Source organism: Bifidobacterium longum subsp. infantis ATCC 15697 = JCM 1222 = DSM 20088, from assembly GCF_000269965.1.
Lineage (GTDB): Bacteria > Actinomycetota > Actinomycetes > Actinomycetales > Bifidobacteriaceae > Bifidobacterium > Bifidobacterium infantis.
In genome coordinates, this window is sequence record NC_017219.1 from 461,373 (window position 1) to 576,715 (window position 115,343).

General features: G+C 55.1%; 101 protein-coding genes, 3 tRNA genes, 7 pseudogenes and 1 riboswitch (2 of these 112 cut by a window edge). Of the genes and pseudogenes, 53 read left to right on the forward strand and 58 right to left on the reverse strand.

What is annotated here, in order from left to right; genetic code table 11:
* From BLIJ_RS02060 to coaD, 6 genes are all read right to left on the reverse strand, one after another.
* Nucleotides 1-984: the 5' portion of an acetolactate synthase large subunit gene (locus BLIJ_RS02060; protein ID WP_012576822.1), read on the reverse strand. Its footprint begins 948 nt before the window's first position; the window shows 984 of its 1,932 coding nt (coding positions 1-984); it begins with the start codon at nucleotides 982-984; the stop codon falls past the left edge of the window.
* A gap of 160 nt (nucleotides 985-1,144) precedes the next feature.
* Nucleotides 1,145-1,873, reverse strand: coding sequence for a ribonuclease III (gene rnc / locus BLIJ_RS02065; protein ID WP_012576823.1), 729 nt, complete (start codon nucleotides 1,871-1,873; stop codon nucleotides 1,145-1,147).
* 147 nt (nucleotides 1,874-2,020) lie between these two features.
* A complete protein-coding gene (gene rpmF, locus BLIJ_RS02070; protein WP_007051413.1) occupies nucleotides 2,021-2,215 on the reverse strand; it encodes a 50S ribosomal protein L32 in 195 nt (64 codons plus the stop codon).
* An 88-nt stretch (nucleotides 2,216-2,303) separates the two neighbouring features.
* Entirely contained in the window at nucleotides 2,304-2,933 is a 630-nt protein-coding gene (locus BLIJ_RS02075) for a YceD family protein (protein ID WP_012576824.1), read from the reverse strand.
* A 106-nt stretch (nucleotides 2,934-3,039) separates the two neighbouring features.
* A complete protein-coding gene (locus BLIJ_RS02080; RefSeq protein WP_012576825.1) occupies nucleotides 3,040-3,930 on the reverse strand; it encodes a cell division protein in 891 nt (296 codons plus the stop codon).
* 7 nt (nucleotides 3,931-3,937) lie between these two features.
* Nucleotides 3,938-4,438, reverse strand: coding sequence for a pantetheine-phosphate adenylyltransferase (gene coaD / locus BLIJ_RS02085; RefSeq protein WP_012576826.1), 501 nt, complete (start codon nucleotides 4,436-4,438; stop codon nucleotides 3,938-3,940).
* A gap of 250 nt (nucleotides 4,439-4,688) precedes the next feature.
* Here coaD and BLIJ_RS02090 point away from each other — a divergent pair, with 250 nt between their 5' ends.
* The gene (locus BLIJ_RS02090) at nucleotides 4,689-4,982 is read left to right on the forward strand and encodes a DUF3039 domain-containing protein (RefSeq protein WP_007055705.1); all 294 of its coding nucleotides are present in this window, start codon (nucleotides 4,689-4,691) and stop codon (nucleotides 4,980-4,982) included.
* Between the two features lie 41 nt (nucleotides 4,983-5,023).
* Here BLIJ_RS02090 and BLIJ_RS02095 read toward each other — a convergent pair whose 3' ends face one another.
* The gene (locus BLIJ_RS02095; protein WP_012576827.1) at nucleotides 5,024-6,034 is read right to left on the reverse strand and encodes an aldo/keto reductase; all 1,011 of its coding nucleotides are present in this window, start codon (nucleotides 6,032-6,034) and stop codon (nucleotides 5,024-5,026) included.
* Between the two features lie 173 nt (nucleotides 6,035-6,207).
* On the opposite strand from BLIJ_RS02095, the gene BLIJ_RS02100 reads away from it, so the two are divergent.
* Entirely contained in the window at nucleotides 6,208-6,636 is a 429-nt protein-coding gene (locus BLIJ_RS02100; protein ID WP_012576828.1) for a MerR family transcriptional regulator, read from the forward strand.
* A gap of 83 nt (nucleotides 6,637-6,719) precedes the next feature.
* Here BLIJ_RS02100 and BLIJ_RS02105 read toward each other — a convergent pair whose 3' ends face one another.
* Nucleotides 6,720-7,346 (reverse strand): Pr6Pr family membrane protein, encoded by a 627-nt coding sequence (locus BLIJ_RS02105; RefSeq protein ID WP_012576829.1) that lies wholly within the window; start codon nucleotides 7,344-7,346, stop codon nucleotides 6,720-6,722.
* 93 nt (nucleotides 7,347-7,439) lie between these two features.
* Here BLIJ_RS02105 and BLIJ_RS02110 point away from each other — a divergent pair, with 93 nt between their 5' ends.
* The 4 genes from BLIJ_RS02110 to BLIJ_RS02125 all read left to right on the forward strand — a co-directional run bounded on the left by BLIJ_RS02110 (nucleotide 7,440) and on the right by BLIJ_RS02125 (nucleotide 12,250).
* Nucleotides 7,440-8,762, forward strand: coding sequence for a nicotinate phosphoribosyltransferase (locus BLIJ_RS02110; protein ID WP_012576830.1), 1,323 nt, complete (start codon nucleotides 7,440-7,442; stop codon nucleotides 8,760-8,762).
* A gap of 936 nt (nucleotides 8,763-9,698) precedes the next feature.
* Nucleotides 9,699-10,541, forward strand: coding sequence for a helix-turn-helix domain-containing protein (locus BLIJ_RS02115; RefSeq protein WP_012576831.1), 843 nt, complete (start codon nucleotides 9,699-9,701; stop codon nucleotides 10,539-10,541).
* A gap of 143 nt (nucleotides 10,542-10,684) precedes the next feature.
* On the forward strand, nucleotides 10,685-11,449 hold the full coding sequence (gene rph, locus BLIJ_RS02120; protein ID WP_014484578.1) for a ribonuclease PH: 765 nt from the start codon (nucleotides 10,685-10,687) through the stop codon (nucleotides 11,447-11,449).
* Nucleotides 11,450-11,491: 42 nt separating this feature from the next.
* The gene (locus tag BLIJ_RS02125; protein WP_012576833.1) at nucleotides 11,492-12,250 is read left to right on the forward strand and encodes a non-canonical purine NTP pyrophosphatase; all 759 of its coding nucleotides are present in this window, start codon (nucleotides 11,492-11,494) and stop codon (nucleotides 12,248-12,250) included.
* A 167-nt stretch (nucleotides 12,251-12,417) separates the two neighbouring features.
* Here BLIJ_RS02125 and BLIJ_RS02130 read toward each other — a convergent pair.
* Nucleotides 12,418-12,490, reverse strand: a tRNA-Thr gene (locus BLIJ_RS02130).
* 206 nt (nucleotides 12,491-12,696) lie between these two features.
* Between BLIJ_RS02130 and BLIJ_RS02135 the strand changes: the two genes are divergently transcribed.
* The 3 genes from BLIJ_RS02135 to BLIJ_RS02145 all read left to right on the forward strand — a co-directional run bounded on the left by BLIJ_RS02135 (nucleotide 12,697) and on the right by BLIJ_RS02145 (nucleotide 16,679).
* Complete coding sequence (locus BLIJ_RS02135) at nucleotides 12,697-13,965, forward strand: aminoacyltransferase (protein ID WP_012576834.1); 1,269 nt, start codon at nucleotides 12,697-12,699, stop codon at nucleotides 13,963-13,965.
* Nucleotides 13,966-14,038: 73 nt separating this feature from the next.
* On the forward strand, nucleotides 14,039-15,349 hold the full coding sequence (locus BLIJ_RS02140) for an aminoacyltransferase (protein WP_012576835.1): 1,311 nt from the start codon (nucleotides 14,039-14,041) through the stop codon (nucleotides 15,347-15,349).
* Nucleotides 15,350-15,398: 49 nt separating this feature from the next.
* Nucleotides 15,399-16,679 (forward strand): aminoacyltransferase, encoded by a 1,281-nt coding sequence (locus tag BLIJ_RS02145; RefSeq protein ID WP_012576836.1) that lies wholly within the window; start codon nucleotides 15,399-15,401, stop codon nucleotides 16,677-16,679.
* A gap of 82 nt (nucleotides 16,680-16,761) precedes the next feature.
* Here the strand turns inward: BLIJ_RS02145 and BLIJ_RS02150 are convergent, their stop codons facing one another.
* The 3 genes from BLIJ_RS02150 to BLIJ_RS02160 all read right to left on the reverse strand — a co-directional run bounded on the left by BLIJ_RS02150 (nucleotide 16,762) and on the right by BLIJ_RS02160 (nucleotide 18,195).
* The gene (locus BLIJ_RS02150; RefSeq protein ID WP_012576837.1) at nucleotides 16,762-17,763 is read right to left on the reverse strand and encodes an AEC family transporter; all 1,002 of its coding nucleotides are present in this window, start codon (nucleotides 17,761-17,763) and stop codon (nucleotides 16,762-16,764) included.
* Between the two features lie 191 nt (nucleotides 17,764-17,954).
* Nucleotides 17,955-18,035, reverse strand: a tRNA-Leu gene (locus tag BLIJ_RS02155).
* An 87-nt stretch (nucleotides 18,036-18,122) separates the two neighbouring features.
* Nucleotides 18,123-18,195 (reverse strand) — tRNA-Thr (locus BLIJ_RS02160).
* 289 nt (nucleotides 18,196-18,484) lie between these two features.
* On the opposite strand from BLIJ_RS02160, the gene pgi reads away from it, so the two are divergent.
* On the forward strand, nucleotides 18,485-20,182 hold the full coding sequence (gene pgi, locus BLIJ_RS02165; RefSeq protein WP_012576838.1) for a glucose-6-phosphate isomerase: 1,698 nt from the start codon (nucleotides 18,485-18,487) through the stop codon (nucleotides 20,180-20,182).
* 312 nt (nucleotides 20,183-20,494) lie between these two features.
* Here the strand turns inward: pgi and BLIJ_RS02170 are convergent, their stop codons facing one another.
* Nucleotides 20,495-21,919: an ABC transporter ATP-binding protein gene (locus tag BLIJ_RS02170; protein WP_014484581.1), complete on the reverse strand. Its 1,425-nt coding sequence runs from the start codon at nucleotides 21,917-21,919 to the stop codon at nucleotides 20,495-20,497.
* Nucleotides 21,920-21,937: 18 nt separating this feature from the next.
* Nucleotides 21,938-23,728 (reverse strand): ABC transporter permease, encoded by a 1,791-nt coding sequence (locus tag BLIJ_RS02175; RefSeq protein ID WP_014484582.1) that lies wholly within the window; start codon nucleotides 23,726-23,728, stop codon nucleotides 21,938-21,940.
* A 268-nt stretch (nucleotides 23,729-23,996) separates the two neighbouring features.
* A riboswitch (M-box (ykoK) riboswitch) is annotated at nucleotides 23,997-24,154 on the reverse strand.
* A gap of 308 nt (nucleotides 24,155-24,462) precedes the next feature.
* Between BLIJ_RS02175 and rplS the strand changes: the two genes are divergently transcribed.
* The 7 genes and pseudogenes from rplS to BLIJ_RS02205 all read left to right on the forward strand — a co-directional run bounded on the left by rplS (nucleotide 24,463) and on the right by BLIJ_RS02205 (nucleotide 31,299).
* Nucleotides 24,463-24,828 carry a 50S ribosomal protein L19 gene (gene rplS, locus BLIJ_RS02180; protein WP_007051394.1) on the forward strand — a complete coding sequence of 122 codons (366 nt, stop codon included), beginning with the start codon at nucleotides 24,463-24,465 and terminating at the stop codon, nucleotides 24,826-24,828.
* A gap of 166 nt (nucleotides 24,829-24,994) precedes the next feature.
* Nucleotides 24,995-25,834, forward strand: a complete 840-nt coding sequence (gene lepB, locus BLIJ_RS02185; RefSeq protein ID WP_012576841.1) for a signal peptidase I — start codon at nucleotides 24,995-24,997, stop codon at nucleotides 25,832-25,834.
* Nucleotides 25,835-25,936: 102 nt separating this feature from the next.
* Nucleotides 25,937-26,776, forward strand: coding sequence for a ribonuclease HII (gene rnhB / locus BLIJ_RS02190; RefSeq protein WP_012576842.1), 840 nt, complete (start codon nucleotides 25,937-25,939; stop codon nucleotides 26,774-26,776).
* 126 nt (nucleotides 26,777-26,902) lie between these two features.
* Complete coding sequence (locus BLIJ_RS02195) at nucleotides 26,903-28,018, forward strand: LacI family DNA-binding transcriptional regulator (protein WP_012576843.1); 1,116 nt, start codon at nucleotides 26,903-26,905, stop codon at nucleotides 28,016-28,018.
* A gap of 50 nt (nucleotides 28,019-28,068) precedes the next feature.
* A pseudogene (locus BLIJ_RS14755) lies at nucleotides 28,069-28,238 on the forward strand (ATPase); the annotation flags it as partial.
* Between the two features lie 384 nt (nucleotides 28,239-28,622).
* Complete coding sequence (locus tag BLIJ_RS02200; protein WP_012576689.1) at nucleotides 28,623-29,840, forward strand: MFS transporter; 1,218 nt, start codon at nucleotides 28,623-28,625, stop codon at nucleotides 29,838-29,840.
* Nucleotides 29,841-29,949: 109 nt separating this feature from the next.
* Entirely contained in the window at nucleotides 29,950-31,299 is a 1,350-nt protein-coding gene (locus BLIJ_RS02205; protein WP_012576844.1) for an alpha-L-fucosidase, read from the forward strand.
* Nucleotides 31,300-31,593: 294 nt separating this feature from the next.
* Here the strand turns inward: BLIJ_RS02205 and BLIJ_RS02210 are convergent, their stop codons facing one another.
* On the reverse strand, nucleotides 31,594-33,417 hold the full coding sequence (locus tag BLIJ_RS02210; RefSeq protein WP_012576845.1) for an AMP-dependent synthetase/ligase: 1,824 nt from the start codon (nucleotides 33,415-33,417) through the stop codon (nucleotides 31,594-31,596).
* Between the two features lie 179 nt (nucleotides 33,418-33,596).
* Between BLIJ_RS02210 and BLIJ_RS15135 the strand changes: the two genes are divergently transcribed.
* Both BLIJ_RS15135 and BLIJ_RS13300 read left to right on the forward strand, forming a co-directional pair.
* Complete coding sequence (locus BLIJ_RS15135) at nucleotides 33,597-33,869, forward strand: MFS transporter (RefSeq protein WP_269446657.1); 273 nt, start codon at nucleotides 33,597-33,599, stop codon at nucleotides 33,867-33,869.
* Between the two features lie 467 nt (nucleotides 33,870-34,336).
* Nucleotides 34,337-36,300: pseudogene (locus BLIJ_RS13300) on the forward strand (ATP-binding cassette domain-containing protein); the annotation flags it as partial.
* Between the two features lie 104 nt (nucleotides 36,301-36,404).
* On the opposite strand, the gene BLIJ_RS02225 reads toward BLIJ_RS13300, so the two are convergent.
* The 3 genes from BLIJ_RS02225 to BLIJ_RS02235 form a co-directional block, all read right to left on the reverse strand.
* Nucleotides 36,405-38,624, reverse strand: coding sequence for a sugar porter family MFS transporter (locus tag BLIJ_RS02225; protein ID WP_012576846.1), 2,220 nt, complete (start codon nucleotides 38,622-38,624; stop codon nucleotides 36,405-36,407).
* A gap of 181 nt (nucleotides 38,625-38,805) precedes the next feature.
* Nucleotides 38,806-40,068: a sensor histidine kinase gene (locus BLIJ_RS02230; RefSeq protein ID WP_012576847.1), complete on the reverse strand. Its 1,263-nt coding sequence runs from the start codon at nucleotides 40,066-40,068 to the stop codon at nucleotides 38,806-38,808.
* Entirely contained in the window at nucleotides 40,065-40,757 is a 693-nt protein-coding gene (locus BLIJ_RS02235) for a response regulator transcription factor (protein ID WP_231837876.1), read from the reverse strand. The genes BLIJ_RS02230 and BLIJ_RS02235 overlap by 4 nt, the downstream gene beginning before the upstream one ends.
* A gap of 194 nt (nucleotides 40,758-40,951) precedes the next feature.
* On the opposite strand from BLIJ_RS02235, the gene BLIJ_RS02240 reads away from it, so the two are divergent.
* The 4 genes from BLIJ_RS02240 (at nucleotide 40,952) to BLIJ_RS02255 (ending at nucleotide 44,523) form a co-directional block, all read left to right on the forward strand.
* On the forward strand, nucleotides 40,952-41,359 hold the full coding sequence (locus BLIJ_RS02240; protein WP_012576849.1) for a lactococcin 972 family bacteriocin: 408 nt from the start codon (nucleotides 40,952-40,954) through the stop codon (nucleotides 41,357-41,359).
* Nucleotides 41,360-41,434: 75 nt separating this feature from the next.
* A complete protein-coding gene (locus tag BLIJ_RS02245) occupies nucleotides 41,435-43,387 on the forward strand; it encodes a hypothetical protein (protein ID WP_012576850.1) in 1,953 nt (650 codons plus the stop codon).
* A gap of 30 nt (nucleotides 43,388-43,417) precedes the next feature.
* Nucleotides 43,418-44,065: an ABC transporter ATP-binding protein gene (locus tag BLIJ_RS02250; RefSeq protein WP_012576851.1), complete on the forward strand. Its 648-nt coding sequence runs from the start codon at nucleotides 43,418-43,420 to the stop codon at nucleotides 44,063-44,065.
* Nucleotides 44,066-44,115: 50 nt separating this feature from the next.
* Nucleotides 44,116-44,523 carry a hypothetical protein gene (locus tag BLIJ_RS02255; protein WP_060620593.1) on the forward strand — a complete coding sequence of 136 codons (408 nt, stop codon included), beginning with the start codon at nucleotides 44,116-44,118 and terminating at the stop codon, nucleotides 44,521-44,523.
* Nucleotides 44,524-44,640: 117 nt separating this feature from the next.
* Here BLIJ_RS02255 and BLIJ_RS02260 read toward each other — a convergent pair.
* Nucleotides 44,641-44,841 (reverse strand): annotated as a pseudogene (locus BLIJ_RS02260) (transposase); the annotation flags it as partial.
* Nucleotides 44,842-44,862: 21 nt separating this feature from the next.
* Between BLIJ_RS02260 and BLIJ_RS15240 the strand changes: the two are divergent.
* From BLIJ_RS15240 to BLIJ_RS02295, 6 genes and pseudogenes are all read left to right on the forward strand, one after another.
* Nucleotides 44,863-45,117, forward strand: a pseudogene (locus BLIJ_RS15240) (beta-galactosidase); the annotation flags it as partial.
* A gap of 834 nt (nucleotides 45,118-45,951) precedes the next feature.
* A complete protein-coding gene (locus tag BLIJ_RS02270; RefSeq protein WP_041981689.1) occupies nucleotides 45,952-46,971 on the forward strand; it encodes a LacI family DNA-binding transcriptional regulator in 1,020 nt (339 codons plus the stop codon).
* A 278-nt stretch (nucleotides 46,972-47,249) separates the two neighbouring features.
* Nucleotides 47,250-48,074, forward strand: a pseudogene (locus BLIJ_RS13305) (Ig-like domain-containing protein); the annotation flags it as partial.
* 656 nt (nucleotides 48,075-48,730) lie between these two features.
* The gene (locus BLIJ_RS02285) at nucleotides 48,731-49,447 is read left to right on the forward strand and encodes an aldo/keto reductase (RefSeq protein WP_012576857.1); all 717 of its coding nucleotides are present in this window, start codon (nucleotides 48,731-48,733) and stop codon (nucleotides 49,445-49,447) included.
* Between the two features lie 3 nt (nucleotides 49,448-49,450).
* Nucleotides 49,451-50,194 carry an HNH endonuclease family protein gene (locus BLIJ_RS02290; protein ID WP_012576858.1) on the forward strand — a complete coding sequence of 248 codons (744 nt, stop codon included), beginning with the start codon at nucleotides 49,451-49,453 and terminating at the stop codon, nucleotides 50,192-50,194.
* A gap of 263 nt (nucleotides 50,195-50,457) precedes the next feature.
* Entirely contained in the window at nucleotides 50,458-51,813 is a 1,356-nt protein-coding gene (locus BLIJ_RS02295) for an Nramp family divalent metal transporter (RefSeq protein WP_042988442.1), read from the forward strand.
* A 99-nt stretch (nucleotides 51,814-51,912) separates the two neighbouring features.
* Here the strand turns inward: BLIJ_RS02295 and BLIJ_RS02300 are convergent, their stop codons facing one another.
* Together BLIJ_RS02300 and BLIJ_RS02305 are read right to left on the reverse strand one after the other, a co-directional pair.
* On the reverse strand, nucleotides 51,913-53,502 hold the full coding sequence (locus tag BLIJ_RS02300) for an MDR family MFS transporter (protein ID WP_012576860.1): 1,590 nt from the start codon (nucleotides 53,500-53,502) through the stop codon (nucleotides 51,913-51,915).
* Between the two features lie 321 nt (nucleotides 53,503-53,823).
* A pseudogene (locus BLIJ_RS02305) lies at nucleotides 53,824-54,974 on the reverse strand (ATP-binding protein).
* An 83-nt stretch (nucleotides 54,975-55,057) separates the two neighbouring features.
* Between BLIJ_RS02305 and BLIJ_RS02310 the strand changes: the two are divergent.
* Complete coding sequence (locus BLIJ_RS02310) at nucleotides 55,058-56,137, forward strand: replication protein (protein ID WP_014484594.1); 1,080 nt, start codon at nucleotides 55,058-55,060, stop codon at nucleotides 56,135-56,137.
* A 40-nt stretch (nucleotides 56,138-56,177) separates the two neighbouring features.
* Here BLIJ_RS02310 and BLIJ_RS13310 read toward each other — a convergent pair whose 3' ends face one another.
* The gene (locus tag BLIJ_RS13310; RefSeq protein ID WP_012576863.1) at nucleotides 56,178-57,386 is read right to left on the reverse strand and encodes a hypothetical protein; all 1,209 of its coding nucleotides are present in this window, start codon (nucleotides 57,384-57,386) and stop codon (nucleotides 56,178-56,180) included.
* 146 nt (nucleotides 57,387-57,532) lie between these two features.
* Between BLIJ_RS13310 and BLIJ_RS02315 the strand changes: the two genes are divergently transcribed.
* The gene (locus BLIJ_RS02315) at nucleotides 57,533-58,609 is read left to right on the forward strand and encodes an IS30 family transposase (RefSeq protein ID WP_012576864.1); all 1,077 of its coding nucleotides are present in this window, start codon (nucleotides 57,533-57,535) and stop codon (nucleotides 58,607-58,609) included.
* 63 nt (nucleotides 58,610-58,672) lie between these two features.
* Nucleotides 58,673-59,377: a site-specific integrase gene (locus tag BLIJ_RS02320; protein ID WP_012576865.1), complete on the forward strand. Its 705-nt coding sequence runs from the start codon at nucleotides 58,673-58,675 to the stop codon at nucleotides 59,375-59,377.
* A 621-nt stretch (nucleotides 59,378-59,998) separates the two neighbouring features.
* Here the strand turns inward: BLIJ_RS02320 and BLIJ_RS02330 are convergent.
* Nucleotides 59,999-60,643: a hypothetical protein gene (locus BLIJ_RS02330; protein ID WP_012576866.1), complete on the reverse strand. Its 645-nt coding sequence runs from the start codon at nucleotides 60,641-60,643 to the stop codon at nucleotides 59,999-60,001.
* A gap of 267 nt (nucleotides 60,644-60,910) precedes the next feature.
* Between BLIJ_RS02330 and BLIJ_RS15140 the strand changes: the two genes are divergently transcribed.
* Entirely contained in the window at nucleotides 60,911-61,033 is a 123-nt protein-coding gene (locus BLIJ_RS15140) for a hypothetical protein (RefSeq protein WP_014484597.1), read from the forward strand.
* Nucleotides 61,034-61,433: 400 nt separating this feature from the next.
* Here the strand turns inward: BLIJ_RS15140 and BLIJ_RS02335 are convergent, their stop codons facing one another.
* Nucleotides 61,434-62,192, reverse strand: a complete 759-nt coding sequence (locus BLIJ_RS02335) for a hypothetical protein (RefSeq protein WP_012576867.1) — start codon at nucleotides 62,190-62,192, stop codon at nucleotides 61,434-61,436.
* Nucleotides 62,193-62,593: 401 nt separating this feature from the next.
* Between BLIJ_RS02335 and BLIJ_RS02340 the strand changes: the two genes are divergently transcribed.
* Nucleotides 62,594-63,073 (forward strand): hypothetical protein, encoded by a 480-nt coding sequence (locus BLIJ_RS02340; RefSeq protein WP_126386278.1) that lies wholly within the window; start codon nucleotides 62,594-62,596, stop codon nucleotides 63,071-63,073.
* Entirely contained in the window at nucleotides 63,070-63,807 is a 738-nt protein-coding gene (locus tag BLIJ_RS14900) for a hypothetical protein (RefSeq protein ID WP_012576869.1), read from the forward strand. The genes BLIJ_RS02340 and BLIJ_RS14900 overlap by 4 nt, the downstream gene beginning before the upstream one ends.
* 304 nt (nucleotides 63,808-64,111) lie before the next feature.
* Here BLIJ_RS14900 and BLIJ_RS02350 read toward each other — a convergent pair whose 3' ends face one another.
* Nucleotides 64,112-64,684, reverse strand: a complete 573-nt coding sequence (locus BLIJ_RS02350) for a DUF2599 domain-containing protein (protein WP_025263218.1) — start codon at nucleotides 64,682-64,684, stop codon at nucleotides 64,112-64,114.
* A gap of 652 nt (nucleotides 64,685-65,336) precedes the next feature.
* On the opposite strand from BLIJ_RS02350, the gene BLIJ_RS02360 reads away from it, so the two are divergent.
* The gene (locus BLIJ_RS02360) at nucleotides 65,337-66,614 is read left to right on the forward strand and encodes a tyrosine-type recombinase/integrase (RefSeq protein ID WP_012576872.1); all 1,278 of its coding nucleotides are present in this window, start codon (nucleotides 65,337-65,339) and stop codon (nucleotides 66,612-66,614) included.
* A 123-nt stretch (nucleotides 66,615-66,737) separates the two neighbouring features.
* On the opposite strand, the gene BLIJ_RS02365 is transcribed toward BLIJ_RS02360, so the two are convergent.
* The 3 genes from BLIJ_RS02365 to BLIJ_RS02375 all read right to left on the reverse strand — a co-directional run bounded on the left by BLIJ_RS02365 (nucleotide 66,738) and on the right by BLIJ_RS02375 (nucleotide 70,528).
* Nucleotides 66,738-68,759 (reverse strand): beta-N-acetylhexosaminidase, encoded by a 2,022-nt coding sequence (locus BLIJ_RS02365; protein WP_012576873.1) that lies wholly within the window; start codon nucleotides 68,757-68,759, stop codon nucleotides 66,738-66,740.
* Nucleotides 68,760-68,891: 132 nt separating this feature from the next.
* Nucleotides 68,892-69,761 (reverse strand): carbohydrate ABC transporter permease, encoded by an 870-nt coding sequence (locus BLIJ_RS02370; RefSeq protein WP_012576874.1) that lies wholly within the window; start codon nucleotides 69,759-69,761, stop codon nucleotides 68,892-68,894.
* Nucleotides 69,761-70,528 (reverse strand): carbohydrate ABC transporter permease, encoded by a 768-nt coding sequence (locus BLIJ_RS02375; protein ID WP_014484599.1) that lies wholly within the window; start codon nucleotides 70,526-70,528, stop codon nucleotides 69,761-69,763. The genes BLIJ_RS02370 and BLIJ_RS02375 overlap by 1 nt, the downstream gene beginning before the upstream one ends.
* Between BLIJ_RS02375 and BLIJ_RS02380 the strand changes: the two genes are divergently transcribed.
* Nucleotides 70,521-71,465 (forward strand): ABC transporter substrate-binding protein, encoded by a 945-nt coding sequence (locus BLIJ_RS02380; protein ID WP_014484600.1) that lies wholly within the window; start codon nucleotides 70,521-70,523, stop codon nucleotides 71,463-71,465. The two genes, BLIJ_RS02375 and BLIJ_RS02380, sit on opposite strands and share 8 nt — an antisense overlap.
* 160 nt (nucleotides 71,466-71,625) lie before the next feature.
* Here BLIJ_RS02380 and BLIJ_RS15340 read toward each other — a convergent pair whose 3' ends face one another.
* The 22 genes and pseudogenes from BLIJ_RS15340 to BLIJ_RS02475 all read right to left on the reverse strand — a co-directional run bounded on the left by BLIJ_RS15340 (nucleotide 71,626) and on the right by BLIJ_RS02475 (nucleotide 91,944).
* A complete protein-coding gene (locus BLIJ_RS15340) occupies nucleotides 71,626-71,745 on the reverse strand; it encodes a hypothetical protein (protein WP_372703842.1) in 120 nt (39 codons plus the stop codon).
* A gap of 2 nt (nucleotides 71,746-71,747) precedes the next feature.
* Nucleotides 71,748-72,308: pseudogene (locus BLIJ_RS02385) on the reverse strand (response regulator); the annotation flags it as partial.
* Nucleotides 72,305-73,522 carry a sensor histidine kinase gene (locus BLIJ_RS02390; RefSeq protein ID WP_014484601.1) on the reverse strand — a complete coding sequence of 406 codons (1,218 nt, stop codon included), beginning with the start codon at nucleotides 73,520-73,522 and terminating at the stop codon, nucleotides 72,305-72,307. The gene BLIJ_RS02390 and the pseudogene BLIJ_RS02385, both read right to left, overlap by 4 nt.
* 53 nt (nucleotides 73,523-73,575) lie before the next feature.
* Nucleotides 73,576-73,938 (reverse strand): hypothetical protein, encoded by a 363-nt coding sequence (locus BLIJ_RS02395; protein ID WP_012576877.1) that lies wholly within the window; start codon nucleotides 73,936-73,938, stop codon nucleotides 73,576-73,578.
* Between the two features lie 21 nt (nucleotides 73,939-73,959).
* The gene (locus tag BLIJ_RS02400) at nucleotides 73,960-74,358 is read right to left on the reverse strand and encodes a DUF6591 domain-containing protein (RefSeq protein WP_012576878.1); all 399 of its coding nucleotides are present in this window, start codon (nucleotides 74,356-74,358) and stop codon (nucleotides 73,960-73,962) included.
* Nucleotides 74,359-74,388: 30 nt separating this feature from the next.
* Entirely contained in the window at nucleotides 74,389-75,813 is a 1,425-nt protein-coding gene (locus tag BLIJ_RS02405; protein ID WP_012576879.1) for an FtsX-like permease family protein, read from the reverse strand.
* A complete protein-coding gene (locus BLIJ_RS02410) occupies nucleotides 75,806-76,609 on the reverse strand; it encodes an ABC transporter ATP-binding protein (protein ID WP_012576880.1) in 804 nt (267 codons plus the stop codon). The genes BLIJ_RS02405 and BLIJ_RS02410 overlap by 8 nt, the downstream gene beginning before the upstream one ends.
* A 96-nt stretch (nucleotides 76,610-76,705) precedes the next feature.
* A complete protein-coding gene (locus BLIJ_RS13315; protein ID WP_012576881.1) occupies nucleotides 76,706-77,299 on the reverse strand; it encodes a prolyl oligopeptidase family serine peptidase in 594 nt (197 codons plus the stop codon).
* 73 nt (nucleotides 77,300-77,372) lie between these two features.
* Nucleotides 77,373-77,495 (reverse strand): hypothetical protein, encoded by a 123-nt coding sequence (locus BLIJ_RS15145; RefSeq protein ID WP_256756184.1) that lies wholly within the window; start codon nucleotides 77,493-77,495, stop codon nucleotides 77,373-77,375.
* On the reverse strand, nucleotides 77,492-80,149 hold the full coding sequence (gene lanKC, locus BLIJ_RS13320; RefSeq protein ID WP_012576882.1) for a class III lanthionine synthetase LanKC: 2,658 nt from the start codon (nucleotides 80,147-80,149) through the stop codon (nucleotides 77,492-77,494). Before lanKC ends, BLIJ_RS15145 begins: the two co-directional genes overlap by 4 nt.
* Nucleotides 80,150-80,211: 62 nt before the next feature.
* Nucleotides 80,212-80,955 carry a response regulator transcription factor gene (locus BLIJ_RS02425; RefSeq protein WP_012576883.1) on the reverse strand — a complete coding sequence of 248 codons (744 nt, stop codon included), beginning with the start codon at nucleotides 80,953-80,955 and terminating at the stop codon, nucleotides 80,212-80,214.
* Nucleotides 80,930-82,291: a sensor histidine kinase gene (locus BLIJ_RS02430; protein ID WP_014484603.1), complete on the reverse strand. Its 1,362-nt coding sequence runs from the start codon at nucleotides 82,289-82,291 to the stop codon at nucleotides 80,930-80,932. The genes BLIJ_RS02425 and BLIJ_RS02430 overlap by 26 nt, the downstream gene beginning before the upstream one ends.
* A gap of 25 nt (nucleotides 82,292-82,316) precedes the next feature.
* Nucleotides 82,317-83,753, reverse strand: coding sequence for an FtsX-like permease family protein (locus BLIJ_RS02435; protein ID WP_012576885.1), 1,437 nt, complete (start codon nucleotides 83,751-83,753; stop codon nucleotides 82,317-82,319).
* Nucleotides 83,753-84,469, reverse strand: a complete 717-nt coding sequence (locus tag BLIJ_RS02440) for an ABC transporter ATP-binding protein (protein WP_014484604.1) — start codon at nucleotides 84,467-84,469, stop codon at nucleotides 83,753-83,755. Before BLIJ_RS02440 ends, BLIJ_RS02435 begins: the two co-directional genes overlap by 1 nt.
* A gap of 206 nt (nucleotides 84,470-84,675) precedes the next feature.
* Nucleotides 84,676-86,454 (reverse strand): ABC transporter ATP-binding protein, encoded by a 1,779-nt coding sequence (locus BLIJ_RS02445; RefSeq protein ID WP_014484605.1) that lies wholly within the window; start codon nucleotides 86,452-86,454, stop codon nucleotides 84,676-84,678.
* Complete coding sequence (locus BLIJ_RS15245) at nucleotides 86,451-86,879, reverse strand: lasso peptide biosynthesis B2 protein (RefSeq protein ID WP_012576888.1); 429 nt, start codon at nucleotides 86,877-86,879, stop codon at nucleotides 86,451-86,453. The genes BLIJ_RS02445 and BLIJ_RS15245 overlap by 4 nt, the downstream gene beginning before the upstream one ends.
* Nucleotides 86,876-87,148, reverse strand: coding sequence for a PqqD family protein (locus BLIJ_RS02455; RefSeq protein ID WP_012576889.1), 273 nt, complete (start codon nucleotides 87,146-87,148; stop codon nucleotides 86,876-86,878). The genes BLIJ_RS15245 and BLIJ_RS02455 overlap by 4 nt, the downstream gene beginning before the upstream one ends.
* Nucleotides 87,135-88,724, reverse strand: a complete 1,590-nt coding sequence (locus tag BLIJ_RS02460) for an asparagine synthase-related protein (protein ID WP_012576890.1) — start codon at nucleotides 88,722-88,724, stop codon at nucleotides 87,135-87,137. Before BLIJ_RS02460 ends, BLIJ_RS02455 begins: the two co-directional genes overlap by 14 nt.
* A gap of 54 nt (nucleotides 88,725-88,778) precedes the next feature.
* Nucleotides 88,779-88,907 carry a lasso RiPP family leader peptide-containing protein gene (locus tag BLIJ_RS14135; protein WP_014484606.1) on the reverse strand — a complete coding sequence of 43 codons (129 nt, stop codon included), beginning with the start codon at nucleotides 88,905-88,907 and terminating at the stop codon, nucleotides 88,779-88,781.
* A gap of 171 nt (nucleotides 88,908-89,078) precedes the next feature.
* Nucleotides 89,079-89,762 (reverse strand): ATP-binding cassette domain-containing protein, encoded by a 684-nt coding sequence (locus BLIJ_RS02465; RefSeq protein ID WP_014484607.1) that lies wholly within the window; start codon nucleotides 89,760-89,762, stop codon nucleotides 89,079-89,081.
* Nucleotides 89,763-89,894: 132 nt separating this feature from the next.
* Nucleotides 89,895-90,602, reverse strand: coding sequence for a response regulator transcription factor (locus BLIJ_RS02470; protein ID WP_012576893.1), 708 nt, complete (start codon nucleotides 90,600-90,602; stop codon nucleotides 89,895-89,897).
* A 16-nt stretch (nucleotides 90,603-90,618) separates the two neighbouring features.
* Nucleotides 90,619-91,944, reverse strand: a complete 1,326-nt coding sequence (locus BLIJ_RS02475) for a sensor histidine kinase (protein ID WP_012576894.1) — start codon at nucleotides 91,942-91,944, stop codon at nucleotides 90,619-90,621.
* A gap of 268 nt (nucleotides 91,945-92,212) precedes the next feature.
* Here BLIJ_RS02475 and BLIJ_RS02480 point away from each other — a divergent pair, with 268 nt between their 5' ends.
* The 15 genes from BLIJ_RS02480 (at nucleotide 92,213) to BLIJ_RS02535 (ending at nucleotide 106,332) form a co-directional block, all read left to right on the forward strand.
* Complete coding sequence (locus BLIJ_RS02480; RefSeq protein ID WP_012576895.1) at nucleotides 92,213-92,482, forward strand: type IV secretory system conjugative DNA transfer family protein; 270 nt, start codon at nucleotides 92,213-92,215, stop codon at nucleotides 92,480-92,482.
* A gap of 345 nt (nucleotides 92,483-92,827) precedes the next feature.
* Complete coding sequence (locus tag BLIJ_RS02485; RefSeq protein ID WP_041982380.1) at nucleotides 92,828-93,124, forward strand: hypothetical protein; 297 nt, start codon at nucleotides 92,828-92,830, stop codon at nucleotides 93,122-93,124.
* A gap of 41 nt (nucleotides 93,125-93,165) precedes the next feature.
* Complete coding sequence (locus tag BLIJ_RS13330) at nucleotides 93,166-93,684, forward strand: stage II sporulation protein M (RefSeq protein ID WP_157860786.1); 519 nt, start codon at nucleotides 93,166-93,168, stop codon at nucleotides 93,682-93,684.
* 8 nt (nucleotides 93,685-93,692) lie between these two features.
* Complete coding sequence (locus tag BLIJ_RS02490) at nucleotides 93,693-94,238, forward strand: hypothetical protein (RefSeq protein ID WP_012576897.1); 546 nt, start codon at nucleotides 93,693-93,695, stop codon at nucleotides 94,236-94,238.
* Nucleotides 94,222-95,163 (forward strand): ABC transporter ATP-binding protein, encoded by a 942-nt coding sequence (locus BLIJ_RS02495; protein WP_012576898.1) that lies wholly within the window; start codon nucleotides 94,222-94,224, stop codon nucleotides 95,161-95,163. The genes BLIJ_RS02490 and BLIJ_RS02495 overlap by 17 nt, the downstream gene beginning before the upstream one ends.
* Complete coding sequence (locus BLIJ_RS02500; protein WP_012576899.1) at nucleotides 95,160-95,948, forward strand: hypothetical protein; 789 nt, start codon at nucleotides 95,160-95,162, stop codon at nucleotides 95,946-95,948. Before BLIJ_RS02495 ends, BLIJ_RS02500 begins: the two co-directional genes overlap by 4 nt.
* Nucleotides 95,949-96,729: 781 nt before the next feature.
* Complete coding sequence (locus tag BLIJ_RS02510) at nucleotides 96,730-97,341, forward strand: site-specific integrase (RefSeq protein ID WP_012576901.1); 612 nt, start codon at nucleotides 96,730-96,732, stop codon at nucleotides 97,339-97,341.
* Between the two features lie 16 nt (nucleotides 97,342-97,357).
* Nucleotides 97,358-98,029 (forward strand): SIP domain-containing protein, encoded by a 672-nt coding sequence (locus BLIJ_RS13335; protein ID WP_012576902.1) that lies wholly within the window; start codon nucleotides 97,358-97,360, stop codon nucleotides 98,027-98,029.
* Between the two features lie 13 nt (nucleotides 98,030-98,042).
* On the forward strand, nucleotides 98,043-99,227 hold the full coding sequence (locus tag BLIJ_RS13340; RefSeq protein ID WP_012576903.1) for a pyridoxal phosphate-dependent aminotransferase: 1,185 nt from the start codon (nucleotides 98,043-98,045) through the stop codon (nucleotides 99,225-99,227).
* Nucleotides 99,224-100,918 carry a hypothetical protein gene (locus tag BLIJ_RS02515; RefSeq protein ID WP_012576904.1) on the forward strand — a complete coding sequence of 565 codons (1,695 nt, stop codon included), beginning with the start codon at nucleotides 99,224-99,226 and terminating at the stop codon, nucleotides 100,916-100,918. Before BLIJ_RS13340 ends, BLIJ_RS02515 begins: the two co-directional genes overlap by 4 nt.
* Nucleotides 100,918-102,207, forward strand: coding sequence for an ATP-grasp domain-containing protein (locus BLIJ_RS02520; RefSeq protein WP_012576905.1), 1,290 nt, complete (start codon nucleotides 100,918-100,920; stop codon nucleotides 102,205-102,207). Before BLIJ_RS02515 ends, BLIJ_RS02520 begins: the two co-directional genes overlap by 1 nt.
* 16 nt (nucleotides 102,208-102,223) lie before the next feature.
* Nucleotides 102,224-102,673, forward strand: a complete 450-nt coding sequence (locus tag BLIJ_RS12985) for a flavodoxin domain-containing protein (protein WP_014484610.1) — start codon at nucleotides 102,224-102,226, stop codon at nucleotides 102,671-102,673.
* Nucleotides 102,651-103,880: an MFS transporter gene (locus BLIJ_RS02525; protein WP_231837851.1), complete on the forward strand. Its 1,230-nt coding sequence runs from the start codon at nucleotides 102,651-102,653 to the stop codon at nucleotides 103,878-103,880. Before BLIJ_RS12985 ends, BLIJ_RS02525 begins: the two co-directional genes overlap by 23 nt.
* Before the next feature lie 5 nt (nucleotides 103,881-103,885).
* On the forward strand, nucleotides 103,886-105,088 hold the full coding sequence (locus BLIJ_RS02530; protein ID WP_012576908.1) for an ATP-grasp domain-containing protein: 1,203 nt from the start codon (nucleotides 103,886-103,888) through the stop codon (nucleotides 105,086-105,088).
* A gap of 14 nt (nucleotides 105,089-105,102) precedes the next feature.
* Complete coding sequence (locus BLIJ_RS02535; RefSeq protein ID WP_231837852.1) at nucleotides 105,103-106,332, forward strand: ATP-grasp domain-containing protein; 1,230 nt, start codon at nucleotides 105,103-105,105, stop codon at nucleotides 106,330-106,332.
* Nucleotides 106,333-106,706: 374 nt separating this feature from the next.
* Here BLIJ_RS02535 and BLIJ_RS02540 read toward each other — a convergent pair whose 3' ends face one another.
* Complete coding sequence (locus BLIJ_RS02540) at nucleotides 106,707-108,062, reverse strand: IS3-like element ISBlo11 family transposase (protein ID WP_012576493.1); 1,356 nt, start codon at nucleotides 108,060-108,062, stop codon at nucleotides 106,707-106,709.
* A gap of 186 nt (nucleotides 108,063-108,248) precedes the next feature.
* On the opposite strand from BLIJ_RS02540, the gene BLIJ_RS13345 reads away from it, so the two are divergent.
* The gene (locus BLIJ_RS13345) at nucleotides 108,249-109,514 is read left to right on the forward strand and encodes a tyrosine-type recombinase/integrase (RefSeq protein ID WP_012576910.1); all 1,266 of its coding nucleotides are present in this window, start codon (nucleotides 108,249-108,251) and stop codon (nucleotides 109,512-109,514) included.
* Nucleotides 109,515-109,926: 412 nt separating this feature from the next.
* Here BLIJ_RS13345 and BLIJ_RS14140 read toward each other — a convergent pair whose 3' ends face one another.
* From BLIJ_RS14140 to BLIJ_RS02575, 7 genes are all read right to left on the reverse strand, one after another.
* Nucleotides 109,927-110,625: a sensor histidine kinase gene (locus BLIJ_RS14140; protein ID WP_126386283.1), complete on the reverse strand. Its 699-nt coding sequence runs from the start codon at nucleotides 110,623-110,625 to the stop codon at nucleotides 109,927-109,929.
* A 458-nt stretch (nucleotides 110,626-111,083) separates the two neighbouring features.
* Nucleotides 111,084-111,746, reverse strand: a complete 663-nt coding sequence (locus BLIJ_RS02550; protein WP_012576912.1) for a response regulator transcription factor — start codon at nucleotides 111,744-111,746, stop codon at nucleotides 111,084-111,086.
* Nucleotides 111,747-112,712: 966 nt separating this feature from the next.
* Nucleotides 112,713-113,423 (reverse strand): hypothetical protein, encoded by a 711-nt coding sequence (locus tag BLIJ_RS14910; RefSeq protein WP_014484613.1) that lies wholly within the window; start codon nucleotides 113,421-113,423, stop codon nucleotides 112,713-112,715.
* A complete protein-coding gene (locus BLIJ_RS02560; protein ID WP_010081570.1) occupies nucleotides 113,416-113,796 on the reverse strand; it encodes a PrgI family protein in 381 nt (126 codons plus the stop codon). Before BLIJ_RS02560 ends, BLIJ_RS14910 begins: the two co-directional genes overlap by 8 nt.
* A 38-nt stretch (nucleotides 113,797-113,834) precedes the next feature.
* Nucleotides 113,835-114,680 (reverse strand): VirB6/TrbL-like conjugal transfer protein, CD1112 family, encoded by an 846-nt coding sequence (locus tag BLIJ_RS02565; RefSeq protein WP_010081571.1) that lies wholly within the window; start codon nucleotides 114,678-114,680, stop codon nucleotides 113,835-113,837.
* Between the two features lie 19 nt (nucleotides 114,681-114,699).
* On the reverse strand, nucleotides 114,700-114,906 hold the full coding sequence (locus tag BLIJ_RS02570; protein ID WP_010081572.1) for a hypothetical protein: 207 nt from the start codon (nucleotides 114,904-114,906) through the stop codon (nucleotides 114,700-114,702).
* A gap of 196 nt (nucleotides 114,907-115,102) precedes the next feature.
* Nucleotides 115,103-115,343 carry the 3' portion of a hypothetical protein gene (locus BLIJ_RS02575; RefSeq protein WP_014484614.1) on the reverse strand. It continues 59 nt past the right edge of the window, so only the last 241 of its 300 coding nucleotides appear in the window; the start codon falls outside the window, past its right edge — the gene reads right to left on this strand; it ends in the stop codon at nucleotides 115,103-115,105.

Below are 115,343 nucleotides of genomic sequence, written 5' to 3' on the forward strand. Positions count from 1 at the left end.
AATATGAATCACGCGGGCGGTCGGTGCGAAGGCGTCGAGCTTGCCGGTCACGCGGTCGTCGAAACGTGCACCGATGGCCACAAGCAGGTCAGCGCGCTGCACGGCACCGGTTGCGGCAATCGTACCGTGCATGCCCAGCATGCCGAGGTTCTTCGGGTCGGAGTCGGGAATGATGCCGCGTGCGGGCAGGGTCGTGACCACGGGGGCGCCGGTCAGGTCGGCCAGAGCCTTGACCTGTGCGCCGGCGTTGGAGCGGGCGGCGCCGCCACCCACATACAGCACCGGGCGGTACGACTGAGAGAACAGCTTCGCCGCGTCGGACAGCACACGGCCGTGCGCCTTGGTGGTGGGGTTGTAGCCGGGCAGAATCATGCGCTGCGGCCATGAGTAGTACATGTCGCCGGTCTGTGCGGTCTTGGTCAGATCCACGACCACCGGGCCGGGGCGGCCGGTGTTGGCGATGTAGTACGCCTCGGAAAGCACGCGAGGAATGTCCTGCGCGCGGGTCACGAGGAAGGAGTGCTTGGACACCGGGTAGGTGATGCCCACGATATCCGCCTCCTGGAAGGCGTCAGTGCCGATGGCCTGCACGCCCACCTGACCGGTAATCACGACCATGGGCACGGAGTCCATATTCGCGTCCGCAATGGCCGTGACCACGTTCGTGGCACCCGGGCCGGAAGTCACGATGCACACGCCCACCTTGCCAGTGGCCAGTGCGTAGCCTTCGGCGGCGTGGCCGGCGGCCTGCTCGTGGCGCATAAGCACGAAGCGGAACTTCGTGTTGTCTTTGATCTCGTGGTAGACGGGCAGAATCGCGCCGCCAGGAATGCCGAAGACGTCCTCGACGCCGAGATCCTCCAGCGAACGCACCAGCGCCTGGGCGCCGGTCATCTTCTCTCCATCGACGATGGTCTGCTGGTCGGGTGCCGCGTTGATTTTCGGCACACCGCTGAATGCCTGCAAAGGCGTGGGTAAAGCCATGATTCCTCTCACCTCATAGGTTTTGTAGCGAACCTGACCGACCTTGGGATGGGGCCGGGTGCCCGCGTGTCTGATTCCAGTCGCTTCCCCGAGACTTGTGGCCCCGACACGACTCGTCGCTCATGTTGGTATCAGTCTATTCGCAAATCCGACAGCGGGCTTACTTAGTCCGCGTCTTGAGCGAGTCCAGTGACTTCCAGCCCGCTTCGGCGGCCGCCAGCTGCGCCTTACGCTTGCTGGAGCCCTTACCGATGCCGATGATGTCGCCGTTCTCGCCCAACGAGACGCGCGCGGTGAAGATCTGCGCGTATTCCGGGCCGGAGACCTCCATATGGTAGACAGGCTCCTCCTTGCCGAGGCCGTGCGCCTTGACGGTCAGCGAGGTCTTCCAGTCGAGTGCCGGGCCCTCGGTGGCCACTTCGGCGAGCGTGTCGTCAATAAGCCGGTGAAGCACCTTGCGTGCCTCGTCGATGCCGTGTTCCAGGAAAGTCGCGCCGATGAGCGATTCCACGATGTCGCACAGAATGGAGTTCTTCTCCGCGCCGCCCTGCTCGGCTTCCCCGTGACCCAGCAGAATGTAGGGGCCCACCTTGAGCTTGGTTTTGGCGATGGCACTCAGCGCGTCTTCGGAGACGGCCTTGGCGCGCATCTTGGCCAGTTGCCCCTCGGTCATATCCGGGTGAATAGTGAACAGCGTTTCAGTGGAGACCAGTTCGAGCACCGCGTCTCCCAGGAATTCGAGGCGTTCGTAATTGGCCACGCCGGGGTGCTCATGCGAGAAGGAGCGGTGGGTGAGTGCCTGCACGAGCAGATCCGGGCTAAGAGTGGTGCCCAACGCTTCAAGAAGCTCGTTGGCCGGCGTCGGCTGCTGTGGGGTTTCATTACTCATGATTGTTGTATGGTCCTTCACGCGATGGTGATGTGTTGTGTTGTGTTGTGTTGTGTGCGATGCGATGGTGTACGTAATGGTGCACTTATGCGAAGGCCCCGCCACCCGTCGATGGCAGGGCCTTCATTCAAGCCGTTATCGCAGGACTCACTTGGTGTGAGCCGGCTGGATGGCGGAGCGGTAGGTGCGGCCGCGGTAGTTACCGCAGCTCGGGCAAGCCATGTGCGGCAGGGCCGGAGCGCCACAGTTCGGGCAGTTCACGGTCGCAGCAGCGGTGGCCTTCCAGTTCGCGCGACGCGAGTGCGTGTTGGCGCGCGAGGTCTTGTACTTAGGCAGTGCCATTTGAGTATCCTCTATTTCGTTCGAACAATTGAGCTTAAGCGTCCGTTATCTTAACGCACGGCTCGTACAAACTCCGTTCAGGCGCGCGTCACTCGGCCTGCTCGCCGTTCTGCTCGGCCTCGAGCTGGGCTTTGAGCCCCGCCAATCCGGCGAAACGGATATCCGTCACATCGTGATGATGATCGGGATCCTCGTTCAGATCGGCACCGCACTGCGAGCACAGACCCTTGCAATCCGGTCGGCACAGTGGCTGCAACGGCAGCGATTCGACCAGCGTGTCGCGGATCATCGCCTCGATGTCCGCGAATGCGCCGTTCTCCAGCAGCGGATACGTGTCTTCCGATTCGTCCTCGCCGGCGATGATGTCGATCTCGTCGTCCTTCTTGTTCTTGCCACCCTTGCCGTTGGCCTTGTCCTGACCCGACTCATACGGGAAGAACACCGTCACATCAACCGGCCAGTCCTCGTCAATCGGCTTCAGGCAGCGCGTGCACTCGCTGACGAATGGCGCGACCAGGCGGCCGGTGAAGATCAGGCCGTCCACAATCGAATCGAACTGCCCGCTCACGTGTACGGGCTCACCTTCCTTGATGCCGACAATGCTGTCGCCAATGCCGGAAGGTGCTGGGAAATCGGCGTCAATCGGCTTGGATTGACCGGCGCGCGAAGCAATCTGCGCTACCGGAATGGCCCACGGGGAATCTTCAACTCGTGCCATGGTATGTTCTTGGTGCCTTTCGTATGTTGGCTGGAGTTATTCGTTACTGGCGTTATTCGCGTTACTGATGTTGCCGGCGTTGCTGATGTTGCCGGCGTTGCTGGTGTTACTGGGCTTCGGGATAGTCGTTCAGCGTCAGGTGCGGCATCCGTTCTCCGGCCGCGCGCTGGCGCTCTTCCAGCACGTTAAGACCGGCCTGCACATCCTGACTGAGTTTGCCGAGCTGCTGGGACAGCCCTTCCATCACCGTAGTGCAGTACTGGTCCGCGCCTTGGGTCAGATGGTCGGCTCTGGTCTGTGCCTGGTCAAGAATCGCGCGCGCTTTCTGCCGTGCAAGCTCGGTGACGTTCTCCTGGCCGGCCAGGAACTGTGCCTGTTCGTTGGCGTCCTTGATCATGTCGGCTGCGCGGCTTTGTGCGGAGGCGACGATGGCGTTGGACTGGGTCTGTGCCGATTCCAGACGGCGCTCGGCCTCGCGCATGAGGGCGGAGGCGCGCTCCAACTGCACCGGCAGCATTTTCTTCAACTCGGAAAGCTGGTCGGTGAATTCGTCTCGGTCAACCTTCACCATGCCGGGGGCGAATATGCTGGACTTCGCTTCGCCCAGTGCCACCTCGAGCTGGTCGATGATGTCATACACCGTGGTGAATTCCTCGCGGCTCTTGACCGTGGCCGGGTCGTCGTCCGTGGTTTCTCGCAGGTCGGGCATTTCGTTCATGAACGAGGGGCGAGTGCCGGCGGCCTGAGCGGTCTGAGCTTGTGCCCGGGTCTGCTGAGCTGCTTGGGCCTGCGCTTTGGCCTGCATCTGTGCCGGAGTAGGGGTAGGCGCGGCGGGCGGCGATCCGGCGAGAACATCGGCCTCTTCGGTGGGTGCCGGCGCGGCTTGCGTAGACGCGGGCGGTTCCGGGGCGGACGGCTCCGGAGTGGACGATGCGGTGTCCGCATTCGGTTTGGTCAGATCGACGTATCCAGTGGGGTGGTCATCGCTCATAGTCATTAGTGCATCAGTCCTTCCGCTGACGTTCCTCGGCCAGAGCATCGGCCAGCATCGGCACGACGCAATCGGGCACCATGCCGGTCACGTCGCCCCCATGGCGGGCCACGTCCTTGACGATGGAACTGGAGATGTGTTCAAGAATCGGATCGGCCGGCAAAAACAGGGTTTCGATGCCAGCGAGCTTGCGATTGACCAGCGCCATGCCGAGCTCGGCTTCATAGTCACCGTTCTGGCGCAGACCCTTGACGATAACGGTGGCGCCGACCTTCTTGCAGTAGTCGGTAATCAGGCCGTCGGTGGAAGAAACGGTGACGTTCTTGCAACCGGCTTTGTCGAGGGCGCGGCGGATCACGTCGACTCTGGTGGCGTCGGAAAACATCGGTGTTTTCGCGGCGTTGACGGCCACCACCACATGCACCTCGTCGAAAAACCGCGCCGAGCGCTCGATTACGTCCAAGTGTCCGGCGGTAACGGGGTCATACGAGCCGGGGCATACTGCGATAGTCATGTCTTATAGCCTACCGCTAGTGGTGTGCTTCGTGCTGCCGAGCGTGCATTGTTGTCGCGTCGGCGTATGAGGCAGTGTGTGCGGTGCCGTATGTGGCGTCGTGTGCGGCATTGTATGTGGCGGGGTGGCGTGATGCGCGACATGGGTGTGTGGAGGTGTGCGGATTACGCGCCAATGGGTTTCGCGGGTAACGACGGGAATCTATGATGGAGTGCAGTCGAATCGTTGAATACGAGGAAAGAAGTGCACCATGACTTTTGCCGAGATGTTCGTTGATGATGCAGAACCGCTGCGCAACCCGGACCAAGGTGCCGGCACGTCGGTGCTGGAACGCCCGGAAACCAAGGAGTCTCCGGTTCGTGACGATGGCGGCGACGCGGATCGATTCGCACATTATGTTTCTAAGGACCGTATCGCCGAATCACGCGCGACCGGTCGTCCGGTGGTCGCCCTGTGCGGCAAGGTCTGGGTGCCCAAGCACGATCCGTCCAAGTACCCGGTTTGCCCCGATTGCAAGCGCATCTACGAAGAGATGACGCGCTAAAGGTGGTACTTGGCTCCCCTCAGCGAAGGGAGCCGAAATGGTCACCGAGCCGAAATCTCGTCGATCAGCTTGAGCTCTTCGACGGTGAAGTGGGTGTTCTTGAGGGCGTCGATGTTGTCGAGAATCTGCTGCGGCTTGGAGGCTCCGGTCAGCACGGAGATCACCTTACCATCGTGCAGCAGCCATGCCAGGCTCATCTCGGCCAGCGTCTGGCCGCGTTCGGCGGCCAGATTGTTCAGGTCCACGACCTGCTTGTGCAGTTTCTCGGTCAGAGCGGAATCGTTGAGGAATCGCGGATCGTGAGCCATGCGGCTGTCGGCCGGAATGCCGTTCAGATAACGGTTGGTCAGCAGGCCCTGAGCCAGCGGGCAGAAGGTGATAAGGCCCTTGCCCAGCTTGTAAGCCGTCTCCTTCAGACCGTTCTTTTCCACGGTGCGGTCGAGGATGTTGTACTTGTTCTGGTTGATGATGAACGGCACGTGCAGGTCGGTGAGGATCGCGGCGGCCTTCTCCATCGTCGGACCATCGTAGTTGGACAGACCCACGTACAGGGCCTTGCCGGAGTTCACGGCCTGAGCCAGTGCGCCCATGGTCTCCTCCAGCGGGGTTTCCGGGTCCGGGTGGTGATGGTAGAAGATGTCCACATAATCCAAGCCCAAGCGTTCGAGCGACTGGTCGAGGCTGGCGAGCAGGTACTTGCGGCTGCCGAGGTCGCCATACGGGCCTGCCCACATTTCATAGCCGGCCTTGGTGGAGATGACGAGTTCGTCGCGGTGGTGCTTGAAGTACTTGGCGAGCAGCAGGCCGCAGTTCTTCTCGGCCTGGCCGGGCTCGGGGCCGTAGTTGTTGGCCAGATCGAAGTGGGTGATGCCGTTGTCGAAGGCGGTGAAGACCAGGGACTTCATCTGGTCGAATGGCGTGATGTCGCCGAAGTTGTGCCAGAAGCCGAGTGAGACGGCCGGCAACTTGAGGCCGGAGGTGCCGGCACGGTTGTAGGTCATCGTGTCGTAACGGTGCGGGTTGGGAGCGTAGGTGGTGGTTGGCTCGAACATTGAGTCTCCTTACAATGTCATTTTTGTTCTTACGAATGCTGGTCTGCGATGGGCAAACCGACGCCGATCGAGTGGTATTCGTAAGTGTTCTTAGATACTAAGGTTCCAGTTCAAGTGAACTTGAATGCAAACGGCTGCGACGCTTCGGCGTGTCGCCGCAGTAAGGAGTCATGATGTCCTACACCATTCGTCAGGTGGCCACGCAGTTCCATATGCAGCCCTCTACGCTGCGCTATTACGAGGATCAGGGATTGCTGACCAACGTGGAGCGCACCGAAACCGGCCAGCGTATATACGAAGACTGCCATATCGACCGTCTGCGCGCGATCTGCTGCTTCAAGAACGCCGGCATGACCATTGACGATCTTAAAAAGTTCTTCGTGTATGAGTCCAATGAGCCCGAGCATATCGACGAAATCCTTGATCTGCTGGAATCTCGCCGCGAATCCTTGGACGAGCAGCGCCGAGCCCTCAACGAGGCGGCCATGCACGTGCAGCGCAAGCTTCATTACTATGGCGACATCAAGCGTGCCATCGACGCCGGTGGAGACTGGCCGGATTGGCGCGAGTACAAAAACCGCGCCTATTCCATTGAATGTTGAGGCCATCGAATGTTGAGGCCATCGAGTGCTGAGCTGGATGCCGGCTGGGCACAAAGACCGATGCGCGTCGATCGTGGGCGCGTCTATCCGAGTAAGGCCTTGCTCGGCAGTGCGCGGTCGAGCAGCCAGACAACGAGCGATATCACGAAGAACGCCATGGCCAGCTTGCCGCAGCTAATGCCGAACCCTTGCCAGCCGAGTGCGTCGAGGTCGATGAAGTCGTACGGATACGGACTGCCGCCGGCCGCCGGTCCGGAACCCGGCCAAATCGCCGCACGGGCCAGCACGAAGACCAAGTATGCAGGGAAATACGCCAGCCACGAGAACATGTAATGCCAGCGGAAACGCCGGTGCGGATCGAATAGCACGAAATCGATAACCGCCATAATCGGGGCGATTTTGTGCAGCATCGTATTGGTCATGATGCCAATAACCTGTGGCACGTATGCCGGGTCGTCCGGAGGCATCAGGAAGAACGCCACCAGTGCGGTGACTGTGGCGTACACAGTCAGGCACCCCTTAAGCCATGCGGGCGGCTGAATGCCTTTGAGCAGTGTGGCCGCGCCGGACCACAGCATCACGATGCCCAGCACGAAACCGGTCTGGAACGTGAAATACACCCAGAACTGTGGTTTGGACCATGCCTCATATGTGCCCACGAAGCAGAAACCGGCGATCGCAAAGCGCCACAACACCACGATGAATCTCATGCATCGAGTCTACCGCTTCGCCAGTGGGCTGTATGGCTTTGCCCGGACTACACTTAGGTGCAACTTCACCACTTATGTAGGAAAGGCCTTGCAATGGTCGATTATTCGCCGGCTCTGATGACCGACATGTATGAATACACGATGCTCGACGCCGCTCTGAAAGACGGTACCGCCGACCGCAAATGCGTGTTCGAGGTGTTCACGCGTCGCCTGCCCGAAGGCCGTCGCTATGGCGTGGTGGCCGGCACCGGCCGCATTCTGGATGCGCTGGAACATTTCCACTTGGACGAAGCGGACCTGAAGTTCCTGGCCGACCGTCACGTGGTAAGCCCCGAGACCATTAAGTGGCTGGAGAACTTCCACTTCTCCGGTACGATTCGCGGTTACCGCGAAGGTGAGATGTTCTTCCCGAACTCCCCGATTTTGCAGGTCGAAGGCACGTTCGGCGAATGCACGCTACTGGAGACGTTGATTCTATCCGTGCTGAACTACGATTCCGCAGTGGCCTCCGCCGCCTCACGTATGGCGTCGGCAGCCAAAGATCGCCCTTGCATGGATATGGGCGGACGCCGCACTAACGAGTGGGCCGCCGTGGCCGCCGCTCGAGCCGCCGTAGTGGGCGGATTCAAGGGTACCGCCAATCTGCTGGCCGCCCGGCTGTATGGTCTGAAGGCCATTGGCACCGCCGCGCATTGCTTCACGTTGGTGCATGATTCCGAACGTGACGCCTTCGAATCGCAGATCGAGGCTTTGGGCAAGAACACCACGCTGCTGGTGGACACCTACAACATCGAGGAAGCCGTGAAAACCGCCGTCGAAGTGGCTGGTCCCGAACTGGGTGGCGTGCGCATCGACTCCGGCGACCTAGCCGCCATGGCCCAGCGTGTGCGCAACCAGTTGGACGCCCTGGGTGCCACGAACACCACCATTACCGTGACCAACGATTTGGATGAGTACGCGCTCGCCGCATTGCAGACCGCGCCGGTCGACTCCTATGGCGTGGGCACCATGCTGGTCACCGGCTCCGGCGCTCCCACTTGTGCGATGGTGTACAAGCTCACCGAACGTGAAGGCGCTGACGGCACGATGGTTCCGGTCATGAAGAAGTCCAAGGACAAGGCCACAGTGCCCGGTCGCAAGTTGGCATTCCGCTCCTACGAATACGCGCTAGCCGAAGCCGAACACGTGATTTCCGGCTCGGAAGAGAAGCTGGCCGGTTTCACGCCCGAACCGACATGGAAGAACCTGCTGGTCGATTTCGTGGACCACGGCCATATCGATGCGCAATGGCAGGGCCATGACGCCATCATGGCCGCCCACGACTACCGCGCCAAGGCGTTGTCCGAACTGCCCATCACCGCACAAAGCCTGATGAAGGGCGAGCCCGTGATTCCGACGGAGACTCAGGTTCTCTGACGAGAACTTCCGTCTCCATAGGAATCCGTCGCAGCATAGCTGCTCCCCTTACCTACGGACGGCCCACTGGGCTGTCCGCTTAACGGTTCGACCACAGAGACCAAAGTCCTCTGACCGTATCTCACTGGCCGCATCCCTTTGGTTACATTGGCTACTCTTCCCTCTGTCTGTGCCCCTCTGTCTGTGTTGGCCGCACTCCTGTGGTCGCCGCCGAGGCGGGGAGATCCAACCCCGGTCGCACCCCCGTGTTTGCACCCCCTGTGGCTGTGTCCCGGGGCTGTATTGGCCGCGTCCCCTCGGCTGAACTGCGTCCCGGTTCGCCGGACGTGGTTCCAGCTGAGGGTGGCCCCCTTGTTTTTTTTTGGGGGGGGGCTACTGCTCACCGGGGAAATATGTATATGTGCATGCTGTTGCAATGTACATTTTGTTGTCAGTTGACAACGTCTTGATTCAGATGAATTGGCGGGAAATGGCCATTTGTCTTATCCAATTGATTTGAAGAACGTTGTCAGTTGACAACGTTTTGTACATGGTGCGGAACGACACATATTCCTATCCTGGTCAGGATGCCGACGAGGTGGAGTGAAAAACCAAACCATTTCAGAGGATATTGCACCGAGACGTTGTGGGATTGCCGTGTTGTCGGTGATGTTACAGAGATGGCGCAGTGTTGCGTGAGGGGGTGTTGCGTGTGATGTTGCGTGTGATGTTGCGTTGGGCTGATTGGGAGGAATATTCTGCCGGTAGAATGCCGTGATGCGTGCGGAGCAATCGTTTGCGGAGCAATCGTTGAAGAATCGTGTGAACTGATGCGATACGAATCATACCGTCTCTGAATTGTGGGATATGACGAATCGTATCATCATGGGATTGTGGGATATGATGATTGCGGTTTGATGAAATGACCGGGAAATCGGCCGAGGCAAGGTGACTTCGATGAGTGAAACTCTCAATGATGAGAACGCGGCGGGCAACGATGACGTATCAGAGCGGCGCGCTGTAGAGCATCGAGCGTTAGAACAGTACGATGTCGTGCATCACGGTGTGGTATCTGGTTGCCCTGTTAATTCGTGTGCGGCTGTGCTGAATGAAGTGATGTCGCAGACTGGTTGGAATGCCTATGAGCTTGCACAGCGCACTGGTTTGGATCGGTCTGCAATTGGTCGCGTATTGCGTGGGCAAAGAGGTATGTTGTTTGATGTTTTGGCCGAGGGGCTTGAGCGGGCTGGTTTTGGTCTTCACCTAGAAGCCGTGGCCCCCTCGCAAACGATTCCGGAAGACGAATTGCACATGTTGTTGGCGCAACTGCGTAGGCCTCCTGATTTCGATGCAATAGAAAGCGGAGCGACCTGGTCTACGTTGAAGATGCTCTGCGTCAATCTGATTCATGCTCGGAATGTTCAACATCAACGTATATCGTTCGTCCGAGCGGTTGCACGGGTGAACGATGCGTGCTGGATTGCGTTTCTCGCTGGTTTATACCATTTTCTGCGTTGGGATATCAACCCAAGGAACAGACGCTTGACATTGGTTCCTCCGTACCGGTATGGCTTGGATGGATGGTGGTCCCCACTGCCGAGCGCGGCAATTATGCACGTGCTTCATCGATATGAAGAGCCGTTGCATGACATGGGCTATACATATTTGCCGTTAATCGATTACGAACTCAACGCTATGCAGCGCAAGCAATTCAACCAAGATTTCATGGAATATGGCATTCTTATTCCAGCGGACGATCTCTCCCGATCCTCATCAGGTACGCAGGCATTGACTCTGTAAGCGAGTGGTGCATAAGAAAATAGTGGCGTGCATCCAAGTGTCATGGGATGGATATGTAAGCAGGGAATGACATTGCGCTGGAGTTTGATGATGGTTGACGAGTTGCTATCCAAGCATAGAGCGGATGGCGTATGCTGGGGCGCATGGTTGAAATCAAAGACATGCTTGGCAGTCACCAAATAATTCGTGCCGACGGCCGCAAGGTCGACGAACTGCGCCCCGTGCGCATCACCCGCCACTTCACCGACGCCCCCGAAGGCTCCGTGCTCATCGAATGCGGTAACACGCGCGTGATGTGCACCGCCACTTTTACCCCCGGTGTGCCGCGTTGGCGCAAGGACTCCGGCCTCGGCTGGGTCACCGCCGAATACTCGATGCTGCCGCGTGCCACCGCCGAACGCACCGACCGTGAATCCGTACGTGGCAAAATCGGTGGCCGTACCCACGAAATCAGCCGACTGATTGGCCGCTGCCTGCGTGGCGTCATCGATATGAAGGCGCTCGGCGAAAATCAGATTCAGCTTGACTGCGATGTACTTCAGGCCGATGGCGGCACTCGCACGGCTTCCGTAACCGGTGCGTACGTGGCTTTGGTCGACGCAGTCAATTGGGCGGAGAAGCACCGCCATATCAAGTCCGCCAGCCGCGTGCTTAAGGACTATGTGTCCGCCGTATCGGTGGGCGTGATCAACGGCACTCCGATGCTTGACCTGCCATACATTGAAGACAGTCAGGCCATGACCGACATGAACGTGGCCATGACCGGTTCCGGCACCTTCATCGAGATTCAGGGCACCGCAGAACACCGTCCGTTCAACCGTGCCGAACTCGGCACCCTGCTTGACTTGGCCGAAAAGGGCAACAAGGAACTGCAAGCCGCCCAGCGTGCCGCTCTGTCTTTAGACTAAGCCAGCTCCCCTGCCAAGGGGAGCCTTCTTAAAGGAGAATCCATGCAAATCGTCGTCGCAACCCATAACGAAGGCAAGCTTGTGGAAATCCGCCGCATTCTCGAAGAGGATCTTGGCGTGGATGCCGAAAACATCGAACTGGTGTCCGCTGGCAGCCTTCACCTGCCGGACCCGGTGGAAACCGGCGTCACCTTCCAGGAGAACGCGCTGCTCAAGGCCCGCGCCGTGGCCATCCGTACCGGTCTGCCCGCTGTCGCGGATGATTCAGGTCTCATCGTCGATGTGATGGGTAACGCTCCGGGCATTCTGTCTGCTCGCTGGGCGGGTGCTCACGGCCACGACAAGGCCAATAATGCGCTGCTGCTCGCCCAAATCGGAGATATTCCGGATGACAAGCGTACCGCGCGCTTCCGTTGCGCCGCCGCGCTGGTGGTCCCGGACACCGAGGCCGGTGCCGACGTGACCGGTGGAGTGGCTGCCGACGGCATCACCGTTCACACCACGGCTGCCGATGGGAGCACTGCCCCGGTGCATGCCCGGTACGCCATCAAGTCGGAGACAGTGGAACTCGGCGACATGCCGGGTCGCATCATCCGCGAGGCTCGTGGCGAACACGGTTTCGGTTACGATCCGCTGTTCGTCCCGGACGACCAGCCTGCCGGTCGCGTCAGCACTGAACCTGACCATGAAGGCGAGCCGCTGACCAGCGCCGAAATGACTTCGGCCGAGAAGAATGCGATTTCCCACCGAGGCAAGGCGCTGAAAGCCTTGGTCCCCGCTATCGAGGCACTGCTGCACTAAGTCGTCTAGGCTGTCTAACTGCACTGAGCCGCGACTAAGCCACAGTTAAGTCGCGGCTCAGCACTCAGCCCCCGAATCGGGCGAGTGTCTAGCAAGCGCCTATGACCGAGCAAGGGCGATACGAAAGAAGGCCGGCGCTTAGTGCGTCGGCCTTCTTGATGAACAAGAGCCACCCGATAGAATCGAACTACCGACCTTCCCACGAACGAGGGGGATGCTCTACCACTGAGCTAAGGTGGCGTGGCTTCAAGAGCCAAGTAGAGAATATAGCACTGCGTTTGATTCAGTGCAAGCCAGACGTTCATCATCTTTGGGCCATTGTTCTTTGGACCATCGTGGCGGCAATAGTGCGAACGATGTGCACACCTCATCTGCTCGGACGCCATTCGTCGTGTGCGCGTTATGCTAGCATGGTGAGCCTGATTGACTCGGAGGCAAAGGGAAGCATGCGTGATTTTGTGCTGGTGAAGTTGACAGACGAAGAGTTCGATGATTTCTCCGCCAGGCATCCACAAGGCAATTTCCAACAGACCTCGGCGATGGGACGCCTTCGCGCCGCGCAGGGGATCGACGTCGAATATCTGGCCCTCAAGGAGGGCGAGAAGATCGTCGCGGCGGCACTGTTCGAAACTCACCGCTCTCGATTCTCTATATTTGCGGCCATCCATGATGGCCCGATGTGCGACTATCACGACACCGAAGCATTGACCTTCTTCATGGATGCGCTGAAACGCCATGCCAAGGCAGAGGGTGCTTCACAGCTGGAGATCACCCCTGAATCCCCATATCGGCTTCGCGACACCAATGGAGCTTCTTTGCCGGATGACCAGAATGGCGCTCCCGACAATAAGCTGATAGAACAGCTCGAGGCGATCGGCTTTACTCATGGCGGTTTCACCGTGGGCTACACGGCGGTTCCGCGTTGGCGCTACCTCAAGGATCTGGCTGGTATTACCGATGAGAAAAGTCTGCTGAAGTCCTATGATAAGCGCACCCAGTGGAGCGTGAAGCGTGCCCAATCGATGGGTGTGCACGTGCGTGAGCTGTCGGACGACGAGCTGGGGGTATTCGCACGAATCGAGCGGCAAACCGCCGAACGCCGTAGCTTCGAATACCGTGGCGAAGCGTATTTCCACCGTTTCAAGGAAGCGTTCGGCAGCAAAGCGCATTTTATGGTTGCCGAGATCCGCATCGATGAATACATGGCGGACATGACGGCCAAGCGTGAAGCGCTTTCGGCCAAGGTGGCGGCATTGACCGCCAAAAACGCCGAACGTCCCACCACCAAAACCGAACGTCAGCTGGGGGAGGAGACCCGCAATCTGGCGGCAGCCGAAAAACGCCTGAACGAGGCGGCCGAGTTCGCCAAAGACGGGGATGTACTTCCGGCTGCGGCATCACTATTCGTGGAGCATCCGCGCGAGGTCATCTACCTGTTCTCCGGTAGCGTCGAGCGGTACAAGCCCTTCTACGCCTCCGCGCTGATTCAGCATGACGCGATGCTGCATTTCTGCGTGGAACACGGGCTGTCTCGCTACAACTTCTACGGCATCGACGGCGTCTTTGATGATCCCGATGACGAGGGTCGTGGTGTACTGGAGTTCAAGCAGGGCTTCAACGGATATGTCGAGGAACTTCCGGGCGAGTTCGTGCTGCCGGTCAAACCGGTTGCCTATGCCATGAAGCAATTTGCGCACAAGCTGCTGTCGCGGTAAACGGACGCAGCACACAGGCCATTCCAGAGCCCAGAGTAACGATCAGAGTAACGACAAGTAAGAAGGTTCGATTATGACGCAATCCGATGCAGGCGTCGCCTCGCTCACCCCTACCAAGATCACTCCTGCCGAGCTGGATGCGTTCTCCGCAGCTCAAGTGCAAGGTAGTTTCCAGCAGACCTCGCAGATGGCCGCCATGGGTGCGTTCAACGGTCCGGTGGACTATGTGGGTGTCAAGCGCGGTGACAAGCTGATTGCCGCCTGCTACGTGGTGTACACGCGGTCCCGTTTCGGTTTGGAAGGCTCGGTCTGGTGCGGACCGCTGTGCGATTATGACAATCCACAGGTGGTTGAGGCGATGACCGAAGCCCTGCGTCGTTCGGCCAAGGCCCATCACGCCATCAGCGTATCCTGCTGGCCGGCCGCAGTCTACCGTCTGCATGATCTGGACGGCAAGCCGACCAGCGACCCGGACACCACGATGATGGACAACATGGCCCGCTTCGGTTGGAAACATGGCGGCTTCACCGTGGGCTACGAATCCGTGGTGAACCGCTGGAACTTCGTCAAGGGGCTTGACGGCATTCATAACGAGAAGGAACTGCTGGCCTCGTTCTCCAAGTACCGCCGTAAGAACATCCGCATCGCCCAGGATTCCGGTCTGCGCGTGCGCCGACTGGAACGCGGCGAACTGAGCATTTTCGTCAAGCTGTGCGATATGAGCGCCGCACGTCAAGGCTTCAAGAGCCGCGATCTGGCCTACTATGAGCGTCTGTTCGATACCTTCGGCGACCTGATCGAGTTCAAGGTGGTCGAAACCCATTTCGACGAATATCTGGACACCCTGCAATCCAAGCTGAATGCGGCCTCCAAAGACAAGCGCAACCTCGAACGCCTGCTCCAGCGCGCGCAACAGCAGCCGGAAGGCACGGCCAAGAAGGGTGCCTCCGACCCGGCAACGCTGGAAAAGCGCATCGCCACCGCAGACAAGAAGATTGCGGCGCTGGAAAAGACCATCGGCGAAGTCAATGGCATCATCGCCTCGGACGGCCCGGTCATTCCGGTGGAAGCCGGTGTCTACTTCTGGCATCCGAACGAGGTCGTCTGCCTGTCCAGCGGCGAGGACGATCGTTTCATGGATTACTACCCGTCTTCCCTAATCCACTTCGAGGCGATGCTTGACTGCATCGCCCGTGGCGTGGAGCGCTTCAACTTCTATGGCATTTCCGGCATTTTCGACGCCAACGATCCTTCCTACGGCGTCTGGCAGTTCAAGACTCGCTTCGGCGGATTCGTGGAAGAGCTTCCGGGCAAGTTCACGCTGCCGGTGGACGGACTGCGCTTCGGTGTATCCGAAGCCGCACACAAGCTGCTGCATCGCTGACAAACAGTGGCGAGCACGGACACAGAAATAAGGCACAGGTGACGACGAGATGAGCGCGACTGTGAATCGAACAGATACGACGTATACGTTTGGCGTGATTACGCCCGAAGAGCTCGACCGGCTTTCCGAAGCCACAAGCCAGGGCAGCTTCCAGCAATGGTCCGGGCAGGTCCGTCTTGCCAAGATTCGTGGGCATGAAGCCGAATGCGTTGGCGTGTGCGACGCATCCGGCAATCTGGTAACCGGCTGCGTGATTCTGTACCTCAATGGCCGTTTCGGTGCAGATGGCTCCGTATATTTCGGCCCCATCGGCATTAGCGATGATCCGGCTCTGCTATGGACCATGACCGAGGCGATTCGTGAATCGGCCCGTCGCCACCATGCTGTTTCCGTGGCATGCTGGCCTAACGTCGCCTACCGTCTGTATTCCTCGGACGGACAGCCCGACGGCGAGCCGAACGATGCACTGCTGACCGGATTCGCCGATGCAGGCTGGGCGCATGGCGGATTCCATACCGGTTATGACGTGGTCTGCCAGTGGATGTACGTCAAGGATCTCACAGGCATCACCAACGGCAAGGAACTGCTGGCATCATTCGGCAAACGCGCTCAATGGAGCGTCAAGCGGGCGCAGTCGATGGGTGTGCACGTTCGCGAAATCGGCCCCGACGAGTTCGACGTGTTCGCCGATATCGAACGGCGGACCGGTGAACGCCGCGGGTTCGCGACGCGCGGCGCGGACTATTTCCGCCAGTTCAAGCAGGCGTATGGCGCGGATGCGCATTTCATGCTCGCGGAAATCCACATCGCCGAATATGTGGCGGATATGACCGCCAAGCGCGAGGCATTGCAGACTAAGGTCGCACAGCTGCAGGCGAAATACGATGAACGTCCGACCACGCGCATCGAACGTCAGCTGGGGGAGGAATCGCGCAATCTCGCGGCCGCCGACAAGCGTCTGGCTGAGGTGGAGGGATATGCCAAGAAGGGCGATGTGCTGCCGGCAGCGGCTTCAATGTTCGTCAGTCACCCTAATGAGGTGGTCTATCAGTATTCCGGTTCGTTGGAGGAGTACAAGCCGTTCTATGCCTCGGCGCTGATTCAGTACGAAGCGATGCTGCACCTGTGCGTGGAACAGGGTGTGAGCCGCTACAACTTCTACGGCATTTCCGGCGTGTTCGACGATCCGAACGACGAGGGCCGCGGCGTGCTGGAATTCAAGCAGGGCTTTAACGGCTACGTCGAGCAGATGGTAGGCAAATTCACGTTGCCGGTGGATAAGTTCCGCTTCGGCGTGAGCAATCTGGCGCACAAGCTGCTGCATCGGTAGCAACTGGCGGTCGGGGGGCGAACCTATGTGGGCTGCGTCTCGTCTGACCGTGCGCCCGCCGTGTGCCTACTTGCGCATTTGCTCACACGCCCATCAGCGCATGAGCCACAGTCATCATCGCCAGTGAAATCATCGCGGTGATTGCCAGTGAGAAGCCAGCCAGTTTGGCGTTGCCGAGTACTTTGTCGGTGAACAGCGTGGAGAAAATGGCGATTGGAGACAACGCGCAAATCACCATCACGGCGCGAATCGAAGCCGAGAACGGCAGCAGGAACCACGAGATCAACGCGAAGGCGACGCTGAACGGTATACGCCAAGCGATGACGGCCATGACTTCCTTCACGTCATGCTTGGATTGAGGCAGGTCCATGAGCATACCCACCATCAGCATCGACACCAGCGCGTTGGCACCGCTCAACGGTTGGGTCATAGAGGCGATCCAATTGGGAATCTTCACGTTGGCGACGGTCAACGCAATCATGAGCAGATACGTGTCGAACGGCACCGAGCCGAAGAAGCTCTTGCCGATGGTGCGCAGCAATGCGCGGCGGGCAGGCCGTTTGGCGTCGCGATCCTTGGGCTTTTCGTACGGCAAGGTGGGCGCCGAACCGGCGTGTTGCTCGGCAAGTGTTTTGCCGGGCTGAATATGCAGCAGTTGCTGGGTGAGCACATTGGTGCCGGCGGCCACCATCACGCAGTTGCCGATATCGAACATCGCAGCCGGCACCACCGCGCCCGCACCCCAGAATGACTGGACGACCGGAAAAGAAAAACAGCCGAGATTGAAGCCGGCGCCGTTGAGCATCAGGAAGGCGCGGTCGGTCACATTGCGCTTGCGGGTGGCCAGAAAGATGAACACGATCGGGATAAAGGCAAACAGGAATGCGAATACCGAAATAAGCAGCAGTGAGATGTCATGAGGATTGGTGGCGAACGAGTATACGATGGCACCGGGCAGCACGATATTGAATTCCGCGGTCTGCAACACACGATAATCCTTCTGCCCGAACAGGCCAAACCGCTTGAACAGATAACCGGCGAGAACGATCAGCAACAGACCAACCGGCGTAAGAATGGCGGACATACACTTCTCTCCTTGGCTCACACAGGCTCATGGCGCACAGGCTCAGACCCACAATGCTGTGACCATTATATTTGCCGCCTTGGCATTGCCGTGTGTAGAGGCGTCCGCAAGGGCTTGCAATTGTCTCACGCATATACGAAGAGCCTCCCGGAATCGTTGGCGATTCAATGCTTCCAGGAGGCTCAAGCCGGTGCGCGAGATGGGACTTGAACCCACACGTCAAAGACACAGGAACCTAAATCCTGCGCGTCTACCAATTCCGCCACTCGCGCGTGCATATCCGCGTTTCCACAGGTGTGGAAGATATGCAAAACCCTAGGCCGGACAGCCATTACAGACCAGTCAGCCTAGGGTATCCGAGCCACTTGTCAGAATCGAACTGACGACCTGCTCATTACGAGTGAGCCGCTCTACCGACTGAGCTAAAGTGGCTTGGCTCGCGGAAGGCATTTCGCCAGCCGCGCACAAGAAATTAAGTATAAGACATCTCCGCGAAAAGTCCAATCGGCGGCTTGGCGGTTGTGTCGCGACCGCTCGGTTGAAGATGACGGTTGCGCCGCGCCATGAACTGTTCGATAATGCAAACGATGGCAATCCGACATCGCTGACTGATTTTTGTTCTGTTCATGTCCGAATTTGTGAGTATTCTGTTTGGTGATACGGAGCGCATCCGAGCCGTGAGCGAAGGCGCTCCAGTCACTGATGAAAGGAATGGAATCCTATGGCCATCAATCCGCCCGTTGACGCCACCCAGACCCCTGAGTGGGCTGCCCTGCAGAAGCACTATGACGAGCTTCAGGCCGAAGGCGTGAGCCTCAAGAAGTGGTTCGCCGAGGACGCCGAGCGCGTCGAGAAGCTGTCCTTCGACGCCGGCGACCTGCACTTCGATCTGTCCAAGAACCTGATCAAGCCGGAAACCCTCCAGCTGTTCGCCGACCTTGCCAAGGCCGTCAAGCTCGATGAGCGCACCAAGGCTATGTACACCGGTGTGCACATCAACAACACCGAAGATCGCGCCGTGCTGCACACCGCGCTGCGCCGCCCGGTCGAGGATGAAGGCAAGTACATCGTCGACGGCCAGGACACCGTCAAGGACGTGCGCGAGGTGCTCGACCGCATCTACGCCTTCGCCGACAAGGTCCGTTCCGGCGAGTGGACCGGTGTGACCGGCAAGAAGATCGAGACCGTGGTCAACATCGGCATCGGCGGCTCCGACCTGGGCCCCGTCATGGTGTACGAAGCCCTCAAGCCGTACGCCGACGCCGGCATCTCCGCCCGCTACATCTCCAACATCGACCCGAACGACCTGGCCGAGAAGACCAAGGGCCTCGACCCGGAGACCACCCTGTTCATCATCGTTTCCAAGACCTTCACCACCCTGGAGACCCTGACCAACGCCCGTGAAGCCCGCACCTGGCTGCTCGAAGAGCTCAAGGCCAAGGGCGCCATCGACGGCTCCGACGAGAAGAACGCCGAAGCCATCAAGAAGCACTTCGTCGCCGTCTCCACCAACCTGGAGAAGGTCGCCGAATTCGGCATCGACCCGAACAACGCGTTCGGCTTCTGGAACTGGGTCGGCGGCCGTTACTCCGTCGACTCCGCCGTCGGCACCTCCCTGGCCGTGGTCTTCGGCCCGGCTCGTTTCGAGGAGTTCCTGCACGGCTTCCACGAGATCGATGAGTACTTCGCCAACACCCCGTTCGAGAAGAACGTCGTGGTGCTGCTCGGTATGCTGAACGTCTGGTACCGCAACTTCTTCAAGGTCGCCTCCCACGCCGTGCTGCCGTACGACCAGTATCTGCACCGCTTCCCGGCCTACCTGCAGCAGCTGACCATGGAATCCAACGGCAAGTCCGTGCGTTGGGACGGCACCCCCGTCACCTCCGAGACCGGCGAGATCTTCTGGGGCGAGCCTGGCACCAACGGCCAGCACGCCTTCTACCAGCTGATCCACCAGGGCACCCAGCTCATCCCGGCCGACTTCATCGCGTTCGTCAACACCCCGAACCCGACCAAGGACGGCGACCAGGACGTGCACGAGCTGTTCCTGGGCAACTACTTCGCTCAGACCAAGGCCCTGGCGTTCGGCAAGACCGCTGACGAAGTGCGCGCCGAGGGTACTCCGGAGGAGATCGTCCCGGCCCGCGTGTTCACCGGCAACCGTCCGACCACCTCCATCTTCGGCGTGGCCCTGACCCCGTTCGCAGTCGGCGAGCTCATCGCCCTGTACGAGCACATCACCTTCGTGGAAGGCACCGTGTGGGGCCTCGACTCCTACGATCAGTGGGGCGTCGAGCTCGGCAAGCAGCTTGCCAAGCAGATCACCCCGGCCATCTCCCAGGACGACGACGCCCTCGCCGCCCAGGACGCCTCCACCCAGAGCCTGATCAAGTTCTACCGCGCCAACCGCGAGTTCTGATCTCCGCTCCTGCGTCGCTTCAATCAGAACTCGCGGTTGGCGCGCCGCGCTGTGTTGTTTGATGGTCGGTCTGGCGACCGTCCATGGCGCGAGTTCTGATTCGTTCCTCTGGCTCCCCTCGGGTGAGAGGAGCTGTCAGTGTAGCTGACTGAGGGGAGTCTCTCTCACGACTAGTGCCCGACATCTTCGGATGCCGGGCACTTTGCATATACGGATTGCTGTCGGTCAGATGAGTCGAATGGTCATATTCCGCTTCGGCATCTGTTTGCAGACATAAAGGCACTGTCTAGCCAACTCACGTGGCTGATTCGCTTATTCGCCCTTATTCGCCTCATCCAAGCTCAGCAGATCGTCATCGGCATCGTAATCGAAGAGTTCGCCGTAACGGCCCCACTCCACGGCGATGGCGAACTGCTGATGCGCCTCGTCGTTGGCGTAACGGGCGCGCAGCAGGTCCAGCATGAGCTCGCCGCGGAGCTTGCCTTCCGCAGACTTCCGCAGTGCATGCTCAATGTTGTGCACCAGCGGCGCGTGTTCCATTGCCAGTGAGGCGAACACCTGCTTGGCGCGCAGAATGTCCGCCTTATGCCAGGAGTCGCCCGCCTCGGTGATCTGCACATGGCCGTCGCGTACCACGATGACGCGCAGCATCGTACCGGCATCCACCAGCGGGAACAGGTCGTCCACCTCGAACGAAAGAGCCGAGGCCAAATCTGCCAAGTCGATGCCGTGAGGATGCTCGGCAACCACATCCAGCAGACCGGCAAGCCCGCCCGGCGTGGCGTTGGGCAGCGGATGCTCCTTGATTTTCTCGATGGTCTTGGCGGGCTGAAGGTCTGATGCGTCCGTGACGGATGCGTCCGTGACGGGTGCGTTCGTGAGCGATGCCGATGGCGATAAAGCCTCGGCTTGTTGCGTAGGCTGCGAGGCCTGTCCGGTCAAAATCGCGTACAGTCGGTCCACCATCGCCTCGAATTCGACACTGTGACGGTCGCGCGGGCGCGGCAGATCAACCCGCACATCGGCAATCAGATGCCCCGGGTGCGAGCCCAACACCACCACTCGGTCGGCCATCTCCACGGCTTCCTCGATGTTATGCGTGACCATAAGCACCGACTTGATGCTGCGCTGTTCGCTCGACCACAGCTTGAGCACTTCCTGACGCAGGTTTTCGGCGGTCAGCACGTCCAGGGCGGAGAACGGTTCATCCATGAACAGCGCGTCCGGCCGCAGCACCAAGGCGCGTGCAATGCCCACGCGCTGCCTCATGCCGCCAGACAGTTCCTTCGGATACGCCGATTCGAAGCCGTCCAGGCCGATCATGTCGATGGCATCCAGAGCCAGTTTGGTGCGTTCCGCACGTGGTACGCCGCGCGCCTTCAGACCGAGTTCCACATTGTCTTGCACGGTGAGCCACGGCATCAGCGCGAAGGTCTGGAACACGAGTGCGATGCCGGGATTCGGACCGGTCAGGGCCTCGCCGCGATACTTGACCGTGCCGCTGGTCGGCTTGACAAGTCCGGCCAGCGCACGCAGGAATGTGGACTTGCCGGCACCCGAACGGCCCAGAATGGCCACGATCTCGCCCTCGTACAGGTTGAACGAGATGTTGTCGAACACGGTGAGTTCGGTGCCGTTGTCGGCCGTGAAGCGCTGGCCGACGTGCTGGGCTTCGATGATGGTGTTCTGCGGGGTCACCGCCCGCAGCGAACGAATGGTTTCCATTGCAACAGTCATATTATTCTCCTTAAGTCTTTAGTTCAGTGCGAAACGGCGCTCGGCCATGCGCTGCAGCGGGTTCCAGAACAGGCGGTTGACGGCCACCACGAACACGCTCATCACGGTCACGCCGATGATGGTCCTCACGGTGTTGCCGCTTTCGGTGGCCTCGGCGATATACGCGCCCAAGCCGGAGGCGGTCAGCGTATGCCGTCCATAACTTACGATTTCCGAGACAATCGAGGCATTCCACGCCCCACCGGCCGCCGTAATGCCGCCCGTGACCCACGAGCCGAATACCGCCGGCAAAATCAAATCGCGCCACCGCTGCCAGCGCCCCAGCTGGAAGCTGCGCGTCATCTCACGCAGATCGTCGGGAATCTGGCTGGCCCCGGCGATCACATTGAACAGGATGTACCACTGTGTGCCCAACGCCATCAGCAGAATACTGCCCCAGTTGATATCCACGCTGCATGCCACGAACCAGAGCGTGACGAACGGGAACGTGAAGTTCGAGGGGAAGCTGGCCAGCACCTGCACAATCGGCTGCATAAACCGCGAAACGCGCGGATTCATGCCGATCATCGCGCCAATCGGCACCCAAATCGCCGAGCAGACGAGCGTAAGCAGCGCCACGCGCAGGAACGTCACCATGCCCAACACGAACGCCTGCCCGAGCTCGCCGAATCCCGCATCGCGATGAATCACCAGCATAAGCTGCACCAGTCCGAACGCACACGCTGCCAACACCAGTACTGTGAATACCACGTCAAGCGCGCGGCTGCGTGCGGACTTCACGTCCGCCGCCCAACGTCCACCGGTCCGACCCAACGGGCGGGTCAGCGTGTCGAACAGGTCGCCGACAGGCCTGAACAGCCAGGCCACCATCTCATCGATATGTGACTGACGAATGATGGTCAGCACCACACTGGTCTTGCGCACCGCCGACTCGCTTTGCGTAATGCGGAACTTCTCCGCCCACGCGGTCAACGGCTTCCACAGCAGTACGTCGATAAGCAGCACCACCAGCACCATCGTCACGATGGCCCAGCAGATGGCCGCGAGATTCTCCTCGGCCGCCGCCTGTGCCACGAAGCTGCCGATGCCGGGCAACGCATAGGTGCGATTGTTCACCGAGATCATCTCGGAGGCGGTCAGGAAGAACCATCCGCCGCCTACGCTCATCATGCAGTTCCACAGCAGCGGAATCATCGCGTTCGGCACGTCCAGTGTCCAGAATCGTTGCCAGCGTGTGAGCTGTAGTGAGCGGGCCGCCTCGTCGAGTTCAGTTGGTTCGCTGGTCAGGGACCGGGTGAACGAGAACGCCATGTTCCAGGCCTGACTGGTGAAGATTGCGAAAATCGACGCGGCCTCCACGCCCAGCATCGAGCCGGGGAACAGCACCATCCAGATGGTGATGGTGGCCGAAAGAAAGCCCAGAATCGGTACCGACTGCAGAATATCCAACAGAGGAATCAGCACGCGGCTCAGGCGGCGGCAGCGCGCGGCCGCCGTGCCGTAGATGAACGTGAACACCAGTGAGAAGAACAGTGCCACGAGCATGCGGAACACCGAGCGCAGCGCGTAATACGGCAGGTCGGCGAGATTCGTACTGACTTGTGACGGCACGCCTTTCGGGCCGATCGGTTCGCCGATCGCCGGCAGAATCCAAGCGATCAGACCGAACAGCGCCAGAATACCGGACGCGACCAGTACGTCGGAGGCCAGGCGTACGGCGAATGGTTGGCGGTCGGACGCGGCGGTGGAAGGGTTGCGGGCCGACGCATCTGGACGCGCGTCGACGCGATTGAATGAAAACATGGTCATGAAAAGACCTCCCTATGCATAGGAAAGACGAATTATGCAAGGGTTATCCAAGGAGCACTACAGGCGAGAGCCCGACTTCCGGATAACGGAATATAAGAAAACATGGTCCTCACCACCGCAACTATGACTGTTGCCGGCGGCGGAACTACTGGAATAATCACCGTCCATCGGACTCTCACCTCCTTCAAGCCGTGCGCTGAAACGCCAGATCAATACCATCGTCGGTATCCATGCGACCAGCAGGAGGGGCGGAAAGTATTCGAATCCGCCGATTCGGCCATCGTTCAAGCTTCAGCATCGCAGGGCGGTGGAATTGCGTTAGTTCATGCCTTGATCCGACAAGAACTGCTGACCTGCGTGCAGTGTCTCCACTGTTAGCGGCAGCAACCCATATCCCTGCGGTAGCCTCGCCTACCGACGCTCCCAAGATAAAGCCCGCCCGCAGGTCTGTCAACTACGTCGCAGTGCCTTGGTGTTGGAATGCAATCAGGCAGCCATTCTGTCCGCAATAATCCGTACAATTGACGATTGCTGTGTCGAGAAGTGGGCCGCCGCATAAGCCCACGTCTCCATGGGTCCAGTCCGAACGGCCGCAAGGCCTGACTTTCGGCGGATCGGCAGGCTTCCCAAGGGCAAACCCGAGGGATAACGAGAACAGGCCAACGCACGCGATGCGCAATCGCGTGGATGGCCCCAGATCTGTGGCTGATATGCGGCAGCACTGAAGGAAAACAATGGTTAACGCTGTTGAGGCTTTTGACGCCAAGCACATGAAGCCGGCCGAGGAAATCCCGGCCTTCCGTCCCGGCGACACCGTCGACGTGAACGTGAAGATCCAGGAAGGCAACAACTCCCGTATCCAGACCTTCACCGGCGTGGTGATCGCTCGTAAGGGCGCTGGCGTGCGTGAGACCTTCGTGGTCCGCAAGATTAGCTTCGGCACTGGTGTGGAGCGTCGCTTCCCGGTGCACTCCCCGTCCATCGACTCCATCAAGCTCGTGCGTAAGGGCCGTGTGCGCCGCGCCAAGCTGTACTACCTGCGCGCTCTGCGCGGTAAGGCCGCTCGTATTGCCGAGCGCCGCGACAACTCCGCTAAGTGAGTCGATTCGCGGGTGCAATCGTGGGCCTGATGATGCAGGTGCGCGAATAAACCGTGAAATTCAGCCCGGAACCGTTTCGGTTTCGGGCTGTTTCCGTATTTTCCACGTATGATGGACGGGCGCCGGCACCCCTCATATCCGGCAGCATGAATCGCGAGGAGATGGTATGCAGGACGATCAGGATAACGGCGAATTCCCGGTTTCCGACAATCCGGAGAGCAACCAGACCTCGTATGATGACGAGGCCGATGCCCGCGATTCCCGCACGTTCCAAGTCGCCGACCACGGCATCGCCCTGTCCCCGGTTCCCCCGGCACCGGCGCGCCCTGCGCACGCCGCTTCTTCCGCTGGCGCGAATGCCGCGGCAGCATCATCGATGGATGATGACCACTTCACCCTACGCGACTTTTTCCTGTGGTGCGGCGTTCCCGTGCTTATCGTGCTGCTGATTCGCATTTTCGCCGTCGGCTTTTACGAGATTCCTTCGCGCTCGATGATGGACACCATGGTGCCCGGCGATCGCGTGGCGACCAGCAAGCTCACCCCCAAGATCTTCGATCTGCAGCGCGGCGACGTCGTGGTATTCAAAGATCCCAACAACTGGTTGAACGAGGAGCAGAGCAGCGCTCTCGGTGGCGGGTACCTCATCAAGCGACTGATCGGACTGCCCGGTGACGTGGTCGAATGCAAGGGCGCGGGCCAGCCGGTGACCATCAACGGCGTGGCCATCAATGAGACCTCCTACATTCGCCCCGGCGTGGATCCGAGCGCCTTCCCGTTCTCGGTAACCGTGACCGAGGACCACGTGTTCGTCATGGGCGACAATCGCGCCAATTCCGCCGACTCCCGCTATCATCAGGATGACGGCGATCGCGGCTTGGTTCCCATCTCCGATGTGGTCGGAGTCGGAATCGCGAGATACTGGCCGCTTGACCGGCTTGGTGCGATTGATGACTACCACGAAGTCTTCAAGGACGTGCCTGACGCTTCCGGCTCAAATTCCTGAGTCTTCGTTGAACCGTGTGAGTCTTTGAACTGATTGAGTTCCGGGCCGTCTGAATCCTGAGCCATATGAATCCTAACCATTGTGAGACGATGGGAGCCGCGCATGATTACCCCGACACTTGACTTGGAACGCAGCCTTGCGGCCCAGGGCTATGACCTTATTACTGGATTCGATGAAGTCGGCCGCGGCGCGCTCGCCGGCCCGGTGATGGTCGGGTGCGCCGCCATCTGGGCCCGTGATTTGGAGCCGTTGGATGGCGATGATGCCGTCGAACTGTCCGGGCGGACCTACCTCGGCGTGCCGGACGGCGTGGCCGACTCCAAAATGCTCACCGAACATAGGCGCGAGGCGATTTTCGACGAACTGCGCGACTGGTGCGCGGCCTACGCCGTAGGCCAGGCCAGCAACACCGAGATCGACGAATGGGGCATCACCTACGCGCTTGGCGTGGCCGCCCTGCGCGCGCTCAGCCAAGTCGAACGCGAACTTGGCTTACGGCTTGGAGGGAGATTGGCGGCAAGAAAGGCTTCGATGGAGTCTGCGGGGGAGATTGTGGAAGGTCATCCGGGAGACTCCGTAGGGGAATCCATTGGAAATTGTAGGGAAAGCGTTCGCGCCCTGCCCAAAGTCGCCGGAATTCTCGACGGGCCGAGCGATTACATCACCAAGGCGCTCAACACGTTCGACGCGCCGGACGTGCCGATTCCAGCCGATATAACGACCAAAGTCAAAGGCGACCAGCATTGCGCCACCGTCGCCACCGCGGCGGTCATCGCCAAAGTGACCCGAGACCGGCTGATGGTCGACCTCGCGCAAAGCAACCCATGTTACGCCGCCTACGAATGGGCTCATAACAAGGGCTATGGTTCCGCCGCACACCGTACCGCCATCGCCGAACACGGGCCGACTCCGCTCCACCGTGTCTCATGGCACCTGACCTGAGCCGCCTGCGACACGACAGTGTGAGCGCTAACGCAAAACTGTTGTGGACGCGCTAAAGTCAGTATTGATTAAGGTACAAGACTGGCCGCGCATGGGTGCCGGCCGCCAGCGGGGAGGTTAGGCAGCATGGTGACCGGCCGCAAGCCAAGCAAACGTCCGTCCATGTTCGAAGTGGCCAAGCTCGCCGGAGTCAGCCACCAAACCGTCTCCCGTGTGATCAATGACTCGCCGGACGTTTCCGACGCCACCCGTGCGCGAGTCCAGGCCGCCATTGACCAACTCGGCTACCGCCCATCCAATTCCGCGCGCGCACTGGCTTCCCGCCGTTCGCGCACCATAGGCCTGATCGCCGGAGGCCTCAAATTCTTCGGCCCGATTTCCTCCATCTCCTCCATCGAATCCATGGCCCGCGAGCACGGTCTGTTCATGAGCGTGATGATGGTCCACGAGGCTTTGTGCACACAGGTCGACTTCGACAACCTGTGCTACACCTTCAACGAGCAGAACGTCGACGCCTTCATCTTCCTGACTCCGACCGACGTGATGTTCGCCGCCGCCTGCCGTGCGCGAGTCACTCAGCCGCGCGTCATCGTCACCGCCACCCACGGCCAAATGACCGTGCGTGAGGGATTGGGCCTTATCTCCACCGAAAACAAGCGTCGCACTGCGCTGGTCGGTATCGACCAGTGGGGTGCAATGGCCAAAGTGGTGGCCTTGCTGGGCGAATACGGGCACAAATCGGCTCTGTATTTTGCCGGTCCCAACGAATGGCGCGACGCCCACACCCGACTGGATGCGTGGCGCAAGCTCGCCGCCTCCCGATCCATCGATTCACAGATCGTGCGCTGCCATACGTGGGATGCCTCTGAGGCATATGCGCACATGAATCATCTCATTGATGAGTATGGGCGTCGGGGCATGGCGTTACCCACTGCGGTCGTCGCCGCGAACGACAATCAGGCCGTCGGCGTCATGCGCGCGTTGCATGAGCATGGGCTTCGGATTCCGCAAGACATCAGCGTGGTCGGATTCGACGACATGTCTGGCGTGGATAACATGTACCCACCGCTGACCACCGTGCATCCCGATTTCGAGGGGCTTGGCGTGGCCGCCATGCGCGAGACGCTGCGTTTGCTGGGGGAGGGCGGCGAGCCGACCTTCCTGACCACCCAGCACGGCGTGGGCCTGATCCCCGCCGAAGTGCGTGCTCGGCGGTCCTTGGGACCGGCTCCCCGGCGGTAAGGCTGGGCTTAGCGGGGCGCTTCTTCGGATGATTCGAGGGTTTGCTTCGCTCCCCGGTCAAGATTGGCATGGACGTGATGACCAAGCAGGAGCACGTGCAGGTCGACTCTCTCGTGGGCCATGGCGGCATCTTCACCACTCCGAAGGTGGCGCTTGGGGTATGGCCGTGCTCGCCAACTACCTGTGGAACACCAACGAGGATCACAGCAACCTCGCTGATAAGTAAGCCTTTCTGACCTCCCTTTATTGAGGGAAGTCCTTGAGATTTTGGAAAAACGTCCATCCATCACAGTGGAAAGGTCAAAAATTTCTAACACGGGTTTGCATATTTCTTATTCCGGTGTTTATAATGCAGTCAACGTCCATTACATTAAAGAACTGAGGCGATGGGGAACGTCACCGCAGACGTGCACCGGTTGTTGTTGCCACGGGCAACAACCATAGTGACTCGGTCCTTGTCCTTCGTCCACGTTCCAACCGACCCTATACGCCCATAGAGGAGTGAATTCCCGCTGCCCGCGTAATCGATAACGATTGCGCGTTGTATGGCGAAAGACGACGCCGTCTTCCGCCGAATAGAAAATAGAAAGAAACGAGTCTGACAATGGCATTAGATGTTGGCAAAGCGTTGAAATCCAAGACCTTGGTGGTCGGCGTCTTGTCGATGTCGTTGCTGATGTCCGCCAGCAATGCAGTCAGCGGCACCATACCGGCGATGAAGGAGGCGTTCTCCGACTATTCCGCGGCGAACGTCGAACTGCTGACCACGGTGCCGACGATCGGCTCGATGGTCGGCACGGCATTGACCGGCCTATTCGCCAATGCCATCGGCAGGAAGAAAATCGCGATGGCGGGATTCCTCATATCCGCCGTCACAGGCGTGATTCCGGCGTTCTTCCCGTACTATTGGCCGATTCTCATATCGCGTATGTTCTTCGGCTTCGGGTCGGCGCTGTTCGTCACCTTGAGTGTGTCGTACATCACCGACCTGTATGACGGCGATATGCAACGCAAGCTGCTTGGGTGGAGACAGGCGGTCGGCAATCTTGGCGACGTCGTGCTGCTGTTCGTCGCCAGTCTGCTGATCACCATCAACTGGCAATCCACGTACCTCATCTTCTTCCTGTTGTTCGTCCCCATGGTGCTCGTGGGCATGTTCATTCCGAAGGAGTTCGATAACTTCAGCATTCGCAGCGCGCTCGTCGACGATGAGGGCCACGTCGTCGACAAGAGCGCCTCGCAGAAGCAGACGACGAACTGGCAGGTGCTGTGGCTGGCGTTCATCTTCCTGGTGGTCTCCATGCTTTACAACGTCATGTCCATCAAGCTCGCCAGCTATGTGGTCGATGAAGGCATCGGTTCCGCATCGCTCGCCACATTGATCTTCAGCTTCCTCGTCGTCGCCACCATCCTCTCCGGCGTGTTGTTCGACAAGGTCGCCAAGGTCACCAAGCGCCTGACGGTGACCATCTCCGAAGTGGTCATCGGCATCTGTTTCATCGCCACTGCGCTGACGAAGAACGTGCCGCTGATGTTCGCCCTGGTGCTGATTGCCGGCTTCGCATGGGGCATCATCAACCCCGCGCTGACCGCACGATTCGTGGACTACTCGCCCGCGCACTCGATGAACCTGACCACGTCCATCGTGATTATCGGCATCAACATCGGCTGTCTGATCTCCCCGTACTTCTTCGCGCTGACGGCAAGCATCTTCGGCAATTCCTCGGCCGGATTCGCCATCATCGTCGGTGGTGCGCTCTACCTCGTGATGGTGGTCATCGAGCTGATCACCCTCAAGGTGGACAAGAAGCTCACGGTGTGATTCCCGCGGCGACGGAGCCGTACCGGAACCGGACGACGGCAATCAACGACCAGCAACCAACAACCAGCAACCAATCAGACACACAGACAACGAACAAAGGAGTTTCAACATGGTGTTGTTCATGGCCAATCCACAGCGTCCCAAGATGTATGAGAAGTTCGTGCACGATACACCCGAATGGTTCAAGGGCGCCGGTCTCGGCATCTTCGCCCACTGGGGTTCGTATTCGGTGCCGGCATGGGCGGAGCCGATCGGTGCGCTTGGCACCTTTGACGATCCGGTGTACTGGAACACCCACTGCCCGTATGCGGAATGGTATTGGAACACGATGAGCATCAAGGGCTCGCCGGCGGCCGAGCATCAGAAGGAAGTCTACGGTGACATGCCGTATGAGGACTTCATCGACATGTGGAAGGCCGAGGCGTTCGACCCCGCGGACATGGCCGACCTGTTCGCACGCGCCGGTGCCCGGTACTTCGTGCCGACCACGAAGCATCACGAAGGCATCACGCTGTGGAAGGCCCCCGACAACGATGGGTGGAATACCGTGGACCGTGGTCCGCATCGCGATCTGGTCAAGGAATTCGCCGACGCCATGCGCGACAAGGGACTGAAGTTCGGCGTGTACTACTCCTCGGGCCTCGACTGGCACAAGGAGCCCAACATGCCGATTCTCGGCGACGGGGAATACGGGCCGCAGAGCGAGGACTACGCCCGCTATATGTACTCGCATGTGATGGACCTCATCGACGAATACCAGCCGTCCATCCTGTGGGGAGATATCGACGTGCCGAAGATCTCGGAGGAGGACAACGATTTCAGCGTGGCCCGACTGTTCGAGCATTACTACGACGTGGTGCCGGATGGTGTGGTCAACGACCGCTGGGGCCTGACCCATTGGGACTTCCGCACCGTCGAATACGAACAGGGCAAGGAGCTCATGGGCAAGGGCATGTGGGAGATGACCCGAGGCATCGGCTACTCCTTCGGCTACAACCAGATGGAGGACGCCGACTCCTACATGACCGGTCCGGAGGCGGTGAAGTTGCTCGCCGACGTGGTCTCCATGGGCGGCAACCTGCTGCTCGACATCGGCCCCGACGCCGCCGGACGCATCCCCGAACTGCAGCGTCAGTGCCTCGAGGGCATGGCCGACTGGATGGACGTGAACTCGCCGAGTATCCATGATGTCGAACCGGTGCCGGAAGCCTCGCCTTCCGGAGAGGGGGACGGCGAGCCATGGGTTCGTTGGACCGGAGACGGCAAGAGCGTCTATGCCGTCGTCGATGCTGCGGGCAGGGTTCCGCTGCGCATAGATGCGGGTGCGGTCGATGTGGATTCCGCAACCATTCTTGGCGGTGGCAACGTTGTCGTGGAGGCGGACGGCGATATGCTGACCGTGGAGATTCCCGCGACAGACGTCGCCGGCCCTCAGGTCGTGCGTTTTGCTCGACACTAATCAGCTCTTATCCATGAAGGCGGTCGCAGTCCGGCCGGCGCGGCCGCCTCGCTCATGAGTGGAAAAATTCTAAAACAATATTGAATAATTTCCTTACCGTACATTATCCCTTACTGTAAGAACCTATTGCAAGGCGAAGGAGCCTATCATGAGTCGTTTTACCAAGTGATCCCTTCCTGCGACGAAGTGCTCGTGTATTACGGCGAATAGTGCATGACCAAAAGCGTCAGTCAAAAAAGAGAGGGCCCGCAAAAAGGCCCTCTCTTCATGCCGGATCACAAGGAACCGCGCGTCTCACCGCTTGCCGTTGTAGATCTCGTTGTCGATCACATCGGCGAACACGTGATTAACGGCCGGGCGCACCACTTTCAGCGACGGCGTCAGGCACTTGTTCTCCTGCGTGAACTGCGTGTCCAGCACGGCGAACTTGCGTACGGATTCGGCGCGCGAGACCGTCGCATTCGCCTTGTCCACGTACTGCTGGATCTCCTCGCGCACCGCCGCGTTCGTGGCGAGCCGGTCCACCGGCGTCTCCGTGGACAGTCCATGCGCGGGCAGCCACAATGCCAGCGACTCCGGATCGAGCGTCACCAGCGCGCCGATGAACGGGCGCTGGTCGCCCACCACCACACAGTGCTCCACGATCGGGCATTTGGCGATCTCTTCCTCCAGCGGAATGGGGGAGACGTTCTTGCCTCCGGCGGTGATGATGATGTCCTTGATGCGTCCGGTGATGGTGATGCGGCCTTCGTCGTCGATGGACGCGAGGTCGCCGGTCCTGAGCCAGCCGTCGGCGGTGAACGCCTCGGCCGTCTTCTCCGGCAGATTGTGGTAGCCGCGGAACACGTTCGGGCCCTTGACCTGCAGTTCGCCTTCGTCGGAGATGCGAATCGAGGAGCCGGGCGCGGGCTGGCCTACGGTGCCGATCACATTGTCGGTCACGCGCGTGGCGGCGAACGGGGCGGCGGTCTCGGTCATGCCATAACCCTGAATCATCGGCAGTCCGATGCCGTTGTAGAAATGCGCCAGATCAAGCGACAGTGGTGCGCCGCCGCAGGCCACGTACTTGATCTTCGGGCCCAGAGCACCGCGCACCGTGCGGTAGACGAGCGTTTCATACTTGGCGCGCTCGGCGATTTCGGCAAACGTGTGCTGCTCGCCGGCCTGCTCCTTGCGGCTCCAGACGCGCGCGGCCTCGGCGGCCTTGACAAACAGGCGGCCCTTCCAGCCGGCACCGGCCTTGTGCGAGGCGGCGTTGTACACCTTCTCGAACACGCGCGGCACGCCCAGCAGGTAGGTCGGTTCAAACGAACGCAGGTCCGGCAGCAGGGACTTGGTATCCGGCAGATAACCGACCACGCCGTCATCGGAGGCGATGGAGGCGTACTGGATAAATCGTGCGAAGCAGTGGGCCAGCGGCAGGAAGAGCAGCAGGCGTGGATGGTCGTCAAGCACCACTTCATGAAGCGCCTGCGAAGCGGTGATGGTGATGGACACGAAGTTCTTATGGGTCAGTTCGGCACCCTTCGGGTTGCCGGTGGAGCCCGAGGTGTAGACGATGGTGGCCAGATCGTCGGCGCGCACGGTGGCCACGCGCTCGTTCAGTTCCTCGTCCGAAACAGACACGCCCAGACCTTCGAGCGCGCCCAGTGCGTTGCCCTCGAGCATGAGAATCTGCTTCAAGGCAGGGCAGTGGTCCTTGACCGAGTCGAGCCGGTCGAAGCGCTCGCGGTTGTCGGCAAAGGCCAGCTTGACCGCCGAATCGTTCATGATGCGCTGGGCTTGCGGGGCGGAGTCGGTGTCGTAGATCGGCACGCTTACCGCGCCCACTGCGGCCAGTGCGAAATCGAGAATGCCCCATTCGAGACGGGTGGAGGAGAAGATGGTTACCGCGTCGCCCTTGGCGATGCCGAGCGCGATCAGGCCTTTGGCGGCTGAGACCACGCGCTCGTGGAATTCGCCGGTGGTGACGTTCTGCCAGTGGCCGGGGCCGATTTTCTTGGCGGCGATTACCGTGTCCGCGCCGGTGCGGGCAAGGCGATCGGTGAGCAGTGAATAGATAGTTTGGTCATCGCGGATCTCGATGGATTCGCCGGGCATGGTGTAGTGGTCAAGCATAAGCGGGCCGTGTCCTTACGTGCGTTGCGTGATGGCTGTTGACAAATCGAGCCATCCTGACAAGTTAGGCTACGCTGGCGTAAGGTTGCGCGCGTTGTGGGCAATGGAGAAGTTGTCTGTCTGGTTTTGTGGATTGTATACAACGCCGTGTCTAACCGGTTTGCTCTACGGTTATGACCGTGTCCATTTCGGGAGCCATCGACTTCCTGCAGGACAAGTACGCGCTGAGCCCGGCCCTGCAGGGTCTGGTCATCAGCTCCATCATGATCGGCGGCGTGATCGGCGCCGGCTTCTCCGGCTTCCTGTCCGATAAGTACGGCCGCCGCCGAAGCACTGGTCGCCGCGCAGAAGCAGCACTAGGCCGCGTTTGCTGCGTCTATTGGCGAATTGATCATATGGGTCGTCTGCGTGCAGACGACCCTTTTGCGTTCCGAAGGCTTCTGACACCGTAGAAACGTGCTTTCTCGGCTTCGAGGGGCTGATTTTGCCTTATCCGGAAGTCTACTTCCACTTCGAGGGGCTGATGCCCAAGTAGACGCGGCCCTAAAACGGCGGAATGACGTTGACGTGTAGCCGTTTATACTTCCGATTACATGGATGAGGAGCCCCTCGAAGCGGAGATAGACTTCCGGCAAATGCGAAATCAGCCCCTTGAAACGGAAGTAGACCTCCGGCAAACGCAAAAATTAGCTTCCTCGAAACGGATAAATGTACGTATTGGGTGTAGTTGATGCTTCAGCCCCTGATATCGAAGCATATTTCTTCTGGTTGGCGCGTCTAGCATGCGCACTCCGCAATCGAAAATTCTGTGGCCTCTCTCACTTTAAAAGTCTGGCATGTGCGAGGGCGTTCGCTTAAGGTGAATGGGATTGCGCGGAATGTGGAGCGCAGGGTCATGACCATGCGCGTGCTGCAGATCCAGCTGCGCTCGCTGACCGCCATGGATATCGTGGCCTACGGCGGTGCGGCGGCCGGCATTGGTGTGGCTCTATGGCAGTATGCGCATACCACCGCAGCCGCCGCAGGAGCCAGCGCCGCCGGCTGGTCGCCGATCATGCTCGCCGCCCACCTGCCCGGCGCATTCGCCTACCTGGCCTACGGCCTGCAATACCTGATGCCGTTCGGTGCGGGCTTCCCGCTCACCCTCGCCGGACTGCTGCTGATTGTGCTGCTGTCCGCCGAATTCTTCATCCCCATGCGCCAACTCGGCTCCTACTTCCACGTGGCGATGAACGGCATGACCTCCACCAAACGTATCTTCGCCCTGCTGGACACCCCCGAGCCCGCCCATGGCACTGCCATGCTGCCGGCCGCCACTGGTACTGATGTCGGGACTGATACCGGTACCAAGGCCGGGACCGAGGCCGATGGCGGAATCACCGTCAGCTTCGACCACGTCGGCTATTCCTATGACAGCGCCGATTCCGGTGCCGCCGTTCAGCAAATGAATTCCGCGCCGGCACCTGCGCTCACCGGCCTCACCTTCACTGCCTACCCCGGTCAACTCACCGCCATCGTCGGCATCTCCGGTTCCGGCAAATCCACGGCTGCCGCGCTGCTTGCCGGCACGCTGACCGGATACCAAGGCTCGCTTACGCTGAACGACGTCAAGGTATCCGACCCGTCCGGAGAGACGCTCGCCCGAACCATCACCCTGATCGGTGCCAGTAGCCATCTGTTTGCTGGTACTCTGCGTGAGAACCTTCTGATGGCTTTGCCTGATGACGGCCAGAACGGTGACGTTGCGTCCGACGCCGCCAACCTGTCCAGTGGCCAGCTCCGGCTGCAGCGCCGGCCGAGATGAGCACGTTCCAAGTCATCAAGCGGTTACTCGGGGAGGCCAAGCCGCTGGCCGGGCTTATGGTCGCGGCTTCCACGGCCGGCACCATCGGCCACCTTGCCGCAACCTTCCTACCGGTGTTCGGCACCATCGCCGGATTCGCACTCGCCGGCAACCCCGTGACCACCACCATCGTCTACGCCATCGTGGCGGCCACGCTGAGCCCCTGGATGGTGTTGGCGCTGATCGCCGCCTTCACGCTGCTCGCCAGCTCGTTCGGGCCGACGCTGGCGCTCGCCGCCCTGCCCGCGAACCTCACCCAGACCTTCGCCTCCGCCCGTCGTCTGTTCGGTCTGATGGACGAAGCGCCGGGCGTGGTAGAAACTGGCACTGCGAACTCGGATTATGAGGGCATGCGCCTTGACCGCGTCACTTTCGCGTACCCGGGGGAGGAGAGCGAGGCGATTCTCGCCGACTTCTCGCTCGATGTGCCGCAGCACGGCATCCTCGGTATCCAAGGCCCATGCGGCAGGGGCAAGTCCACTATGCTGAAGCTGCTGATGCGCTATTGGGACCCGCAGCGTGGCCAAGTGACGCTGTCCGGCACGCCGCTACCGCAAATCGATGTGCATGCCCGCCGCCGTATTCAGGCCATGATGAGTCAGGAGACCCACCTGTTCGACGGCACGATTCGAGAGAATCTGCTTATCGCCTTGCCTGAATCGGAGATTCGCAATGGGGGAGCGGCCGGTGTTCTTGACGCCCGACTCCGCGAAGCCCTCGCCAAGGCATCCGTGCTTGACTTGATTGATTCGTTGCCGGATGGGCTCGACACCCAGGTGGGTGAGCTGGGCGACCGACTGTCTGAAGGCGAACGCCAGCGCATCGGATTGGCTCGCGTATTCCTACGCAATGCCGACTTGGTGCTCTTTGACGAGCCGACCAGTCGTCTGGATGCCTTGAATGAAGCCATCATTCTGCGTTCCATTCATGAGCTGTCCAAGAGCGAGCAGAATGCGGATAAGGGGCAAGACGTGGCTGTAGTGCTGGTCCCTCGCCGTGAATCCGCCATGCGCGTTGCCGATGCGGTGCTGAATCTGTAAAGTCACACAGTCACAGGCCGCAATACTCTGCAATACAGGATTCCCGCCTTGCGCGTCGGTGCGTTTCGGCTGCGCAAGGCGGGAATCCTGTATTTCCTTATATATCAGCCTCTGATAAGGGCATCCAGAGAGTCGAGGGCCGCGTCGATGGCCTGAGCCTCGCGGTCGTCATCCGTCTCGGCGAAGGAATGCTCGCTGTAGGAATCCTCGTCGGCACTGGGCAGTAATACCCCGCGAGGCGTATCGGCACTGTGCGCGTGCTCAATAGAGGCCATATGTGCCGGCTGCACGGCATTTGTCTGCTTGCGGTTTCGATTCGCGTCATTCGCGAAATCAACGGCATCTGCGGCATCAACGCTATCCGTATCATCCGCACCACTGCGCGTAGTCGGCCGATTCGCCAGCGTGCATGGGTCGTCGGGCAACGAATCGGCCAAGGCCGCGACTGCTGCGCTGGCCGCTGCCTCGGCCGCCGCGCCGTCCAGCATCGCACCGGCCGCAGAGCCAGTCACGGAGCCATCCGCAGGGCCGCCCGTATACTCGCCGTCGTGCCGTCTACTGGATGACTTACCAACCAGAACAGCGCCCCTCGTACGCCGCACAAGCGACGGCACGTTCTCATCCGTCGTGACTTCCGAGACGGTCGCTGCCGTGTCTTCTTCTGCAGCCATATTCGCCGCTGCCTTGGCGGCTTCCTCGGCAGCGCGCTGCGCCGTCAGCCGTTCTGCCTCGGCCCTTTTGGCGGTCTCTATGGCGAAAATCTTCTGCTGTGCCGCAGCGCGAGCCCGCTCAGCCGCATCCATAATTCCCAATGCCTGCTGACGTTCGTTTTCAATACGACGCAGCGTGGCTTCCGCGTGGCGGATATTCGCATCAGCCGTGCTCAGCGAGTATTTTGCAGAGGCCAAATCGGTTTTCGGCTGCCATAGATGCTCGATTTCCTCCAGCGTGCGTCCCATTGTCTCCGGCACCAACGCCACGATGCCGAACAGGCAAATCAGATCCAGAAACGCGAAAATCGCGAACGATATGCCGCCGCCCAATCCATCGATCATCATCGGCGTGAATTGTGCGATGATCCAGTTGGCGAACAGCAGACACATCACACACAATCCGGTGGCACGACCGCGCAGATACGTGGGGAAGAGCTCGGGAATCACAATCCAAGGAATCGGCCCCATCGAAAAGGCGAACGATATGGTGAACGCCATGACGAATATAAGCGTCAGCAGCGAATTGCCCATGAAATACGAGCCCGAAATGCATAGCGCGAACGCGCACATCATGCCGGTGCCTATTTCCATAAGACGTTTACGGCCGAACGTGTCGATCAGGTACATGCCTACCACGGTGGCCACCAGCTCCACGCCGCCTACGCTGGCGGCCGCGAGGAACTGAGTGTCCCCGCCGAACCCGAGATCCGAGAACATCACCGGCCCATAGTAGGAGATGGCGTTCATGCCGATGAACTGGTTGAACACGGCGAGAAAGATGCCGATGACGAGTGCCCGTCGCAGGCCTGGACGGAACAAATCATGGAATTCGTGCGACATCTCGGTTTCCAGTTTGACCGAGGCTTGGATGTCATCGGTGCGCAGGCGTGCGCGTTCGGTGCCGAGGATGTGCTCGAGCACCGCGAAACCTTCATCGGTTCTGCCTACCTGAATGAGGAATCGTGGGCTTTCCGGTGCCCTCCGCATAGCCAGCAGGAAAGCGGCGGCCGGAATCGCGCCTAATCCCAGCATCCAGCGCCATCCAATGGCGATATCCCAGTCGTTTGATCCGTAGGAGGCGATGATGTAGTTGATGACGTTAGTCAGGAAGAGGCCGCAAACCGCAAGCAACTGATAAGAGAAGGCGAGCAGACCACGGATGTTGGCCGGAGCCGATTCGGTGATATATGTGACGGCCAGCGCGGCGGTCAGGCCGATGCCGTAGCCGCCGGCCACGCGCGCCACGATAAGCGCTATGGGACCTATCGTCAGCGCACTCCATACAGCCGCAACGAGGAAGAACGCGCCGCCGATAATAAGGATACGTTTTCTGCCGAATCGGTCGGAAAGGAATCCGGCGGTGGCCGCTCCGATGACGGCACCGAGCATGATGGAGGAGATGACGAGGCCCTCCATGAGAGTACTGAGCCCATATCTGGCGCGCAGGAATTCGATGGCGCCGGAGATAGAGACGGTGTCGTAGCCGTACAGTAATCCGGCAAGACCCGCACTCAAAGCCAGTCCGAATGTATATTTTCCTGATCCGCGGGTGCGTATGGCTGTCCCTAAAGGGTTGGGCTGCTTGGAAGCAGTCCGAAACAGTCCCGCCATGTGCTCTTCCTCTCAATACAGCTATGGGGGTGCCTATTCATACTAGCCGAACTGGCTCCGTCTGGCGCTGGTCCCGGCCCGTCACGCAAGACAATCCATCCTGGGATGTGAATCAGAGGAATTCGCCAGTCTTTCCGAATGCACTCTAAAGCAATTCGCCAGTTTGCAGTCAGCAAGGGTGTTATTGCCATGGTATAGAAAGACGGGAAATGCTCTCCTTGCCACTATTATCCTTTGATAATGTCCCATTTATGTCCTTGGCTTTTATTCTAAGCTGAGATAGTCCTCTACCGCCTGTCATAGCTCGTGCGGTATAACATGAGGACTTGGTATTACACGTATTGCTTGATATGACTGTTATATCTGCTGCTGTGATATTGACGATAAGACTGCATTCTTTTATCGGATCAGCGTACTTGATCATATTGCTGGTGAATTCATCTATGCCCGTATGGACTATATCCAGCACTTTGGGATCGTAGCTGAGTGGCATAGTGCCCAGAAGTTGTGTGTTCACAGCAAAACCAAGTTCACGCATCTCTTCCTTGGCCTGTGTAAGATGTGCATCAAGCATTTCCTGCTCAGTCTCAGGGGCGGGAGACATTCTGGACTTAGGAAGCTCGACTCTATCGTGTGATTCATTGTCTGCGATGGTTTCGGAACCGAGTACATCGATTGTCGCCCGTATTTTTTCGAGCAGATCTTGAGATATGTCAAGTAGTTCAGAGATTTCGGCTTGGTACTGTTCAGATTGCGGTGGTTGCTCACACCAAGTCCGTATGTCGTGCTGCATGCGAAGTATCTGGTAGGCGAGTCGGTTGGTCACTTGGTCGTGGAGTGTTGCAGCAATTAACTCGCGGCGGCGACGTTCCTCGTTAATCTCCCTCTGACGATCCAGCTCATGGCGGATCTGCTGCATGCGCATGAGCCTAATGCGCCATTGCATGCCGACGCCGATACATGAAGCAGCGGGGAGCGCTACTACGGCAATCATGTCAAAAATAGGCGATGGACTCGCGCCGGACATTCCCAGCATAGCGTGGGAGACGACAGTTACGGATGATTGGACTATGCCTAAGCCGATGCCTAGTCCTGTATATCGAAATGAGACCAGCATTAGAGTGGCGGCAAATGAGAGGAACAACGCCCAAGATAATTCAGATAATGCGGGAACCATACAAATGCACGCCCAAAGCAGAGTTTGCATTATCGCCGCCACAAGTGGAAAACGTATGGAGATGATGGACAGAACCATCGCTACCACGCCAATCGCGAACGCAATCCATCCAATTACACCCGAGACAAGACTGGCGACCAGCAGTATACTTCCGTATCCGCATCCTGCCATGACCGCGATTGCGCGCATGTACATCCAACTGCTGGTACCTATTTCGTCGTTCTGATCCTGTGCAAGTCCATTCCGTTTGGTGTTTTCATGGTTCATAGCAGTCCGCGTTTCTCGCACATGATGATGGCGTGGATTCTGTTCCGTGCATGCAATTTGGCGACCGCACGTTTGACATACGTGCCGATGGTGAACTTGCTTAGGGACAAAGACCTCGCAATCTCCTCAGTTTCCAGTCCTTCGGAGTACATGCGCAGGATTTCAACCTCCCGTGCGGACAGTCGATCTCCGTTCATCCAACGCTTATCTGAAGCCTTAGTAAAGTCTGGAATAAGGTTGGAAGCAGTGTCTGGCACATCAGTGAAACGTGCTGATTCATCAGCAGCGCATTGCGTCGCCGAGCCCATCGATGCGCGTCGTACGGCGCTGGACAAGATGCGTAAGTCCGTTTTGGAGATCAACGCCTGAGCTCCGGCTTCGGCGGCTGCGCGAGCATAGCTTCCCAGCGAAAATGAGGTCATGCATACTACTCCGATGGGTAGCGAATGACGGCGTAAGGTCCTGCATACCATGGCACCGCTCGTGTTCTCCATGGACATATCGACCAATATCACTTGCGGACGCGTTCTCGGGGACAAGCAGTTGTCAATCGCATCGTCGCCTGAGATTGTCGTCCATAGGATGTGCAGCCAAGGCAGACTGCGCAGGATGCTCGACAATGCCGCCAACGTCAGCTGGTCGTTGTCCACAATGCCCAATGTCACTTTTCCTTCGCCTTGTTGGTTCATGTCTTGATGATATTGCGGATGGTCGCCAGCTTCCCACAATGTCACTTATGAAGTGACATCGGTGGATTGTCCCGGAAGAAGGCGATACCTTGAAGACGTTCCGGAAAGATTCCGGAACGGCGAACGCGGGTTCCGGTCAGTGTTGACGGAATTCATGGGTAACGGAACGATCGGATACGAGAATGGAGCACACCATGTCCATTCAAACAGGAAAACAGTCCAAGCTGAAGATGATGGCGGTTGCATTGGTGACCTGCGCATCGATGACAATCATCCCTGTGGCATCCGCCTCTGCTGCTGAGGCCGACGTCATTGCGCCGACCACGGAAAGCGGAGAGTATGGGATTCGGCCCATGTGGCTCAACCCGGAGGGTAAGCATACGCAGTACCCTGCTCAGGGCGGTATCTGGGAATGGGGCTTCTGGAACGTCAAGATTCGTTCCTATTACACGCATGACACACGGACGCATGGCTCTTCGGTCTCGTTGAACGGGGATACCGTGCGCAGCATCGATACAGTCGCAAAGAAGCAGTCCATTGCAGAGAAATACGCTGTGAACTATTGGGGCAATAACGACGCCTACTACTATCGGGTGTCCTGAAAGGTAATGATGAACGGCCGATGGCATATGGCATTCCCGTGTGGTATCGGCCTCTCCTGATGATTGGAGTGTACCATGCATCGTCGCCTGTTCTTCATGGTATCCACGTTGGTATTTCTGCTCGCCACGTTATTGTCAGTCATGGCCAGCGACCTACATGACAGAGCTTTACCCCAAGGAATTCATCCTACAATCTCGATGACACTGGATTTTCAATCACCTAACGTGGATGACGCTCAAATGCTGCGAGAGCTTGCTGATATCGGAGAACAGCAACAACTCGGCATCGTCAAGGTTATGCCTGACCTTGACGGGGATGCATCCGCTCAAGTATTTGTCGCGCTAGATTCCACTGCAAGTGAAAGACTGCCCGAGGGAACTTCAGTCCGTCGATTTGGAAACATGCCGAGTTCTAAGGTGGCAGGACAGTCGCGTCTGTCGGCGGCCTCTGCGAGCGGTCAATACTATCTACTGCAAGGCAACCAGTCTGATAAAGCACTGCGCGATTGGACGGTACGCAATGGGGTAATGGTGGCGTGGGGTGCGGATTCGTTGCGTGATGACGTGCGCTTGCTAGCCTCACAGTCAAGTTTCGTGATGTCGATGGCCGCGGCTCTTGCCCTGATGGTGACGATGGTTCTGTATTGGATGGCATCTAAAGTTCGTTCAAGGGCGTTGCGGGTATTAGCTGGCGTCTCGGTATGGCGCATACAGAAAGACGACATGATGGGCATTCTGACCCCATCGCTGTGTGCGGCATGCCTAATCGACATCGTCTCAGTCACGGTGGTTGGTGCGGTTAGAGGCGCGGTGTTCATACCATACTTCTCTCGCATACTACTGGTACTTGAAGGGACCGTGTTGGCAGGACTGTTTGTGGCGATGCTGATTGTCGGCATGCTGTCATGGCCTTCAGCAACGATGATCATGCGTCGCGCATCCGGCAATATCGGACTACGCCGATCTGCTTTGGCAATGAAAGCGATGGTATTCGTAGCGGTGCTGGCGGTGACTGCGCCCGCAATGTCGGCGATAGCATCGGCTGATTCATCGGCCCGCGAGCAACGTGTATGGGAGCGTTTGTCTAATCAGGTCTCAATAGCGCTGTCGTATGAAAATAACCCCCAACTGGATGCGAAGGTCGCGAACGTGATGCGTGAAATAGAAGATGACGGGAGAGGAGCTCTCTCCTACACGTTCACGCCAGAAATGACCGGAGCCCCAAGTGCTGAACCAGTAGCGTTAGTCACTCAGCAATGGCTCAATATGGTACAGGTCGACCCGGCTCACATGGAGCACTCAGTCCGCGTCACGTTCGATTACCTACCCGCGGAGGCGAAAGACATAGTTTCTCAGATACCAGCATGGAGTGCAGATTCCCAGACCAGTGTGAATATGCTCGAAAGAGCCTTGTATTATAGCGTTTCCGGCGATGCAATACCCGTGCTCAAAGGCGGCTCTGACACTATGCTTTTCCCGAAAAGGCTCACGCTCATAGTTCTCCCTGACTACTCGGGATTCTCCGACTCAGGATTTCTAGTGCCGGCGGCCACCACACGCAACATCGTGTTGACGGGTCTTCAGGATGTACGAGCAAGATTGCGACAAGCAGGGTTGTCAAGACAGGTCAAAGTGCGATACATCGCTGAAGAGCAGATTCTGCAGGCCCAGTTCTCTGCACATTTCGCTTGGCTGCAAGCCGCTGCATTTGTAATGCTTATTGTTGCGTTTGCCTTAACCGTTATGGTGCATGCGATGGTCCGCGCTGCGCTGCGCGCAAGACACGACTATCCGCTCATGCTCAACGGTAGCCCCGCAAGACGATTGGCGGAGTCCACGATACTTGTGGAGAGCAGTACGGCGTTAGTAGGAGGAATTATCTTCGCTGCAATAGCACTTCGCTCTACAGGCATCTCAGCTGCAGTAATGACCGGAGCGCTGGGTTTGCTGGCAATCTTCATTTCCGCACTTTCGCACATTCTGTCCGTACAGCGCATGTTTGTGGGCATCAATAATCGCACTCTTTAATCAACCGAGCCCAGCAGAAAGGACATGTTTATGACCACTATAGAATGCGACAACCTGACGGTACGCATTGCCGGGCGAACAATTTTCGAACACGTCGACCTACATATCTCCGAAGGTGGTATGGTCGCCCTCACTGGCCCCAGCGGATGCGGAAAGACCACGCTGTTGCACACACTCGGTCTTCTACAGGAAGCGGATGGTGGACGACTTATGATCGATCGCGAAAATGTCACGCACGCGACAGCCAGAAGACGTAGACGATTCTGGCATGACACGGCCTCGTTCATCCTTCAGGACTACGGCATTATGGACGAGGAAAGCGTGGCTTTCAATGTCTCCATGCAGCTTGGACCATTTGGACAACGTGCGGGAGGGGACCGCAAACAGATACGAGAGGCTCTCAGAGCTACTGGACTGGCAAAAAGAACTCAGGAACCCGCGTCTCATCTCAGTGGAGGAGAAAAACAACGTCTTGGAATTGCGCGCGCTATATACAAGAACGCGTCTGTAATTTTCGCAGATGAACCCACCGCTTCTCTCGATGCGCATAACAGGCAAATCGTTATTGATTTGTTGCGGCACCGAGCTGATCAAGGGGCAATTGTGGTTCTTGCCACGCATGATCCCATTTTAGTCTCTGCATGTGACCAAAACTACCAAGTAGGCAATCATAACTAATCATTGATTGCTATACCTCGTGAAGTGGAATAGTGAAAACGCAAGGAGGAATGATGGTCCAGATAAACGCTGACGGTATGACGAAGCGCAAATCGCTGGCTAGGCGGGTGCTGTTATACGCTATCATCGCATTTATAACGTCGGCGCTCATTGCGGCTGTCTTGATCATGATTGGTCTCATTCCGCTGAAAAGAAATGGCACAAGTTTGCCGTGCAACGATTTGGCATCCTACCAAACAACGAAGCAGATATATGTCGAGAGCAGCGCAGCCATTGACAAACTCAAATCAGTAGGGAAAAGCGTTAAAGTGAACATTAAACACGCCGATTGCCCCTCCCGGATACAGGACAAAGGATATGTCGAAATTACATATGGAAACGATATCGAACGTGACAAAATCATGAAGATTCTTAATGATGATGGTTTGGGAATATATACTGTGCTTGTTCGACAGTAATTTTTAGTGAGGATATGAAAAAGGAATACTGAAGAATCAGTCACTATGCGCGCCAATTGACTTTTGCCTTGATTGGTAGTGTTTTTTCGGTTATTCGCTGTTTGTGGTGAGTGGTGGTCAGGCGGTGGTGACGGCTTTGAGGTCGAGTTTGCCGCAGGTCAGGTAGATCATGGTGGCGAAGTAGTCCGTGTTGCGGAAGCCGCGGGCCCGTCTCTTCACGTTCCGGATGACGCTGTCGGCGTCCTCGAGGACGGCGTTGGTGTACGGGTGCTCGAAGTATGCGACGATCTCGGCGAAGTGGCGGCGGATCGGACGGGCCGCCTCGTTCTTGGGCCACAGGCGTTCTGGTCCCAGCACGTCAACAGCTTTGCCGAGGTGCTGCTGCCACGCCACATGGGCGGCGACAGCATGGTCAACCCGCCCCAGCGGTTGGGTTACAAACGGTTCGGCAACGACATGCTGCTCGACTTCTACAAGGCCGAACGCGACGCCATCGAAGCAATCTGCCCCGGCAAGCCGTGGTACATGATGGAGCACTCCACCTCCGCCGTACAATGGAAGCCGTTGAACACGCGCAAGCGCGCCGGTGAACTTTGGGAGCTCGACGGCGTCCCCGCCATCACCAGTCACCCCCCCACGGCCAAGGCGCCGCCATCTACGTGGGCTGCGACCTTGGCCGCCACGACATCACCCACTTGCTCACAGAACTCAACACAACAGCCCCCTCCGACGAAAGGGCTCCCGACCAAAGGCCGGGTGGGGGAGAGATCAACGCCGCAACCACGACCGCAGCAGCCACGACTCATGACCCCCCGCATCCTGCACACCATCCGCCAATCCTCAGACGGCACCATCCGCTTCGGTTTCTCTCTGAACCGTTCGAAGCAGCCCGTTGCCGTCAACGGCATTGAGTAAGAGCCAATCATCGCCTGCCGGTGCGAACCCGGTCTAGACGATTTCATTGCCGGGAACGCCGGCCCCACCGGCTACGAGCTGGCCCGCAACGCCATTCTCATCACCAAAACCACGCTCTAGATGAGTGTCCAACCGGCTATCTCCGTTTCAAGGGGCTGATACACCGGTTGGGCAAATGTCTATCTCCGTTTCAAGGGGCTGTTGCAAAAGTAGACGCGGCCCCAAAATGGCTTAATGGCGTTGAAGCAAAGCCGTTTATACTTCCTCTTTCGCGGATGAAGAGCCCCTTGAAACGGAGGTAGATGTCCGGAAAGCCTCAGATCAGCCCCTTGAAGGCCGGATATGGCTCGAAAATGGTGCCATGTGGTCCTAAAATAGGTGAGTCGATGGTCTTTCAGAGATGAAAACGAGGTATGCACAGTGGGGAAAGCCGAATCGAACACAAGTCGTACGGTCGGCGCGGTCAAGGCTGCTTCCACTGCATCCCCTGCCTCCGCCAAGCGTCGAGTCACCCTGCGCGATGTGGCTCAAACCGCTGGAGTGTCTCTCAAAACCGCTTCAAACGTCATTAACGGTTCCGGCCGCATGACCGATGAAACCCGTGCAAAGGTCGAAGCAGTCGTTAAGGACCTCGGCTACCGCGTCAATGTGGCCGCCCGCAACCTGAATCGCGACCACACCGGTTTTATTACTCTTGCGGTGCCATCGCTCACTCCGCCGTATCTCGCTGAACTGGCCAATCGCACCATTGACGCCGCCCGTCAGCGCGACTACTCCGTATACGTCACCACGTATGCAGAGGGCTCGGCCAAAGGAGCGCGTGACCTGCTCAAGAACTTCAACTCCACTGTGTCAGACGGCATGATTCTCTCCATGAGCGAGGTGGAGGATATTTCGCCCGAAGACCTGAAGGTTGATTTCCCGCTGGTTATTGTCGGTGCCCGAACCACATGGGGTGTTGCCGACCACGTGACTCCGGACGATGTTGCCGCCGCAGCAACAGCGTCAGGCTACCTATACGATCGAGGTTCTTCTCGTCTCGCCGTAGTGGGCGCACGAGGCGATTATGATACGGCCGCTTTGTTGCAGGCTGTGGAAGGCAACGCACAACTGCGTTTGCGTGGTGTCATTGAAGAAACGCGCCGCCGTGGGCTTGAGCTGGATCCTCGTCTGATTGGTAATACCGCTCAGGATTGGACCATCGGCGCTGGCGCTCGTGTGACTCAGCGACTGATTGATTCCGGCGTGCCGTTCGACGGCGTGGTTGCCTTTAATGATCAGCTGGCCATTGGCGCATTGACCGCACTACGCACTGCCGGCTATGAGGTTCCCGCGCAGGTGCAGGTCATCGGCTTCGACAACAACGAGGAAGCCCCATACCTGCAAATTCCGCTTACCACCATGGATTCCAGGCTCGACTGGACCGCGCCCACCGCCGTGGACCGCATCCTCGGCCGTATCGCTGGAGACATTTCCAAGCCCGAACTGCTCACCGCCGAATCGCAAGTAATCGCCCGCGCCTCCACGCGCTAAACAACATTGTCGTAATGCTGGTGCTGTTGCACGAAGTCGTTGTTGTATAAATGTCCCATGGGGCGGTGATTTCCTCATGGGGCGGTAGCTGAGAATGGCTCTATTCTGCGGAAGATAAAATTTTACCGACCGCCCCATGGGCAAGTTACCGCCCCATGGGTGTACGGGTAAAGGCGGCCGAATCGCCTCGTGCCGCCCCCGTGGATATGCAAGTTAAAGAGCACCGGCAGCATGACTTAATGCACATAGAGCGTCCCCCGCATGGTTGTGCCACTGATGCCGGCCTGTACTGGGTCGGCTCAGGTGTCGATAACCAAGCTTTGTTCGATTTCGATGGCAAGGCGCTCGCCTCTCTGCCGACGTTCAAGTACATTCACACCGGTGCCGTCACCGATCATGTGTTCACCAAGATAGATCCAGTGGAGATTATCGCGACTGACTCGGATTCCATCGACGTGATCAAAGCGCAATTGCCGAGTGAGGCGGCTGCACACTATCAGGATGGGGTGGACGAGACCGAAACCGTGACCTGGCAATCCGCTGCGCTTGACTGGATTCGTGGCGCGGGCACATACACCATCACGGGCAACCTGCCTGCCGACGCATGGGGCAATGTGGACAAGGTCTCACTCGTCAAAAAGACCGAAACTCCGGTGAAGCCATCCACGGAGAACTTGGACAAGGCCGTGGCCGAATCCGGGGAAATCAATCGCGATGAGTACACCAACGAGTCGCTCGCCAAACTCGATCAGGCGCTTGCCGCCGACCAGTTCATGCTCGATTACGATTTCTCCGCTCCCGCTGATGCGGCGAAGGTTACCGTAACGCTCAAGTCGAATCCGAATGTTACTGAAACCTATACGGTTGCTGTTGCCTCTCGGGCCGAAGGTGGTTCCGGCAGCGGCTCGGACGGTGCGGGTAATGGCGGGGCTACTATCAATCCCGATACGGGCGAGGGTGATAAGACCAACGGTGCGAATGGCGACGAGATTACTGGTGTGCTGAGCAATACCGGTAGCGCGGTGACTGCCGTGGGTCTTGCGGTTGTCGTTCTCGGCGTGGCCGGTGGGGTCTCGCTTGCTTTGCGTCGTAAGTGCTCCTGATAGAGACTGATGCGGCATTATGATGCGGTTGCCGGCAACTGGCTGCCAGATGCCATCTGTCGGTTTTCGTCTGCTGGATGCCATCTGTCGGCTGTCGTTTATCGGTTGTTGGCTGTCAGATGCGTCTGTCTCGGCGCAGCGATGCGATTCTGTCCCGGTTCGTGCATCAATCGTTTGATGTGGGTACCAGGACAGAAATCACTGTCCTGGTTTGCGAAAACGGGTGTTTTTCGCGTACCGGGACAATTCCCGTTGCCCCGGTTTGCGTGTCAACCGTTCTACGTGAGAACCGGGACAGTATGTTGATTTCGGGATTGGCTGTATTCTGCTGATTCTGTTTGTCGGGGTATGTGGACTTTGGGGATTGGCTTGTCCTAGTTCTCGAAAATGGCCCGAAATTGCGTACCGGGACAACGATTTCTGCTCCGGTGTAAACGTCAATCGATTGACGCCTGTACCGGGGCAAATTCGCGCCCGGGAACAATAGGGCGAGGGCCGGTCGCAGGAGTAGAGCGTGATGTTGTCATGATTGCGCCCGGCTCTCCCACACGGAAGGCCGGGCACAATCATGCCGTTTGGTTGCAGCACCCGCACATCGCCTGCATAACCGTGTACAGTGGCGTGTAGTTGCAGTACATGAAGGAGCATCGCACATCATGACCAACGGGCACATCAACCCCGCCAACGTGCCGGACATCGCCTTGAAAGACGGCCATTCCATTCCGCAGGTCGGCCTTGGCATCCTACGCATCGACGACGAGGGTGTGGTCCCCGTCGTCGAATCCGCGCTGGAAGCCGGCTACCGCCACATCGACGGTGCGGCCGGCTACAACAACGAAGCCGGCGTGGGTCGTGCGCTCGCCGCTTCCGGATACAACACCGGTGCCAAGCGCGAGACCCTGTGGGTTACCGCCAAGCTGCGCGACGAAGGCATGGCACGTACGCTCGGCGTATGCAACTTCATGCCCGCCGATCTGAAGCGTCTGCACGAGGAGACCGGTGCATGGCCGGCCGTCAATCAGATTGAGCTGCATCCCACGTGGCAGCAGCGCGAAGTGGTGGCGTTCTGCAAGGAGCACGGCATCGCCGTGGAGGCCTACTCGCCGATGGCGCGTGGCGCCGACCTCAACGCCGGCGACGGTACCATCGAGAAGATCGCCGCCGCCCATGAGGTCAGCCCGGCCCAGGTGATTCTGCGTTGGCACATCGAAAACGGCACGATCATCATCCCCAAGTCCGTGCATGCCGACCGCCAGAAGGAGAATCTCAATCTGTTCGGCTTCGCCCTGACCGCCGACGAACATGCCGCCATCGACGCCCTTGACGGCCCCACCCGCGCCGGCCACGACCCCCTCACCTTCACCTATGCGTGATTGATGGCACGCCGTAACGCCCACTTTCGCCGTCGTTTCAACGCCTCCGGGCCGCTGGAGCGCGTGCTGATTCTCATCGTTCTCGCCGCAGCAATCGGCGTGACCATCGGCCTGTTACTGCCGCAGGTCAGCTCCGACGCGGCCAAAATCACCGGTGGCTACACTGCCACCGGTTCAGCCGCCGACACTTTGAACGCGCTCGCCGTAGACGACAACCAAAGCTCCTCCGGCTACGACCGCGATTCCTTCGGTTTCCGCACCACCGACGCCGACGGCAATGGCTGCGACGTACGCGACGATGTGCTCGCCCGCGATCTCACGGACATCACCTACAAATACGCCGGTTCCTGTGTGGTCGAGTCCGGCACACTGGCCGATCCGTACACCGCTCAGACCATCCATTTTGTACGTGGCCGCGCCACCAGCGCCCAAGTGCAGATCGACCATGTGGTGGCCCTTGAAAACGCTTGGCAATCCGGTGCGCACGACTGGTCCACTGCCAAACGCCATGAATTCGGCAATGACCCCTACAACCTGCTGGCCGTCGACGGCCCGGCCAATCAGGAGAAGGGTTCGGCTTCCGCCGCCTACTGGCTACCCACCAACGCCGACTACCGTTGCGACTATGTGGCCCGCCAGATTGGCGTCAAAGACAAGTACCAGCTCACCGTCACCTCCCAAGAAAAGGACGCCATGCTCGCCGTCCTCCACACCTGCCCGGGCCAGGCCGTGCCCGCAGACGAATAAGAGGAAGGGTATCTCGCTTGAGAGAGGTACATTAGGCCATTCGCAGAGCGCTATCTGCTTTCAAAGCAGATAGCACTGTCAGCTACACATTTCATGAGCGAGTTTTCGGCGGTTTGTCGTATTCCATGAGCGAGATGGCGGGAAATGTCAGCTGCCAGTCCGCCAGTCATCCATCAATCGTCCGCAGATTGTCCGTCTGTTGACTCGGGAAACATGCCTGTGCTATAACTGCGCGCGGTATGAAGGGAACAGGTACAAACAATATGGCAGTAACACACACCGAAGCAGATGCCACTGCGGCAACCACTATGACGAACGCTGTGGCAGACATCGAACAGGAAACACCGGAAATCGAGAAGGAACGCCAGCTTGCCGGGGCCGGAGCAGGGACGAACAACAAGGAAAAGCCGCATGACCATGCGCTGGCCAGCATCCTTGGCCCCGCGTTCGTGGCGGCCGTGGCCTACGTCGATCCTGGTAATGTGGCGGCCAACATCACCTCCGGCGCACGATACGGCTACCTGTTGGTGTGGGTGCTGGTGCTCGCCAACGCCATGAGCGTGCTCATCCAGTATCAGTCCGCCAAACTCGGCATCGTGACCAACAAATCCCTGCCGGAACTGCTGGGCGAGCGTATGAGCGATGCCGGCCGCTTCATGTTCTTCATGCAGGCCGAGGTCATCGCCATCGCCACCGATCTGGCCGAGGTGATCGGCGGCGCCATCGCCCTGAACCTGCTGTTCGGATTTCCACTGTTCATCGGCGGTTTGGCGATTGGCGTAATCTCCACGGTGATGCTGTGGTTCCAAGGCGGCAAGACACAGACCACATTCGAGCGCATCATCATCGTGATGCTGCTGATTATCACATTCGGCTTCATCGCAGGCCTGTTCGTAGCCCCGCCGAACCCCGACGAAGTGGTCAAAGGCATGATTCCACGCTTCCAAGGCGCCGACTCGGTGTTGATGGCCGCCTCGATTCTGGGCGCCACCGTGATGCCGCACGCCATCTACCTGCACTCCACGCTGGTGAACGACCATTACGCAGGCGGCGAAAAGCCGTCGATCAAAACGCAGCTGAGAGGCTCGAAAATCGATGTGGCCTGGGCGCTGTTGCTGGCCGGCACCGTGAATCTGGCGATGCTGGTGCTCGCCGCCAACTCGCTGCATGGCATGTCTGGCACGGACTCCATCGACGGCGCACAGCGGGCGATCACGCAGGTGCTCGGCCCGGTGATCGGCACGATCTTTTCCATCGGCCTGCTGGCTTCGTCGCTGAGCTCCACATCGGTCGGCACGTACGCCGGCTCGGAAATCATGCACGGTCTGCTGCACGTTAACGCCCCGATGTGGGCCTGCCGCGTGGTCACGCTGGTGCCGGCACTGATTGTGCTGTGGTTCGCCAAGGACCCGACTCAGGCGCTGGTCATCGGCCAGGTGGTGCTTTCCATCGGCATCCCGTTCGCCGTGATTCCGCTGATGCGATACACGCATAACAAGGAACTCATGGGCAAGTGGGCTGATGGAACCGTCAAGCACGTGATCTTTATGATCGTCGTGGCGCTGATTGTGGCGTTGAACGTGCTGCTGATTGTCCTGACGCTAATGGGCAGGGCGTAATAGACTCCAGCTGAAATCCTGCGATAGCACAACATAATAAGAAGCCCCGGTGTTGGAAACCGGGGCTTCTTATTATGTTAAGAATGGTTGAATCTGCCGTCAGTTCGCAGCCATACGCCGCGCACGCCGTTCGCGCAGCGCGCGCAAGGAAATAATGTCTCGCGTACGACCGGCACCGTCGCCCTTGACGCCGAAGAACACCATCAACACCATTACCAGACAGATCATTGCGGAGATGCGCAGCGCCCATTGAATGCCAAAAATCGAAGCGGCGACGGCGGAGGCGCCGCCCCGCTTATGCAAAGCGGCAAACGTTTCCATCAGAATCACCAACACGGGTGCGCCCACAGCGCCCGCAATCTGACGCGCGGTATTCGTCACCGATGATCCGGCGGACACTTCGCTCGGCCCGTTCAGGCAATTCAGTGACCACGTGGTAATCGGCATCAGCAGGAAACCCATGCCGATCTGACGGATGAACTGGCAGATCGATACCCACCAGATCCACGTATCCATCGCCACCAGCGACATGCCCAAGGTGCCAAGGGTCAACACAATCGAACCGAACAAAGCCACGGGTCGTGCGCCGAATCGATCCATCGCACGGCCGCCGAAGAACTGGGAGATGCACTGACCGATAGCGCCCGGCAGCATGATCAGACCACTCATCGTGGCAGAATACCCACGGTCGGTCTGGATATAGAGCGGCATGATGACCAGAATCGAACTGAACGCGAAAAATGCCAGCGACGCGGTAATGGTGCCGATGGTGAACGAACGGTTCTTCAGCACTTCCAAGTCCAGCAGCGGCGGCTGGGGGAGTGCCGACTTGTCCTCGGCTACGGCCTCGCGATACCGCTTGCCAGCGCGCAGGTTACGCAGCACGAACCAGACAATGCCAATCAGGCCCACTGCCATGGGCCCCCACGTTACCGGTGCGGCGAACCCGTAGGCCTCCGAATTGGTGAAGCCGAACATCAGCCCGCCAAAGCCAATCACCGACAGGCTCACCGAGAAAAAGTCCGCGCGGGCAGACGGGTCATGCGAGCCGAAATTATGTAGTCCGAACATGGCCGCCACCAGCGAGACCACGCCAATCACGGTCATGGTCAGGAAGATGGAACGCCAGCCATTGACGTCGGTCTGCCAGCCGCCCAAGGTGGGGCCGATTGCCGGAGCCACGCTCATGGCCATGCCCACGGTGCCCATAGCAAAGCCGCGTCGGGACAGCGGGTAGATCGAGAACACCGTGATCTGCAGCACCGGCCACATCACGCCCGTGCCGGCCGCCTCCAGCACGCGGCCGAGCAGCACGAAGAGGAAGTTCGGGCCCAGCCAGGCCAGCAGGGAGCCGATCGTGAACACCGCCATCGAGCAGATCACGATCTGTCGGGTGGAGAAACGACGGGTCAGGAACGCGGTCAGCGGTACCATAACGCCCATGACCAGCTGGAACACGGAGGTCAGCCACTGGCCCGTGGTTACGGAAATATGGAATTCCGAAACGATGATTGGCAGCGCCGAGCTCAGCTGCAGCTGCGTAAAGTTGCCGACGAAGGTAATAAAGGTCAGGATTGCGATGGAAACAAACGCGGCATGACTCAGCTTGCCGTCAACGTATGATTCCTCTTGGCTCAGCACTCGTTGCAGTTCGCCACGACGGTTCTTGATTCCGTTCTCTCCAGCCACGCACACTCCACTTCCGTTGCTCGGCCTGATGGCTTTGGGCGGTGTCGGTTGGCATGTTCGGCACTGGTTGTGCCTGCGGCGCGTGCCGGTATGCTGGTTTCGTTTTTTCTTCTTCTCGCATACCGACTTACGTGCCGACGTGAGGCAAATGTATTCGGCGACCGTCGTTATTTTCTTGTGCTTGGCCGGGCAGCCTGACAAAAGCACCCCAATACGTTATACCTAGGGGTGGTCCAGGTGGCTGGGTGGCTCAGTAAGGACTGTTGCCAGCCGAATTCTAAAACAATCTAAAACAATCTAAAAAGTTCTAAAAGAGCTTCATCATTCCGAGATATCCAATGTCATACGAATATATGCCGCATGTTCTCTGAGGTATTCACGAAGGTACAGGATGGCGAAATCGACTTTCCCGTATCCACGATCCTCGATTACCTGCGCCTCAATGAGGCGCGTGCGGTAGATGCTGGCGTATTTCACGTCCTGCCCATGCGTTCGGCAACGGTGGAGGTGGAAGAAGGTCCGTCATCTTGCGCCATTGCCAGAAGATAGGTTTTATCGATGGGCGAAAGCCCATCCAGTTCCGGTCCGTGGACTGTGTCTCCCAGATGACTGAGCGCATCTTGGACCCCGGCTTCAGCATCTTCCACTGAGACGGTAATGGCTGTGTCGTGCTTGTGATTCCGAGCGATGATTCGCCAAATATGATAGCCGACAAGCTGAATCATGAAAGGATAGCCTGCAGTTGCTTGTGTAGCGATCCGCAAGGGTTCCCCTTCTAGAATCATTCCGGTTTCCTGGAATGTGTCCGCCAACGCATGAGAGACTTCGGCCAGATCGACGTCGCTCAACCGCTCCGGTTGTGCACGTCGTAGGAAGGTCATTACGTTATCATTAAGCCATTTTGAGGACATGGAAGGCAACCCGGCAAACACAAAAGCCAGATTTCTGTCTTCACTGGTCAGATGTTGTACTGCGGTGGCGATGGCGACCATGTCTGCCCGAGTGGCGGCTTGGGCCTCGTCCATGGTCACCAGAAGACCGTTGCCATGCTTTTCCAGCTCGTCGAGCCGCAGACTCATGGTTTCGCGGAGTGTCAATGGCATTCGGTTCTTTTCATAATGGACTCCACCAAGACTGCCTCCCACGTTCATGACACTGATAGATGGTTCGAACGAGAAACTGAAATTCCCCTTTCGCGGCTGCAGCTTGTCCACTAACCGTTGCGCCATGCCGTCTGATGCGGTTTCGCTGATGGTTTGCCATCCTCGTTTTTCTGCGATTCTCCGAAATTCAGCGAGCATTACGGTTTTGCCTACGTCCCTAGCCCCGGTGATCCTCATCAAACGTCCAGGTGCGCCTGATCCGTTGTCTAGACCTTCTTCGAAGTCGGCGAGCACCATATCTCTTCCAATGAGAACGGGTGGAAGATGCCCGGCGCTGGGCTTAAACGGATTGATTCTGGTGCTGAGCATGTATCCTCAATTCTCAAGAATCTCAGGGTTCATGAATTATAGCAAAGTCACATACGAAAGAGAACGCTCATGAATTGTTTGCGGTGGTGGTGGACGTGGACTATGTAGGCAAACAGCAGTTAAAGAACCTGTTGAAGCAGTTTGGGAATGGTGTGCAGCTTCGTCCGACTTATCTTGTCAGCTCCGGCAAGGGGGTACATCTTTATTATTTCTTGCAGGAGCCGGTTCAGTTGTATCGAAACCGGGAAGAAGTGCTTGCGGAGCTGAAAGAAGCTCTTATCCGGCGGCTATGGAGTGATACCAGCTCTATCCGTCCGGACAGCCCGGATATAATCGGAATTTATCAAGGTTTCCGGTGTGTGGGGAGTCAGTCGAAGCTGGGTGTAGATTTCCCAGTAAAAGCCTATAAGCTGTCAGAGAACCGTTACACGCTGGAGGATATAAAAGCCAGCATACCGAGCTGTAAGGTAGACCTTGCTCCGTTGTACGAGAAGCCGAGAAGAAAAAGTACCGTTACGCTGGAAGAAGCAAAGGAGCTGTACCCGGAATGGTATGAGAAGCGGATCGTGCAAGGAGAGCCGAAGCAGAAAAGTAAGAAGCAGGGTGGTACGTGGGTATGTAACGAAGCTTTATATGAGTGGTGGAAACGGAAAATAACCGAAGAAGTGAAAGCCGGAGGGCGTTATTTTTCTATTATGGCGTTGTGCTCTTATGGCTTAAAGTGCGGCATATCCGAGCAGAAGATACGTAGAGACGCCTATGCGTTCCTGGATCATTTAGAGAGCCTTACTGAGGACGAGGACAACCATTTCAGCCGGGCAGATGTGAAAGACGCTCTCCGGGCATTGAAAGGGGACAGAAAAAGGCTGTCAACGATAGCAAGCCGGGAATGGATAGAGGATAACACAAAGGTTACGATACCAGCAAATAAGCGAAATTACAGAAAACAAGAGGCTCATTTATATCTTGCAAGGCGAAAAAAAGAGGATATGAAAGTTATAGGTGAAGTAGTAAAAGAGGGCAGACCAACAGCAGAGCGGACAGTCAGAGAATGGCAGGAGAGCCACCCGGCAGGAAAGAAAGCGGACTGCATCCGAGAGACAGGACTTGCAAAGCATACTGTTTATAAGTGGTGGAAAGATATAAACAATGAAAATATATAGGGAAAAAGGAGTTATTAAATAACTCTTTTTTCCCTATTGTCTATTGCTGAAGATTTGAGGAAAAATGAAGGAATTTTGATAAAAAAAGATAATTCATCAAATATATTAAAGCCAAGGTTATTATTCCAATAATGATGCTAATAGGCAATATTTTTTTTATAAATAGTGTTGCAAGAGACGTTCCTAAAAGAAACGCAGATCCATATGGGATAACAATATTCAACATAAAAATTTTATTATGTTTTTTTCGTAAGGTTGATTGATTATAAATTGATTTTAGAATGTGGCTAAATAAATACAAACATAGTATATTTAGTAAAATAAAAATAATCAAAAAACCAATGATGGAAAGTATATGATGCTTTTGTATAAATAAAAGTAATTCTATATGTTGTATTTGAAAGTTATCAATACCAACTAAAGAAAAGTCTGAAAATCCAGTTTCGTCAGATATAGACTTTATATTTTTTAAAATTTGTGATTCCTCAACAAATGGTAGTAAATCACAATTTATCATAGCAAAGTATAATAATGATTCAAATTGAAAATTAGTTTTGTCCACTTCCCAAAGAGTGGAAGGGTAAGGAATAAGCATATAAGTATTCAAAGTGATATTAGAGGTATTTTTATAATTTATAGAACAATCTGTTTCTATAAATCCGATAACTTCAAAATTAGTATTTTTACTATAATAATTTCCGGTAATTATGTCTCCGATTTTATAAAAAGATTTATATTCAGAACCCAATAGAACAGGAATCGAGTCATCTTTATATGAAATACTATTCCATGCAATTCCGGAATTTCCCTCAACTTTTATATTATAAAACTCATAGGCTTTTTGATTAAGTTGTAACGCTTTTATATTTATTGTAGGAGACTGACTATTATCAATAAATTCATCAGAATTATAATAAAAGCGTTGGTCTCCATTAAAGTCATCTATATCTACAGCGATAGCCTGATTGAATGAGGTTAAAACATCGAAGTTACTTGATGCATTTAATGTGTTATAGAAGTTTGCTAATATATTTATGTTTTGATTGTCTGTTCTAAAATTATAAAATTCATCTGGATCATAAAAATTGTCAACCATTTTGTAAAAATCATTTTGTGATGAAAGTGTTTTAAATACACCATTGCTTTGCGGAATAGAAGCAATGAAAGGAACAAATATACCTGACAAAGTAAAATATATAGAGAAAATAATAAAAGAAAATAATGTTATAAAATATTTTTTAGTGTTCATAGAAGACTCCTTAAAAAGAATATAGTAAATTTAAAAAGCTTATCATAGGAAACATATAAAAGTCAATACCCGTTGTCTAAATGAAAGTGCAACACCCGTTAGATTGGAAATTGCCTAGAAAACCAGTCCGAAGGGATGTCGCACCTATGGGAGAAGTATATTCGCACCTGTCGGAAGAGGAACGCCAGGTCATCCAGATCGAGGCAGGCAACGGCGCCAGCATACGCGGGATCGGCGCGATGCCGGGCCGCAGCCCGTCCGGCACCAGCCGGGAGATCAAGCGCAACACATGGTTCCCGTCCAACGAGAACGAGTCGTACCGCCCGTACCGGCCGAAAAGACTGAAGACGGGGCCATGGACCGGCCGCTACCACATCGCCGGGCCCGCGCAGCGCAAGGCCGACCGCAGGAGATCCAAGCCACGAAAGCCCTACCGGCTGTCGCACGACCGCCTGTGGGCGCGGGTGGCCGAATGGCTGGGCCGCGGCTGGTCGCCGCCGCCCGTCAGCGGCAGGCTGCGCGTCCTGTGGCCGGACGATGCGCTCATGCGCGTGTGCCCGGAGACCATCTACCGATGGGTCTACTCCAGCAGGCCGCTTCGGGAACGCTGGGCGCGGTGCCTGCCGCGAGGGCACAGGCGGCGCCGCAGGCACGGCGGCAGGAGGACGTCGCGCTTCCCGATCCCCGGCCGAGCGCCCATCTCCGAACGCCCGCCGGAGGCCGACGGCAGGAGCGCGTTCGGCCATTGGGAGGCCGACAGCGTCATCGGAGTGGGATGCAACCCGCACACCGAGGTGGAGAGGAGGACCAGGTTCCTCATGGCCCGCGTCGTTCCGGACAAGACCGCCGGCGAGAGCGTCGGGGCGCAGCCGGACATGTTCTCGCCGCTGCCGGCCGGCGCGCGCGCCGGCGTCACGCACGACAACGGCACCGAGTTCGCCCACCACGAAAGGCTGCGCGACGGGCTGGGCATGGCCACGTACTTCGCCGACCCGTACTCCAGCCGGCGGCGGGGAAGCAACGAGAACGGGAACGGCATGATCCGCCGGTATCTGCCCGAACGCTGCGAGATACGGATGGACATGGCAAAGGAGGTCAGGGAGATCGTCGACGAGGCCGACAACCGCCCCATGCGCGTGCTCGGCTACCGCACGCCCGCCGAGGCGTTCGCCGACGAACTGCTGGAATTACAGGACCAACAAGGGTGTTGCACTTCTAAATAGACATCGGGCAATCTAAAAGGTTCTAAAAGGCTTCGGGGCAAACCTCGCATTTCCGAAGCGCCCATGCATGTCGTCGATTATGGATTCAGTAAGAGCATCATCGTATCCGCAAGGACGAAGAAGGACAGTACGGGGCCGTCGTCGGAGCGGCGGAGCAGGTTCGGCACCGTGACGCCGCGCTACGATACCGCGGGCAATCTCGTCGCCTGGCAGGTGCGCTACCCGGACCCGAAACGCCCGGGCAAGAAGGTCCAGCGGCAGTTCAAGCCGGACATGGAGCACGAGGCGCACCAGTGGCTCGAAGAGGAACGGCATCTGGTGGAACTGGACCGCAAGAACATCCAGGAATGGGTCCATCCGTCAGAACGCCGCCGCAGGAAGCGCGCGAGCCTTATCTCGTTCGAGGATTACGTGACCCGGTGGGCGGAAGGATACCGGCTGCCGAACGGCGAGAGGATAGCCGGCGGCACGCGCCGGAACCTGTATCTCGACATCGCGCACTTCATGCCGGGCTTCAAAGGCAAGCTCCTGACCGTGCGCCACTCCGTCAACAGAGGATATTCGGATCGCGGCTCGACGCGCATCGCCAGGACCAAGACCGACTCCAGCCGGCGCACCGTGCCTATCCCCGACGAGCTCGGCCACGTCAGCGAGAAGGTCGCCATCAAGCACTACCAGCGCATCGTCGCCCAGCACCGCAACCAGATCGTCAACCAACTCGCCGAAGATTTCATCAAAGCGGCTGTCGTATATGAAGAGCATAAATGAGACAACAGTGATACTGTTTAAAATACTATTAATAATCGAAATTCATTAACAAATATATGGATGCCGACGATGTGATGGGCATTTCGCGAATATTAAAATTGCCTCACTAAATTCGAAGTCTTCATAACTACTTTTGTTTTGAATTTGCGGTTGGTCTTCTTTTGGAAGGTCAACCGCAAATTCTAATCATATTCAATTCAATTCGATAACAGTATCTATTGCTGGTCTTTTTATAAGATTCTCTTATTTATCTCCCTGTATTATCTCCTTATCTTGTAATTTATGCACGCTTGCAATACTATATAAAACAAGTGCAACTAGCGCCATAAATCGAGTCCAGTTGGTATTGCAGATGATCAGCGCGAGAAGGATAAGAGCACAATATATTGTGGATCTAATCCAACGATAGTGATGCTTGTCGTTGATTTTAAGAGACTGTATTACCACCCAAATAAACGCACCGACTATAATTGCACCATTCAACCATAGGAGGAGTGATCTTCCTGTAGGGTCGGGGGTGTCTGAGACTGCAAAATTGCCGAACCAGCATATGCATGCACCTGTAAACAGTGCTTCGGGTGCCATCAGCATTTTTTGCGAAAACATCTCACGATGTCCTTTCTACTGGACACTGACTCCGGGCGGAATGGCTATCGTTAGGCAGATTCCCTTTCCGGTGGCTACGGCACGGGTGATTTGCAGAGCGAGATTCGCAAGATATGCGGCTCCTACAGCGGAAACAAGTATGCCGGCAATTGTTCCAGCGGGTCCTCCGACCATGGTGCCCAACGCAGTCAAGGCCGCTGCCAGCGCCTCGGGTCCTATGCCGGCCGCGACAGTTACTGCGGTAGCAATGCCTATAGTGAGATCCGAGTAGGAAATATACCATCCATCGCATTTCGCCATTGCTCCGGATGGAGAAGCGGGGACTCTCGCAGGTGAAGTGTCATCGGCATGAGTGACTCCTAGAACGGCATCTTGCAAGAATGTATATTGAGATTCCGAAAAACCGTATGCATTCTTAAGTTCGCTCTCATTCAAAGTAATGGTTAACTGATTGTTTACATATTTAAAATACGGGCCAACAGATACAATTTTATTCAAAGTATCTTGTTGTTCGTTGGTCAATTCAATAGGATTGGTTTGACATGTCGTTACATCGATAGGAGGTGAATTATCCTCGGCGGCCGTTGCGGTGCCCGTGAAGGCTGACATGCACAAAAAGATTGCAATAATACTGCTCAATATGCGCCTAAAGTATTTCATGATAATCTCCTTTGATTATTGTTTTAGGGAACCTTGTCCCAATTTAATTAAAGCATATAGTGCACATTCCAGGGCTCTATCATTGGTGGTTTTGTCATCTGAAGATGACAAAACCACCACAGCTTCTGTCATTTCTGGTATTGCCAATCTTCAATCGTATGCTCTCTCGGAATGCGAACAGTGCTACATACCCAATGTCTGATATATCAGAGGAAAAGCGTGAAACGACCCTGCTCGTGCTCAAGGACGGCACCCTAAGGAGATCTCATGGACAAGCTCGGCCACGTCAGTGAGAAGGTCGCCATCAAGCACTACCAGCGCATCGTCGCCCAGCATCGCAACCAGATCGTCAACCAACTCGCCGAAGACTTCATCAAAGCAGCGAACTAGTGTGCTCTTTTTAGGGTATCGTGTATAGATTATAGATTTCGTTTTGTGACAGCGGCTTGCGGTAAACTTGTCTCAAGTTTACCGCAAGCCGCTGTACTCAGAATCTAAAATTAAGTACATAAAAGCTTCAATTATCCATATTAGAGTATATTTAAACTGTTTAATAAATGTCACACAATGCCAATTGTGTCGAATTAACAGTTCGCATATATACGAATGATATATCCTTTTCGACCATTGCCTCCCAAAAGTGTTGGATTGAATAAAAGACAGATACTTAATACAAATTCACTAGTGTATTCATTAGCCACGGTATGAAGAGAACGAAGAAACATCCTATAACGGAAACAATAACAATCTTCATTATCTTTTTGAAATTCTGCTTATCCATGGTGACTCCTCAGAGAAGACCGAAACAGGCTATAACACCACCGACGTTGGCGGCTCCCATCGCAGCAACTGCTCCAATGCAGGCAGCGCAAACAGGTGCGGCAATAGGTTGTGCAGCACATGCAGTCGTGCAGGTACCAAGAATAATCCAGGCAACAGCCACATCGACCCCTAAAACAGCAGTCAGACAAGTGGCTGCCTCTCCCCATCCCTGAGTTTGCGGAAGACTGGCGTACTCATCTAACTTTTTTTGAATGTCTTCATTGGAGATGAAATCGAAGTCGCTGACTTGCTGATTAACCAAATCGCCGTTCATGTAAACCTGCATTAAAAACTTATTATTATCGGTTTTTGAAAGCAACTGCTCTGCGTAGTTGCTGATGTTCCAGCTAGAGTCAAAGACGGCGGTAATATTACTCAATATAGAGTAACGAGGATCCTGGATTTGAAGAGTTATTGAACGAAAAGTTCCGTTATCGGTGTCGAACTCTAGCAATGAAGGTTCGCTCCAGTTGAGTTTGACATCTTGATAATGTGTCTTTATATGCGCTGATTTCAATAGGGCTTTCGTGTTTGTGACTAATTTTGACCTTACCTCGACATCATGAATATCTTTTGCTTGACTTATTGTAGTTTTCGCTAATTCGCATTCAACATTGCACTGTGTTCTCGCTTCCGTTGCTGGCGAAGCGTAGGCAAAAGAAGCAAAATTAAATGACATAATAATGGTGCAAAGTGATGCAGCAACTCGTTTAGCTATAGTTTTCATTTTTCCTCCGTTAACACCTTTGTTGACAAAAGAGACATTATAAAAATGTCTCTTTTATTTTATGATGATGGGGTGGACGCCTTTAATGCAGAAGCTTCCCCGTGAATCTAGATTCTTTCCGTATGTTGTATACAGAACTATTCCATTTTGGGAATAGTTCTGTATACAATGAGTCCGTGACCATTAGAACAAATCGAACGCTGCTCACACGGCGGGAAGCCGCTCTCCGGCTCGGAGTGAGCGAACGGCGAGTCAGTGCGCTTCGCGCTGCCGGCCGGCTTGAATCTCTTTCCGCGGGAGGCGGCTCGCTGGTCACGGAGGATTCCGTACGCCGCCAATCACAGTGGCAAGGGGCGGACGGGCGCCCTTATTCACCAGACATGGCGTTCGGGGCGCTATACATGCTCAGCGGACTCGATGCGCCATGGCTGGGTCGGCAGCAACGGTACCGGCTCAAAGGCTACCTGAGGCAGATGGATGCCGAGAATCTGACTCGTCTCACCCGACGGCGCGCAATGATGGTCGAATACTGGTGTAGGGACTCCAACCTCGCCAAGGTCAAAGCTCTCATTCGTCCTTCCGCCGCCACCGGCATACTGGCGGGCATGTTCCAGCTGACTGTCACGGATGTGGTGGAAGGCTACATCGCTGCCGACGCTCTGGATGATGCCGTCCGACAATGCCGGCTGAAGCAAGGCACGACGCCAGTTCGGGTGCGACTCCACGTCGCCGATAGTCTTCCCGCCGGTGAGAGGACTATGTCTCTCGGCGTATGCGCGGCCGACCTGGCCGAATCCAACGACCCGAGGGAACGACGCGCCGGCCTGGAAACCCTCCAACAGCTGATCGACGACCACCACCGCAAGGAGCATCAGGAATGATTCCCACAATCCACATCCCCAACACGGGTCATCCATGGAGCACCGTATACGCGGTCGCCGCAGCAGACATGTCGGAATCATGGCTGCTTACTGGCGGGCTCATGGTCCAACTGCACGCCATCATGGGCGGATTGACCGCGCGCCCCACCACCGACGCCGACCTGCTCGCCGATCTCATGGCCGACCGACGCGGCATCGCCAGACTGCGCGGTGTTCTCGCCGCCTGCGGGTTCGAGACGCAGCCGGGCATGCTGACCGGATACACGACCCGTATGAGCGCACCAAACGGCGACATTGTGGACCTGCTGGTCGCTGACCACCTGCCCAAGTTCCTCGGAAAAGACGCGACCATCGCCGGCACGCCGGTGCTGTCCATGCCGGGCGGCACTCAGGCCGTGGAACGCAGCATGCAGGTCCGGCTCATCGACGACCAGAGCAATGCCGATGCCGTGATTCGCATCCCGGACCTGCTCGGCGCACTGATACTCAAAAGCGCGGCATACAGCGCCGATCACGCCGGCTACAGCGACCGTCACCTCTATGATGCAGCCATGCTCGCATCTCTCATCCCAGATCCCGATGCGGAGCTCGCACGCCTGCACAGCGGTACCGACCGCAAACACATCAAACTCCTGCACGAGCTGCTCACCGAGGATTCACCTTACTGGGACAACCTCGACGAACCACACCGTCAGGACGGATTGGACACCATCGAAACACTCGCCACATGGTGACGGGCCTGTAGACAAGTTGTATATATATGAGGACATGAAATTCTGAATTATGTAGCTCAAAATGTCATATCCTCTTACTTACGTCGGAATGCAGCCGAATACTTGATATTCGATGCTTTGTTAAACCAGCTTTGACAGGGTGGCTTCTCTTTTTGATGTCAATTTTGATTTAGCAGAGCCAGAGTATCCGGCAGTCGGTGGACGCGGCGTTTTTCCGCTGGTGTTCCGGCGACAGCAAGTGCAGGATGGCAATGATTTTCTATGGGATTTGTGTGGGTGGACTTATGTTCCGCCCACACAAATCCTAATTGCAAGTGATGGGACTTACGTCTGACCTTGATGGCTCCAGGTTATAAGGGGTCTTTAGCATTCCATACTGAGCATGACAATTGAACTGTTTTCTCATGGATGCGTCAGCCCATGCCGAATAGTAAGTCCAATGTCTACTTGTATGGAAACGATCGTAAACCTGTCCCCATCCGCGGTCGGTATCCCATAGAAGCGCTCTTCTAGGCATAATGGACAAGGACCATACGCCGCTGCGATTCATCCAATATCCATCGGAAAACAGGTCCGTGCTCCAGGAGCTATACAAACCCGCTTCCATGGTGGTAGTGGTAGCGGCATCTTCTTCAGCGTTAGCCTTGAGGTAGGCTTCCACGTCTTCTCTGGTGCGACCATATTTCTTGTATTGCGGATCATTGAGATATGCTTCAATCTCCGCTTCGGAAGGATAATGTGACTGCGCATATTGCGGCGTCTTAGCCGCATTGGTGGAGGTCGTCTCCGTCGCGGAGGCCACCATTACCGAGGAGAAGGAGACCGTGACGGCGAGCAAGAGGGAGGCCGTCGATTTGACCAGTCGATTATTACGCATTGCGATTCTTCTTCTTGGATAGGGAAATTTTTATGGAATATATGATTTCCATGAGTATGAGAATTCCCAACAGGATGGAAACCAAAGGGATATATGAGATATAGAAATCTCTCATATCCATATCTGCTTTTGCTGAATAAGCGACATCGCAATATGTCAGCATTACAAAAACGGCAGAGACGATCGAGATAAGTATCGGCAGGACGAAGAAGCGTGCAGGAATCCACTGAAATCGGTGCCGATCAAGATAATGCAGATAATAGATATTGCATCCAATCATCGAACAATAAAGAAGAAGCGTCCACATCGGAGCCAACTCAATGGTGTTTGATATAGCCATTTCTCTCCTTTGAGTCCGTCTTCCTACACGATTAAGGCATATCGGGGTCAGGCAAATTATTTTCTCAATATGCAGTCAGTCTGTGAATAGCTTCAGGGTCAGCCCCAGAAGATGATTCTCAGACTTAAGGCCACGATATAAAGTATCGAATCCTATGCAGTCGAACTCAAGATACCCTGGACGGTTTGTCATCTCAAGATGACAAAAACAAGCAACGGCTCTTTCAGCATATTCACTTACACTGTTCCTTGGTTTCAATCTCCCCACAAGGCGCACGCGGGGTGCGCCTTTTCGCGATCGAGGGAGATCAATATGCCGAAAATCAGGCATTCCCATGGAAACCATCCGCAGAAGCCTCCGCGAAGCAAGTGGGGAACCGTGCTGGCCCGTTATGACAGAACCGGCATGCTAATCGCATGGCAGGTTCGATATCCGAATCCATTAGAACCCGGCAAACGCGTCCAACGCCAGTTCAAGCCGGATCAGGAGCTCGAAGCCCGTAGATGGCTGGAAGCCGAAAAGTATCTTGTCAGCCTCCATCGTAACGGCATCGCCGAATGGGTTCATCCAACGGAACGAAGCCGACGAAAAGCCGTCGAGGAAAAGAGCCGGACACAACGCAATATGTTGTTCCGTGACTATGTGATGCGATGGGCCGAGGAATACCGGCTGCCCGACGGCAACGGTATCGCCGGTGGCACGCGTCGCAATCTTTACCTGGACATTGGCCATTTTTTGCCAAGTCTTGGGGACCTGCCGCTTAACGAGATCACTCCGTCCATCATCAAGGCTTGGTATGATGCGCCTCACCCGGAAGGACGGTGGGCGTTCCGACGCTCATGCATGCGGCTGAAGGCGGTACTGGAATCAGCCACCCGAGGCGGATTGGACGGTTCGGAGCCATTGCTGTCCTTCAATCCCTTCATATTCCATATTCCGCCAGCGCCACAGCCCGCCCGCATCAATGTACCGCCGGTGACTCCTTCCGAATTAATCCTGCTGGCTGACGCCATGCCCGATTACACCAGACTGTCCGTATTCCTCTCGACTTTAGTGGGTGGTCTGCGATGTGGTGAACTCTGTGGGCTTCAGGTGCAAGACATCGATCTGAACAGGCAGATACTTCACGTCCGGCACTCCGTGAATCGCGGTGACGCTGACAGAGGGGATCTCCACTTCGGCAAGACAAAAACGGAATCCAGTATCAGGAACGTACACATCCCGGATACGCTGATTCCTCTTATTCGACAGCACCTTTCTGATTACTGCGATCTGACCCGACCGGATTCGCCGGTGTTCGTGCCCAAACGTGCAAGAATCATGTCCCAGACAACGCTGGACGGCCAGTTCGCCAAGGCCCGGCTGAAAGCAGGACGCCCTGATCTGACATTCCAGGCATTACGAGCCAGCCATGCAACATTACTCATGATTCAGGGTGGAACGTTGCGGGAAGTCATGAATCAATTGGGACACGTCAGTGAGAAGGTGGCTATCCGGTACTACCAGCTCACCGTCGCCTCACATCAGAGTCAAGTGGTTGACGAGCTTGCCGAATCATTTATGAGCGGCATTCAGCGGCGTGAGTCCTAGACCAAAGTGATGTACCATCGCGATACGTGGCACACCTTCGTATAGGAAATGCCGTGAGGGATCTGAATCTGGTCCCTCACGGCATTTCGGTATCTGGTTGGTCGAAGTCTCACAATCGCAGCATCAGACGGATTGGAAGCGCAGATGGTCCGTTAACTCCCGCACCGTATCTTGCAGCCGACGGAGTTCGGAGTCTCGGCTGACCGTGCTCCATTGCGTCGCATACGCCTCCATCCAGATCTCCAATGCTTCAGCAAGGTTCGCCTCATCGTTATGTTGAGACGTGGTGTTCGGTTGCAAAGTGTCAGTGATCCCGGTCTCGGACGCAAGCCGGAGGCCAACCCGGTTCAGCAGTCGTTGTCCCTCGACGGCTATGCGGAATGCAGCGGCGTTTCCTGCGTTCCGCGGTCCTGCGGTCGCGGTGATCGCGGAGATTCGACGGGCACTGGCCTGCAGAAGGTGATCTGCGGTTTCGCCGAGCGTGATGCGGTGTTTCAGATAGCGGAGCAGCATTCGTCGGGATTCCGCAAGTGACGGTGTCTTGCTTTCGTTCTGGAGGGAACGGATCACATCGTCCGGTCGTTCGTTTTCCGGCAGCAGTCCCGGGATGGTTTGCAGGACCCCGGTGTTGACTCCGCCTTGTCCGTCATCAAGTTCCAGCCAAGTGATCAGGTGGTTCCATTCGAAACTGGCCGCATGACTTGCATGCGTAAGAATATTAAGCAGTTCACCGCTGGCGTCGTGGTATTCGAGTCGGGAGATACGGCGGAGCATGTCGGCCTCATCCGGGATTCGCCTCGGGTTCCATGATTCCTGTGCACCGATGATCATGCCGGGGATGGCCATGCGTGGGTCGTTGACGTGGCCGAAGTCGCCCCAGTCGGTGACGAGCATGCCCTGGGCGCCGTATTGCCTGCCGTAGCGGGCCATGCGGGTGATGTTGCTCCAGGCGTCGTCGATGCGCGGCAGGAGCGCGTTCCAGCACCATACGGCCGGGCATACGATCTGCTTGGCACCGGATTCGGCGACGGTGTGGATCTTCTCGTCCGTGACCTGAGGGTCGTACTGCCAGTTGAGCAGGGTGACGGTTTCGGGGAGCCGGTCGAGGATCTCGGGGTGTTCGAGGGCGATGTCGCCCCACATCATCGGCCGCCTGCCCTGGGCTTCGAGGTGGCGGCACAGGCGGGTGACGTAGTCGGCGTACATGGCCGCGACGCCGATGCGGTCGGCGAGGGGCTTGGACCGGCCCTTGCCGAGGTCGAAGGTCTCGTCGGCGCAGATGTTGAATTTGTTGGAGCGGAACAGTTGCAGGTAGTCGTCGATGAGCCGGCACGACAGGGCGAAGGCGCGGTCGTCGCCGATGTTCAATGTGTGGTGGTGCATGCGGTCGATGAACCCGAACGGCTCGTCGGCGGTTTCGGGGAACTCGCCGAGGTCGCGCAGGGATTGCGTGCGCAGGGCCATGTAGAGGTGTCCGAACGTGGAGACCGACGGGACCAGCTCGATGCCGCGCTCGGCGCAGTAGTCGTCGAATGCGAGGATGTCGCGCGGGGTGAGCGGGCTGGAACCGCGCCAGGTCTCGCTCATCGAGTCGAACGCGAAGGTGTGTTCGATGTAGAGCTGGAGCTGGTTGTATTTGTACAGGCAGAGCTTGTCGGCCCAGTGTTTGAGCCAGTCGAGGGTGGGGACGCGCCCGCGGGTGACGTCGAGGTAGTAGCCGCGCGTTTCGAAGGCGGGTCGGTCCTCGATGTGCAGGCAGGGCAGGGCGGCGCCGCATTGGCGGATGAGCTGGCGTAAAGTCTGCACGCCGTTACGCACACCCTCGAAATCCGCTCCCGCTACGGTCACGCCGTCCGGGGTGACATCGAGCGTATATGCACCGGACGGGTGTGCATGGGGGTCGTCAAAGGTCGTCAAGGTGATGAATCCCGGCCAGCGGTCGCCGGTGGCGATATCCCATTCCAATCCGGTGGCTGCGCGGATGTCGTCGATGAGCTGCACGGCAAGTATGTGCCGATCGTCACCGACTGCGCGCGCTTCGTTGATTCGTCCGCACATTGGCAGCAATGCGATGTTCGCTTTATGCTGCATGGTTTGCGGCGTGGGGATGATGGTCCATCCCTTCAGGGTTGCTTGATCGCTCATGGAAGTCCTTTCTCAGTGGTTCACCTTTGATTGCGTTATATTGCGTTTTGGGTTCCGAGATGACGCGCGGCGCCGGAACCACTCGCAGCAATGGTCCCGGCGCCGCACGCATTGTTTATCGCTCCGTTTGGGCTATTTGACGGCTCCGGTAGTGACGCCCTTCATGATGTTCCTTTGGATGATCATGAAGAAGATCACGACGGGCAGGGAGAAGATGACGGATGCTGCCATCTGTCCGCCGAAGTCGGTGCCCATGCTGGGTGTGGAGAACGAGGAGAGCCACACAGGCAGCGTGTACTTGGACTGGTCCTTCATGAACGTGTACGCGGTCATGTAGTCGTTCCATGCGCTGATGAACGCGAACACGGACGTGGACACGATGCCGGGCGCGGCCAAGGGGAAGGTGATCTTCCACAGGATCTGCCAGTCGTTGGCCCCTTCGACGGCCGCGGACTCGAAGATGTCCTTGGGGATGTTGAGGAAGAAGCCGCGCATGTTCCAGATCGCGAACGGCAGGACCATGGCGATGTACGCGAGGATCAGGCCGCTGTACTTGTTCAGCAGGCCGAACTGGTTGAAGATGAAGAACTGTGGGATGATGCCGCCCGAGGTCATCTGGATGGCCAGCACGAACACCATGATCGCCTTGCGGCCGCGGAACCGGTAGAGGGTCAGGGCCGCGCACGCGAAGAACGCGAGGATGACCGACAGGACGATCGATACGGCGGTCACAATCACGCTGTTCTTCAGGTTCGTCAGGAACGACGTCTGGGTGACGGCCACCATGAAGTTGTCGATCGACAGCTTCGCGGGCCAGAACACGGGCGTCGCGGTCATGATCTGGTTGCGCGGCTTGAGCGACGTGACGAACATCCAGTAGACCGGGAAGATCCACACGATGCAGAACACGACGGCCAACACGATCGTGCCGATGCGGCGCAGCCGCGAGGAAAGGCTACGCTTAGCGCGCGGCGCGGCAGAGGTTATGGTTGCGGTGGTCATCACAGGTCCTCCCCGGATTTGAGCAGGTATCGGATGTACACGCTCGTCAGGGCGAGCAGGATGAGCGTGACCAGCACGCTCGCGGCGGCGCCGGTGCCGATGTCGAACGACACGAACGCCTTCTTGTAGGTGAAGATGCCGATCGTCGCGGTCGTCTCGCGGGGGGCTCCCTGTGAGACGGGCCAGATCTGGTTGAACACGTTGAAGTCCCAGATCACCGACAGCATCGTGATGACCATCAGGCTCGGCTTGATCAGCGGCACGGTGATCTGCCAGTAGCAGCGCAGCTTCGAGCAGCCGTCCAGCTGGGCCGCCTCAAGGCAGGACTTGTCCACCTGTGTGGTCGCCGCGTACAGGTTGATCGCGATGTACGGGACGGCCTGCCAGACGACCAGCAGCCAGATCTCCAGGAACGCGAGCCACGTGTTGTCGGTCCATGACAGGTTCGTCACGTCCCCGAACAAATGGGTCTGGGTCAGCAGCCAGTTGACCACGCCGTACCCCGGCTGGAACAGCCACTTCCACACCACCGACGAGGCCACGTTCGGCATGGCCCACGCGAAGATCAGCACGAACGTGACCAGCCAGCGCATCACCGGCCCCAATTTGGTCATCAGCTGGGCCACGCCCATGCCGATCAGCACGCTGCCGGCCACGAGCGCGGCTGCGAACCCGAACGTGCGGGCCAGCGACTTGTAGAACTCCGGGTCGGTCAGCACGTTCTCGTACTGGTCGAACCCGACGATGTTGAACGAGCCCGTGAACATCAATGGCGGCCTGTACGCGATGCCTGCCGACTCGGGCCCCATGGCCTACTTCTACGACAAGGACGTGTTCGACAAGGCCGGCATCAGTGAACCACCGGCCACCTGGGACGAGTTCTACGAAGACGCGAAGAAGATCCGCGCCACCGGCTCCTACATCACCTCCGACTCCGGCGACGCTGGCCTGTTCAACGCGATGATGTGGGCCATGGGCGGCCACGCCTACAAACTCAATGACGACAAACTGACCATCAATATCGCCAAGGACAAGGGCGCCCAGCGGTTCATGGACCTCTGGCAGAAGATGCGCGACGAAGACCTCATCGACGTCCACACGAAGACCTGGACCGACGACTGGATGAAGTCACTGGGCGACGGCTCCATCGCCAGTCTCATCAGCGGCGCATGGATGGCCAACAACCTTCTGCAGGGCGTGCCCCAAGCCACCGGCAAATTCCGCGTAGCCCTCCTGCCCACCATCGACGGAACGCCCATCAACGGCGAATACGGCGGTAGCGGACTGGCTATCGCCAAGAAGATTCCCGACGGCAAACTCGACGCCGCCAAGAAGTTCGTCGAATACGTCACCACCAACGACGAAGGCATCAACGCCCGCGTATCCAACGGCAGCTTCCCCGCCACCACCAAGACCCTCAACCAGAAGGACTTCCTCGCCAAGACCACGCTCAGGAACACCGACGGCAGCGACAACGAGTTCTTCGGCGGCCAGAAATATAACGAGGTCTTCTCCCAGGCCGCCAAGGATGTCACCGGCAAGTGGGAGTTCCTGCCCTTCGAACCCTACGCCCGCTCCATCTACGGCGACAGCATGGGATTGTTCTTCTCCGGCAAGACCGACCTGAAGACGGCCGCTGCCAAGTGGCAGATAGCGCTAAGAAATTATGCTGCTGACCAAGGATTTAGTATCGTCTCAAGATAAATAGATTACAAAGATGACTCCTGTAAGAAATTAGCTATGGTTCATATAGTATTATAAAGGAGTATATAAATTATACTCGTAATTAGATGAATACTTCGCGTTAAGCATATTTCATAAATGTGTGGAATATTGACATGGGCCTATGTTTGAATTGATGTCACTATTTCAGTTGTGTAAAGACACTCAATTTAATCCAATTGATTGCAATTTGGGTGCGGTTTGAAAGATGGAGCTTCGATAGAATTCGACTAACATAGCGTTTGACTGATTTGGTTTCCAGAAATAGTTTTTTGCTATGTCGTCATTACTGAGTCCTTGTGCAATTAAGGCACATATGTCACGCTCTCTAGTAGTAAGACTCTTGAATGATTCAATAAATATATTTTGCTGGTCTTGAAAAATGAATTTGCTTTGTTGATATTCTACTAGTTTCTTTGTTATTCGTGGAGTAAGAATTTTACCATTTTCAAAAACAGCTTTTATCGATTCCATTAATTGTGATTTACTTATGTCTTTCAGTAGGAAGCCGCTGGCTCCGGCGTCGAGTCCGCCGAAGGCGTAGTCGTCTTCGTCGTAGGTGGTGAGGATGAGGATTCTGATGGCGGGCCAGTGTCTGGCGATGTGTCGGGTTGCTTCGATGCCGTCCATGCCGGGCATGCGCACGTCCATGAGGATCACGTCGGGCAACGGCCGGTGATCGGCGTCCAACTGGTTGAGTGTGTCGATGGCGGTTTGCCCGTTCTCCGCCGAGGCGATGACGGTGATGTCGGTCACGTCGTCGAGCATGAGCTGGAAGCCGAGTCGTGCCAGTCTCTGGTCGTCCACGAGCATCACACGGATCATGGTCGGACCTTCCTTTCAGTCGGTTGTTTCCCGGTCGGGGGAATGACCGCTTTGACCTGCCATTCGGTGCCATTGACCGGCCCATAGGCGAACGTGCCGCCAACGTCCCGTACGCGCCGTGACAGTCTGTCCAGTCCGGTGCCGTCATCGGGTGCGATAGCTTGCGCCGCACCGGTGGCTCCGTCGTTGCGGACGATGACGGTGACTCCGTTGGGCTGGTGGTTCCATGAGACGTTGAGATGCGTGACGTGTCTGCAGTGGCGGATGGCGTTGGTTATGGCCTCGCGGGTCACGTCGAAGCAGAGGTCCGCCTGGGGTTCGTCGTCGTTGCGGACGCCGGTTTCGGTGAATATGGTGATGATGTCGAGCGTGCGGGCGTGTGCGAGGATCGGACGGATGTCATCCCATGAACGCATGCTCCGGGAGCCTGGTTCGGCGGGATCCTCGTCTTCGTCGGTCGTGTCGGTTTCGGTCAGTGCGCGCACGGCCTTGCGCGTGTCCTCCAGGCTTTCCCGTGCGATCTCGTTGATGCCCTTCAGAGCCTCCTCCACGCGCGAGTCGCCGGTCTTACCGGTCAATCCTTCGGATAGGGCGATGATCGCGGTCAACCCGTGCCCCACGCTGTCGTGCAATTGTCCGGCGATGCGCGAACGACGCACGGCTGCGTCACGCTGCTTGGCGGCGGTCTGCGCGCGCCGGTGTTCCAGGCCGGCGGCGGCCGTGGCGTTCCTGGCTTGGACCATGCCGCGGCGTGCCAGGGCGATCGCGCCGGCGAGGGCGAGCAGGAGGATGCGGCCGGGCCATTCGCCGAGGAACCGGCTGGCGGGCCATGACATGAACGTCGCCAAAGTCACGGTCAACGTCGTCACGAGGGACCCGATGTACATGCGGCGTTCCCCGGCCGTACGCATGAACGCGTAGAACGCCGCGACCAGTTGGACCAGCAGGATCGAGTCCGCATGCCAGAAGGACAGGACCAGGGTCAGGATGAGCTGCGATGCCAACGTGGCGGACGGGGCCCGGTAACGGAACACCAATGCCAGGCATGACAGGAGCTGGAACAGCAGCAGCATTATGAATCCGCCGGTCTGCTTGGCGAGCGTGTACATCGGATCCAATGGGGCGCCGATCATGCGCTCCCACGTGAGCATCGCCATCTCGACCGCGAGCACGCATAATGGCATGGCTATGGCAGTGACCCTGCCGACGTTCACCGTTTGCCGCTCCATACGATCCACTGTGCCACCTCGCAGGGTCATCGGCGTGTTCACTGGGCGAGGCAGTCCGCGCCGGGCATCAGGCAGCCGAGCATCGTGACCGAACCGGTGAACAGCACAGTGAACACGATGATGATGGCCAGCCATACGAACGGCGAGAGCAGCGCCCCGATCCATGCGGCGACACGGCCGCCATGCTCCCATCCGTGCCCGTCGTGGCCGGTGATCCACGCGATCAGCACGCCGGGCAGGGACAGGAACAGGCCAAGCAACAGGAACCCGACGATCGAATCGTTCGGCGCGGTCGCGGCTGGCAATGGTCGGGGCGGATTCGGCCGGCCGGGCTCCGGGACGGGCGATGGCGCCGGCAGGGGCTTGCCGGGTGACGGTTCGTGATGTGCGGGAATGTCCATGAGTGCCGATCCTTTTGAATGTCATTGGAGCTTGTTGATGTTGATGGCGCCGTTGTCGCCGGGCAATGCGCTGATGGAGACCTTGACGGTGCCGTCGTCGGCCGTGTAGTCGTATACGCCGGCCTGTTCCTCCTCGGTGGCGTTGCGGGTGAAGCCCGCGTCCTTGATCTTTCGCGCGTAGTCCTTCGCTTCGGCGATGGTCCATGACACGTCGATCAGGTAGCCGTTGTCGGTCTCGTCCCTGATGCGGGTCGTCACCCGGTCGGGTTCGGGCACCCGGCCGGCATACTGGCCGTCAGGCCAGGAGCCTTGGACGGAGCCACACGCCGCCAGCCCGAACAAGGCCGTCAAAATCAGCAAGAACGCGAGCAGCATGGATGCCGGGGCGCGCCTCGGCATTGCCGTGTATCGGACAGGCATGATCATCCTCCTTTTCCGAATCTGATGCCGTCAACGGCTTCTGATCGCGTCGGCCACGCTGCGGCGCAACGCGGGCCGGATCTGCATGTACTGGATGAGGAACAACGCCAGCCAGCAGGCCGCTCCCGCGCCGATCACACCAGCCCACGGGATCCCGGCCACTGGAACGCCGACGAGCGTGATAGAGCGTGTTGCGAGCACGAGCGAGCTGACGGCGACCGGGATGAGCGCGAGGACGACCGCGCCGGCGGCCAGGTGCAGGCTCTGCCACAGGATCATGCGCGTCACCCGGCGCGGCGACATGCCGATGCTGCGCAGCAGCGCCTGATCGGCGACCATGCCACGGTTCGACAACGCGATGACGGCCAGACTCGTGGCCAGGGACACGATGCACAGCATCGCGATCATCAGCAGCGAGTCCGCGTAGTTCAGGCTCGTCGGATGGCCGCCCAGGGCCAGTATCCGCCCGTAGGACCGCGCGCAGGTCAGCAGGGTCGTGGACAATCCCAAGGCCAGTGCGAGCGGGGCGATGGTGTTCATACTGGACACGGCCTTCGCCTTGGCGGCACGGGCCGCGAGCACGCCGGTCGCCGACCCGCACAGGCGGCACACGGCGCGTCCCGCATCCAGCAGGATTGGGACCAGCACGCCAGTGAGGACGTACATGCCGAACGACGCGATGATCCCGGCCCATAATGCGCCGTTGAACGTCTGGCCGGCCTCCTGCCCGAACGCGTGGGCGCGCGGCATGCCCATGCCGGAGAACGCCAATGCCAATGCCGCCGCCATGACGACCAGTCCCAGCGCGCAACGCGCCCAATACCGCCATCCATGCCGCCCGATCGGCGCGTCCCTGCCACGGATCGCCTCGATGGGACGAACCTTCGCCGCACGCATCGAGGGCACGAACGCGCCCAGCATGCACGTGGCCATGCCCAGCAGCAGCGAGCCGAGCCATGCCGTCGCGGACGGCGCGAATGCGGGAGGGACGAACGAGCCGAGCCCGCCGGCGAAGCTCTCCGCGGCCATCGCGTTGAACTCGGGAACCGCGAGCAGACTGGCCGGCATCGCGAGCAGTGAGCCGAGCAGCGAGCCGGTGAGGCTAGCCACGCCCACGAGCATCCACGTGCCCGCGCGCACCTGGCTCGGACTGGCGCCCATGAGACGCCATTGCGCGAACGTGCCGCGGATGCGGTCAACCGTGGCCGAACCGACCACCGTCAGCGAGAAGAACGCAAGCAACGCCACCACGACATAGATCGTGGCCGACACCATGCCGAACTCGGCCGGGTCCAGACCCGCCAGCCGGGCGGCCGATGCGAACGACGGCGACGAGGTCCACACGAACTGGTTCATGCACACGCCCACCAGCGTGGTCACCACCGCGACCACCATGATCGTGGGCACCCAACCCGCGAGATTATCGCGGAACACGCGAAGCACATACCTACCCACGACGGGCCTCCTGACCGTGCTGCGGCATGGCCGGCTCGAACGTGCGGCGCATGCCCTCGACGATCTGCCCAGCGGTCAGTCTGCCCGCGATGTGGGTGATTCCGCCGTCACGCAGGAAGACCACGCGGTCGGCCAGGGCGGCGGCGTCCGTGTCATGCGTGACCATGACCACGTTGGAACCCGAATCCGCCAGCTCGCGCAGCACCTGCAGCACGAGCTCGCTGTTCGCGGTGTCGAGCGCGCCGGTGGGCTCGTCGGCGAACACCACCGCCGGGCGCAAGAGCAGGGCCCGGCACAGGGCCACGCGCTGCTGCTCGCCGCCGGACAGGGCGCTCACCACGGTCCTCGCCCTCCGGCGCAGGCCGAACCGGGACAACAGCTGCGTGACCCGAATGTAGTCGGCCTTGCGATGGGCGAGCGAGAGCGGCAGCATCACGTTCTCCTCGACCGTCAGATACGGCACGAGGTTGTACTGCTGGAACACGAAACCGATATGCCCGCGGATGAACCGCGAACGACGCTCCTCGTCCAACGCGTAGATGTCGGTGCCGCCGATGACGACCCGACCCGAGTCGGGCCTGTCCAAACCGGACAACACGTACAACAAAGAGGTCTTACCCGCACCCGAAGGCCCGACGATCGCTGTCAACCCGGCACCGGGAATATCCAACGAGACATCATTGAGAATCACACTCGGACTGGAACCATCAGCGGAAACCACACGCTTGACCAACCCACGCGCCTGAACCGATAAATATGTATTTACCCCAATGAAGTCATTTGGTTGTTTTTTCATGGACGAGAATCCTTCCTACGAGAGTGCTACTGCCGACAGTATCCATAAAGACAAGTCAATCGTCTATGCCGGAGAGACGATTGACATCAAAAGATGTCAATCTGTGTCGAAGAGAGAGTCGAGTAACCATATAGTTGATAAACAGCCACCAGTCAAAGAATCATCAGAATTGTGATGTCCTTCATCTAACAGTTGCAAAAACACCGAATTATGTGCGGACGGAACAATAGCCGAATATGAATTCAACCATTGTTCCGTATATAAGAGAGGCGCCTTTATATCATTCTTGCCGGCAGTAATCCAAATGTCAGGAGCCTGATTAGAAAAATCAGCTGGAAGACGCCGCAATTGCGCCAAAGGTGAAAACGAGTCATAGCAAGAAGATGATGAGGGATATCCGAATTCATCCCAATCGCTAATTGTAAGTGGATTGTCGGGGTCTGTGAGAATCAATTCCGGTGTTAAAAAAGGGTGCGATAATTGAACAATTTTGAAATAATCCAGGCGGCGCAATGCGGCAGAAAGAACAACCAAAGCGCCGGCGCTTGAACCCGCTGCTCCAATGCGTTTGGCGTCACATAAGTTATTTGCAATCAATCCTTTAGTGCAATCGAGAAAATCATTGATAGATATGAACTTATTTAACCAAAAGTATAAATATCCCTTGATTCGTCCTATTGCTTTAAACATTTCAAGCGCTCCTATTGGTGTAAATGAGGGGGTGACCCTAACGAGTCACCCCCTCATTTTTAACCTTTATGAATCAGCAGAAGAAACCGCTGGTGCTGCTCGGGCGACCGAAGCAGAACGAGTAGCTGTAGCCACTGTCATGCACCGCGTCGTCATTCACTTCCTCGATCGACTGCATGTCGATGATTTTATTCATTGTTGTTCCTTTCTACTATTTTGTTCCGCGGACCTTCCGCAGAACAAATCTTTTGCATCTGGGAGCGGGAATAAATCCCAAAGATTATGGGTAAGGACATTTAATGCTGTTAGTATCCCTGCTGATCCGGTTGAATAATCGCTTGAGAGGCGCAAGTATGAATCTCCCGGGAATTGTAGCGTATTTTCCCAAGACAAACTATAGTCGTTTAATTCATCTAAAAGTCTATTATTTGTTTGTGTTGTTTGCGGTGACCATGTTGAGGCAAAATGGTTTGCAACTAATATCCCAGCAATCCCATTGTTTAGTCCGGAAAAAGCATATTGAGATGATGAACATGCCGCAATGAGTGAGTCCCATTCTTTATGGAAAAGAGAATCATCATGTAGTGCAATTCGTGCAATGGAAATTGCCACTATTAGGCCGGCAGAACCATCTGCAAGGTAAGGAAGAGACCTATTGTGCTTATCCTTAATTCCTCGCATTCCATTTGGCTCAATAACGGTATTGTCTAAATCTCTGCATATGCAATTAAGCGCACGCCGAATATAAGCTGGGTTATGTTCGATGTCAATACGACTTAGAGCTAACCAAAACAGTGTGATACCACTCCATCCATGCAGGAGGCCACCTTGTTTTATGCTTGCGATTTGATTGGATTCCATCCATTGCGCTATACGATGTCCAAGTGCAATAGCCTCATGGAAATACCTCTTATCGTCTGTAGCCATTCCGTATGATATCAGGGCTAATCCTTGACCGGCTAGTCCGCCATTAAGGTCAAGATTTCGTGTCTCTTTCCAATGTTCATATGTGCTAAATAATAGTTCGTGAGCAGTTTCTAATTCTCCCAACTCAAAAGCGACTAATCCTATGCCGGATAGCCCTGTATATAATCCAAAGTCCGATTGATTGCTTTGCGCGAAACCGTGGATCATGTCTTTCATCCATTGGACGTCATCCGAATTGATAATTGAGTTGGCCCTATACAGGCTCATTAGGATTCCCGCCGCGCCGGAGCTTACGTTACTTGCACCCCAAATGGAGCCCCGTGTTACATCACCAGGATATAGTTTTCCTGGCAATTTATGACGGGTATGAAAAATGCCATTAATAATTTCAGTTTTAACTAATGACAAGGAATCAGGGTGTGATAACAGATTAAAGGAAAAACGTGGTGTAAACTGTGTAAGATGTGCATCTGGAGTTAATGGAACATCTGAAACTCCAGATGCACATGGGCAACGTGATTCAACATCCTTTAACAGATTTATATATTCCATGCCAAATTTTTTCGAAATATTATTCTTAACTCTGATCCAATGATCTGGGCTAAGCATGCAAATCGAGGTATTTGCATAGCATAGACATGCGAGTACCCTTGAAACAGCAAACCAATCTGCTTCTTGAGCGGAGCAACCCAATGGGGGATGGAATCCCATAGCATTATGTGCTGATATTTCCTTGGAGTCCAAGGTGCGTCCATCCTCAAAATCTATAAAGTGTATAGACATTGTTTTAGGATTAATCATTATGTTTCCTAAATGAATATCCCCGTGAACATAGCCTGTGCGATGAATAATTTTTACAGCATTGATAATCGATGTTGCGATTGTATTGATATCACTTCTATATTGCATCAACTGATTAGTATGATCATTTTCACATTGATAGGGATAGTTTTCCGACAACCAATGGTTCAGTGTGATTTCATTAAGCCATTCCATTTCAATGTAGCCATGTTCCCAAGCGTTAAACCTTCGATATGGTTTTGGTGCAATGCCGGTATTTTTAAGAAGATTGAGCATCTTCCATTCTATGGATAGTCTCTCAATGGCATCGCGTTGGCGTGCGTCTAGACCGGCATATGGTCTCGCTTCCTTTAAAAGGGCAATCTCATTCTTTTTATTGGTTGCACGATATACCCCACCGGAATTCGAGAAATGTACAGCTTTAATCTCATAGTTATCTAAATCGGTGGGAATATTTTTCATATATTCATTCAGAGATATTCCTACACACTTTGGCTTGTCGATTCCCTCTGCTGGATGTATAAAATGTGGAAGCCTCTTATCGGCGACCAGTATTCCAGATTGGTCTGGGATCATAGAAATATAATCGTTATTTTCATCCTCGCGACGCAGGTCAATGAATCCTCCGTATCGAAAGAAGATTGGACTTTGCTTGTATCTAATGTCACTAAGAATATAAGGGCCTTTTTCATCTTTGATGAGGGGATATAAATCACCGACTATTTTTTCAAGTTCATCATTTGTTGATGGATATATGGTGATGAATTTCCCACTACCTGAACGATTTGCTGCCTTCCCGTTGCAGTTGAGAAAATCTCTATGTGAACTTTGAAATTTGAATGTTGTATTATATTTACAGCAAATTTGTATTACTTCTGCAAGAATCTTTTCTGCGTTCTCTTTTGTTGCGCTTAAATGAATCTTCCATCCGTTGACTCGCATTTTTCCATTCGGAGAGCTTACATACGTCCACGGTTCTCTTCTTGTTACATACCAAGTATCGGGAATAAGAGATTCCGCAATCCAATGGTCACGCTTCATGGATGGAAGCATAGAAGCGTGATCTACAAAAAATGGAGATTGTTTCGTAATTGATTCGAGGTAATCTTCTTCACCAATCATATTTTTCCTTTTTTCTTGTATGCTTTAATAATTTTTCATTGTTGTATCCTTACTTATTGATTTCAATGTGTTTGGAGCGGATTGTCAGCTGAAGATGACACATATCTTCGTGTTCTTACCATTGACATTGCTTGCTGTGATGCGTGGGACTTGAGCCAGCTGACGGCGATTTGCGTGCGGTCATGCAGTTGCAAGGTGAAGAGGATTCGACTGATGGTTCGTCGTATCGTCGCGGGCTCCAGTACCAGTTTGCGGGCGATTTCCTCGTTGGTCATGCCTTCCGCGATCAGTGTGCATATCTCGCGTTGGCGCGGCGGCAGGGCTGCGAACGAATCCCGCAGCTTCTGTTGTTCGCGGCCTGCTGTGGGTCTGGGCATGCCGTGTTCGAGAATCTGCCGGGTGATGCGTGGCGTGACCACGGCGTCTCCGTTCGCCACCGCATGAATCGCATCCTTGACGGCTGCAGCACTGGCGTCTTTGAGCAGGAATCCGCTGGCTCCCGCATCCAGTCCACCGTATGCGTAGTCGTCCTCGTCGTACGTGGTGAGGATCAGCACGTGAATGGCGGGCCATCGGCGGGTGATTTCACGGGTGGCGGTGATGCCGTCCATCACGGGCATGCGCACGTCCATGAGCACCACGTCCGGCAGCGGGCCTCCTGCCGATTCCAGTCGCTCGATTTCAGCGATAGCCTGTCGGCCATCGCCCGCCTGAGCGACGATCGCGATGTCACTCGCCTTGCCAAGCATGAGTTTGTAGCCGAGCCTCGCGTATTGCAGGTCATCGACCAGCATGATGTTCGTCATCCCACGTCACGCCTTTCTCTTGTCGGACGGACGTCAGCATCGCGGTCACCCGCCAGACACCGGTTTCCGCCCTGTCCGGCCCGTAGCAGAGGAACCCTTCGGTTCGGGCGATGGCGTCCGCGATTCGCGCCAGACCGGTGCCGATGGCACCATCGGAAGGCTTGGGGAGGTTCGTTGATCCGTCGTTGGTGATGGTCGCGATCAGGCTCCCATCCGCCGCGTGATCCCATGTGACGTTCAGATGCGCGAGGCCGGGCGCATGGCGCACCGCGTTGGTGACGGCCTCACGGGTCACCCGGAAGCACAGATCCGCCTGGTCGGGGTCCTCGCTGCGTCGGCCGGTCTCGGTGAATGTGGCGATCACGCCGGAAGCCCGTACGTGTGCGAGCACCGGTCGGATGTCATCCCACATGTATCGCTGCGCCGACTCTTCGATCGCGGTGTCATTCATCTCGTGCGACTGCGTACCGCCTGTGGTCGGCGGAATACCGGGCAGGTTCGCATCGGTGGCGGTCAAGGCCCGCAGGGCGTGCCGGGTGTCCTGCAGGCCGCTTTTGGCGATGTCGCGGATCGCGTCGATGGCCTGTGCGACCTCTGGATCCACATCTTGTCCTTCCACCTGTTCGGCCAGTCCTTGGGCCAATGCGATGATGCTGGTCAGATCGTGGCCGACGCTGTCGTGCATCTCGCCGACGATGCTGCCGCGCCGAACGGCCGCATCCCGCTGTTGGGCGAGCAAGTCCGCGCGCAGACGCTCGTCGCGTTCGCGTTGGAGCGCCAGGGAGGATAGGCGTCGGTTGCGGACCGCATAACCCAGCACGCCGATGACCACTATCGGAAGCATGGCGGGCAGTATGTCAAGCCAGATCGACCATCCGGCCTGCCGCCAGCCGTCTCCGGCGAACGCCTGACTGCCCAGCACCATGCAGGAGGCAAGTCCGAAGCACAGGATCCGCAAATCACTGGAGACGGTCATGATCAACGCCCAATAGGCAATCATCGGCATGATCGGAGCCCATTCACCCACGCCGGCGAGATCCAGCAGCAACGCCAGAGCAAGCTCTCCGCCCATCACCCATTCGGGTCTCACGTACCGCCATGCCAGCGCGACGCCGCCGGCAAAAACGGCGGCCAGCATCAGCATAAACACGCTTGGCGTGTGCGTGGCCCAATACGAGTGATACGACGGGACGGCATCGCGCCTGGTGACCCATAGCATGCGCAGCATGAACAGCGTGGCCACGACCGGCAATCCATAGACCGGCAGGCCGCCCGGTTTCCTCAATCCCAGCGGAGCATCGCCCGTATCCCATATCCTCGACTCACAATCAGACATACTCGCATGCATATCCGCTTGGTGCTTATTCTCCTGCCGCACGAGCGATGACGACCGTCGGCGATGTGCGAATGCCACGTTGCGCGGTGAGCCACGAACCAAGCATCGCCATGGCGGCAAGCAAGAGCACGACCACGAGCCACAGGAGCCACGGCATGCCGAATACCAGCACGTCAAACGACAACCAGATGCCGATGGAGAACGAGACGGATACGAGCAGACTGGGAACGAACGCGATCAGGGACGAGGTGACGACAATCATAAGCCCATCCAAGGCGGCGATGGCGTTGAGCTGGCCTTGGGTTCCACCGCTGACGGCTACTAGCGCGAGGTCAAGCTCCCGTCCACGCTGGGCGATCAGATAGCCCGAGCACACCGCCGCCAGCACCAGGACCAGCGATGTGCCGATCAATGCCAGGATACGGGCGAAACCGGGCACCTCCACCGTCGGCGTCCCCGCGGGAAGCAGCCGCGTCCACGCGGTGATGGTCGAGGTGAGCGACTCATATGACATGAGCAGCGTCAATCCGGCGGCCAAGGGAATGATGGTGGACGAGGACGCGCACACCCTGGCCCGAGCCTGCTGGCATGCGATGCGCCACGCCGGCCAGGGAAGACGCACCACCGCCGTCCACATGCGCACCGTCGCCGACAGCACGGCCGGACCGGCAAGGCAGACGGACACGGTGAACAGCAGCATCGCGATCATGTTGCCGTACGCCAGCGGCGACATGGACGAAAACGTGACCTGCACCGACATCCGCGCCATCGATGTCTTCCGCACGTTCAGCAGACCGACCGCCAGCGAGACCAACGCCCCGGCGAACATGATCCAGGCAAGAACAAGACGGGGAACACCGACCGTTTTCGGAGGGTTCGCCGCCTCGCGCAACGCCTCGACCGGCGATATGCCGCCGACCACGCGCACCGTCAACAGCGAGCCGACCAAGGCCATCGCGAATCCGAAGACGATACCGCAACTCCACGCCCGCAGCATGCCCGTCACATCCTGCGGCAGAAACGGCAACCCGTTCGCCTCCAACTGCCGGGTCGCGAACGGATAGAGCCCCCGTGCCAGCGCCGGCGAGACGATAAGCGAGACGAGCGTGGCGGCGACATCCAACAGCAGCACCTGCGCGCAGACGCGCGACGTCAACTGTCCGGGCGTGGCACCCTGCAATGCGATCAAGGCGAGGGCGCGGCGGCGCTGACGGATGGCCGAGGAGACCACCAAAAGCACCATGAGCATGCCCACGACGATCATCGGCACCAGAGGAGGGCCGCTCAGCTCCATCGAGAACATCACCGCCCTGCCATGCAACCCCGGAACCGCCATGGCCATCCTCGCGTTCGACAACATGACCATCACCATGCCCGACACGCACTGCACCACTGCCAGCAGCAGCAATACCGCGCCCCACACGACAGGCGCATCCCTGAAATCACGCAACAGGCCACGCATCAAATCGCCTCCCGCCCATCAAGACCGGACGAATCGGAACCGACCTCGGCCAACACACCGTCACGCATCCGCGCGACGCGATCGCAGCGGACCGCGACCTCGGGACTGTGCGTGACCATGACCACCGCATGACCAGGACGATCCGCGAACGCGCGCAGCTCATCGACCACACGCCCGCCGGACTCGGTGTCCAACGCGCCGGTCGGCTCGTCGGCGAACACGATCTCGGGATCGGCGACGAGCACACGGGCCAACGCCACACGCTGCTGCTCCCCGCCCGACAGCAACGTCACGTTTTGCCTGCGCAACCCGAGAATCCCCAGACGGTCAAGCAGCCCGGCCGCGCGATCCCACGGATATTTCGCACCGCGCAGCGTGAACGGAAGCCTGAGGTTGTCCTCCACGCTCATCGAAGGCACCAGATTATACGACTGGAACACAAACCCCAGATGATCACGCCGGAACCGCGCCGACTGGGCACGGCTCATACGGGTCACCTCCTGTCCCAGCACCCGTACAGAGCCATCGGAGACGGACTCCAACCCCGCCAGACAATACATGAGCGTGGACTTGCCTGAACCAGACGGTCCCACGATCCCCGTCATCTGACCCCAGCCGGCTGTGAAATCCACATGCCTCAGCACCGGCACCGTCTCACCCCTACGCAGCTCGAAACTCTTCGACAGCCCCGCGGCCGCGACCGGAGCCGACGCCATTGCATCGCTCCCCGTTCCCCTCAAATGTCGAACCATTATCCACCTTCCTCACCTGCGTATTGGACTTCGATACCCCCACTATCCATCGAAGAGACAATGAGCAGCAAGAAGACGTGCGAAAATGTCATCTAGAGATGACACCCTCAATAGGGGAAAATAATGCCAAAGATGATGGCACCTATAGAGAATGTCTCTTTTTATTGTTTTTAAGGACGGCGCAAGCTGCTGTTTTTGGCAAGCATGTAGTACAAGGGAACGGTTTTGAGAAGGTGGTCGTGTTTCCCTTCTCCAATGACATGGCCATTACTCAGGACATATATCATTTCGGCATTGCGCACGGTAGTGAGTTGGTGGGTGACGATAATGAAAGTGCGGTCTTCGGCTTGTTCCAGTAGTTGGGTAACAAGCTGTTCGTTATCAGCGTCCAGGTTTGCGGTGGCTTCGTCGAGCAGGATGATTTTTGCCGTGGAAAGAAGGGCGCGGGCTATGGCGAGTCTTTGGCGTTCTCCGCCTGATAGCATGATTCCGTTTTCCCCTATCTGCATATCGAGACCTTTGTCGGATCGATCTAGCAGATGGGAGAGATTCACGGATTTCAATGCCCGTCGGCATTCATCATCGCTACAATCGTTTGATCCGAGAAGTAGGTTCTCTCGTATGCTGCCGGACAGTGCTGGTGAATCTTGTTCCACGTATGCGATGTGGCTGCGTAAATCGTCTCGATCACAGGTTGTTATGTCCTTGCCGAGTACATTGATGTTTCCGCTGGAAGGATCATAGAAACGTTCGATAAGTTGCAGGATCGTGCTTTTCCCTGCGCCCGAGGGCCCGACGAGTGCCGTGACGCTTCCCTGGGATATGGAGAGGTTCAGGTCGTGCAGAATTGGTTTGGATTCATATGAGAAGTAGACGTGTTGGAATTCCACTGCTGGCGGACAGGGGCTGCTGTGTGCCAGCGGCATATGTTCATTGATTGTTGTGACGACGGTGTCATGGTCCTTTTCTTCGGGAATATCCAATATTTCCCGTATACGGTTCATCGCGGCCATTGAATTGCCAATTTGTGAGCCTGCGTAAATAATCTGGCTGAGCGGTGAGATGCTGATGAACAGCAACATGATGAACTGGGTAAGTTTTTCGACGGATAGCAGCCCTGTGGTTACGCGCCATAATCCCAGACCGAACACGATGATAGCCGCGAGCTGCAGGGCTATCGTGGCCAGTGGATTGACGATCGACTGGATTCTGGCGATCTTGAGTCCGGACAGGCGGACACGGTTGATTAAGGCGGCAATGACCTTATTCTCGTTCTCGAAGCCGTTTGAAGCACGTATGGTGCGGATGCCGGCGAGATCGCGATTGAGCGTGGAGGTAAGGTCGCCGAGCGTGTATTGGCTGTCATAGCTTGCTCGTTCAATGAATTTAGCGGACAGCAGCATGAGTGTGAATACGGTGAGAAGCAGGGTGATTGCTGTGCCGAATAGGATTGGGTCAAGCATTGCCATAAACACAGCGGAACCGATGACGGTGATGAAGCCTGATGCAAGGGCTGATGTGCACTGCATGAATGCATTACGCAGTTGTGAGGTGTCGTTGCTGACACGGCTGAGCAGGTCGCCGGAGTCGCGTTGATCGTATTCGCGTATGGGCAGGCGTAGCAGGTGTTTGCTTAGTGTGAGACGAGCATCCCTTACGATATCCTCTCCTGTACTCTGCAGTTGGTAGTTCTGTAGGGCTGATATAGCTCCTGAGGCGATGACGAGTAACAGCATTCCGGCAATGACGGGCCACTGGGGAACCTGGAATACACCGTTCTGGAAGAAGTTGGTCATGTACTTAGGCAGGAGCAGCGTCATAGAGGCTCCTATGGTTCCAAGGCATAGGATGAGTGCCAGCCGTCCTCGGTATTTTCGGAGGGGAGAAATCAGATTGTACATGGAGGCAGGTTTCATGTGCATGGTGTCGTCCTGGTCGTTGACGGTCATTGCGTATCTTTCCGTTCGGAACTGGCTCTAGTAATGGTGTATTGTTTGACGGCATCAGGTTCGCCGATGGGTATACCGTTGGCTTCTACCCAAGCGTGTGCGCGGAAGGGACGATCGGTGAATCCGGTGCACCATGTGACGGATCGGTGAGAGATGCGGCATGCCGCCGCTGTGGAGAGCGACCGAAGCAGACAACCTTGCTGACTGCGGCATTTGCGGCTTACCACGCATACGGCATTGCGGTAACGCTCCGCCGTGCTGGTGTCGGCCGGCGGATATCGTTCGGACCACGTTTCAAGCCGGCGGCAGAACTCTCCGATTTGCTGTCGTTCCATCCGTCTGCCGATGATGATGGCAATCAGCGCTATCAGGCGGTCGTGAAAGTTGACGTGTGTGACCGCTTCCGGCTGTAAAGGGATGCTCATAGACGCACGTGCTTCCCCATATCGGCGAGGAAACGATCCGCGTCCCGGGCGATGATTTGTCCGTCGGCCTGATATTCTTCGGCGATTTTATTCGTACAATCCTCGATGGTTTTGCCGCACATCAGACCGTCAAGGATAATCCGGCCTATTTCGTTGACCTGCAGATATTCACCGGTGTCGTTGACGAAGACGATTGCCCCGCCCTCCTTGGGATACAGGGATATCTGATTCCTCAGACTGATGCTTGTCTGTGTGTCATCGGCTTGCATGTCTCAGCCACCTTTCCACTGCTGCTACTCGTTGCATTTCAAACAGGAATGTGATGTCAGGCATCGGCATGGAAGCTCGACGCCGTATGGCTGGCATATCGATCAGTCCCTCCTCGTCCAGCACTCCGCCGGCGATTGAGTCGAGCAGCGCGTCCTTCGAGCGTTGCCATGCCAGATACAGTGAATATGAGTGATCGCCTTTGACGGGACGCCGGAATATCGTTTCGGGGATTATGCCCTTGAGCGCCCGGTATAACACGGCTTTGTGTAGATTTCCCTCGGTGCGTGCACTGATTGGGGCGCATAGCGCATAGTCCGCGATTCCGTGGTCCAGATAGGGGGAGCGGAACGTTATGTCGTCGGAGGAGAACGTCCGATTAACCTGATTGAGTATTCGTGCCTGCATTGACAGAGAGTAGAGCGCCTGATGACGGCTTCGGTCGGGGCTCAATGGCCGAATGTCGGCGTGTTTCAATTGTGATTCAACGGCGCCATATAGGATATTCCTGGCTTTCGCGGTCAGGAATTCGGGAATGCGTATGGCATCATGCCATCCACAAGGCGAAGAGCGATGGTCATGACCTTGTTCCGCGTCCAGGAACGATGACCGTAATTCCTCATGCAGATCGGTGCCATCGGTGAGATCGAGAATTGCCTGATAGGGTGGGACCCGGTAATCGGCGCTGTATTGTCTTCGGATGTCCCGTAGCCGTAGCGGGTGTTCCCGCAGGCAGCTCCATGATGAGGATGGCATGGATGCGAACAGCTCGTCTCCTCCGAAACCCGTGACATGGATACGGCTTGCGTCTGCTTCCATTTCGGAGATTCGGCTGAGATAGCCTTCGATATCGCTCCAGTAGACCGGTTCTTCAGGTATCTCTCTGTTGGGATATTCGGCTGCGGGTTCGAATGATCTGTTTCCATCCACGACCCGGCCGATTTTGATGAGTGGCATCCGAACGTCCTCGGAGATTCGCTCGGCCCATCGGGAATCCTGATTCATTGGATCGTCGGGTGTTTCATGATACAGGGGCATACGAACCCCCTCGCTGGCGAAGACGTATGTGATGGCGGCGGAATCCACTCCTCCGGACACATCGGCGGATAGTGGTGCCTCATTGCGCCACTCATCCGCGATCGTCAGGAAACGGCTTCTTAGTGATGCCAAGATCTCGTTGCTCGGAACATGTTTTGCGGGTGAAGGTTCCGCTCTCGTATATCGCGGCCTATTGGATTTGTCGAGGTGCAGTATGGTTGCGGCGGGTATGGAATGTATGTTCCTCCATGGGGATTTGTCCCCTCGAAGGCTGTCAGGGAGCGAAGGCAGCAAATCCATGACAATGCGTTCCAGGTCAAGATCGGCGTTCGTGATGCTTGCAAGTCGGGAGGCGCTGTCCGACAGGAGCACTTCATCTTCGGAGACGGTCCAGAACACGCGATCGCCACTCAGCAGAGGAACTTGGACGCATGTTCCCTCGTCATTGATGCTGATGGAGGCGGGAAGCTTCGAATAGTTCGTCGGCTTCCCGCCGCGGACAATCACGGTACGGTTTGGGTTCTTATGCGTAAACGGCATCACGTTTCCCTATCCTGATACAGCTAGGGATCATCAATATATGCAGGGTTTCGGTCAGTTCGATCCCCAAGGGAACGGGGCCTTGGCGCCGCCAACATCGACATAGTTGCCGAACCATACGCCATTGGTTGCTTCCTTGAATGATGCGATGACCTCAACGGCCGGGGGTACATAATCCTTCATCTTCGTTCTCCTCATGCTCTGTATATGGGACCGGATTGCATGCCGGTGCATGCCATTCCAGTTAACCTGATTTGGATGGTACATCCAAGAATGTGTTTGGTGTTTGTCATCTTCGGATGACAAACACCAAACACATGGACCTTAGGGAAGCGGGTGATCCGCTGGCGTTTTTCAGTCTTCCTTCCAAAGCTGGCCGCGGGAGCCCTCTTTTACCACGGTGCCTTTATCCAGTACCACAACGTCATCGGTAATCGGCCTCAGCCTGCTGTCCGGTTCGGATGCGATGAGCACCGCAACGCCACGATTCGCCTGCTTCCGTATCTGCTCGCAGATCCAATTCGTGCCCGATCGATCGAGTGTCTGGAGCGGTTCGTCCATGATCAGGGCTTTGGGGTTGGGAAGCAGAGCTATGGCGAATCGCATTTTGAGGACATCGATCGGAGCGAGATCGTGGAGCCTGACGGTGAGAAGATTCTGCAGTTCGGTCATGTGAATGATCCCGTCAAGAAGCGGATCAGGCGTCCCGGCCCAGAGCGCCTTCCAACGAAGATAGGTTCCGGCCGAGTAATACGGGGACAGTGAAATGGCTTCGGGCATTGCACTCACAACGTTTTTTGGTATACGGGATGTGCCATAGGGTTTGCCACAGGTGGATATGCATCCGGAATCCGGGATATCCAGTCCCAACAGCATCCGGAGAACAGTTGTTTTGCCAGCGTCATGCGCTCCCATCAGAACGGTGACTCGACCTGCATAGGCGGCAAATGAGATCCCATGCAATTCGCGGCCGGCATGGCTGAATGAGACATTCTCAAACGCGATGATGGGTGAAGCCGAATCGGGCAGCTGGCACATCGTTTTCCTTTCTTCGATTGACCTGGCCGCAATACAGTTAACCAGTTCGCTCTATTCTCCAGTAAAACGATTGTGCTGTTTGTCATCTGAAGATGACAAACAGCACAATCGTTGAGATGAATATCGTGATCTTTATGCTGGTTTGCCGCCTGTTATTTGGTCCAGCCCCGATTGATACCAGGCTATGGCGATTTGGACTCGGTCCCGCATGTGCATTCTGGCCAATATGCGGCTTACCGTGCGCCGTACCGATGTCGTTTCGATGAACAAGTGTTCGGCGATTTCCTGATTGGACAAGCCTGCCGCCACGAGTTCCGCGACTTCATATTCCCGCTTGGAAAGTCCGTCGAATAGGCTTCGCAGCAGCTTGATGCGGGTGTTGTCCGATATGGGCCGAACCCCGCGATTGAGCACTTCACCGGTGATTCTCGGTGTCAATACCGCATCTCCGTTATACACGGCGTGTACGGCGTCACGTAGCTGTTTGGGGGTCGCATCCTTGAGCAGGAATCCGGATGCCCCTCGCGCCAATCCGTCGAAGGCGTAATCGTCCTCATCGTATGTGGTCAGGATCAGTATCTGGATTTGGGGGAATTGCTCCTTGATGATGCCCGTCGCCTCTATGCCGTCCATGACGGGCATGCGCACGTCCATCAGAATCACGTCAGGCAGTTGCTGCGGTGATTGCCGTAGGAATTCGATTGCTTGGGCGCCGTCCGCGGCCTGTGAGCTGACGATGATGTTCGGATCGTTGTTCAGCATCATCATGAAGCCGGTGCGCGCCCCTCGCATGTCATCGACCAGCATGACCTTGATGATGTCGTCTCTTGCATCCTTCATGGTTCTTCCGTTTCTTTCAGGGGACTAGTGCCTTGACCGCCCAGCCATTGCCGTATGGCCCATAGGACAGGGTGCCGCCCATTTTCGCAAGGCGTTGGGAGAGTCGTTGCAGTCCGGTTCCACCTGTCGGCTTCCCGCTTTGACCGGATGCCTCGCCGGTGGTGTCGTGTCCGGAGACGTGTCCATCGTTGCGGATCGTGATTGCTGTTCCGCCATCACGGTAATGATTCCAGGAGACGGCAATGCGGGTCAGTCCCGCGCCGTGCCGAAGGGCATTGGTCAGTGCCTCGCGAGTGACGGCGAAGCATAAATCCGAACGGCGGGGATCCTCGACGCGTCTTCCCGTTTCGGTGAACACGACGATGATTCCGGTCGCGCGTATGTGTTCCAGTACGGGTCTGATATCGTCCCAATCCCGTAAGCGCAGGACGTCATCCTGATTCACTGGGTCAAGACCGACCTGTTCCAAAGACGGCTGCGATTCCTCTTCATTGAAGACCTTCAGTATGCGGCGCGTATCGCCCAGACTGTCTTTTGCAATCGATGTGATCTCCGCTAAGACATCGGCCAGTTGCGAGTCGGAATAGCCGCCGTTCCTTATGCAGTCCTCGCCTCCTTGCGATAACGCTATGATCGAGGTCAATCCATGACCGACGCTGTCATGCAGTTCGTTGGCCATGCGAAGGCGCCGTTCCGTACGATTCTTCTCCTCCGCCAGTATTGCGGTCTTTCGCCGTGCTTCGGACAGTAGCCTATTCGCCGTTCGACGGTCCCGTGCTATGGACAACAGTGAGGATGCGATGCCGGCCAAAGCGACGGAATATAGTAACGCCAAATACTGAGGCTGCAGAGAGGCGGGATGCATGTATTGCACTGCGATCATGCAGATCATGGCCAGATCGCACATGGCCTGAGCATACAGGGGAAGCCGGATGCACAGATAAAGCACCAGGATAACCGCGACCTGCGTGTATGAGTGCAGGCCAACGCCGAACAGGACGCTCAGGGAGAGCTCAATGAATTCCAAGGCCAGCAACGCCACGGGGCTTCTGGACCTTAACGTCACGTTTATGGCTCCTAAAACCAGCAGTATGAGGAAGTACCATATTCCCGCTCCTTCGTTGAGGAACCGGATAAACGAATATCCTGTGCCGATTGCCATCCGCTCTTCCACATAATCGCGGATCAGCACGCCCATCGTGCCGACGATGCAGATCAGAGTCGTCGTGAAACGAAGCAGGCGTTCCCCTTTGAGCTGCCGAAACCATAGGATCAATCGATTGCGCGGGGTGACGGCCAGCGTTTGTCCCTCATCTGATGATTTACCCCGACGTGAGCCCATAATGAGGCGGTTCCTCGCAACCTGCACCTTACGCCTTCTTCGTTGTCCGAGAATACAGCTCTCCCATTATCTACGATTCACGGCTCACCCGTCCATGACTTGGCTCCTGTTTGACATCTACGGATGACAGTGACCTATCGCAGACTTCCGCTCTGATTTCGGAGAGAATGATTCAGGCGAGGCTGCTCGACATACTTTCCTTCATCGGCGCGGGAACACGGCCCCTGGCCATGCGCCGTGCGAATGACCGTATTGCCTGGCCGCTCGCATGCTCGCGGCGGTGCGCCGGGCGGACCGCAAGACCCGACGCAACGAACTGCCCGACCGCACCTGCATCAGCGACCGGCTCGGAGACCAAACCATCGACGTCATCGAAACCAACGAAACCAAAGGCCTCAACGGCAGCTGGACACGCAGCACCCGCAAAAATGCTCGCAAACTCCTCACCCCGGACGAACTCGGACGCATCCCCTCGGCCGATGCATCTACCTACTCAGAGGCATACCGCCATTTTTCAGCCAGAGGCGGTGATTGGTGATACATAGTTCCAAAAAATCCTGAGGTATTGTCATCCCGGAATGACAGTTGACAATTTGGAGCTTGTAAGTCCACCTTCAATTTGAGAAGCTGACAATGCAAATGGAACGAGAGAATTGCGAATGAGACTTTTGTCGATGTCTTATAGCAATAAAATGGCAACATTATAATACTGAGATTTTATAAGGAGCCCTATGATAAAAGAGTTTACGAATGCAGCACGATCGCCTCCATTAAGTGCGACCAATAGCAGGCTACAAAATAATGCTGATGTATTACTCAAGGAAACTAATGCAATTAACTAATGAAGTTACATAGTGTTTGTTAACATTATTCAAAGGAGACAATGATGTCTAAGCATGAAAATGATATCCGCCTCACGTCTTGCGATAAGGGAAAGCGTCAAATGGCAAGTGCGGCAGTTGCTCTTGCGGCAGTGTTCGTCACTCCTTTTGTTGTTCCACTTGTCGCTTCTCTAATGGTAGTGCTAGGAATTGGAAGCGCAGCAGCCACCGCAATTGTCGCTGTAGCTTGGCTTGGATCTGCTGCGGTGGGAATGATCTTCCCCGCGGCGGCGCCACTCACTTCTGCCATTCAATCCATGATTGGCATCTTGGGAACATCAGGTGCCGCAGCATGGTGATTTATTAATTAGATATTATGGCCTTGCAGGAAAGGAATAATGTGGGATTCCTGAAGTTGCTCTTTATTAAGACGTGTTGTATCCTAATGATTTCCTTAATGGCGTTTCTGGGTGGTGGACTTTTGGCCAGACTACGTCCGTACCCTTTGAGCAAGGCCATAATTCCAAACGTGTATCTTAATGAACTGCTGTGGAATAATACTAAAGTATGGCTAACACTATTATTAGGGGGATTTCTTTTTTCTGTTCCTACAACTATCGTATTGGTTATTAACTATGGCATCTTTGGTTGGAGTGCGGCTCAGTATTTGTTCCAAGGCTTTGGTAATAAATTATTAACAGCGGTTATTCCGCATCTTTTCTTTGAATGCTTTTCCTTGATTACTGCTGCAGGCATTGCACTAACTATTACACATTATGAATTATGTTTCTTACAAAACAGTCAGAAACGAAATGTTGATACAGGTAATGTCGTTTTATTGACCCTGTCAATGGCTTTTATTTCATGGATTTCGCTTGTCCTTGCTGCAATTATAGAAACATACGTATCTCATATTTAAGGAGCATCATGATTCGCCTTTCGGTCTGGTTTGAGTCCTTGAAGTGGCGTATTTCCAACGGGCGTCGCCATACTTTGAACTGGTGGTATCTGGTATTGGCCGGCGTGCTGATCGTGTGGCTTGGTGTGGCAGAGGCCGTGGCGTTGCCTGCGTATGGCAGGTACGCGCATGAGGTGTTCTCGAATTTGCTGGCCGGGGTGCCGTCCACGCCGCCCGCGGTCGTGCAGGTGACGGTGTTCCAATGGTCGTGTTCGGCGGTCTGGCTGGTGTTGGCGTATCGGCAGTGGGCTCGCCGCCAGTTCAAATGGATGATTGTGTTGATGGTGTGCAGCCTGCTGTATATGCCATTTGTGGTTTATCTGATGCATGAGGTGGTGGATCAGCGCAGAGGAGTCGTTCGGTTGGAGGAAAAGCCTCCGGAACCGAGTATTGTCGCTGACGATGAAATGATCGGAGATGAGCTAGGACAGATAGATTCCAGTATCGCGGCATCAGTAAACGCCGGCGATCCGGTATCTCATCGCGGCAAGACTCGCCATGGACGCCACTGTTGAGGTTCGCGGCCTGGTCAAGCGGTATGCGTCCGGGCCGACGATAGGCCCGATCGATTTCGAGGCGCAGCCGGGTCAGGTGGTGGCGGTGGCCGGGTCGAATGGTGCGGGAAAGTCCACCACGCTGCGCATGACGCTTGGCCTGTCCGCTCCCAGCCGGGGACATGCGCTGGTCATGGGCCGCCCGTACGGGCAGTTGGAGCGACCGGGTCTGCAGGTGGGCGTGTTTCTGGGCGGCCGGTTGGGCGATGAGTCGATGACGGGCCGTGAGTATCTGACGTTCATGGCCGGCATGATGGAATTGCCCAACGTGCGCCGCCGCGTGCGCCGCGTGCTGCGCGACTGCGGTTTGGAGCGTTGGCCGAAGACACGGATCAAGGGGTATTCCACGGGTATGCGGCAACGGCTGGGCGTGGCCGGCGCGATCATCGCCGACGCGCCGGTTCTCGTGTTGGACGAGCCGTTCAACGGATTGGACATCGCCGGCAGACTCTGGCTGCACGACTCGATGCGCCAATGGTCCGCCGCCGGCAAGACCGTCATCCTCGCGGCCCATGAGATCGACGAACTGCAACGCATCGCCACCCACGTACTGATCATCATGCACGGCAGACAGATGGCCTATGGGCCGCTCGAACAGGTCATCGCCGACAACGGCGGCAAGTCCGGGACCGTGTTCCGGTTCGCGCCCGATGTGGATGAGACTCGAAAGGCCATGGTCATCGGCGAATTGGCCATAACCGGAGCCGATCTTCACCTCTCGGATGACGGCTCCTATCTGGCACGACAGACGGACGAGGCCGCCGTGTTCGCCATTGCGGCGAGGCATGACGCCACACTGGTCCGTCTGGACCATGCCGAGCCGACATTACGTGACGTGATGACCGGCATGATCCGGCAAACCCCGGAAAAGGAACGCGCATCATGAACAGGACGGGACGATGCCTACGACGTTTGATGCTGCTCATGCGCTACGCGGTCTGCCGGCCGGCACCGCTGACTGCTTGGCTTGGTCTGCCGGTGGCGTTCATCGCGTTCTCCGCACTGACCAGCGCCTCCGTGCGGCTCATGTTCTCCGCCGATTCCAAGCTCGACGGCCTGGCCACGCTTGCGGGCATGGGGCCGAGCATCGCCGGCGCCGTCATGCCCATGACCGAGCCCGTGGCGATCGTCGCCGCGCTGCTCACCATCCGCATCCTGACCAACACGGCCACCGCCGTGCCGTTGTTTCTGGTCGAGCCGAAACGGACGCGACTGTTCCTGGCCCTGTGCGCCGACATCGCCATCATCGGCACCACCGTGACGGCAGCCGGCGCGCTTGCCGCGACCGGGGTCTCCCGTCTCATCCTCAATCCCGTCGTGCCCGAACAGGCATGGCCCGCGCCGCTGTCCACGGCATTGCTGCTGTGCCTGCCCGTGGCGTTGATACTCGCCGGACGAATGTTGGTCGCCGCCGCGTTATGCGTGACCCTCGACTCGGCGGGCAAAGGCGCGGCCGCCTACATAGCCCTGTATTATCTCCTGCCCATCGTCGTGACCAATCTGCAGGCACCCCAAACGTTGCACGAATGGCTGCCCTCCATAGCCGGCACCGCCATACTGGAACCCAAACCAGGCATCAGCCCGATGCTCAGCGGCGCGATTGCCCTCGCGTATGCCATGACCGCAATCGGCATCGCCTGCATCGCCCAAAAGCAGAGAGATATCAGATGATCAATCTTTGTGGAATTTGTCGAGAAGCTATTGTAAGCAGCCGCGGTGGTTGCTTCCCGTCAGTGGGAATAACGTAGCATCGTCGATGCACAGTGACGTGCTCGGTAAACATATTGATGTTATTGATACAGGAACTTCAATAATGTCATGATTGGAATCATTACATCCAGAGCTTCCTGTGGCTCGTAATCGATAGCGCAGGAGCCGGCCCCCATGATGCACAGGGAATCCGGCTCCTACTTCCATTTCCTCCTCAGAGGCTGGCTTATCTCATAATATATCGTTCACCAGCGACCAGTGATATCTGATTCGTTTCGGGAAGAGTCAACTTGTGCGAAGATCCACGGTCCGAAAATCCAAGGAGGCGACCATCAGGCTGAAATCCAGCGGACCGTTCCCTGCGTTCTGACGCTTTCATCGCTCCATGCGACCGGATCACTCATTGGCTTTCACCTCCGTTATGTCTCTTCTTCTGCGGGACGAGTTCAGCGATTCCCGGTCGAACGGCGGTAGCACGGTGTAAGTGTTCACCTTGGAGAACCCTGTCTCCGTTCCTGACGAACCGGGCAAGCACACTGTTGCGCTCTTCGTTGCCGCGTGGAAGCTGCACGAAGGATTTGTCAATCGGCACGAATGACCGTTTCGAGCGGGCAAGGAGTGCCTCTACGGTCTCACGCCAGTCAATCTGATTATCATCCATATGCCTTTCGCATGAACATCATTGCCATTGCCCGCAATGCTACCATGCAAGCCGAAGAGAGCGAATGTTTCATTATCGCAGATGACATACACTACAGCGGGTTTGCGATGCGGGGAATTGTGCGGACTGCAGGTTGGGGATATCGATCTTATGTCGAGAACGCTGCGCGTCCGGCATTCCGTCAACCGAGGCCGAACAGATCGTGGTCGCGTGCGAATCGCCGATACCAAGACGCGTTCCAGCATACGCAGTGTGCCCATTCCGGACGGGCTCATCCCCGTGATTGGTGATCATCTGCGTCAGCACTGTGACTGGACTGATCCCGATGCCATGGTGTTCCCGCCAAGACGGGTGAAGATTATGAGTCAAACAACGCTGGAAGGTCAGTTCCGCAAAGCCAGAGAAAAAGCGGGAAGACCTGATCTAACCTTTAAATCGTTGCGTGCCAGCCATGCGACACTGCTGATGCTCAGGGGCGGCACGTTGCGTGAAGTTATGGACGAGCTGGGGCACTCCAGCGAGAAGGTCGCCATCAAGCACTACCAGCGCATCGTCGATCAGCACCGGAGTCAAGTTGTCAACCAACTCGTAGATGAATTCATACATAGCCAGTATGAGTCAACTATAGATGACAAAAAACTAGTAAACAGAATGAGAAGAAAACCAAAGTGCAATAATACAGACACTCGATAGAGGTGAGGTGAGAAGAATGAGTTATGATTGGGTCGATGCGAAAATTATAGCTGTATCAGATTGTGATTCCTCTCATGTTGCTATTGATATTGAAGTAAAAGAACCAATATGCTTCTCCAATACGAATATTCCATATGATATTTATTATCTAATTCCTGATCCAATACACAAAGATAGATTTATTCAACGAACATATACAGCATTACTAGAAAACAATAATAACAGAATAATTCATACTATTATATATAGGCATAGGAATTTCGGTAAGGCATATCACTGGCTGAACGATCTTGCGATGAACCAACATGTAAGCATAAAGTTGGGACGCCCTTCTATTAAAGCAGAAACGCTGAATGCTGGTTCATTAGTATTTTTAGGCGATGATACATCAGTTTACGCGATAAAGAAAATCGTAGAATATGCAAGCAGAAAACATAACTGTACTGTATTCGTCGAGACCATAGAAAACATAGATTATTCTATAGGATTCAAAACGTCAAAATATTTTTCAATCCAAAGAGAATCAGAAGGAGTGCTTTCCTTGATAAAAGGGAAGAAAGATTTGTTTTCAGGTGATGTCGCCGTGTGGGCTGCAAACGAGGTGGCGACAATAGTGAAAATAAGAAAATATTTATCAGAAAAAGAAATATTTTGTGCTGAATTGCATGGATATTGGAGTCAAAAATAGTCAAAGGATAATTATGCTTTTCTCAAAAAGAATTTTAAAATTAAGTGAATCGCCGACTTTGCAATTGAATAATAAGATAAATGGCCTATTGCAAAAAGGAGAGGATGTAATTAACCTAACCGTAGGCGAGCCAGATTATGTCGAGCCTATTGAATCTAGTTATTCTGCAATAAAAGCAATTTGTGATCATTTCACTCATTATACTAATTCTTCTGGCATTATTTCTTTGAGAGAAAGTATATGCGCTAAACTCCTTAAAGAGAATAATCTTGCATATACTCCTGATCAAATTGTAGTTTCTGCGGGTGGAAAGCAAGCACTTTTCAATGCTTTTTTTGTTTTGCTGAATGGTGGAGAAGAAGTATTAATTCCTACTCCAGCTTGGCCTACTTACAAGCAACAAGTTTTATTGTGCGGAGGAACACCTGTATTAATTCCGTTAGATGAATCCTCTGAATTTAAATTGACGAAGGAGACTCTTAAAGCTTTCATTACGCCTAGAAGTAAAATTCTAGTCCTCAATTCTCCGAGTAATCCAACAGGAGCGACATATTCTGAAGAAGAGTTGGATGATCTTGTCTCAATCGTAGAAGAGAACGGACTATATGTTATTAGCGATGAGATATATGAGAGATTGGTATATTCGGGAACATACTCGTCTCCGGTCGGCATAAATGATTATATGAAAAAACATTCAGTTTTAGTTAATGGTTTTTCAAAAGCATTTGGAATGACGGGATGGCGTATTGGATATACTGCTGCACCTCTTGATATTTCGATAAAAATTGCAGCGTTTCAAAGTCAAACAACGGCAAGCATTTCTTCGATTTCTCAAGTGGCAGCAAAATACGCAATTAATAATTTTGATAAAGAACACTTAATTGAGCTTAAAGAAAAAAGAAATTATTTGATTCATCAATTGGCTGATACTCCGTTAAAGATAGATGTAGAACCCGGAGGTGCGTTTTATTTATTCCCCAGAGTCGATTCCGTCTTAGGGAACAGTATATATGGAGAATCCATTGATTCGGTTGAAGCTTTATGCGCTTCTTTGTTGGAGAGAGAACATGTCGCAATAACGCCGGGATCTTTTTTTGATGCTCCAAACAATGTCCGCATTTCTTATGCAAAATCAATGCAGGAAATTTGCGATGCGGCACAGCGGATAAAAAAATATTTCAAGGAGGGCATGAAATGATTAATTTAAAAGATTATAAATGGGTAGTTTCTGAGAGTAGCAAAAAAGCGCAGAGAATGACCATGGCAGGCGATGCGCTGAGATGTGTTCTTACCTTGAATAATAGACTAGAAATTACTTCTGCAATGGAGACGCTAACCGATAAAGAAAAGAATATTCTTCGTTTTTTGGATCATAGTTTTTCATGCGACAGTGATGAAGTGACGCTCTACGCATATTACAGATTTAATCGTCTGCAGATTTCTGATACACGTATCGATGAATCCGATTTGTGTCGTTTTGTGATTTCTTTTCAAGTGCCCAGAAATATTTGGACTAATTATCAAGAAAAAGATGCGAATGAGTTTTCTGCTGAAATTACAAGATGTATGAAGCTGATATCGAGCAGTACTATTGATTTAAGACAAAAAAATGCAAGAATTGGGTATTATTTAAGCCATATGGCTCCTGTGATTTATTATGTAGGAGATCATGTGTATTCAAATTTTGATTATTTGAATAATTTAACTAGTAATAGAACAAATTTCAAGAAAAACAATCTATTTGAATACTGGGATTCAGAAGATCATAGGTCTTGGGACAAAGAAGACCTGATTTTTATCTGTTTTCTGGATTATCTTCTTGAATCTGGAATTCAAACAAGATGTGAAGAGTTCAATGCTAAGCAAATTTCTTTAAAAATATTAGAGAAATACTTTGATATTAAGCATGATGAATATCTTTCTGAAGGAATCGTTAGCAGCGATTACAATTATGAATCTTCGCTGGAATCTAAAGCGCAATCTTTGAAGAAAGAATTTGCGCTAGCTTGCGATGGAAGAACTGTGTATAGGTATATCAATGGTTTGTCTCTTCAGAAAGAAGAAAGATATCTTGATGATGAATCTTTAAGAGCAGAACTTCCTGAATATAGTTCTATTAATCAAATGCTCAAGAATTCTTTTAATCTTGATTTCTATTTTGAATATGAGTATGAAAATTCTCTAATGAAATATTACTCAGCAAATGGGAAAGATTGTGAAAGCGCATTTCTTTCACTTCTTAAGGCAATATTGAAATGCGTTTCAAATGATACAAAATCAGACCTCGCTTTTTCGAGATTCTTCTGTGATATAGGGCTTTTGATTCGTCTAACGAAGGAACAAAAATATCAAGAGATATGTGATTTGAATCCTCGTCACTACTATTGCTATGTGCTTCCTGGCGATAATATGGTGCGAAAAATGCCCTCCGTGATAACGGCTAACGTTGCCATGGCCGTCACAACGCGGATGCTCTATAACGGTTGGCATTATATGCCAGCAAATTTTTTGTCGAGTCAAAGCGTCGATAACAGCAAGCGGGAATATTACTTTTCTGCTGTTCTGCCCGACGTTGCTAAGCTTGATAAATATCATCATGTTGGCCATGTTAAGTCTGAAGTTAACAATACGATACGTATACCTGGCGAACTTTGGATTAATGGCCGCGAGTTTAAATCTTTGATGGATCTGAGATTAATGCGTCAAGGTGATGAAGAATACACAATCTCAGATTTGAAAAAAGCTCTTAAAGCATTTAAATATGTCCAAATTGCTGAGCAAAAATTGATCGATTATATTTCTGATCTAAATAATTATGATTTTTCGCTTACGCAGATGACTAAGAAAACCTATATCAATCTTATCCAATTAATGAAAAAGGAGAATTAATGAAAAAGCGAGTTCTTTTTATCAATGTTAGGTCGCACATGGTTGAACGGATGGAACCGTTGTTCGCCGCGAAAAATCTAAATGTCGATCCTGTACTTTTATGTGATAAAGATCCTGAAATAGATGATAGATACGTAAATCCTGATAATGTGTTCATTGCTGATACATATGATATGGATAAAGCATTAGAAATAGTAAAAGAAATTCATCAAAAGAATCCTGTTTCCGGTGTGTTGACTTGGGCTGACAAGGATGTAGAACTTGTTTCAAGGATTGCTGCAGCCTTGGGACTTCCAGGCCCATCGATAGAGGCTAGTAAAAATGCTAGAAATAAGTATTTGATGCGTAGTGCAATTGCTCTGAAGCATCCAGAATTGTGCCCACGGTTTAAAAGTGTGCGTAGTTTGGAGGAACTTCAAACTGCAGTTGATGAAATTGGTGTGCCTGGTGTTTTGAAGCCAGTAGGTGCTTCTGGAAGCAAATCGATTATAAAAATTTTCGATAATCATGATTTGTATTCAGCTTATCATGAGGTAGTCAAAGAAACTCGTATAGATCGTGATCCCGTATATAATTATTTCCCCGATCAATATATTTACGAGGAGCTCATGGATGGCGACGAAATCTCCATTGAAGGATTCGTATCGACGTTTGACAATAATATCATTATTGCTGGTATGACGGATAAATTTGTAACGGACAAATATTCTACAGAGTATAAAGAATTTGAACCATCACAAAAAAATCCAGAATATTTGAGGGTATATCGAGAGCAAATTACTAAGGCAATACGAGCTTTGGGCATTTCGCAATGCTCTTTTCACGCCGAATGCAAGGTTAATGGACCACAATTAAAGGTTATCGAAATAGCTGCGCGTCCTGGTGGAGAGTTTATTACAACTCATCTTGTACCTCTTGCATCAGGTACTTCTTTTGTTGAACAGAATATTAAAAATGCTTTAGGACTACCCATTGATACGCAAATTGAATTTGCTCAATGGTCACAGTCTCCAAAATGCATTGCCGGACATCTTGATTTTATGTCGAACCAGGAAGGTATTGTCACACATATTGGTGGATTGCAACGTATATATGAAGATCCTAATGTAGTTAACTTCCTTCCACTTAAAGAGGAGGGCGATAGCATTGTACTTCCTCCTGATGATTTTAGCTCGTTATATACAGCAACAATGGTTGTAAAAGGAACAAGTATTGAGGATATAGAAAAATCTTTTGATTTAATTCAACAGAGATTTGAAATATCTATTTCTAAGGAAGCGATTAAATAAAATGCGAGTTCTCATTATGTTTACCAGTATGACTGGCAATGATGAAGCTATTGCAGATATTCTATTTCGAATATTTAATGACAATTGCGTACAAGCAGATGTTAGCCGAATAGAAGATACTGATTATGCTTGTATTACTAATTATGATGTCCTAGTAGTTGTTTCATATACATATGAAGATGGCGAAGTGCCGCGACCTGCTTATGACTTCTATGAATGGTTGGAACATGAAAAACTTTCTTCATTGACTTTTGGTGTATGTGGTTCAGGAGATACATTTTATGAGGATTTCTGTACCGCAGTCGATAATTTCGACTCAAGGCTAGAGAATACCGGAGCCATACGAGGAGCCGACCCCGTAAAAGTTGAGTTGTACCCAGAAGCTGAAGACGAGCAGAGATTGGGTAATTTTGTTTTGTCGATTTTAAACACAAAAAAAGGACATGATGAAAATCAAAATGTTTAAAGGCAATAAATCTGTCATATTATTTATATTTGGAACATTTATTTCAAATATAGGTAATGGAATGTTCTCGCTAATCGTGGGGCAGATGCTATATGCTGCTACAGGATCTGTCGGAGCTTTTGGCCTGATACTGATTATTCAGAATTTATCATCGCTTTTGTTGAATATAATAGCGGGATATGTCGCTGATTTGATTGATGCAAAGAAAGTCTCTGTTTACATTAATCTAATTCAAGGTGTGATTCTTTTAGGAGGTGTATTTTCATGTTTAATGTTCGCAAAAAATATTGTAATAATACTTATGTTAATAAATACTATATTAAGTATCTGCAGCCCCTTTTTCAGAGCTGCTAACTTTAAGTTGATCCCTGAAGTTGAACGCCATAATATAACTCTGCTTTCATTTAATGGAATTCGGAGTTCGGCAAACCAAAGTGGACAGCTAATTGGTGTTGCGCTTGCGGCACCTTTGCTTTTGACAAACAATCCAGTTTATGCTTTAGGAATTAATTCTGGCTGTTTTCTCATAACTAGTTTTATGATGAACAGAATTATTTTAGTGAGAAGTTCTGATTCTATCAATACAACAAACGATAAAAATGTGTTGAGATCGATGTATCTTGCGTGGTTTTCCATGATAAAAAATATTTTGGAAAACAAAAAACTTACATTACTGATCGTTTTCTCTATTTTTGATTATATATCGGTTAGCTTTGTAAATCTTATCGAACCAAAGTTTGCAACTGAAGTATTGGCGAATAGTGCTTACATATCGATATTGGATGGAGGCTTTGCCCTGGGGGCGATCTCTTCATTTCTATTAGTGGAGAGAGTATTAAACCGATGGTCCTTCAGCGGGGTCGCTCCGCTGTTGATGCTCCTTCAAGCAATATGTTATTGCATCCTAGGTTCTTTCCCATCCCCATTTTTTTCGTCTTTAGTAATGTTTCTAATCGGTTTGATTAATGGATCAAGTATTGCTGTTTTTCAGACGGAATTGCAAAAGACTGCAGAAAACACGGTGCATGGAAAACTATCAAGTTTGCGAGATATTTTTGTTGCATTTTCAACTTTAGTATTTATACCTATATTTACACATATAGTTGATAACAGCATATTCGTTGGCATTGATGTATTTGTTGGTGTATTGGCCATTATGTCATTGCTTTTATATTTTTCTCGTTTTGCCGGTGCTAATAAGGATTGAAGATCATGATGAATTTTTTAATGATTGGAGAAAGCGCTGTTATAGCAAAATGCATTTCTGAATCAGATCCTGATTCTGTTATATATATTCTGCATCAAAAAGACAGTGTGGATAATACCGTAATTGATATTTCAAATGATATACATTTCTTCCAATATGGGAATAGAGAAGAATTGGATTCTATCATTTGCTTATTGGTGCAAACTGTAAAATTTGATGCAGTTATTCCGTGTTTTGAAAATTCAGTTGAGGATGCAAACTATTGTGCGAAGAAACTATGCGTGCCGCGTATTGGCGATATCGGCGCACATATTTTTAGAAATAAACTTGAGCTAAGGAATTTTTGTAAGAAATATGATATTCCTCAGCCTGATTACATATTTGCGTCAAGTAGAGTAGATGTAAAAAAGTTTTATGCAAATCGTCAGCAATCATCAGTAGTGATCAAGCCTAGAACACTTTCTGCTAGCGAAGGTGTTGTACGTATTAATCAGGCATCAGAGATCGATGAGAAGTGGGAATTCTGCGAGTCTATAGCAAGTCTACATAATGAGAAGGATGGTCTACTCGTTGAAGAATTTATCCCTGGTGCCGAGTATTCCTGTGAATATATTGTAGATGATAAACAAATAGTTTTTCGAAATATAACAAAGAAATTCAAATACGAAAATGGTTTTTTTGTTGAATCTGGACATCAAGTTCCAGGAATAATTAGTGAAAAAGCAAAGGTGAATATATATCATTTTATGGATCTGCTTGTAAAAAAGGCAAAGATAGAAACTGCTGCATTACATGCTGAATGGATTATCTCTTCTGATGACAATCCTTTTTTGGTTGAATGTGCGGGTCGACGTCCTGGTGACAGGATTGTAGATCTCATATCCATAAGCTATGAAATGAATTTTTTATGGATGTATTGCATGCTATTATGCGGTTTGCATCCTGTTTTTCCTTCAATAAGTTCACGCTTTTCTCAACAGAATTACTTCGATTTTCAACCGGGCATTGTTACTGGTTTCAGTCATCCTGAAGCATTAAAAGGATTCCAACATGAATTAACCTGTTCAATAGGTGACTATTTAAGTGAAATATCTGATAGCAGCAAACGACGAGGTTATATCATAATTGATGATATAGATTATTTTTCGCTTGAACGTCAGATGAATTGTGTACTTAGTTTATTTCATATAAACACATCTAAGGAGTGAACATGCATGTATGCATGATTAATCGTGTGCCCTGGGTTCGCGCCTCTGTAACTTCGTGGCTTGAGCACTCAGAAATGGAAGACACAGATGTAGTTTTAATTTCTCGATACGATATACCAGACTCTGAAAAAAGAGGATTGAGCAAATTTGTTTACTTCGAATCTTATGATGATGATTTAGCGCTTGAAAAACTTGTGATAGAGCTGCATGGCGAAAGACCTTTTGACAGAATCATTGCCTTGTCAGAGCTGGACATTCTGAGGGCCGCTAAGCTAAGAAGCTTGCTCGATATTCCTGGTCAATCTTATTTCAGCGCATTTCTCTATCGAGATAAAATTGCTATGAAAGAATGGGCGAGTCTTGCGGGAATCTCGGTGCCTTCGTTCACGGTTGCTTTTGATCAAGAAGATATTTATTCTTTCGTGGCGAGACATGGATTCCCTATCATAATAAAGCCGAAGAATGAATATGGATCTAAGAATGTTTCACTCATTTCAGATAAGGGTGAGCTTCAATCCTTTTGCCGAGTTTTAGATTTTAATGATGGACTAGATGTCGAGTCTTTCATTCAGGGAAATCTTTACCATGTAGATGGAATAATATCCAATGGACGGCTTGTGTTCACATCAGTATCGATGTATTTGAACTCCTCTGGAAAAAGTACAACTTTGTTTAACGAGGATATTAAACCTCAATTTCCATTGAGCACAGTTGCAGATCTACAGATATCTCCATTTTCTACTCCTTTTAAGGTTCTGACAAATGAAACGCGCAAATTGCTTGCGGACCCAAAGTTTGATAATGGATCTATTCATGCAGAATGGATCCTTGATGAATCAATGAAACCTTATTTCATAGAAATAGCAAGTCGTACTGGTGGTTTGCTCATAAGCGATGCCATACAGCGAAAATATGGTTTTATAATGAACGAAGAGTCTTTTCGCGTACAGCTTGGTTTACCGTTCTGTGCATCATGTGTTACGGATAAATTGTATGGTTACTTGTCGATTCTGCCAAAAAGAGGCAGAATCGACAAGTATGATATTAATACAATTGCTAATAATTCTAACGTAATATCATTTTTTACTTCATATAAAAGTGGAGATTATATCGATGCTCAATCTGAATCTACTGATAATATTGGACTTCTTTTATTTGAAATAGATCAACGAAAGACATTATTGGAACAAGTAGAATATTGGACTCTTTTTTTGAATTCTAAAATTCATGTTTTAAGTGACTAAGTCTTCTGCTCCTGCTCGCTCATCCTGAAAGTTGTTTAGAATTGTGAACGAGATGAGTGCTTGAACCGCCATTGAGTATGGTCGATTGCGGATATGTATATAGTTTTCTCTTGTTTCACGGATTATATCATGTAGAAATATCATATTCCTTACAATCTTACCTTAGCGCACCAAGGATTTTTTTAGTTCAGAAAGGTGCGCTAAGGTTTTTTGTTGCTGCTTCGGGAACAGTCAAGATCGTCCGTGTTTATAATGGGTTGATTTCAGTATTCATCTTAGAGCAGCAAGTCATTGATTTGATGTCTAATTTATCTTTTCCCTGATATATGTGCATGATTTTCTAGTGAGGGGGGTGCGGATGTTTTTTTGGACGGTCAGGCGGCCAGTCCAAGACTTCTGCGGTATTGCACGGGGCTCATCCAGTCCAGTGACTTCTTGATCCTGGTTTCATTGTAGTGGGTCAGGTAGGCGGCCAGGCGTTCGCGGAACTCCTCGTAGCCCACGCCCCTCCAGTCCCGCCCGTAGAATAACTCGTTCTTGAGCCTGCCGAAGAACCCCTCGGCGGCCGCGTTGTCCGGGCTGCATCCCTTGGCGCTCATCGACCGGATCAGCCCGTGCTCCTCGCAGATGCGGATCCATTCGTCCCACCGGTAGTGGCAGCCGCGGTCGGAATGGATGATTGGATGTTCCCCGTCCCTGAGCGTGGCGACCGCGTCAAGGAGCATCCGGTTCGCCATGTCGGCGTTCGGGGAGCGCGACAAGGTCCAGGAGACCACCATCCCGTCGAAGCAGTCGACCACCGGGGAAAGCCAGCACTTGTACCCGTCCATGGTGAACTGGGTGACGTCCGTGACCCACAGCATGTTCGGCGCGTCGGCGTGGAAGTCCCGCTCCACGAGGTTCGCCGGGGCCTCGCCGATCTCGCCGGCGTAGGAGCTCCACCGCTTCGGCCGCTTCAGGTACACGGGCCGCATGGCCCCCTCGCGCATGATCCGCCTGACGACCTTCTCCGAGACGACGATCGGGTCGGACTCGTCAAGGCGCAGCATGCGGTGGATGGTCCGGTATCCCCATGCGCGCCCACCCTGCTCGAACAGGCCGGCGACGCGGGCCCGCAGCACGGCGTACCTGTCGCCCGCGGCGATCGCGCCGCGCTCGTAATAGTAGGTGCTGCGTTTCAGCCCCACGGCCTTCAGACAGGCCGCCAGGCCGAATTCACCCCTGATCGCGTCGACGACCCGCGTCCTCTCCCTGTTCGTCAGCATGGACGGGTCGAGGCGCGGGTCGTCGGCTTTTAAAACATCGATCGTCTCCCGCATCACCGCGTTCTCCAGCCGCAGGACCTCCACCTGCCGGCGCAGCTCCTCCACGTCATCGCCGGCCGCGGGCATCGGTTCGGCCGGCATCGGCGCGTTTCTCCTGTCCATCAGTCCCAGTATCCCCTCGCTCCGGTAGCGGCGCATCCACTGGTACACGCTCGTCGGCGTGCAACCCGCGTCGCGCGCCACGCGGGCGAGGGGCTCGCCCTCGAGCGCGCGTCTGGCCGCATTCGTCTTGCATTCCAGCGTATACGAACGCCTGCACGCGCCCGTGTAACGCGGGTCCTCGCGAACCCATTTCACCAGCGCGCCCTCGGACGGGTAACCAAGCTCGGCAATGACCTTCCTGATGGTCATGCCCTCCGTGAAATACAGGTCAACGGCCCTGCGCCGATCCTCCATCGAAAACATGCGGACTCCAATCCGGACGCCCAAGCGTCCAACTTTCCGTCCGCATCCCCGAGATTCTATACCCGTCGTGCAGTCATCATTAAGATGACAACAATTCAGCAAAAATGCTGGTTATCAGGAATTCTTGGTTTCAATCTCTCACAAGAGGCATATATTCAGTGCACCTCTTTGATTTACGGAGATGTTATGCACCAGAACAGGTATTCCCAGAAAAAGCAATCGCGTAAAGCTCGCAGTAAGTGGGGAACGGTTATAGCTCGATACAGCAAAGATGGTGAAATCGTGGCTTGGCAGGTTCGCTATCCTCATCCTACGGAATCAGGGAAACGTGTTCAAAGACAGTTCAAACCTTGGCAAGAGTTGGAAGCTCGAAAATGGCTTGAGGAAGAAAAATACTTGGTTGATCTTCAACATAAGGGAATTCTCACTTGGACTCATCCGACACTGAGAAAAAGAGAAGCAATGCAAGAAGATGACAAGACGAAGCGAGATAAAGTCAAATTCTGCGATTATGTGAATTGGTGGGAAAAGAATTATCGACTACCGAACGGCGAAGATGTAGCAGGAGGAACTAGGCGCAACCTTCATGTGGATATAGGACATTTTATGCCTTTTTTCGAGAACTTGCTTCTCACTGAGATTACGCCAATGATAATCAAAGAATGGTATGATGCTCCTCACTGCGAGGGACCCTGGGCATTTCGTCGTTCTTGCATGAGGTTGAAAGCGGTACTGGAATCTGCGACAAAGGCCGGATTAGACGGATCTGCGTCATTGCTGCAATTCAATCCTTTTATATTCCATATTCCTCCAGCCCCTCGATCATCTCGAATTGATATTCCTCCAGTTACGCCGCATGAGCTTCGGATTTTAGCCGAGTCAATGCCGACGTACACGCGGTTATCGGTATTTTTTTCCACTTTAGCGGGAGGTTTGCGATGCGGTGAGCTATGCGGTCTTCAAATTAGAGATATTGACCTGGACAAACAAACGCTGCACGTGCGGCATTCAGTGAACCGAGGTAAAACAGATAGAGGTACGGTCCAATACGGCAAGACTAAAACAGAATCTAGTGTGAGGAACGTGCATATACCGGATGCGATTATGCCAATGCTGCGACAGCATTTATGCGACTATTGCGATATATCTACTCCTGACTCTCCGGTATTTGTTCCTAAACGATCGAAGATAATGTCGCAGACCACGTTAGAACGCCAGTTTGCTAAAGCGCGAATAAAGGCGAATCGACCCGATCTGACTTTTCAGGGATTGCGTGCGAGTCATGCGACTCTATTGATGTTACAAGGGGGAACTCTGCGTGAAGTTATGAATGAACTGGGGCATGTCAGCGAAAAAGTTGCTGTTAGATATTATCAGTTGACGGTTGCTGAGCATCAAAGTCATATTGTAGATACTTTGGCACGAGATTTTATATTTGAAAGCAGCAGGTAAAATAGACTTTATAAAGAAATTGTATTAGACGATCCGTCTACGTTTCAGAGAGAGTTTATCTAATGCACGACGCCTGACGGTAATCAAGCCGTATGCGGAGACATTGGTGTCAAGTAATTGTTTCCGCAAGATGCGGCTACCGAGAAGTGTAAGCATGTTGTCTTTCGATGTCATACGAAAGTTGACATCGAAAGATTGATTTGAGATGCAACTACCGTATTTATGGCATACTTCACCGGAGTAAGAAAGTGGTGGATATGAATATTATTGCTGCACTAATGATTTTCTCTCTGACGGCTTCGGGGAGTCCAATGGAATCTGTCAATTATGCAGTTCCATATGCATCTAATGCGTCAGAGCCTTCTTTGATGTTGAATCAACATTGCCCGCCATTTCTGCTATGGCTTTGCCGTCACTGATTTGTGCGTACTGGTATTGACGCATGGAACTGCCATGTTCCATCTTCGGATGAGGTTTTCACGGCTCCTCCCTCGGACTGAATTCGTTCGGTGTGCAGTCTCAGCCCGTTGTTCGAAGCCGGCTTGTCTGGAAGCAGTGTGCTATCTGAGATTTCGTTGACCTGATCGATAATCATCGCTCCGTCTTTATAGGTGATGCGAATGAAATACTCGCTGTTCGGCGATGCATGAACGGCAATGTTTGTATACAATTCAGGCAGCAGTGAGGATATTTCAATCAGGCAACGGGAATCCGCGTGGTTCAGGGACCGAACTGACAGTTCGGTTTTGCCGGAGAATCCGAGTCTCATTAACGATTCGTCGCCACTGTTGATGATTGATTGTATTTTCGCGGCGGCTGTCGTGCTGTCTCCGGTCTGATGGGGAATTTCCTCGCCTTGCATCAGATTGATGGCTGTTCTAACGTCTTTAAGAGTGTCCATTATTTTCCCGTGCAGTTCGCTGATTTCACGTTCCGTAAATTCATATTCGTTCTGGATCATCTTGTCGTCCAGCAGCATTGCGGCATAGGTCAGGTTCGCGGCGACCGAATCATGGATATGGATGGCGGCCTCGTTTTCCTTGCGTAGCGTGTCCAAACGTTGCCGTAGCTGATTGCGTTCCAGTCTGTTTGTTTCGGCCTGATGCTTCATGTTCCTCCATCCGAGGGCTCGTCCAATGTAATAAGCGAAGAACATGATGAATAGCAATGTGAAAGATTCCCGAAATGGTGTCCCTGCTTCGTTGAAGCTCCACATGCGTGCGACCGAGACGATCAGCGGGTACATAAACCCAATCGGTGACTTAATCGATAATCCTATATACGCCAACGAAAGCCAAGTGCCCCAGAGCAGGGTGGGTCCTCCGTCATCGGGTATGAAGCAGCATATGATAAACGATGCTAGTGCCAGGTTGCTCCCTAATAGTGGTCGGCTCGGAAGCATCATTACCGCGATCATATGGATGATACAGAATACCAGCGTCCATATTGTATTGGGGGGCAATATCATAGTTTCCGCCATAGTGAGTGCGACGCTAACTATGGAAAGTAGGTATCCGATGTACGTGGGATGGTTGAGCACAAAGGAAACAAGAGGAGATTTCCGAATCCTCATGATTCCCTCTCTTTGAGCCAACATATCACCGCTTGAGTTCGATTTTTAACGTCCATTTTTTCGGTCACGCGTTTGATGTAGGTCTTGACAGTTGATTCGCCTATGCCCAAGTAATCGCCTATCTCCTGGGAGGTGTATCCACGTGCGCACAGACTCATGACCTCCGTTTCCCTTCTGGTGAGGTTTTTGTGATACTGACCAGCGTCTTCGGGCGAAAGCTTGGAGTACGCTTCCTGAGCAGTCTCGGAAGATTCATATTGAGTGCCGGGCTGTTGCCCGTTCGCAAGCCGATATGATGCCCGGCATATATCTCTCATCTGGACTTTGGGAATCAGGCAATTGGCCCCATTGGACAGTGCATCAGCATAGTAACGCTCAGGAGAGAAGGCAGTCACCCCTATGAGTGCGATTTTGGGGGTCCGGGAACGGATCCTTCGACACACTTCGAATCCACTCATGCCTTCTAGTGACATATCCACTATTAGTACGTCGGGCTGTGTCTTGTCGAAGAGACTTTTGCTGACGGCCTCCTCACCTGTGAATGCGGTCCAGCATATGTCCGCTGACGGGAGGAGATGCCCAATCAGTAGTCTCATCATACCGATGGCAAGTTTGTCATTGTCTACAATTGCGATTCTGATTCTTTTTCCTAAGTACATTGCCTTGCCGTGTGGACCCGATAACGAATTTATTTGAATAATTTGGTGCCATACAGTGGCATGCAAATTACTTGTGCAGAGACAATATTTGCAGTATCGCCCCGTGTCTAGATTAAAATTACTCACCTCAGTTCTAGGTTCTAAAGAATGTCATATGATAACACAAAGTATCTGTGTCTCATGCATGAGACACAGATAGAGTTGCTATCACTCCTTACTCTCGAGCATCTGATTATAGCAAAGCTGCAACATTGGAATGTCCATATTGTTTCATGCGACGGTTTTGTCATCTAAAGAGGACAGTGCGTCATTCATGTCGATTCAGAAGAGAATGCTTCCGGGCAAAGCCCGTTCGACATACTCTCCTTCATCGGCGTGGGAACGCAGCCTTAGGCCATGCGCTGCGCGCATGACGGTGTTGTCTGGCCGCTCGCATGCTCGCGGCGGGTGGGCCGCGTGGAATCTGACGAGGGGTTTGCGGCCACCACCAGCATGCCATGCGCTCCGTCTTCGCTTCCTGCGCCGTGTCCCGTGCCGCTCCGCCTGCGCGCATGGCAGGCGGGTGGTGTCCGAAATGGAAACCACACGGAAAGGACCGATGGACATGAACGACATGGTGGACACCCGCACTACGGGAACATGATTGGCGGAGCGCGTATGCGGCGGGTTCCGTAAGGACCGGCGGGAGCTTGGCCCCGAGAAGGCGGCCGACAAGTGGTTCGCGCCCCTGATGGACAGGTGGAACGGCCTGCTGTCGCGCGACGGGGGCGGTTTCTCCCATGAGGAGCGCGTCACGCTGGCGGTGCTGGCGACCGAGTGCCTGAGCATGCGGGACGCGCTGATACTCGCCGCGTTGCGCGAGATGGACGGCGACGAACTGCACATGCTGTACGCCCGGCCGCATTCGATGGAGTCGGCGGCCGTGGTCACGCGCGAACTGTCACGGGCGTTCGAGGACGCCGACTGTCAGCCGGACATGCGGCGCTGGGGGCGGGCGACGGCGTTGCTGGAATCGGTGACGGCCGACGCGCCGGACGGGTACGAGGCACAGCCGATGGCGGCGTGCGCGTACCTGATGTGGATGGCCGACCGTTCGACCGTGGCCGCGGTGCGCGCGCTCAAGGCCTTGGCCTTGGACGAGGACTGTTCGCTGGCGACCCTCGTGCTCGCGGCCGGCGAGCACGGCATCCGCCCCGCATGGGCGGGACGACGACGCTGAGCGTCGGGCGTCCCCGCGGATTCACCCGGCCGGGGCGAACGGCCGGCGAGACGCCGGCGCACATTGCGGTTGAAGTCCCCGCGCAACCCATCCAGCATGTCGCCCCGTAGGGGCATGGCGATGCTGCGCGTCACCTCCTCGGGATCCAGCATGCGTGTGGCGACCGTGATCTGGACACCCATGTTCTCGCCGACCGAGTTCAGGAAACGTCCCCACCGGTCCACGACGTCCAGCTGCTGGTCCTGGGTCGCGACCTGATAGTTGATGTCGCTGATCCGCAGCGACACGCTCCACCGGTCGCCGCCCAGATACGCGATCCCGTTGGACAGCATCGAATCATAGCCAAGCAGCTCCTTCGACGAACGAGGTATGCGACGATTCCCGGAGCGCCGGTTTCCGGCCTTTCCATGTCGCTTGTCGTTGCCTTTGACCGCTTTGCTGCCGTTGATGTCAGACATGACGACGTGCCTTCCTTCCTCCGATTCGTCTACGGGTCTTCTCCTTCAACGACGGTTTGCCGGGGAATCTCGCGGGAACATGGGGTTCGAGCGGATACACCTTCGGGCCGAAACGTTGGCGCAGCATGTATCCCAGATACCGTTCCGGCTTCAGTCCCTTCGGACGCCACCAGCCCCACAGCGCGAACGGCAGACACACCACGAACAGCAGATACGAGCCTAGGTCCGTCAGCCCCAACGACCAGAACAACGCCGCCTCCCCGCCGCCCAGGACGAGCATGCACGCGGCGGCCGCCAGTTGACGCCAGCCCAGCCCCCACATCACCTTCGCCTCGACATTGGCGATCTCCTTATACACGCGCATCTGCAACATGAAAGAATCCTTTCCGATTGGCCCCGGTTCCGATGCGGCTATTCGCCGCCTGCTATGGCGCGGCTGACACGCTGGCTCACCGCGATCACGAAGAACAGCAGGATGCCCGCCATCATGAGATTGCCGAAATTGCCCGTCACCCACGACACCATGCCCTTGTCCGCGGAATCCGGGATCCTCACGGCATCGACCACGATCCGCTGATAGAACACCAGACAGACGAACACGCACACCGCATTCACCGACGTACGCGCATACGACTTGAAGAAACCCACGCCGATCGGCTTGGTATCCTCATGCACCAGAAACGCGAACGGCAACGACTGAAACGCCGTCAACGCATACAACTCGATGAACCGCACATACAGCACCACCGTGAACACCACCGACGCCAACTGGGACAACAACCACGGGATCACCAGCAGAAAGAACAACGCCGCCTGCCCCATCACACCTGCATCACGGATCTGGTCGCGCATCAGATCGCCCAACTGGCCACCCTCGCCCGCCACCTCAAAGGACATCTGCGAGGACACGCCCTGCATAAGGAACTGCGTGACCCGGTTGAACATGCCGATGAACAGACCGGCGTTCCGCACGGCGATGAACACCAACGCGATCCTGAACATGGTTCCCGCCACGATCTTCACGCCCAGATCACGGTCCGCCTCGATACGAGTCGAGTTGCGCGCCAGCTCCAACGTGAACATGACCGCGAGCACCACCGACGTCAAAGGCTTGACCGCCACCTCATGCACGCTCACCGCCAACTGGTAAAGGGCGGGATTCCACGTCTCCGGCGCCTGGGACAACAATCCGGCCGTGACCGAACCGGCACCGCCGCCGCCGATCATGTTGAGCATCGCCACGATGAAGTCCTCCACAACACGCCCCCGAACCGACTCAACCCAACGCGACCGCGTTGAAGACCTGCGCGGCCGCGATGATCATGCCCCCGCCCACGATCTGCCACAACCCCGACTGCGTCTGCGGCCCGTTATGATCCTTCAGGCCGCCGCCGAATGTGACGGCGCCCCACACCAGCCACAGGCCACCACCGATGGTGGCGAACCTGACGAACAACTGAAGCACCTGATTCAACAAATCCACGACGGCCTCCTCTGATGACGATCAAGGAGCCCGACAGGCAACGGTCTCCGTTGACACCCATCGTCAGGGAAAGCCGGCGGAATAGCGGCGGACAAGAATGGTCTCGTTGTCCTTTATGTGCGGTGAGACCGTTTTGATCAGGACGAATAAAGAAGGAGGCGAGCAAAGCTCGCCTCCTCGATTCATAGAGTCAAATTCAGCGGAACCAGACCTGAGCGTGATAGCTGGTCGAGTACCCGTCATCGGCGTATGCGCGGCTGGACTGCAGAGTCCACACGGTGCTTGCTACGCGCCTACCATGCTGCGCATAGGAGCGACCTTGGGTTCCTCCGTTGGTCCAAGTCTGGGCCAAGGCATAGTCCGTGCCGGCATGGAGAGCGTAGGTTCCGGCCGCGTTAGCGGCAGGAACGGTGAAAGCCATCACGGCTGCCGCAGCT

Excerpts from the sequence above, each read along its gene's own strand:
- BLIJ_RS02515 (WP_012576904.1), top strand. The coding sequence starts at position 99,224 with ATGATTAATTTAAAAGATTATAAATGGGTAGTTTCTGAGAGTAGCAAA.
- BLIJ_RS02485 (WP_041982380.1), top strand. The coding sequence starts at position 92,828 with ATGATGTCTAAGCATGAAAATGATATCCGCCTCACGTCTTGCGATAAG.
- BLIJ_RS02295 (WP_042988442.1), top strand. The coding sequence starts at position 50,458 with ATGGCAGTAACACACACCGAAGCAGATGCCACTGCGGCAACCACTATG.
- BLIJ_RS15145 (WP_256756184.1), bottom strand. The coding sequence starts at position 77,495 with ATGAATAAAATCATCGACATGCAGTCGATCGAGGAAGTGAATGACGAC.
- BLIJ_RS02090 (WP_007055705.1), top strand. The coding sequence starts at position 4,689 with ATGACTTTTGCCGAGATGTTCGTTGATGATGCAGAACCGCTGCGCAAC.
- BLIJ_RS02425 (WP_012576883.1), bottom strand. The coding sequence starts at position 80,955 with ATGACGAACATCATGCTGGTCGATGACCTGCAATACGCGAGGCTCGGC.
- BLIJ_RS02465 (WP_014484607.1), bottom strand. The coding sequence starts at position 89,762 with ATGTGCCAGCTGCCCGATTCGGCTTCACCCATCATCGCGTTTGAGAAT.
- BLIJ_RS02225 (WP_012576846.1), bottom strand. The coding sequence starts at position 38,624 with ATGGCGGGACTGTTTCGGACTGCTTCCAAGCAGCCCAACCCTTTAGGG.
- BLIJ_RS02285 (WP_012576857.1), top strand. The coding sequence starts at position 48,731 with ATGACCAACGGGCACATCAACCCCGCCAACGTGCCGGACATCGCCTTG.
- BLIJ_RS02460 (WP_012576890.1), bottom strand. The coding sequence starts at position 88,724 with ATGCCGTTTACGCATAAGAACCCAAACCGTACCGTGATTGTCCGCGGC.
- BLIJ_RS02335 (WP_012576867.1), bottom strand. The coding sequence starts at position 62,192 with ATGAAAACTATAGCTAAACGAGTTGCTGCATCACTTTGCACCATTATT.
- BLIJ_RS02290 (WP_012576858.1), top strand. The coding sequence starts at position 49,451 with ATGGCACGCCGTAACGCCCACTTTCGCCGTCGTTTCAACGCCTCCGGG.
- BLIJ_RS02370 (WP_012576874.1), bottom strand. The coding sequence starts at position 69,761 with ATGACCACCGCAACCATAACCTCTGCCGCGCCGCGCGCTAAGCGTAGC.
- BLIJ_RS13315 (WP_012576881.1), bottom strand. The coding sequence starts at position 77,299 with ATGTTTAAAGCAATAGGACGAATCAAGGGATATTTATACTTTTGGTTA.
- BLIJ_RS13310 (WP_012576863.1), bottom strand. The coding sequence starts at position 57,386 with ATGAACACTAAAAAATATTTTATAACATTATTTTCTTTTATTATTTTC.
- rpmF (WP_007051413.1), bottom strand. The coding sequence starts at position 2,215 with ATGGCACTGCCTAAGTACAAGACCTCGCGCGCCAACACGCACTCGCGT.
- BLIJ_RS02520 (WP_012576905.1), top strand. The coding sequence starts at position 100,918 with ATGAAAAAGCGAGTTCTTTTTATCAATGTTAGGTCGCACATGGTTGAA.
- rplS (WP_007051394.1), top strand. The coding sequence starts at position 24,463 with ATGGTTAACGCTGTTGAGGCTTTTGACGCCAAGCACATGAAGCCGGCC.
- BLIJ_RS13345 (WP_012576910.1), top strand. The coding sequence starts at position 108,249 with ATGCACCAGAACAGGTATTCCCAGAAAAAGCAATCGCGTAAAGCTCGC.
- BLIJ_RS02115 (WP_012576831.1), top strand. The coding sequence starts at position 9,699 with ATGAGTGAAACTCTCAATGATGAGAACGCGGCGGGCAACGATGACGTA.
- BLIJ_RS02540 (WP_012576493.1), bottom strand. The coding sequence starts at position 108,062 with ATGTTTTCGATGGAGGATCGGCGCAGGGCCGTTGACCTGTATTTCACG.
- BLIJ_RS02375 (WP_014484599.1), bottom strand. The coding sequence starts at position 70,528 with ATGTTCACGGGCTCGTTCAACATCGTCGGGTTCGACCAGTACGAGAAC.
- BLIJ_RS14140 (WP_126386283.1), bottom strand. The coding sequence starts at position 110,625 with ATGAAGCATCAGGCCGAAACAAACAGACTGGAACGCAATCAGCTACGG.
- BLIJ_RS02530 (WP_012576908.1), top strand. The coding sequence starts at position 103,886 with ATGATGAATTTTTTAATGATTGGAGAAAGCGCTGTTATAGCAAAATGC.
- BLIJ_RS12985 (WP_014484610.1), top strand. The coding sequence starts at position 102,224 with ATGTTTACCAGTATGACTGGCAATGATGAAGCTATTGCAGATATTCTA.
- BLIJ_RS02365 (WP_012576873.1), bottom strand. The coding sequence starts at position 68,759 with ATGAGCGATCAAGCAACCCTGAAGGGATGGACCATCATCCCCACGCCG.
- BLIJ_RS02145 (WP_012576836.1), top strand. The coding sequence starts at position 15,399 with ATGAGCGCGACTGTGAATCGAACAGATACGACGTATACGTTTGGCGTG.
- rnhB (WP_012576842.1), top strand. The coding sequence starts at position 25,937 with ATGATTACCCCGACACTTGACTTGGAACGCAGCCTTGCGGCCCAGGGC.
- BLIJ_RS02435 (WP_012576885.1), bottom strand. The coding sequence starts at position 83,753 with ATGCGTGGCCTGTTGCGTGATTTCAGGGATGCGCCTGTCGTGTGGGGC.
- BLIJ_RS14135 (WP_014484606.1), bottom strand. The coding sequence starts at position 88,907 with ATGAAGGATTATGTACCCCCGGCCGTTGAGGTCATCGCATCATTCAAG.
- BLIJ_RS02480 (WP_012576895.1), top strand. The coding sequence starts at position 92,213 with ATGCTCGCGGCGGTGCGCCGGGCGGACCGCAAGACCCGACGCAACGAA.
- BLIJ_RS13335 (WP_012576902.1), top strand. The coding sequence starts at position 97,358 with ATGAGTTATGATTGGGTCGATGCGAAAATTATAGCTGTATCAGATTGT.
- BLIJ_RS02195 (WP_012576843.1), top strand. The coding sequence starts at position 26,903 with ATGGTGACCGGCCGCAAGCCAAGCAAACGTCCGTCCATGTTCGAAGTG.
- BLIJ_RS02075 (WP_012576824.1), bottom strand. The coding sequence starts at position 2,933 with ATGGCACGAGTTGAAGATTCCCCGTGGGCCATTCCGGTAGCGCAGATT.
- BLIJ_RS02490 (WP_012576897.1), top strand. The coding sequence starts at position 93,693 with ATGATTCGCCTTTCGGTCTGGTTTGAGTCCTTGAAGTGGCGTATTTCC.
- BLIJ_RS02100 (WP_012576828.1), top strand. The coding sequence starts at position 6,208 with ATGTCCTACACCATTCGTCAGGTGGCCACGCAGTTCCATATGCAGCCC.
- BLIJ_RS02255 (WP_060620593.1), top strand. The coding sequence starts at position 44,116 with ATGATGGTCCAGATAAACGCTGACGGTATGACGAAGCGCAAATCGCTG.
- BLIJ_RS02350 (WP_025263218.1), bottom strand. The coding sequence starts at position 64,684 with ATGCGTAATAATCGACTGGTCAAATCGACGGCCTCCCTCTTGCTCGCC.
- BLIJ_RS02135 (WP_012576834.1), top strand. The coding sequence starts at position 12,697 with ATGCGTGATTTTGTGCTGGTGAAGTTGACAGACGAAGAGTTCGATGAT.
- BLIJ_RS02150 (WP_012576837.1), bottom strand. The coding sequence starts at position 17,763 with ATGTCCGCCATTCTTACGCCGGTTGGTCTGTTGCTGATCGTTCTCGCC.
- BLIJ_RS02245 (WP_012576850.1), top strand. The coding sequence starts at position 41,435 with ATGCATCGTCGCCTGTTCTTCATGGTATCCACGTTGGTATTTCTGCTC.
- BLIJ_RS02470 (WP_012576893.1), bottom strand. The coding sequence starts at position 90,602 with ATGAAGGATGCAAGAGACGACATCATCAAGGTCATGCTGGTCGATGAC.
- BLIJ_RS02200 (WP_012576689.1), top strand. The coding sequence starts at position 28,623 with ATGGCATTAGATGTTGGCAAAGCGTTGAAATCCAAGACCTTGGTGGTC.
- BLIJ_RS02175 (WP_014484582.1), bottom strand. The coding sequence starts at position 23,728 with ATGACCATGTTTTCATTCAATCGCGTCGACGCGCGTCCAGATGCGTCG.
- BLIJ_RS02455 (WP_012576889.1), bottom strand. The coding sequence starts at position 87,148 with ATGCAAGCCGATGACACACAGACAAGCATCAGTCTGAGGAATCAGATA.
- rph (WP_014484578.1), top strand. The coding sequence starts at position 10,685 with ATGGTTGAAATCAAAGACATGCTTGGCAGTCACCAAATAATTCGTGCC.
- BLIJ_RS02080 (WP_012576825.1), bottom strand. The coding sequence starts at position 3,930 with ATGACTATGAGCGATGACCACCCCACTGGATACGTCGATCTGACCAAA.
- BLIJ_RS13340 (WP_012576903.1), top strand. The coding sequence starts at position 98,043 with ATGCTTTTCTCAAAAAGAATTTTAAAATTAAGTGAATCGCCGACTTTG.
- lanKC (WP_012576882.1), bottom strand. The coding sequence starts at position 80,149 with ATGATTGGTGAAGAAGATTACCTCGAATCAATTACGAAACAATCTCCA.
- BLIJ_RS14900 (WP_012576869.1), top strand. The coding sequence starts at position 63,070 with ATGATTCCCACAATCCACATCCCCAACACGGGTCATCCATGGAGCACC.
- BLIJ_RS02500 (WP_012576899.1), top strand. The coding sequence starts at position 95,160 with ATGAACAGGACGGGACGATGCCTACGACGTTTGATGCTGCTCATGCGC.
- BLIJ_RS15140 (WP_014484597.1), top strand. The coding sequence starts at position 60,911 with ATGGACAAGCTCGGCCACGTCAGTGAGAAGGTCGCCATCAAGCACTAC.
- BLIJ_RS02475 (WP_012576894.1), bottom strand. The coding sequence starts at position 91,944 with ATGGGCTCACGTCGGGGTAAATCATCAGATGAGGGACAAACGCTGGCC.
- BLIJ_RS02550 (WP_012576912.1), bottom strand. The coding sequence starts at position 111,746 with ATGTACTTAGGAAAAAGAATCAGAATCGCAATTGTAGACAATGACAAA.
- BLIJ_RS02210 (WP_012576845.1), bottom strand. The coding sequence starts at position 33,417 with ATGCTTGACCACTACACCATGCCCGGCGAATCCATCGAGATCCGCGAT.
- BLIJ_RS02340 (WP_126386278.1), top strand. The coding sequence starts at position 62,594 with ATGCTCAGCGGACTCGATGCGCCATGGCTGGGTCGGCAGCAACGGTAC.
- BLIJ_RS14910 (WP_014484613.1), bottom strand. The coding sequence starts at position 113,423 with ATGTCTGACATCAACGGCAGCAAAGCGGTCAAAGGCAACGACAAGCGA.
- BLIJ_RS02395 (WP_012576877.1), bottom strand. The coding sequence starts at position 73,938 with ATGGACATTCCCGCACATCACGAACCGTCACCCGGCAAGCCCCTGCCG.
- BLIJ_RS02445 (WP_014484605.1), bottom strand. The coding sequence starts at position 86,454 with ATGACCGTCAACGACCAGGACGACACCATGCACATGAAACCTGCCTCC.
- BLIJ_RS02125 (WP_012576833.1), top strand. The coding sequence starts at position 11,492 with ATGCAAATCGTCGTCGCAACCCATAACGAAGGCAAGCTTGTGGAAATC.
- BLIJ_RS02235 (WP_231837876.1), bottom strand. The coding sequence starts at position 40,757 with ATGAACCAACAAGGCGAAGGAAAAGTGACATTGGGCATTGTGGACAAC.
- BLIJ_RS02170 (WP_014484581.1), bottom strand. The coding sequence starts at position 21,919 with ATGACTGTTGCAATGGAAACCATTCGTTCGCTGCGGGCGGTGACCCCG.
- coaD (WP_012576826.1), bottom strand. The coding sequence starts at position 4,438 with ATGACTATCGCAGTATGCCCCGGCTCGTATGACCCCGTTACCGCCGGA.
- BLIJ_RS02230 (WP_012576847.1), bottom strand. The coding sequence starts at position 40,068 with ATGAACCATGAAAACACCAAACGGAATGGACTTGCACAGGATCAGAAC.
- BLIJ_RS02510 (WP_012576901.1), top strand. The coding sequence starts at position 96,730 with ATGACATACACTACAGCGGGTTTGCGATGCGGGGAATTGTGCGGACTG.
- BLIJ_RS02560 (WP_010081570.1), bottom strand. The coding sequence starts at position 113,796 with ATGTTGCAGATGCGCGTGTATAAGGAGATCGCCAATGTCGAGGCGAAG.
- BLIJ_RS02525 (WP_231837851.1), top strand. The coding sequence starts at position 102,651 with ATGATGAAAATCAAAATGTTTAAAGGCAATAAATCTGTCATATTATTT.
- pgi (WP_012576838.1), top strand. The coding sequence starts at position 18,485 with ATGGCCATCAATCCGCCCGTTGACGCCACCCAGACCCCTGAGTGGGCT.
- BLIJ_RS15245 (WP_012576888.1), bottom strand. The coding sequence starts at position 86,879 with ATGAGCATCCCTTTACAGCCGGAAGCGGTCACACACGTCAACTTTCAC.
- BLIJ_RS02095 (WP_012576827.1), bottom strand. The coding sequence starts at position 6,034 with ATGTTCGAGCCAACCACCACCTACGCTCCCAACCCGCACCGTTACGAC.
- BLIJ_RS02535 (WP_231837852.1), top strand. The coding sequence starts at position 105,103 with ATGATTAATCGTGTGCCCTGGGTTCGCGCCTCTGTAACTTCGTGGCTT.
- BLIJ_RS02360 (WP_012576872.1), top strand. The coding sequence starts at position 65,337 with ATGCCGAAAATCAGGCATTCCCATGGAAACCATCCGCAGAAGCCTCCG.
- BLIJ_RS02440 (WP_014484604.1), bottom strand. The coding sequence starts at position 84,469 with ATGGCGTCGGCTCCGGTCGCGGCCGCGGGGCTGTCGAAGAGTTTCGAG.
- lepB (WP_012576841.1), top strand. The coding sequence starts at position 24,995 with ATGCAGGACGATCAGGATAACGGCGAATTCCCGGTTTCCGACAATCCG.
- BLIJ_RS02400 (WP_012576878.1), bottom strand. The coding sequence starts at position 74,358 with ATGCCTGTCCGATACACGGCAATGCCGAGGCGCGCCCCGGCATCCATG.
- BLIJ_RS02250 (WP_012576851.1), top strand. The coding sequence starts at position 43,418 with ATGACCACTATAGAATGCGACAACCTGACGGTACGCATTGCCGGGCGA.
- BLIJ_RS02430 (WP_014484603.1), bottom strand. The coding sequence starts at position 82,291 with ATGTCTGATTGTGAGTCGAGGATATGGGATACGGGCGATGCTCCGCTG.
- BLIJ_RS02410 (WP_012576880.1), bottom strand. The coding sequence starts at position 76,609 with ATGAAAAAACAACCAAATGACTTCATTGGGGTAAATACATATTTATCG.
- BLIJ_RS02330 (WP_012576866.1), bottom strand. The coding sequence starts at position 60,643 with ATGAAATACTTTAGGCGCATATTGAGCAGTATTATTGCAATCTTTTTG.
- BLIJ_RS02140 (WP_012576835.1), top strand. The coding sequence starts at position 14,039 with ATGACGCAATCCGATGCAGGCGTCGCCTCGCTCACCCCTACCAAGATC.
- BLIJ_RS02495 (WP_012576898.1), top strand. The coding sequence starts at position 94,222 with ATGGACGCCACTGTTGAGGTTCGCGGCCTGGTCAAGCGGTATGCGTCC.
- BLIJ_RS02315 (WP_012576864.1), top strand. The coding sequence starts at position 57,533 with ATGGGAGAAGTATATTCGCACCTGTCGGAAGAGGAACGCCAGGTCATC.
- BLIJ_RS02240 (WP_012576849.1), top strand. The coding sequence starts at position 40,952 with ATGTCCATTCAAACAGGAAAACAGTCCAAGCTGAAGATGATGGCGGTT.
- BLIJ_RS02110 (WP_012576830.1), top strand. The coding sequence starts at position 7,440 with ATGGTCGATTATTCGCCGGCTCTGATGACCGACATGTATGAATACACG.
- BLIJ_RS02205 (WP_012576844.1), top strand. The coding sequence starts at position 29,950 with ATGGTGTTGTTCATGGCCAATCCACAGCGTCCCAAGATGTATGAGAAG.
- BLIJ_RS02105 (WP_012576829.1), bottom strand. The coding sequence starts at position 7,346 with ATGAGATTCATCGTGGTGTTGTGGCGCTTTGCGATCGCCGGTTTCTGC.
- BLIJ_RS02320 (WP_012576865.1), top strand. The coding sequence starts at position 58,673 with ATGCATGTCGTCGATTATGGATTCAGTAAGAGCATCATCGTATCCGCA.
- rnc (WP_012576823.1), bottom strand. The coding sequence starts at position 1,873 with ATGAGTAATGAAACCCCACAGCAGCCGACGCCGGCCAACGAGCTTCTT.